The sequence below is a fragment of the Mycobacterium sp. NGS51 genome (genome assembly GCF_059812525.1).
In genome coordinates, this window is record NZ_JCALCV010000005.1 from 1 (window position 1) to 112396 (window position 112396).

At 66.3% G+C, this 112396-nt stretch carries 117 protein-coding genes, 1 tRNA gene and 2 pseudogenes (1 of these 120 cut by a window edge); 71 read left to right on the forward strand and 49 right to left on the reverse strand.

Annotated features, from left to right (window positions below; all coding sequences use genetic code 11):
* Positions 1–932, reverse strand: a 932-nt coding sequence (locus tag AC5Y5W_RS07790) for a tocopherol cyclase family protein (protein WP_500022262.1), incomplete at its 3' end; no start/stop codon positions are given.
* A 95-nt stretch (positions 933–1027) separates the two neighbouring features.
* Positions 1028–2704, reverse strand: a complete 1677-nt coding sequence (locus AC5Y5W_RS07795; RefSeq protein WP_500022263.1) for a nuclease/transposase family protein — start codon at positions 2702–2704, stop codon at positions 1028–1030.
* 144 nt (positions 2705–2848) lie between these two features.
* Here AC5Y5W_RS07795 and AC5Y5W_RS07800 point away from each other — a divergent pair, with 144 nt between their 5' ends.
* Both AC5Y5W_RS07800 and AC5Y5W_RS07805 read left to right on the forward strand, forming a co-directional pair.
* Positions 2849–3040 (forward strand): hypothetical protein, encoded by a 192-nt coding sequence (locus tag AC5Y5W_RS07800; RefSeq protein ID WP_500011324.1) that lies wholly within the window; start codon positions 2849–2851, stop codon positions 3038–3040.
* A gap of 116 nt (positions 3041–3156) precedes the next feature.
* Entirely contained in the window at positions 3157–3372 is a 216-nt protein-coding gene (locus tag AC5Y5W_RS07805) for a hypothetical protein (protein ID WP_500022264.1), read from the forward strand.
* Positions 3373–3376: 4 nt separating this feature from the next.
* Here AC5Y5W_RS07805 and AC5Y5W_RS07810 read toward each other — a convergent pair whose 3' ends face one another.
* Positions 3377–4162: a DUF3109 family protein gene (locus AC5Y5W_RS07810; RefSeq protein WP_499887300.1), complete on the reverse strand. Its 786-nt coding sequence runs from the start codon at positions 4160–4162 to the stop codon at positions 3377–3379.
* Positions 4163–4219: 57 nt separating this feature from the next.
* Here AC5Y5W_RS07810 and AC5Y5W_RS07815 point away from each other — a divergent pair, with 57 nt between their 5' ends.
* From AC5Y5W_RS07815 to AC5Y5W_RS07855, 9 genes are all read left to right on the forward strand, one after another.
* Complete coding sequence (locus AC5Y5W_RS07815; RefSeq protein WP_499887298.1) at positions 4220–5239, forward strand: Ppx/GppA family phosphatase; 1020 nt, start codon at positions 4220–4222, stop codon at positions 5237–5239.
* Positions 5236–6258, forward strand: a complete 1023-nt coding sequence (locus AC5Y5W_RS07820; protein WP_500011320.1) for an Rv0497 family membrane protein — start codon at positions 5236–5238, stop codon at positions 6256–6258. Before AC5Y5W_RS07815 ends, AC5Y5W_RS07820 begins: the two co-directional genes overlap by 4 nt.
* Positions 6259–6265: 7 nt before the next feature.
* Positions 6266–7108, forward strand: coding sequence for a sugar phosphate isomerase/epimerase family protein (locus tag AC5Y5W_RS07825; protein WP_499887296.1), 843 nt, complete (start codon positions 6266–6268; stop codon positions 7106–7108).
* 16 nt (positions 7109–7124) lie between these two features.
* Positions 7125–7940, forward strand: coding sequence for a thioesterase family protein (locus AC5Y5W_RS07830; RefSeq protein WP_500011319.1), 816 nt, complete (start codon positions 7125–7127; stop codon positions 7938–7940).
* 28 nt (positions 7941–7968) lie between these two features.
* The gene (proC, locus tag AC5Y5W_RS07835; protein WP_500011317.1) at positions 7969–8844 is read left to right on the forward strand and encodes a pyrroline-5-carboxylate reductase; all 876 of its coding nucleotides are present in this window, start codon (positions 7969–7971) and stop codon (positions 8842–8844) included.
* A gap of 138 nt (positions 8845–8982) precedes the next feature.
* Positions 8983–9246 carry a helix-turn-helix domain-containing protein gene (locus AC5Y5W_RS07840; RefSeq protein WP_065016121.1) on the forward strand — a complete coding sequence of 88 codons (264 nt, stop codon included), beginning with the start codon at positions 8983–8985 and terminating at the stop codon, positions 9244–9246.
* Between the two features lie 187 nt (positions 9247–9433).
* Positions 9434–9535 (forward strand): 30S ribosomal protein bS22, encoded by a 102-nt coding sequence (locus tag AC5Y5W_RS07845; RefSeq protein WP_003402602.1) that lies wholly within the window; start codon positions 9434–9436, stop codon positions 9533–9535.
* Between the two features lie 162 nt (positions 9536–9697).
* The gene (locus tag AC5Y5W_RS07850; protein WP_500011497.1) at positions 9698–10753 is read left to right on the forward strand and encodes an SDR family oxidoreductase; all 1056 of its coding nucleotides are present in this window, start codon (positions 9698–9700) and stop codon (positions 10751–10753) included.
* Positions 10735–11826: a lysophospholipid acyltransferase family protein gene (locus AC5Y5W_RS07855; protein WP_500011315.1), complete on the forward strand. Its 1092-nt coding sequence runs from the start codon at positions 10735–10737 to the stop codon at positions 11824–11826. Before AC5Y5W_RS07850 ends, AC5Y5W_RS07855 begins: the two co-directional genes overlap by 19 nt.
* Before the next feature lie 73 nt (positions 11827–11899).
* Here the strand turns inward: AC5Y5W_RS07855 and AC5Y5W_RS07860 are convergent, their stop codons facing one another.
* The 3 genes from AC5Y5W_RS07860 to AC5Y5W_RS07870 all read right to left on the reverse strand — a co-directional run bounded on the left by AC5Y5W_RS07860 (position 11900) and on the right by AC5Y5W_RS07870 (position 14335).
* Complete coding sequence (locus AC5Y5W_RS07860) at positions 11900–12766, reverse strand: cyclopropane mycolic acid synthase family methyltransferase (RefSeq protein WP_500011495.1); 867 nt, start codon at positions 12764–12766, stop codon at positions 11900–11902.
* Between the two features lie 34 nt (positions 12767–12800).
* The gene (locus tag AC5Y5W_RS07865) at positions 12801–13313 is read right to left on the reverse strand and encodes an FAS1-like dehydratase domain-containing protein (protein ID WP_500011313.1); all 513 of its coding nucleotides are present in this window, start codon (positions 13311–13313) and stop codon (positions 12801–12803) included.
* A 131-nt stretch (positions 13314–13444) separates the two neighbouring features.
* Positions 13445–14335, reverse strand: coding sequence for an HAD family hydrolase (locus AC5Y5W_RS07870; protein WP_500011311.1), 891 nt, complete (start codon positions 14333–14335; stop codon positions 13445–13447).
* Positions 14336–14431: 96 nt separating this feature from the next.
* Here AC5Y5W_RS07870 and AC5Y5W_RS07875 point away from each other — a divergent pair, with 96 nt between their 5' ends.
* The 10 genes from AC5Y5W_RS07875 (at position 14432) to AC5Y5W_RS07920 (ending at position 23787) form a co-directional block, all read left to right on the forward strand.
* Positions 14432–14692, forward strand: coding sequence for a glutaredoxin family protein (locus tag AC5Y5W_RS07875; protein ID WP_500011309.1), 261 nt, complete (start codon positions 14432–14434; stop codon positions 14690–14692).
* 137 nt (positions 14693–14829) lie between these two features.
* Positions 14830–16185 carry a glutamyl-tRNA reductase gene (locus AC5Y5W_RS07880; protein ID WP_500011307.1) on the forward strand — a complete coding sequence of 452 codons (1356 nt, stop codon included), beginning with the start codon at positions 14830–14832 and terminating at the stop codon, positions 16183–16185.
* A gap of 13 nt (positions 16186–16198) precedes the next feature.
* Positions 16199–17131: a hydroxymethylbilane synthase gene (hemC, locus tag AC5Y5W_RS07885; protein WP_500011493.1), complete on the forward strand. Its 933-nt coding sequence runs from the start codon at positions 16199–16201 to the stop codon at positions 17129–17131.
* 32 nt (positions 17132–17163) lie between these two features.
* Positions 17164–18831 (forward strand): bifunctional uroporphyrinogen-III C-methyltransferase/uroporphyrinogen-III synthase, encoded by a 1668-nt coding sequence (locus AC5Y5W_RS07890; RefSeq protein ID WP_500011305.1) that lies wholly within the window; start codon positions 17164–17166, stop codon positions 18829–18831.
* The gene (gene hemB, locus AC5Y5W_RS07895) at positions 18831–19811 is read left to right on the forward strand and encodes a porphobilinogen synthase (RefSeq protein WP_500011303.1); all 981 of its coding nucleotides are present in this window, start codon (positions 18831–18833) and stop codon (positions 19809–19811) included. The genes AC5Y5W_RS07890 and hemB overlap by 1 nt, the downstream gene beginning before the upstream one ends.
* Positions 19808–20287: a hypothetical protein gene (locus tag AC5Y5W_RS07900; protein ID WP_499887286.1), complete on the forward strand. Its 480-nt coding sequence runs from the start codon at positions 19808–19810 to the stop codon at positions 20285–20287. Before hemB ends, AC5Y5W_RS07900 begins: the two co-directional genes overlap by 4 nt.
* An 89-nt stretch (positions 20288–20376) precedes the next feature.
* The gene (mce1N, locus tag AC5Y5W_RS07905; protein WP_500011301.1) at positions 20377–20916 is read left to right on the forward strand and encodes a transport-regulating membrane protein Mce1N; all 540 of its coding nucleotides are present in this window, start codon (positions 20377–20379) and stop codon (positions 20914–20916) included.
* A complete protein-coding gene (locus AC5Y5W_RS07910; protein ID WP_500011299.1) occupies positions 20913–21161 on the forward strand; it encodes a hypothetical protein in 249 nt (82 codons plus the stop codon). Before mce1N ends, AC5Y5W_RS07910 begins: the two co-directional genes overlap by 4 nt.
* A 16-nt stretch (positions 21162–21177) precedes the next feature.
* A complete protein-coding gene (locus AC5Y5W_RS07915) occupies positions 21178–23259 on the forward strand; it encodes a heavy metal translocating P-type ATPase (protein WP_500011297.1) in 2082 nt (693 codons plus the stop codon).
* A gap of 198 nt (positions 23260–23457) precedes the next feature.
* Positions 23458–23787: a hypothetical protein gene (locus AC5Y5W_RS07920; RefSeq protein WP_500011295.1), complete on the forward strand. Its 330-nt coding sequence runs from the start codon at positions 23458–23460 to the stop codon at positions 23785–23787.
* An 11-nt stretch (positions 23788–23798) separates the two neighbouring features.
* Here the strand turns inward: AC5Y5W_RS07920 and AC5Y5W_RS07925 are convergent, their stop codons facing one another.
* Positions 23799–24662: an alpha/beta hydrolase gene (locus AC5Y5W_RS07925; protein ID WP_500011293.1), complete on the reverse strand. Its 864-nt coding sequence runs from the start codon at positions 24660–24662 to the stop codon at positions 23799–23801.
* 144 nt (positions 24663–24806) lie between these two features.
* On the opposite strand from AC5Y5W_RS07925, the gene AC5Y5W_RS07930 reads away from it, so the two are divergent.
* The 4 genes from AC5Y5W_RS07930 to AC5Y5W_RS07945 all read left to right on the forward strand — a co-directional run bounded on the left by AC5Y5W_RS07930 (position 24807) and on the right by AC5Y5W_RS07945 (position 28007).
* The gene (locus AC5Y5W_RS07930) at positions 24807–25664 is read left to right on the forward strand and encodes an oxygenase MpaB family protein (RefSeq protein WP_500011292.1); all 858 of its coding nucleotides are present in this window, start codon (positions 24807–24809) and stop codon (positions 25662–25664) included.
* Positions 25654–26253, forward strand: a complete 600-nt coding sequence (locus tag AC5Y5W_RS07935; RefSeq protein WP_500011290.1) for a TetR/AcrR family transcriptional regulator — start codon at positions 25654–25656, stop codon at positions 26251–26253. The genes AC5Y5W_RS07930 and AC5Y5W_RS07935 overlap by 11 nt, the downstream gene beginning before the upstream one ends.
* 116 nt (positions 26254–26369) lie before the next feature.
* A complete protein-coding gene (locus AC5Y5W_RS07940; RefSeq protein WP_500011288.1) occupies positions 26370–26666 on the forward strand; it encodes a PE family protein in 297 nt (98 codons plus the stop codon).
* 12 nt (positions 26667–26678) lie between these two features.
* Complete coding sequence (locus AC5Y5W_RS07945) at positions 26679–28007, forward strand: PPE family protein, SVP subgroup (protein WP_500011287.1); 1329 nt, start codon at positions 26679–26681, stop codon at positions 28005–28007.
* A gap of 214 nt (positions 28008–28221) precedes the next feature.
* Here the strand turns inward: AC5Y5W_RS07945 and AC5Y5W_RS07950 are convergent, their stop codons facing one another.
* The 5 genes from AC5Y5W_RS07950 to AC5Y5W_RS07970 form a co-directional block, all read right to left on the reverse strand.
* Positions 28222–29607 (reverse strand): WS/DGAT/MGAT family O-acyltransferase, encoded by a 1386-nt coding sequence (locus tag AC5Y5W_RS07950; RefSeq protein WP_500011285.1) that lies wholly within the window; start codon positions 29605–29607, stop codon positions 28222–28224.
* Between the two features lie 134 nt (positions 29608–29741).
* Positions 29742–31163 carry a PPE family protein gene (locus AC5Y5W_RS07955; protein ID WP_500011283.1) on the reverse strand — a complete coding sequence of 474 codons (1422 nt, stop codon included), beginning with the start codon at positions 31161–31163 and terminating at the stop codon, positions 29742–29744.
* Between the two features lie 73 nt (positions 31164–31236).
* Positions 31237–32484, reverse strand: a complete 1248-nt coding sequence (locus tag AC5Y5W_RS07960; protein WP_500011281.1) for a PPE family protein — start codon at positions 32482–32484, stop codon at positions 31237–31239.
* A 692-nt stretch (positions 32485–33176) separates the two neighbouring features.
* A complete protein-coding gene (locus AC5Y5W_RS07965; RefSeq protein WP_500011279.1) occupies positions 33177–34580 on the reverse strand; it encodes a nitrate/nitrite transporter in 1404 nt (467 codons plus the stop codon).
* Between the two features lie 279 nt (positions 34581–34859).
* Positions 34860–35687, reverse strand: a complete 828-nt coding sequence (locus tag AC5Y5W_RS07970) for a class I SAM-dependent methyltransferase (RefSeq protein ID WP_500011277.1) — start codon at positions 35685–35687, stop codon at positions 34860–34862.
* A gap of 204 nt (positions 35688–35891) precedes the next feature.
* Between AC5Y5W_RS07970 and AC5Y5W_RS07975 the strand changes: the two genes are divergently transcribed.
* Positions 35892–36374 (forward strand): MarR family transcriptional regulator, encoded by a 483-nt coding sequence (locus AC5Y5W_RS07975; RefSeq protein WP_500011275.1) that lies wholly within the window; start codon positions 35892–35894, stop codon positions 36372–36374.
* Between the two features lie 206 nt (positions 36375–36580).
* On the forward strand, positions 36581–38413 hold the full coding sequence (locus AC5Y5W_RS07980) for an amino acid permease (RefSeq protein ID WP_500011491.1): 1833 nt from the start codon (positions 36581–36583) through the stop codon (positions 38411–38413).
* 344 nt (positions 38414–38757) lie between these two features.
* Here the strand turns inward: AC5Y5W_RS07980 and AC5Y5W_RS07985 are convergent, their stop codons facing one another.
* The 4 genes and pseudogenes from AC5Y5W_RS07985 to AC5Y5W_RS08000 all read right to left on the reverse strand — a co-directional run.
* The gene (locus tag AC5Y5W_RS07985) at positions 38758–39255 is read right to left on the reverse strand and encodes an SRPBCC family protein (RefSeq protein WP_500011273.1); all 498 of its coding nucleotides are present in this window, start codon (positions 39253–39255) and stop codon (positions 38758–38760) included.
* A 499-nt stretch (positions 39256–39754) separates the two neighbouring features.
* Positions 39755–41032, reverse strand: coding sequence for a permease (locus tag AC5Y5W_RS07990; protein ID WP_500011271.1), 1278 nt, complete (start codon positions 41030–41032; stop codon positions 39755–39757).
* Positions 41033–41151: 119 nt separating this feature from the next.
* Positions 41152–41355 (reverse strand): hypothetical protein, encoded by a 204-nt coding sequence (locus AC5Y5W_RS07995; RefSeq protein ID WP_500011270.1) that lies wholly within the window; start codon positions 41353–41355, stop codon positions 41152–41154.
* Between the two features lie 38 nt (positions 41356–41393).
* Positions 41394–41879 (reverse strand): annotated as a pseudogene (locus tag AC5Y5W_RS08000) (class I SAM-dependent methyltransferase); the annotation flags it as partial.
* Positions 41880–42068: 189 nt separating this feature from the next.
* Between AC5Y5W_RS08000 and AC5Y5W_RS08005 the strand changes: the two are divergent.
* Positions 42069–42551 carry a MarR family winged helix-turn-helix transcriptional regulator gene (locus AC5Y5W_RS08005; RefSeq protein WP_500011268.1) on the forward strand — a complete coding sequence of 161 codons (483 nt, stop codon included), beginning with the start codon at positions 42069–42071 and terminating at the stop codon, positions 42549–42551.
* A 68-nt stretch (positions 42552–42619) separates the two neighbouring features.
* Positions 42620–43150, forward strand: a complete 531-nt coding sequence (locus AC5Y5W_RS08010; protein WP_500011267.1) for a DUF421 domain-containing protein — start codon at positions 42620–42622, stop codon at positions 43148–43150.
* Positions 43151–43153: 3 nt separating this feature from the next.
* On the opposite strand, the gene AC5Y5W_RS08015 is transcribed toward AC5Y5W_RS08010, so the two are convergent.
* On the reverse strand, positions 43154–43549 hold the full coding sequence (locus AC5Y5W_RS08015) for a SpoIIAA family protein (RefSeq protein ID WP_500011265.1): 396 nt from the start codon (positions 43547–43549) through the stop codon (positions 43154–43156).
* A 4-nt stretch (positions 43550–43553) separates the two neighbouring features.
* Entirely contained in the window at positions 43554–43910 is a 357-nt protein-coding gene (locus tag AC5Y5W_RS08020) for a hypothetical protein (protein WP_500011263.1), read from the reverse strand.
* A gap of 117 nt (positions 43911–44027) precedes the next feature.
* Here AC5Y5W_RS08020 and AC5Y5W_RS08025 point away from each other — a divergent pair, with 117 nt between their 5' ends.
* The gene (locus AC5Y5W_RS08025; RefSeq protein WP_500011261.1) at positions 44028–44450 is read left to right on the forward strand and encodes a MerR family transcriptional regulator; all 423 of its coding nucleotides are present in this window, start codon (positions 44028–44030) and stop codon (positions 44448–44450) included.
* A gap of 70 nt (positions 44451–44520) precedes the next feature.
* On the opposite strand, the gene car is transcribed toward AC5Y5W_RS08025, so the two are convergent.
* The 3 genes from car to AC5Y5W_RS08040 are packed head-to-tail and all read right to left on the reverse strand — an operon-like array spanning position 44521 to position 48909.
* Positions 44521–48075 (reverse strand): carboxylic acid reductase, encoded by a 3555-nt coding sequence (gene car / locus AC5Y5W_RS08030; protein WP_500011259.1) that lies wholly within the window; start codon positions 48073–48075, stop codon positions 44521–44523.
* A 55-nt stretch (positions 48076–48130) separates the two neighbouring features.
* Positions 48131–48511, reverse strand: a complete 381-nt coding sequence (locus tag AC5Y5W_RS08035; RefSeq protein WP_500011257.1) for a nitroreductase family deazaflavin-dependent oxidoreductase — start codon at positions 48509–48511, stop codon at positions 48131–48133.
* A 2-nt stretch (positions 48512–48513) separates the two neighbouring features.
* On the reverse strand, positions 48514–48909 hold the full coding sequence (locus AC5Y5W_RS08040; RefSeq protein ID WP_500011489.1) for a nitroreductase family deazaflavin-dependent oxidoreductase: 396 nt from the start codon (positions 48907–48909) through the stop codon (positions 48514–48516).
* Between the two features lie 145 nt (positions 48910–49054).
* Between AC5Y5W_RS08040 and AC5Y5W_RS08045 the strand changes: the two genes are divergently transcribed.
* The 8 genes from AC5Y5W_RS08045 to AC5Y5W_RS08080 all read left to right on the forward strand — a co-directional run bounded on the left by AC5Y5W_RS08045 (position 49055) and on the right by AC5Y5W_RS08080 (position 57065).
* The gene (locus AC5Y5W_RS08045) at positions 49055–49621 is read left to right on the forward strand and encodes a methyltransferase family protein (RefSeq protein ID WP_500011255.1); all 567 of its coding nucleotides are present in this window, start codon (positions 49055–49057) and stop codon (positions 49619–49621) included.
* Positions 49622–49680: 59 nt separating this feature from the next.
* A complete protein-coding gene (hemL, locus tag AC5Y5W_RS08050; protein WP_500011253.1) occupies positions 49681–51033 on the forward strand; it encodes a glutamate-1-semialdehyde 2,1-aminomutase in 1353 nt (450 codons plus the stop codon).
* Positions 51033–51641: a histidine phosphatase family protein gene (locus tag AC5Y5W_RS08055; protein WP_500011252.1), complete on the forward strand. Its 609-nt coding sequence runs from the start codon at positions 51033–51035 to the stop codon at positions 51639–51641. The genes hemL and AC5Y5W_RS08055 overlap by 1 nt, the downstream gene beginning before the upstream one ends.
* 2 nt (positions 51642–51643) lie before the next feature.
* Positions 51644–52249 (forward strand): TlpA disulfide reductase family protein, encoded by a 606-nt coding sequence (locus AC5Y5W_RS08060; protein WP_500011250.1) that lies wholly within the window; start codon positions 51644–51646, stop codon positions 52247–52249.
* Complete coding sequence (locus tag AC5Y5W_RS08065) at positions 52246–53028, forward strand: cytochrome c biogenesis CcdA family protein (protein WP_500011248.1); 783 nt, start codon at positions 52246–52248, stop codon at positions 53026–53028. Before AC5Y5W_RS08060 ends, AC5Y5W_RS08065 begins: the two co-directional genes overlap by 4 nt.
* Entirely contained in the window at positions 53025–54674 is a 1650-nt protein-coding gene (gene resB / locus AC5Y5W_RS08070; protein ID WP_500011247.1) for a cytochrome c biogenesis protein ResB, read from the forward strand. Before AC5Y5W_RS08065 ends, resB begins: the two co-directional genes overlap by 4 nt.
* Entirely contained in the window at positions 54671–55642 is a 972-nt protein-coding gene (gene ccsB, locus AC5Y5W_RS08075) for a c-type cytochrome biogenesis protein CcsB (protein ID WP_500011246.1), read from the forward strand. The genes resB and ccsB overlap by 4 nt, the downstream gene beginning before the upstream one ends.
* 115 nt (positions 55643–55757) lie before the next feature.
* Positions 55758–57065 (forward strand): MinD/ParA family ATP-binding protein, encoded by a 1308-nt coding sequence (locus AC5Y5W_RS08080; RefSeq protein WP_500011244.1) that lies wholly within the window; start codon positions 55758–55760, stop codon positions 57063–57065.
* Positions 57066–57074: 9 nt separating this feature from the next.
* Here AC5Y5W_RS08080 and AC5Y5W_RS08085 read toward each other — a convergent pair whose 3' ends face one another.
* The gene (locus tag AC5Y5W_RS08085; protein WP_139797963.1) at positions 57075–57236 is read right to left on the reverse strand and encodes a hypothetical protein; all 162 of its coding nucleotides are present in this window, start codon (positions 57234–57236) and stop codon (positions 57075–57077) included.
* Positions 57237–57282: 46 nt separating this feature from the next.
* On the opposite strand from AC5Y5W_RS08085, the gene AC5Y5W_RS08090 reads away from it, so the two are divergent.
* On the forward strand, positions 57283–57597 hold the full coding sequence (locus tag AC5Y5W_RS08090) for a DUF4229 domain-containing protein (RefSeq protein WP_500011242.1): 315 nt from the start codon (positions 57283–57285) through the stop codon (positions 57595–57597).
* A gap of 66 nt (positions 57598–57663) precedes the next feature.
* On the opposite strand, the gene AC5Y5W_RS08095 is transcribed toward AC5Y5W_RS08090, so the two are convergent.
* Positions 57664–58536 carry a 1,4-dihydroxy-2-naphthoate polyprenyltransferase gene (locus AC5Y5W_RS08095; protein ID WP_500011240.1) on the reverse strand — a complete coding sequence of 291 codons (873 nt, stop codon included), beginning with the start codon at positions 58534–58536 and terminating at the stop codon, positions 57664–57666.
* Between the two features lie 38 nt (positions 58537–58574).
* Here AC5Y5W_RS08095 and AC5Y5W_RS08100 point away from each other — a divergent pair, with 38 nt between their 5' ends.
* A complete protein-coding gene (locus AC5Y5W_RS08100) occupies positions 58575–59351 on the forward strand; it encodes an S-methyl-5'-thioadenosine phosphorylase (RefSeq protein ID WP_500011238.1) in 777 nt (258 codons plus the stop codon).
* A gap of 7 nt (positions 59352–59358) precedes the next feature.
* Here AC5Y5W_RS08100 and AC5Y5W_RS08105 read toward each other — a convergent pair whose 3' ends face one another.
* Positions 59359–60762 carry a DUF7937 domain-containing protein gene (locus tag AC5Y5W_RS08105; protein ID WP_500011487.1) on the reverse strand — a complete coding sequence of 468 codons (1404 nt, stop codon included), beginning with the start codon at positions 60760–60762 and terminating at the stop codon, positions 59359–59361.
* A 291-nt stretch (positions 60763–61053) separates the two neighbouring features.
* Between AC5Y5W_RS08105 and AC5Y5W_RS08110 the strand changes: the two genes are divergently transcribed.
* The 6 genes from AC5Y5W_RS08110 to AC5Y5W_RS08135 all read left to right on the forward strand — a co-directional run bounded on the left by AC5Y5W_RS08110 (position 61054) and on the right by AC5Y5W_RS08135 (position 66441).
* Positions 61054–63045, forward strand: a complete 1992-nt coding sequence (locus AC5Y5W_RS08110; protein ID WP_500011236.1) for a DUF7159 family protein — start codon at positions 61054–61056, stop codon at positions 63043–63045.
* Between the two features lie 121 nt (positions 63046–63166).
* A complete protein-coding gene (locus tag AC5Y5W_RS08115; RefSeq protein ID WP_500010007.1) occupies positions 63167–63496 on the forward strand; it encodes a WXG100 family type VII secretion target in 330 nt (109 codons plus the stop codon).
* A gap of 4 nt (positions 63497–63500) precedes the next feature.
* Positions 63501–64709 (forward strand): Rv0964c family protein, encoded by a 1209-nt coding sequence (locus AC5Y5W_RS08120; RefSeq protein WP_500010006.1) that lies wholly within the window; start codon positions 63501–63503, stop codon positions 64707–64709.
* Positions 64710–64717: 8 nt separating this feature from the next.
* Positions 64718–65488 carry a DUF4333 domain-containing protein gene (locus AC5Y5W_RS08125; RefSeq protein WP_500010005.1) on the forward strand — a complete coding sequence of 257 codons (771 nt, stop codon included), beginning with the start codon at positions 64718–64720 and terminating at the stop codon, positions 65486–65488.
* 49 nt (positions 65489–65537) lie between these two features.
* Complete coding sequence (locus AC5Y5W_RS08130; protein WP_500010004.1) at positions 65538–65879, forward strand: DUF4333 domain-containing protein; 342 nt, start codon at positions 65538–65540, stop codon at positions 65877–65879.
* Positions 65880–65955: 76 nt separating this feature from the next.
* Positions 65956–66441, forward strand: a complete 486-nt coding sequence (locus AC5Y5W_RS08135; RefSeq protein WP_500010003.1) for a hypothetical protein — start codon at positions 65956–65958, stop codon at positions 66439–66441.
* A 6-nt stretch (positions 66442–66447) separates the two neighbouring features.
* Here AC5Y5W_RS08135 and AC5Y5W_RS08140 read toward each other — a convergent pair whose 3' ends face one another.
* From AC5Y5W_RS08140 to AC5Y5W_RS08150, 3 genes and pseudogenes are all read right to left on the reverse strand, one after another.
* Positions 66448–66771 carry a YbaB/EbfC family nucleoid-associated protein gene (locus tag AC5Y5W_RS08140; protein WP_500010002.1) on the reverse strand — a complete coding sequence of 108 codons (324 nt, stop codon included), beginning with the start codon at positions 66769–66771 and terminating at the stop codon, positions 66448–66450.
* 38 nt (positions 66772–66809) lie between these two features.
* Positions 66810–67325 (reverse strand): annotated as a pseudogene (locus tag AC5Y5W_RS08145) (integrase core domain-containing protein); the annotation flags it as partial.
* Positions 67326–67511: 186 nt separating this feature from the next.
* Positions 67512–68963 (reverse strand): FAD-dependent monooxygenase, encoded by a 1452-nt coding sequence (locus AC5Y5W_RS08150; protein ID WP_500010001.1) that lies wholly within the window; start codon positions 68961–68963, stop codon positions 67512–67514.
* Positions 68964–69054: 91 nt separating this feature from the next.
* Between AC5Y5W_RS08150 and AC5Y5W_RS08155 the strand changes: the two genes are divergently transcribed.
* Complete coding sequence (locus tag AC5Y5W_RS08155) at positions 69055–69702, forward strand: TetR/AcrR family transcriptional regulator (RefSeq protein ID WP_500010000.1); 648 nt, start codon at positions 69055–69057, stop codon at positions 69700–69702.
* 101 nt (positions 69703–69803) lie between these two features.
* Here the strand turns inward: AC5Y5W_RS08155 and menE are convergent, their stop codons facing one another.
* The 9 genes from menE to fadD8 all read right to left on the reverse strand — a co-directional run bounded on the left by menE (position 69804) and on the right by fadD8 (position 77290).
* The gene (gene menE / locus AC5Y5W_RS08160; RefSeq protein ID WP_500010021.1) at positions 69804–70838 is read right to left on the reverse strand and encodes an o-succinylbenzoate--CoA ligase; all 1035 of its coding nucleotides are present in this window, start codon (positions 70836–70838) and stop codon (positions 69804–69806) included.
* Between the two features lie 101 nt (positions 70839–70939).
* Positions 70940–71236, reverse strand: coding sequence for a DUF3349 domain-containing protein (locus AC5Y5W_RS08165; RefSeq protein WP_499888719.1), 297 nt, complete (start codon positions 71234–71236; stop codon positions 70940–70942).
* 47 nt (positions 71237–71283) lie between these two features.
* On the reverse strand, positions 71284–71568 hold the full coding sequence (locus tag AC5Y5W_RS08170) for a hypothetical protein (RefSeq protein ID WP_499888718.1): 285 nt from the start codon (positions 71566–71568) through the stop codon (positions 71284–71286).
* The gene (locus tag AC5Y5W_RS08175; protein ID WP_500009999.1) at positions 71565–72806 is read right to left on the reverse strand and encodes an inorganic phosphate transporter; all 1242 of its coding nucleotides are present in this window, start codon (positions 72804–72806) and stop codon (positions 71565–71567) included. Before AC5Y5W_RS08175 ends, AC5Y5W_RS08170 begins: the two co-directional genes overlap by 4 nt.
* 95 nt (positions 72807–72901) lie before the next feature.
* Positions 72902–73309: a VOC family protein gene (locus AC5Y5W_RS08180; RefSeq protein WP_500009998.1), complete on the reverse strand. Its 408-nt coding sequence runs from the start codon at positions 73307–73309 to the stop codon at positions 72902–72904.
* 13 nt (positions 73310–73322) lie between these two features.
* Positions 73323–74204: an SDR family oxidoreductase gene (locus AC5Y5W_RS08185; RefSeq protein WP_500009997.1), complete on the reverse strand. Its 882-nt coding sequence runs from the start codon at positions 74202–74204 to the stop codon at positions 73323–73325.
* Between the two features lie 27 nt (positions 74205–74231).
* The gene (locus AC5Y5W_RS08190; RefSeq protein ID WP_500009996.1) at positions 74232–75134 is read right to left on the reverse strand and encodes a 1,4-dihydroxy-2-naphthoyl-CoA synthase; all 903 of its coding nucleotides are present in this window, start codon (positions 75132–75134) and stop codon (positions 74232–74234) included.
* The gene (locus tag AC5Y5W_RS08195) at positions 75131–75601 is read right to left on the reverse strand and encodes a nitroreductase family deazaflavin-dependent oxidoreductase (protein WP_500009995.1); all 471 of its coding nucleotides are present in this window, start codon (positions 75599–75601) and stop codon (positions 75131–75133) included. Before AC5Y5W_RS08195 ends, AC5Y5W_RS08190 begins: the two co-directional genes overlap by 4 nt.
* An 87-nt stretch (positions 75602–75688) precedes the next feature.
* The gene (gene fadD8, locus AC5Y5W_RS08200) at positions 75689–77290 is read right to left on the reverse strand and encodes a fatty-acid--CoA ligase FadD8 (protein WP_500009994.1); all 1602 of its coding nucleotides are present in this window, start codon (positions 77288–77290) and stop codon (positions 75689–75691) included.
* Between the two features lie 142 nt (positions 77291–77432).
* On the opposite strand from fadD8, the gene AC5Y5W_RS08205 reads away from it, so the two are divergent.
* From AC5Y5W_RS08205 to AC5Y5W_RS08245, 9 genes are all read left to right on the forward strand, one after another.
* Positions 77433–79037, forward strand: a complete 1605-nt coding sequence (locus tag AC5Y5W_RS08205) for an amidohydrolase (protein WP_500009993.1) — start codon at positions 77433–77435, stop codon at positions 79035–79037.
* A complete protein-coding gene (locus AC5Y5W_RS08210; RefSeq protein WP_500010020.1) occupies positions 79004–79993 on the forward strand; it encodes an o-succinylbenzoate synthase in 990 nt (329 codons plus the stop codon). Before AC5Y5W_RS08205 ends, AC5Y5W_RS08210 begins: the two co-directional genes overlap by 34 nt.
* Before the next feature lie 47 nt (positions 79994–80040).
* Positions 80041–81186 carry an LLM class flavin-dependent oxidoreductase gene (locus AC5Y5W_RS08215; RefSeq protein ID WP_500009992.1) on the forward strand — a complete coding sequence of 382 codons (1146 nt, stop codon included), beginning with the start codon at positions 80041–80043 and terminating at the stop codon, positions 81184–81186.
* A gap of 66 nt (positions 81187–81252) precedes the next feature.
* A complete protein-coding gene (locus tag AC5Y5W_RS08220; RefSeq protein WP_500009991.1) occupies positions 81253–82215 on the forward strand; it encodes a GlxA family transcriptional regulator in 963 nt (320 codons plus the stop codon).
* A 38-nt stretch (positions 82216–82253) separates the two neighbouring features.
* The gene (locus tag AC5Y5W_RS08225; RefSeq protein WP_500010019.1) at positions 82254–83312 is read left to right on the forward strand and encodes a class I SAM-dependent methyltransferase; all 1059 of its coding nucleotides are present in this window, start codon (positions 82254–82256) and stop codon (positions 83310–83312) included.
* 6 nt (positions 83313–83318) lie between these two features.
* Positions 83319–84056: a DJ-1/PfpI family protein gene (locus AC5Y5W_RS08230; RefSeq protein WP_500009990.1), complete on the forward strand. Its 738-nt coding sequence runs from the start codon at positions 83319–83321 to the stop codon at positions 84054–84056.
* Positions 84053–84841 (forward strand): alpha/beta fold hydrolase, encoded by a 789-nt coding sequence (locus tag AC5Y5W_RS08235; protein ID WP_500009989.1) that lies wholly within the window; start codon positions 84053–84055, stop codon positions 84839–84841. The genes AC5Y5W_RS08230 and AC5Y5W_RS08235 overlap by 4 nt, the downstream gene beginning before the upstream one ends.
* A gap of 22 nt (positions 84842–84863) precedes the next feature.
* Positions 84864–86504, forward strand: coding sequence for a 2-succinyl-5-enolpyruvyl-6-hydroxy-3-cyclohexene-1-carboxylic-acid synthase (gene menD / locus AC5Y5W_RS08240; RefSeq protein ID WP_500009988.1), 1641 nt, complete (start codon positions 84864–84866; stop codon positions 86502–86504).
* A complete protein-coding gene (locus tag AC5Y5W_RS08245) occupies positions 86501–87022 on the forward strand; it encodes a DUF3592 domain-containing protein (protein ID WP_500009987.1) in 522 nt (173 codons plus the stop codon). The genes menD and AC5Y5W_RS08245 overlap by 4 nt, the downstream gene beginning before the upstream one ends.
* Here the strand turns inward: AC5Y5W_RS08245 and AC5Y5W_RS08250 are convergent.
* Positions 86986–87606, reverse strand: coding sequence for a DsbA family protein (locus tag AC5Y5W_RS08250; protein WP_500009986.1), 621 nt, complete (start codon positions 87604–87606; stop codon positions 86986–86988). The genes AC5Y5W_RS08245 and AC5Y5W_RS08250 overlap by 37 nt on opposite strands.
* An 83-nt stretch (positions 87607–87689) precedes the next feature.
* Here AC5Y5W_RS08250 and AC5Y5W_RS08255 point away from each other — a divergent pair, with 83 nt between their 5' ends.
* On the forward strand, positions 87690–88817 hold the full coding sequence (locus AC5Y5W_RS08255) for a glycosyltransferase family 4 protein (protein ID WP_500009985.1): 1128 nt from the start codon (positions 87690–87692) through the stop codon (positions 88815–88817).
* An 18-nt stretch (positions 88818–88835) separates the two neighbouring features.
* The gene (locus AC5Y5W_RS08260) at positions 88836–89564 is read left to right on the forward strand and encodes a demethylmenaquinone methyltransferase (RefSeq protein ID WP_500009984.1); all 729 of its coding nucleotides are present in this window, start codon (positions 88836–88838) and stop codon (positions 89562–89564) included.
* Between the two features lie 41 nt (positions 89565–89605).
* On the opposite strand, the gene menJ is transcribed toward AC5Y5W_RS08260, so the two are convergent.
* Positions 89606–90826, reverse strand: a complete 1221-nt coding sequence (gene menJ / locus AC5Y5W_RS08265; protein WP_500009983.1) for a menaquinone reductase MenJ — start codon at positions 90824–90826, stop codon at positions 89606–89608.
* Between the two features lie 21 nt (positions 90827–90847).
* Between menJ and grcC1 the strand changes: the two genes are divergently transcribed.
* The 3 genes from grcC1 (at position 90848) to AC5Y5W_RS08280 (ending at position 93191) form a co-directional block, all read left to right on the forward strand.
* Positions 90848–91855, forward strand: coding sequence for a nonaprenyl/(2E,6E)-farnesyl/geranylgeranyl diphosphat synthase (grcC1, locus tag AC5Y5W_RS08270; RefSeq protein ID WP_500009982.1), 1008 nt, complete (start codon positions 90848–90850; stop codon positions 91853–91855).
* A gap of 69 nt (positions 91856–91924) precedes the next feature.
* A complete protein-coding gene (gene htpX / locus AC5Y5W_RS08275; RefSeq protein WP_499895412.1) occupies positions 91925–92779 on the forward strand; it encodes a zinc metalloprotease HtpX in 855 nt (284 codons plus the stop codon).
* Positions 92780–92846: 67 nt separating this feature from the next.
* Positions 92847–93191, forward strand: a complete 345-nt coding sequence (locus AC5Y5W_RS08280) for a type II toxin-antitoxin system HicB family antitoxin (RefSeq protein WP_500009981.1) — start codon at positions 92847–92849, stop codon at positions 93189–93191.
* Between the two features lie 3 nt (positions 93192–93194).
* Here AC5Y5W_RS08280 and AC5Y5W_RS08285 read toward each other — a convergent pair whose 3' ends face one another.
* Entirely contained in the window at positions 93195–94703 is a 1509-nt protein-coding gene (locus AC5Y5W_RS08285) for a SulP family inorganic anion transporter (RefSeq protein ID WP_500009980.1), read from the reverse strand.
* A gap of 301 nt (positions 94704–95004) precedes the next feature.
* Here AC5Y5W_RS08285 and AC5Y5W_RS08290 point away from each other — a divergent pair, with 301 nt between their 5' ends.
* The gene (locus AC5Y5W_RS08290) at positions 95005–95247 is read left to right on the forward strand and encodes a helix-turn-helix transcriptional regulator (protein WP_065014947.1); all 243 of its coding nucleotides are present in this window, start codon (positions 95005–95007) and stop codon (positions 95245–95247) included.
* A gap of 17 nt (positions 95248–95264) precedes the next feature.
* Here AC5Y5W_RS08290 and AC5Y5W_RS08295 read toward each other — a convergent pair whose 3' ends face one another.
* The 6 genes from AC5Y5W_RS08295 to AC5Y5W_RS08320 form a co-directional block, all read right to left on the reverse strand.
* On the reverse strand, positions 95265–96290 hold the full coding sequence (locus AC5Y5W_RS08295) for an NAD(P)H-dependent glycerol-3-phosphate dehydrogenase (RefSeq protein WP_500009979.1): 1026 nt from the start codon (positions 96288–96290) through the stop codon (positions 95265–95267).
* A 72-nt stretch (positions 96291–96362) separates the two neighbouring features.
* A complete protein-coding gene (locus AC5Y5W_RS08300; protein WP_500009978.1) occupies positions 96363–96677 on the reverse strand; it encodes a hypothetical protein in 315 nt (104 codons plus the stop codon).
* Between the two features lie 72 nt (positions 96678–96749).
* Positions 96750–98237 (reverse strand): flavin-containing monooxygenase, encoded by a 1488-nt coding sequence (locus AC5Y5W_RS08305; RefSeq protein WP_500009977.1) that lies wholly within the window; start codon positions 98235–98237, stop codon positions 96750–96752.
* Positions 98238–98321: 84 nt separating this feature from the next.
* Entirely contained in the window at positions 98322–98864 is a 543-nt protein-coding gene (locus tag AC5Y5W_RS08310) for an RES family NAD+ phosphorylase (RefSeq protein WP_500009976.1), read from the reverse strand.
* Positions 98865–98932: 68 nt separating this feature from the next.
* The gene (locus AC5Y5W_RS08315) at positions 98933–99439 is read right to left on the reverse strand and encodes a hypothetical protein (protein ID WP_500009975.1); all 507 of its coding nucleotides are present in this window, start codon (positions 99437–99439) and stop codon (positions 98933–98935) included.
* Positions 99440–99495: 56 nt separating this feature from the next.
* Positions 99496–99987 (reverse strand): YajQ family cyclic di-GMP-binding protein, encoded by a 492-nt coding sequence (locus tag AC5Y5W_RS08320; RefSeq protein ID WP_500009974.1) that lies wholly within the window; start codon positions 99985–99987, stop codon positions 99496–99498.
* An 82-nt stretch (positions 99988–100069) separates the two neighbouring features.
* Between AC5Y5W_RS08320 and AC5Y5W_RS08325 the strand changes: the two genes are divergently transcribed.
* Both AC5Y5W_RS08325 and AC5Y5W_RS08330 read left to right on the forward strand, forming a co-directional pair.
* Positions 100070–100155 (forward strand) — tRNA-Tyr (locus AC5Y5W_RS08325).
* Between the two features lie 37 nt (positions 100156–100192).
* Positions 100193–101107 (forward strand): NAD-dependent epimerase/dehydratase family protein, encoded by a 915-nt coding sequence (locus AC5Y5W_RS08330; protein WP_500009973.1) that lies wholly within the window; start codon positions 100193–100195, stop codon positions 101105–101107.
* Between the two features lie 93 nt (positions 101108–101200).
* Here the strand turns inward: AC5Y5W_RS08330 and AC5Y5W_RS08335 are convergent, their stop codons facing one another.
* The gene (locus AC5Y5W_RS08335) at positions 101201–101665 is read right to left on the reverse strand and encodes a DUF5994 family protein (RefSeq protein ID WP_500010018.1); all 465 of its coding nucleotides are present in this window, start codon (positions 101663–101665) and stop codon (positions 101201–101203) included.
* 93 nt (positions 101666–101758) lie between these two features.
* Entirely contained in the window at positions 101759–103393 is a 1635-nt protein-coding gene (locus AC5Y5W_RS08340; protein WP_500009972.1) for a fatty acyl-AMP ligase, read from the reverse strand.
* Between the two features lie 173 nt (positions 103394–103566).
* On the opposite strand from AC5Y5W_RS08340, the gene AC5Y5W_RS08345 reads away from it, so the two are divergent.
* The gene (locus AC5Y5W_RS08345; protein ID WP_500009971.1) at positions 103567–104349 is read left to right on the forward strand and encodes a glycoside hydrolase family 16 protein; all 783 of its coding nucleotides are present in this window, start codon (positions 103567–103569) and stop codon (positions 104347–104349) included.
* Positions 104350–104351: 2 nt separating this feature from the next.
* Here AC5Y5W_RS08345 and AC5Y5W_RS08350 read toward each other — a convergent pair whose 3' ends face one another.
* Positions 104352–106421 carry an FUSC family protein gene (locus tag AC5Y5W_RS08350; protein WP_500010017.1) on the reverse strand — a complete coding sequence of 690 codons (2070 nt, stop codon included), beginning with the start codon at positions 106419–106421 and terminating at the stop codon, positions 104352–104354.
* Positions 106422–106491: 70 nt separating this feature from the next.
* Here AC5Y5W_RS08350 and galT point away from each other — a divergent pair, with 70 nt between their 5' ends.
* The 6 genes from galT to AC5Y5W_RS08380 are packed head-to-tail and all read left to right on the forward strand — an operon-like array spanning position 106492 to position 111299.
* Entirely contained in the window at positions 106492–107565 is a 1074-nt protein-coding gene (galT, locus tag AC5Y5W_RS08355) for a galactose-1-phosphate uridylyltransferase (RefSeq protein ID WP_500009970.1), read from the forward strand.
* Positions 107562–108647 (forward strand): galactokinase, encoded by a 1086-nt coding sequence (locus AC5Y5W_RS08360; protein WP_500009969.1) that lies wholly within the window; start codon positions 107562–107564, stop codon positions 108645–108647. The genes galT and AC5Y5W_RS08360 overlap by 4 nt, the downstream gene beginning before the upstream one ends.
* 30 nt (positions 108648–108677) lie before the next feature.
* Positions 108678–108938, forward strand: a complete 261-nt coding sequence (locus AC5Y5W_RS08365) for a type II toxin-antitoxin system Phd/YefM family antitoxin (RefSeq protein WP_500009968.1) — start codon at positions 108678–108680, stop codon at positions 108936–108938.
* The gene (locus AC5Y5W_RS08370; RefSeq protein WP_500009967.1) at positions 108935–109342 is read left to right on the forward strand and encodes a type II toxin-antitoxin system VapC family toxin; all 408 of its coding nucleotides are present in this window, start codon (positions 108935–108937) and stop codon (positions 109340–109342) included. Before AC5Y5W_RS08365 ends, AC5Y5W_RS08370 begins: the two co-directional genes overlap by 4 nt.
* Before the next feature lie 47 nt (positions 109343–109389).
* Positions 109390–110136 carry a Mut7-C RNAse domain-containing protein gene (locus AC5Y5W_RS08375; RefSeq protein WP_500009966.1) on the forward strand — a complete coding sequence of 249 codons (747 nt, stop codon included), beginning with the start codon at positions 109390–109392 and terminating at the stop codon, positions 110134–110136.
* Entirely contained in the window at positions 110133–111299 is a 1167-nt protein-coding gene (locus tag AC5Y5W_RS08380) for an FAD-binding domain (RefSeq protein WP_500009965.1), read from the forward strand. The genes AC5Y5W_RS08375 and AC5Y5W_RS08380 overlap by 4 nt, the downstream gene beginning before the upstream one ends.
* A gap of 134 nt (positions 111300–111433) precedes the next feature.
* On the opposite strand, the gene AC5Y5W_RS08385 is transcribed toward AC5Y5W_RS08380, so the two are convergent.
* On the reverse strand, positions 111434–112396 hold the 3' portion of the coding sequence (locus AC5Y5W_RS08385) for an IS110 family RNA-guided transposase (RefSeq protein ID WP_500009964.1). 321 nt of this gene lie beyond the right edge of the window; only the last 963 of its 1284 coding nucleotides appear in the window; the start codon falls outside the window, past its right edge; its stop codon occupies positions 111434–111436.

Sequence of the window (112396 nt, forward strand, 5' to 3'; positions counted from 1 at the left end):
TTGACGACGGGCGCCGCTTCGCCGCGCAGGCCGACTTCGGCGTGTCCGGTGCCGATCACCGACCAACGGCGATCACCGACTTCGACGTGAACATCGGCCTGCTCGGTATTGGTGCACACCGCGGTCGCCCCATCCGGATCGGTGTATGCCAAGCTGACACAACGGGTTTCGGGCTGGTCGACACGGATCAGCACCGACTGTCCGCTGATCCGGCCCTCCACCTGCCAGTGCTGCACGTCGAGGATGGTTCGCATCCGCAGCGCCGGCAACCCGCCGGCGGGCCAATCCTTTCCATCGATCCGGAACCGCACGAAGGCCATCGGTGGCAGCCGGCGCAGCCCGGGGGTGTGCGAAATCGCGGTGACCACTTCGAGGACGTCGCCATTGCCGAGGTCTGCGTGAATCCAGCCCCAGCGCTTGGCGTTACCGCGCCCGTAGATGTGGGCCACCCCGCCGCGCCAGCCGTCGAGGCGGTGCGCGGTGTTCTCGACGCTGACCGAGCCGGTGAACTGTGCGGTGGGGGCCAGAACGACTTGGGCGCCGGGCAGCAGTCCGCGCTCCCAGGCCGCGCGCGGAAACGTCCACAGCGGGCGGCCGGTGTCCTTCCAATGCAGATCCCACGCCAGTGACCCGGCGCGTCCGGCGAACTCTTCGCAGCCGATTCGCGCGTCGCCAACCCGGAACCAGCCGGGCCCGGTCGCCGGTCCAACCGGTTCGGGACCGAAGCGTTCGGTGCGTGGCGGCCCGTCGGCCGCGAACCATGTCGACCAGCCGTGCCCGTAGGGCGGCCCCTGCGTCGGTGCCACCGTTTCGTAATGCACCCACAGGCCGGCGCGGGTCACCGGATCCGACAACGTCGCGTACCAGACCTCCAGACGGCCGGGCTCACCGCGCCAGCGCGGCGCGGCCGCCGAACGCCGCTCGTCGTCCATGAGCGTCCACTATATTGGTTGAGCCAATGAACCATTGACGCCTTCCCTGCACAGAATGTGCTGAGATTCCATCCTCCGTGCGGCTGTCTCGGTGCTCATGTGAGCACCGCCGTAGGCCGGTGGATGATGAAAGTTCGCGCCGACCGACTCTGTCGCTTCGCGGCCCTGCGGGCGTTGATGCGCGCCACTGACCGCCGCGTAGGCGGCTGTCTGCGGCCTCGTCGCTTAGGTGATGCACTACGGCTGGGTCTCGGCGACCCGTCGACGTCGTGACGGTGGAACCAGCCGTTGTTGGCTGCTTCCAGATCCAGCCGATCAGAACCATCGGTACCTACTCGCACGTGCAGCCCGAGGTAGGCCGAGAACAGGTCCCGATGTTCTTTGATTCCGCACTCACAGCGGTGGACCCGTTGGGCGAGCGGCTTTTTCCTGCGATCCCCGCAGAGACATATTTGGGACAGCGCGGTCGTGTTGGGATTGAACTCGTAGAGGCGACCGCCGCCGGCGCTTTCAGCCTTGCGGCGGATAATCTCCACGAGCAACCCCGGGGCCCGGTCGCGCACACTGCGGGAGAAATTTTTCTGCCATGCGACGTAATCGAGCTTCTCGCATGCGATGTCGGTGCCGTGAGTCAACAGCCGGTTGGCCAACCGGCCGTGGAGTGTCTTGCGGTGCTGGGCAATCCGACGATGCAGCTCGGCCACGCCGACGCTGGTCCGTTTGGCGCTACTGGAGCGCTGCCAAGTGCAGCGGCCGGATCGGTGAGCGCCACCGCTGGTGAAGCAGCCTGGTGAGCCGCTGCGGTGTTGGCGGTCCAGGTGCCGCTGGGCACGACGCAGCCGAGCAGTCTCCAAGCGGATTCGATCAGCAAGGGGCTCCACCCAGCCAGCCCAGGTGCCATTACTGGATTGCACGGCCACCGCGATCTCCGAAGGGCCGAGATCAAAGGACACCCGAGCCTGCCCGACCGGGTGCCGCCGGGCTGGGCGCCCATCGCACACCAATTGCACCCGGTAGGTGTCGTGGCCGTTTATCACCGCGCACACAATCCGCGTGTGTAGCACCTTGCCGGCCGCGATTAACGCTTCGATCGCGGCCAGCTCAGCCTGCTGCTCTCTACCCCGCCGTCCTGACTCGGCAGGCGCGGCAATCGCGACGACAAACCCAGCACCCCACTGCAACCCCACCCAACGGCCGTGGGCATCAACCTTTGGGCGTAGTGCGCCGTTGCCGTCTTTGGCCGCAAGTGAACGCAGCCCACGCGATACCGACTTGAACCGAGGCCTACCCTTGCTGCCCAAATGCCACAGCTTGACCGCGTCGAATGCCCTCGCACCCAGATTCTGGGTCTCTTGTGCGCGCAGATGCTCACGCACCCACGACCGACGCAACCCTGACGCGAACGACTGCGCCGCGTCGCCGGTGAATCCGTATGCATGCTCGACCGTGCGGAATGCCGCAGCCCGGGCCGTACGCTCGGCCGGAGTACGGCCCGGCAACAACCGCGCCGCGTGCCAGGCCGGATCGCCCTTGATTGCGCGGCTACGCCCGATGAACTCACCTAACACCGCGTTATACACCCGGGTACCGGCGAAAAACCGTGTCCGAATATCCCGGCGCTGCGAAAGATCGGGACGCAGCGGCCACGACCGCACATGGGTAGGCGCCCCCTTGGGGCGCTTCCGCGCCCGCGGCTTAGCTATCGCCGATCCCGCCAGTTCAGCGTCCGCTGTCGGTTCGATGCGACAACCATTACCCATCTCCACAGCCACACCGTAAAGTCGACCACCGACACACTCACCGGCGCAGACACCTCCGGTCACCGACCTGTTTCGCCGTCTCTCGCGGTGGCGCGCTGTTGCCGATGACGTCAGGTGCCGCATCGACAGTCAAGCCGACCACGGTGTGCGTGGGCGATGGGCGGCAACAGACGATATGGGCCGGCATTCCGCTGGACCAGCGGACGGGTAGACGAGCAGACCGCCGAAGCGGCGCTCGATGGCGCCTTCCCGCCCAGGTCGACTCCGCCGCCCGCGGGGCAACTTGCCGAGCAGCTCGATGCTAACCACTCCTCGCTGGGGAGTGGCGGGCTCGGCTCCAGCACGTAGGCCTTACCCAGGCCAGACCTGGCGGCGGCAACGCGGGCTGTGGCCCGGGCGACCTAAGTCGTCCGGCGGTAGTCGAAACGTTGGTGCGTAAGGGCCGAAACTTCCTGGTCGAGTAGTTGTACCGCTGGGTCGAAGACGCCTTCGGTGGTCGCGAACATGAGCTCACCGCCGCCTACGACGACGCCGACACGGTGCTGGCCGAGTTGAGTGCGATCACCGACGCGGTGCTGACGCGCGAGACGACGACGGCCGCGGCCCGCGTCGAGGCCTATCTGGAAGCCAGCGCGCTGCGCATGGTCGAGTCCTTCCAGCAGGCGTACCCCGCGGATTAGCCGGCTATTCGGCGGCCCGGGTTGCCGGATGGACCGCGACGAGCCCTAATGCGCTGCGCCGCTTGCACATTGCGGCCAGTTCGGCGTAGGCCTTTTCACCGAGCAACTCGGTCAGTTCGGCGGCCAGGCTTTCCCACACCTGTTTGGCGCCGACATGGGCGGCCGGATCGCCGGTGCAATACCAGTGCAGGTCGGCGCCGCCGGCACCCCAGCCGCGGCGGTCGTATTCGGTGACGGTGGTTTTGAGGATCTCGCTGCCGTCTGGGCGGGTCACCCATTCCTGGCTCCGCCGGATCGGCAACTGCCAGCAGACGTCGGGCTTCATTGTCAGCGGCTGCACGTCGAGCCGCAGCGCCGCGGTGTGCAGCGCGCATCCCGGCCCGGCTTCGAACCCGGGCCGGTTCAAGAAGATGCACGCACCCTTGTATTTGCGGGTGCGCCACTGCTCCTCGCCGTCGTGCTCGTCGAGCTCGAGATAACCCTTGCGGCCCAGTCCCTTTTCCCGGAACTGCCAGTCGTCGTCGGTCAGCCGGGAGACGGCATCGTCGAGCCGGGCACGGTCGTCGTCATCGGACAAAAACGCTCCGTGCGAACAACATCCGTCGTCGGGGCGTCCGGCCACGGTGCCCTGGCAGGCCGGTGTGCCGAACACACACGTCCAGCGCGACAGCAGCCAGGTGAGGTCGGCTGCGATCAGGTGCTCGGGATTGTCCGGGTCGTAGAACTCCACCCATTCGCGGGCGAAGTCCAATTCGACCTCGCCGGGATGGGCCGAATGCGAGCTGGTCACGATTTCCACGGTAGACCAACGTTCGGTCCGCTCAACGCCAACGTAGGCTGGTGTTTCGTGCGATTGGGTGTGCTCGACGTGGGCAGTAACACGGTCCATCTGTTGGTCGTCGATGCGCGCCGGGGTGGACACCCGACGCCGATGAGTTCGACCAAGGCCACGCTGCGGCTGGCCGAGGCCACCGACAGCTCCGGCAAGATCACTCGCCGCGGTGCCGACAAACTGATTTCGACGATCGACGAGTTCAGCAAGATCGCGGTCAGCTCGGGCTGCGCGGAGCTGATGGCGTTTGCCACCTCGGCGGTTCGCGACGCGGAGAATTCCGAAGACGTGTTGTCCCGAGTGCGCGCCGAGACCGGCGTCGAGCTCCAGGTGCTGCGCGGGGTCGACGAGTCGCGGCTGACCTTCCTGTCGGTGCGCCGCTGGTACGGGTGGAGTGCCGGACGGATCATCAACCTCGACATCGGCGGCGGATCGCTGGAGCTGTCCAGCGGCGTCGACGAGGAACCCGAGGTCGCGTTGTCGCTGCCGCTGGGCGCCGGACGGCTGACCCGCGACTGGCTGCAAGACGATCCCCCCGGGCGGCGGCGAGTCGGCATGCTGCGCGACTGGCTGGACTCCGAGCTAGCCGACGCCAGCGAAACCGTCCTGGAATCGGGCAGCCCGGACCTCGCGGTTGCGACGTCGAAGACCTTCCGGTCGCTGGCCCGGCTCACCGGCGCGGCGCCCTCGGCGGCGGGGACCCGGGTGAAGCGGACGCTGACCGCCAGTGGCCTCAGACAACTCATATCTTTCATCTCTAGGATGACGACCGCTGACCGTGCCGAGCTGGAAGGAGTGAGTGCCGAGCGGGCGCCGCAGATCGTGGCGGGAGCTCTGGTGGCCGAGGCAAGTATGCGAGCGCTGTCGATCGAAACCGTGGACATCTGCCCGTGGGCGCTGCGGGAAGGTCTCATTTTGCGCAAACTCGACAGTGAAGCCGACGGAACCGCTCTTGTCGAAACGTCCGTGCGGGATGCTGGTAACCGGCACGCTGATCGGGCTGCTGTTGGCCGATCGAGGAGCAACACACCATGACTGGACCCAATGACAGCTCGAGCACCCGGCCGATCTCGGTCGCCGAACTGCTGGCCAAGAACGGCACTATCGGTGCGCCGCCGCCCGCCGGCCGTCGTCGCCGTCGGCGCGGCAACGACGATGCGGTGACCGTCGCCGAACTGACCGGCGAAATCCCGGTCGTCAGTGAAGACGCCGAGCCCGACGAGACACCCGCCGCTGCGCCGGCATCGCACTCCCGTCGCCCCAATGGCGCGGTCCGGGTTGACAAGCCGTCGGACGACGAGGCCGCCGACACCTCCCCGTACTGGTCCGAACCGCAGCCCCGCTGGCCGGAATCCCCGCCGCAGCCCGCGCGCGAATCGCGGCCCGAGCGCAGCCCCTATCCGCTGCCGCTGCGCAAATCCGTCCCGGTCGACGACGAGCAGACCGGCGACGATGCCGACCGGACTGCGGCGCAAGCAGGTGCCGAGGGGATGAACCCGGATCCGTTGGAGGATTACGCCGGCATGCCGGTCGACGTGATGGACACCGACGTGCGGGAAGCCGAACCGGCTGCTGACGACTCCGCGTACGTGCGGTCGTATCTGCGCGCCTCGGCCAGCCGACTCTTCGGCGGCAAGAGCGCTTCCGATGACGTCGATGTTGATGCCGAAGCCGAGGCCGACGACGACTACGCCGACATCGACGACGTCGACGAGGATTATCCCGACGTCGACGATCTCGACGGCGAAGTGGCCGCTGATGTCGATGACGCCTATGCGTGGTCCGGTCGCACCGAAACCATGGTGCGCGGCGGTGTGGTTGTGCTGCAGTCGATCCTGGCCGTCGCCTTCGGTGCCGGGCTGTTCATCGCGTTCGACCAGCTGTGGCGGTGGAACAACATCGTGGCCCTGGTGCTGTCGGTGCTGGTCATTCTCGGCCTGGTGGTCGGGGTGCGGGTGGTCCGCAAGACCGAGGACATCGCCAGCACGTTGATCGCGGTCGCGGTGGGGGCACTGGTGACGCTGGGGCCGTTGGCGTTGTTGCAGTCCGGCTAACTGGTCAGTGCGCCCAGCCATCAAGGTCGGTCTGTCGACGGCCTCGGTCTATCCGATGAGGACCGAGGCCGCCTTCGAGTACGCGGCCAACCTCGGCTACGACGGTGTCGAGCTGATGGTGTGGGGCGAATCGGTCAGCCAGGATGTTGCCGCCGTCGCCAAGCTCTCCCGGCGCTACCGGATGCCGGTGCTGTCGGTGCACGCCCCCTGTCTGCTGATCTCGCAACGGGTGTGGGGCGCCAATCCGATTTCCAAGCTGGAACGCAGCGTGCGGGCCGCCGAAAAGCTGGGCGCCCAAACCGTCGTCGTGCATCCGCCGTTTCGGTGGCAGCGGCGCTACGCCGAAGGGTTCGCCGAGCAGGTCGCCGAACTGGAAGCCGCCGGCGACGTGCTGGTGGCCGTCGAGAACATGTTCCCGTTCCGCGCCGACCGGTTCTTCGGAGCCGGGCAGTCCATCGAGCGGATGCGACGCCGGGGCGGGGGGCCCGGCCTGGGCATTTCGGCGTTCTCGCCGTCCTACGATCCGTTGGACGGAAACCACGCGCACTACACGCTGGACCTGTCCCATACCGCGACCGCCGGCAGCGACGCGCTGGAAATGGCCGAACGGATGGGTTCGGGCCTGGTGCATCTGCATCTGTGCGACGGCAACGGGCTGCCCGCCGACGAGCACCTGGTGCCCGGCAGGGGCAGCCAGCCGGTCGTGGAGGTGTGCGAGATGCTGGCCGCCGGCGGCTTCGCGGGCCACGTCGTGCTGGAAGTTTCCACGTCGGCGGCGCGTTCGGCCCACGAGCGGGAAGCCATGCTGACCGAGTCGCTGCAGTTTGCCCGGACGTATCTGTTGCGTTGAGGCCCGAAGGACACTGATGAGTTCTGGATCAACCCTGTTCAGCGACGCGATGATGTTGCGCGAGACGGAAGTCGACGGCGTGTTTGAGGGGGAGCTGAACGAGCACTGGACCATTGGGCCCAAGGTGCACGGCGGCGCGATGCTGGCGTTGTGCGCCAATGCCGCGCGCACGACACACGGTGAGCCCAACGTGCAGCCGGTCGCGGTGTCGGGCAGCTACCTGTGGGCGCCGGACCCCGGCCCGATGCAACTGGTGACGTCGATCCGCAAGCGCGGCCGGCGGATCAGCGTGGTCGATGTCGAGCTCAATCAGGGCGAGCGGACCGCGGTGCACGCCGTGGTCACCCTCGGCGAGCCCGAGCACATGGTCCCGCCGTTGCTGTCGGCCAACCCGGTCACGGAGCTGATGGCGCCCGAACCGCCCGCTGACGTCGCGCCGATCGGGCCTGGGCATCCGATGGCCGGACTGGTGCACCTGGCCGAGGGCTGCGACGTGCGGCCGCTGGTTTCGACGCTGGAGCCCACCGATGGCCGGCCACCGATGATCCAGATGTGGGTGCGGCCGCGCGGCATGGCTCCCGATGTGCTGTTCGCGCTGATGTGCGGGGACGTGTCGGCGCCGGTGAGCTTCGCGGTGGGCCGCACCGGCTGGGCGCCCACCGTGCAACTCACCGCATATCTGCGCGGATTACCGGCCGACGGCTGGCTGCGGGTGGTGTGCACGTGCATGCAGATCGGCCAGGACTGGTTCGACGAAGACCACACCGTCGTCGACTGCGAGGGCCGCATCGTGGTGCAGACCCGTCAGCTGGCGATGGTGCCTGGTCGCTGAGTAACCGAGGTCTGCCATGCTTGCCCCCATGGCCAGAATCGCGATCATCGGCGGCGGCAGCATGGGGGAGGCGTTGCTGTCCGGCCTGCTGCGGGCGGGGCGGCAGGTCAAAGACCTCGTGGTGGCCGAACGACTGCCCGTCCGCGCCCGCTACCTAGCCGAGACGTATTCGGTGTTGGTGACCTCGCTGACCGACGCAGTGGAAAACGCGACGTTCATCATCGTCGCGGTGAAGCCCTCCGACGTCGAGTCGGTCGTCGGCGAGATCGCGCATGCGGCCTCCCAGGCCGAGGACGACAGCCCCGAGCAGGTGTTCATCACCGTCGCGGCCGGGGTCACCATCAGCTACCTGGAAGCCAAGCTGCCGGCCGGCACACCGGTGGTGCGGGTGATGCCCAACGCGCCGGCGTTGGTCGGGGCGGGAGTCAGCGCGCTGGCCAAAGGCCGCTTTGTCGCCCCCGAACAGCTCAAAGAGGTTGCCGCATTGTTCGACTGCGTCGGCGGGGTGCTCACCGTCCCGGAGACCCAGCTGGACGCGGTGACCGCGGTGTCCGGTTCGGGCCCGGCGTATTTCTTCCTGATGGTCGAGGCGTTAGTCGACGCGGGCGTCGGCGTCGGCCTGACCCGTCAGGTCGCCACCGAACTGGTCGCCCAGACGATGGCGGGATCGGCGGCGATGTTGTTGGAGCGGATGGAGCAGGACCGGGCCCCGGCCAGCGAAGCGGCGCCCGACCTCACCATCGATACGACGGCGGCGCGGCTGCGGGCGACGGTGACGTCGCCGGGCGGCACTACTGCGGCTGCGCTGCGGGAACTCGAGCGCGCCGGTTTGCGCAGTGCAGTCGACGGGGCGGTGCAGGCCGCTAAAAGGCGCTCTGAGCAGCTAAGAATCACATCAGAGTAATTCATAAATTTTTTCTGATTTCCTACCACCCGTCGCAGGAACCCCACTAGTCCCGCTATTCTCCTCTTTGTATGCACGCGTGCGTGCCAGCGGAGGGGAAGCCGCTGGGACTGCGCGGGCCTGACTGATTGGGTTGCGATGACGTCTATGAACGGGCCATCGGCGCGGGATTCAGCTGGCGGCAAATCGGCACGGGACACTGGTTCGCCCGACGGCCAACAGCCCAGGACACAATTTCTCACTGTGGCCGAGGTGGCGGCGCTGATGCGGGTCAGCAAGATGACGGTCTACCGGTTGGTTCACAACGGTGAACTGCCTGCGGTTCGCGTCGGGCGATCTTTCCGGGTGCACGCGAAGGCCGTGCACGACATGCTGGAGAGCTCCTACTTCGACGCCGGCTAAGGCCCACACCGCGTTGAGGGTGTGTTCACGGCGTCCACTGTGCACACAGGGCGGCGCTCCTCGGCGTGTCGCCGCGCTGGATGCACAGTCGACGCTTTTCCGTTCCGGGTGGCGGCCCAGGTAGAGTAACCGGGTCATTTCAGCAGCGGCCACGGTGGACTCGGATGGCCACACAGATAGCGGAGTTATGGGCTCAGTAATCAAGAAGCGGCGCAAGAGGATGTCGAAGAAGAAGCACCGCAAGCTGCTTCGCCGTACCCGGGTGCAGCGCAGAAAACTCGGCAAGTAATTTTCAGCCCGAACTCGCCGCTGGCCGCCGTTGTTTGGTAACGCCGTGGTAGCACCAGCCCGTTAGGCTGGCGGGGTGGATTCGACGGGCGATCAACCCAGTCCCGGACCGGGCGCCAAATCTCGCGGCACGGGCACCGATACGGTCCATTACCCGAAAGTCGTGCTGGTTACCGGTGCGTGCCGGTTTCTGGGCGGTTTCCTGACGGCCCGACTTGCCCAAAACCCGTTGATCAACCGGGTGATCGCGGTGGATGCGATTGCCCCCAGCAAGGACATGCTGCGGCGGATGGGCCGCGCTGAATTCGTCCGCGCCGATATCCGCAACCCGTTTATCGCCAAGGTGATTCGAAACGGCGATGTCGACACCGTGGTGCACGCGGCGGCGGCGTCGTTTGCGCCGCGGGCCGGCGGCGGCGCGGCGTTGAAGGAAATCAACGTCATGGGCGCGATGCAATTGTTCGCGGCTTGCCAAAAGGCGCCCTCGTTGCGCCGGGTCGTGCTGAAGTCGACGTCGGAGGTCTACGGGTCCAGCCCGCACGACCCGGTGATGTTCACCGAGGACAGCAGCAGCCGTCGCCCCTTTCGGGAAGGCTTCCCCAAAGACAGCCTCGACATCGAGGGGTATGCGCGCGGGCTGGGCCGGCGGCGGTCCGATATCTCGGTGACAATTCTGCGGCTGGCCAACATGATCGGGCCGGCGATGGACACCACGCTGTCGCGCTACCTGGCCGGGCCGCTGGTCCCGACGGTGGCAGGCCGCGACGCCCGCCTGCAGTTGCTGCACGAGCAAGACGCCCTGAGCGCATTGGAGCGCGCCGCGATGGCCGGCAAGCCCGGCACCTTCAACGTCGGCGCCAGCGGGATCATGATGCTGTCCCAGGCGATCCGGCGGGCCGGCCGGATCCCGCTGCCGGTACCTGGATTCGGACTATGGGCGCTCGATTCGCTGAGACGGGCTAATCGCTATACCGAAATCAATCGTGAGCAACTCGACTATCTCAGCTATGGCCGAGTTATGGACACCACCCGAATGCGCGACGAACTCGACTTTCACCCAAAGTGGACGACGGCTGAAGCATTCGACGATTACCTTCGCGGCCGAGCCATGGCTCCCATTCTCAAGCCTGAGTTGGTACTCTCCTTGGAAGGTCATGCCGTATCCGCAGCGCAGCGCCTAGGCAACCTGAAATCAATCCCATGGGGTGGGGGCAGGTAGATATCGTGGCGGGCGAAAACAGGGCGAAAGTCATTCCGCTGCACTCGAATCCGAATCGTGCAGCCGCGCAGCGGCGTGCCGGTCAACGGACCGAGGCCGCACGCCGACACCCGTCACTGCTTTCCGACCCGGACGCGCGGGCATCGGCCGAGCAGATTGCCGCGGTCGTCCGCGAGATCGATCAGCATCGGCGGCTCGCCGGCGGCAAGCCCCTGGCCGCATCGTCGGGCAACGACCTTGCGCAGCGGGTGGGCGCCGTCGCCGAATTCCTCCGCCAGCGGCTCACCGGTGACTACAACATCGACGAGTTCGGCTTCGACCCGCATTTCAACGACGCGATCGTGCGGCCTTTGCTGCGGTTCTTCTTCAAGTCCTGGTTCCGCGTCGAGGTCAGCGGTGTTGAGAATCTGCCGGACACCGGTGCCGCGCTGGTAGTCGCCAACCACGCCGGGGTGCTGCCGTTCGACGGGCTGATGGCCTCGGTGGCAGTGCACGACGAACACCCGGCCGGCCGCGACCTGCGGTTGTTGGCCGCCGACATGGTGTTCGACCTGCCGGTGATCGGCGAGACCGCCCGTAAGGCCGGCCACACCATGGCCTGCACCGCCGATGCCCACCGGCTGCTGGCCGCCGGCGAACTCACCGCAGTGTTCCCCGAGGGATACAAGGGACTGGGCAAGCGATTCAAGGACCGCTACAAGCTGCAGCGCTTCGGTCGCGGCGGGTTCGTGTCGGCGGCGCTACGCACCAAGGCGCCGATCGTGCCGTGCTCGATCGTCGGCTCCGAGGAGATCTATCCGATGGTGGCCGACCTCAAGCTGCTGGCCCGGCTGTTCGGCCTGCCCTACTTCCCGATCACCCCGTTATTCCCGCTGGCCGGTCCGGCCGGGCTGTTGCCGTTGCCGTCGAAATGGCACATCGCCTTCGGTGAGCCGATCTCGACGACCGATTACGAAGCGGCCGACGCCGATGACCCGATGGTCACCTTCGAATTGACGGATCAGGTGCGCGAGACGATCCAGCAGACGCTGTACCGCCTATTGGCCGGGCGTCGCAACGTGTTCTTGGGCTAGTTCCCGCCGGCGAGCAGACGCAGAATCGCACGTTTCGCCGCGAAATCGTGCGATTCTGCGTCTGCTCGCGGAACTACGGCTTGACCAGGGTGAACTGGCAGACGTCGGTGTTGCCGTTGCGGAACAGATTGGCGCAGCCGGTCAGATATTTCATGTACCGGTCGTAGACCTCTTCGGACTGAATCGCGATGGCCTCGTCCTTGCGCGATTCCAGCGCTGCGGCCCAGGTGTCCAGTGTCCGCGCGTAGTGCAACCGCAGCGGCTGCACGCGGTCGAGCCGGAAGCCGGCCTTGGTGGCGTGCTCCTCGACCGTCGCGACTGCCGGCAGCCGCCCGCCCGGGAAGATCTCGTCCATGATGAATTTCACGAAGCGGATCAGCGTCATCGTCGTCTTGATCTGGCGCTGCTCAAGTTCCTCAACGCTGGGAATCACGATGGTGTGCAACATCATCACCCCGTCGGCCGGCAACGCTTCGTACGCCATCGTGAAGAAGTCGTCGTAGCGGTCGAAACCGAAGTGCTCGAACGCGCCGATCGACACGATCCGGTCGACCGGCTCGTGGAACTGCTCCCAGCCCTGTAGCCGCACTTCTTTGGAGCGCGGGCTCTCCATGGCGTCGAACGAGTTCTGGACGTGGCCAGCCTGGTTCTTGCTCAGCGTCAACCCGATCACGTTGACGTCGTAGCGCTGCACAGCGCGCCGCAGCGTGGCGCCCCAGCCGCAGCCGACGTCGAGCAGCGTCATCCCCGGCTGCAGGCCCAGCTTGCCCAGCGACAGGTCGATCTTGGCCAGCTGCGCCTCTTCCAGCGTCATGTCGTCGCGCTCGAAGTAGGCGCAGCTGTAGGTTTGCGACGGGTCGAGGAACAGCCGGTAGAAGTCGTCGGACAGGTCGTAGTGCGACTGCACGTCGTCAAAATGCGGCGTCAGATCGGTGTTCATTGGCTCGTTGGCCCCCTGGTTCATCGCGCTGACACTAAGCCCCGCCCCGAATCGACGCAATTGCGGCGATCGTCGCGGCCGTATCGGTGTCTGGGTTGGACGATTCCCCAAGCATAGTGACGATGCTGGTGATCACTGGTGTGCCGTCGGCGTCGGTGACCTCGCTGCGGATCTCGGCAATCACCGTGCCGTGGGACTCGATCACCGAGTCCAGGTAGGTGTCGAAGTACAGCCGGTCGCCGGCCATGATCGGCCGGTGGAAGACGAATTTCTGGTCCCGGTGTAGTACCCGGGCGAGATTGATCGGAATGTCGAATTTGGTGAAGACGTCCAGTTGGACGCGCCGTCCGGCGACGGCGAGGAAGGTCAGCGACGCGACCACCGCCGGATGGCCCGCTTCGGTGGCAGCGATTTCGGAGATGTGCATGGGGTGTTCGTCTTGGACCGCACTCGCGAACTCGCGGATTTTTTCGCGTCCGACCTCGAAGTAGTCCGGGAATCGGTAATGGGTGCCGATGAGTTCCTCGGTACCTTCGGGCACTGCCATGCGCTGCTCTCCGCTCGTATGGGCTCAGCGGCGCAGCCTATCAGCGGAATTGCCGATTAACCGCCTCGCGCGCTACTCGCGCTCGTGTCGACGCGACACGGGGTGGATGCGGTCGGTGCGCCCCTCGCGCGCTACTCGCGCTCGTGTCGACGCGACACGGCCGCCGCCAGGGCCCCACCGGCCGCGCCCAGCGCCAGCGCCGACGGGACCCCGATCCGGGCCGCTTTGCGCGCGGTCCGAAAGTCGCGGATCTCCCAACCGCGTTCCCGGGCCAGGCTGCGCAGCCGGGCGTCGGGGTTGATGGCGACCGCGGTGCCCACCAGCGACAGCATCGGCACGTCGTTGTAACTGTCGGAGTAGGCGGTGCAGCGCCTGAGGTTCAGCCCCTCCCGGATGGCCAGCGAGCGCACGGCGTGGGCCTTACCGGTGCCGTGCAACAGTTCGCCGACCAGCCTGCCGGTGAACACCCCGTCGACCGATTCGGCGACGGTGCCCAGCGCCCCGGTCAAACCCAGCCGGCTGGCGATCGTCACCGCGAGCTCGTAGGGCGTGGCAGTGACCAGCCACACCTGCTGGCCCGCGTCGAGGTGCATCTGCGCCAATTCCCGGGTGCCCGTCCAGATCTTATCGGCGATGATCTCGTCGTAAATCTCCTCGCCGAGCGCCATCAGCTCGGTGGTCGGCCGGCCTTCGATGAATGCCAGCGCCTTGCGCCGGCCGGCCGCGACGTCGTCGCTGTTTTCCCGGCCGGACAGCTGAAACTTGGCCTGCGCGTAAATGAACCCGAGCACGTCGCGGTAGGTGAAGTACTTGCGGGCGGCCAGCCCCCGGCCGAAATGCACCAGCGAGGAGCCCTGCACCAGGGTGTTGTCCACGTCGAAGAACGCGGCCGCGGTGAGATCGATCGGCGGCTGCTCGGCATCCGGCGCGTCAGCAGCATGCAACCCGTCGAGCGCACGTTCAGCGCTGGCGTTGGAAGCTACCGTCTGCGGGTCGACTCCGCCCGGGCCGAGAGACACCATCTCCGACCTCCTCTCGGTGCGCCGACTCTGCCGGTTCAACCCTATCCGCCCAGGGCTTGCCGCCTTGCTCCGTGAGACAGGTGCCACACTGTGGCCATGGGCCCCCGGCAGGTGCAGTTGCTGACCCGCGACGGATGTGCGATCTGTGCGCGGGTCTACTCCCAACTGGCCGAGCTGGGCGCCGAATTGGGTTTCGAGCTGTCGGCCACCGACGTCGACGCGGCGGCGGCCGACGGAAACCCCGGGCTGCGCGCCGAATTCGGCGATCGGCTGCCGGTGGTTCTGCTCGACGGCCGCGAGCACAGCTACTGGGAAGTCGATGAGCCCCGGCTGCGCGCCGATCTGGCCGAACGGTGACGTCCGCGGCCGTCACCCCGTGACCAGCGCAACGCGAATTTGGTGGCCAACCTGTCGAACGACTACCGTGGATGTCAGTTCGTTCACTGGACTTCGTTCGTTTTTTTGGGCAAAGGGGCAGGCCAGGTGATTCAGCCGTGAGCGTCCTGCTCTTCGGGGTCTCCCACCGCAGCGCGCCGGTTTCCGTTCTGGAGCAACTGTCGACCGATGAATCCGACCAGATCAAGATCATCGATGAGGTGCTGCAGTCGCCGCTGGTGACCGAGGCCATGGTGCTGTCGACCTGCAACCGGGTCGAGGTTTACGCGGTGGTCGACGCCTTCCACGGCGGGCTGTCGGTGATCGGGCAAGTGCTGTCCGAGCATTCCGGGATGTCGCTGGGAGATCTGACCAAATACGCCTACGTCCGTTACAGCGAGGCCGCCGTCGAGCATCTGTTCGCGGTCGCCGGCGGCTTGGATTCGGCGGTGCTCGGCGAGCAGCAGGTGCTCGGCCAGGTGCGCCGCGCGTACGCGACCGCCGAGGCCAACCGCACGGTGGGCCGGGTGCTGCACGAGCTGGCTCAGCGCGCGCTGGCCGTGGGCAAGCGGGTGCATTCGGAGACCGGGATCGACGCCGCGGGCGCCTCGGTGGTGTCGGTGGCGCTCGGCATGGCCGGCAACAAGCTGGGTGAGGCCGGCCTGGCCGGCAAGACCGCCGTGGTGATCGGCGCCGGCGCGATGGGGGCGCTGTCGGCGGCGCATCTGGCCCGGGCGGGCATCGAGCACGTCCACGTCGTCAACCGATCGCTCCCCCGCGCGCAGCGGCTGGCCCGCAAGGTCCGCGAATGCGGCGCCAAGGCCGAGGCCTGGAGTCTCGAGCGGCTGCCGACTGCGCTGGCCGACGCCGACGTCGTGGTCAGCTGCACCGGTGCGGTGCGCCCGGTGGTTTCGCTGGCCGACGTGCATCACGCGCTGGCCGCCGCCCGCCGGGACGAATCCGCTCAGCCACTGGTGATCTGCGACCTCGGCATGCCGCGCGACGTCGACCCGGCGGTGGCCGGCCTGCCCGGCGTCTGGGTCGTCGACATGGATCGCGTGCAGCGCGAACCGTCGGCGCGAGCCGCAGCCGCCGATGCCGATGCCGCCCGCCACATCGTCGCCGGCGAAGTTGCCACCTATCTGGCCGGCCAGCGGATGGCCGAGGTGACCCCGACGGTGACCGCGCTGCGTCAGCGCGCCGCCAACGTCGTCGAGGCGGAGTTGCTGAGGCTGGACAATCGGCTGCCCGGGCTCGAGGCCACCCAGCGCGACGAGGTTGCCCGCACCGTACGGCGAGTGGTGGACAAACTCCTGCACGCACCGACCGTGCGGATCAAGCAGCTGGCCAGCGCACCCGGCGGCGACAGCTACGCCGAGGCGTTGCGTGAGCTTTTCGAACTCGACCAGACCGCCGTCGACGCTGTCGCCACGGCTGGCGAATTGCCCTCCGTCCCAACCGATTCCACTGAGTAGCCGCTTGACCGACGTGATCCGGATAGGCACTCGGGGAAGCTTGTTGGCCACCACCCAGGCCGGTGGTGTCCGAGACGCTCTGGTGGCTGCTGGCCATTCCGCGGAGCTGGTCACCGTCAGTACCAAGGGCGACCGTTCGTCCGATCCGATCGAGACCCTCGGCGTCGGCGTGTTCACCGCGGCGCTGCGCGAGGCCATCGAGGACGGCCGCGTCGACGCGGCAGTGCACTCGCACAAGGATTTGCCCACCGCCGACGATCCGCGCTTCACGGTGGCGGCCATACCTGCGCGGGAAGACCCCCGTGACGCCGTGGTGGCCCGCGACGGACTGGTGCTGGCGGAGTTGCCGGCGGGCTCGGTGGTGGGCACGTCATCGCCCCGGCGGGCCGCGCAGCTTAGAGCACTGGGTCTCGGTTTGGAAATCCGCCCCCTAAGAGGCAACCTAGATACCAGGTTGAACAGGGTAAGCAGTGGTGATCTCGACGCGATCGTGGTGGCTCGGGCGGGTCTGGCCCGGCTGGGCCGGCTCGACGCTGTCACCGAGGCGCTCGATCCGGTGCAGATGTTGCCAGCGCCGGCTCAAGGAGCGCTCGCTGTCGAGTGCCGCGCCGGGGATACCGGACTGGCGGCACTGTTGGCGGAGCTCGACGACGTCGACACCCGCGCGGCAGTCACCGCCGAGCGTGCCCTGCTCGCCGAACTGGAGGCAGGTTGCTCCGCGCCGGTGGGCGCGATCGCCGAGGTGGTCGAGTCCATCGACGAGGACGACTCACATGTCTTCGAGGAGCTGTCGCTGCGCGGCTGCGTGGCGGCGCTGGACGGATCCGACGTGATCCGCGCGTCCGGTATCGGCAGTCCGGGGCGGGCACGAGAGCTGGGGCTCTCGGTGGCCGCGGAGCTGTTCGAGCTGGGGGCTCGGGAGCTCATGTCGGGCAGCGCGCGGTAGGAACCCGCGCGAGAACGAGGTGGGAGTAGCACATGACTCGCCAAGTAGGCGTACGAGGACGTAAGCCGAAGCCGGGCCACATCACGTTTGTGGGCTCTGGCCCGGGAGACCCCGGTCTGCTGACGACGCGGGCCGTCGTGGCGCTGGCGAACGCCGCCCTGGTCTTCACCGACCCCGACGTGCCGGAGCCAGTGCTGGCGTTGATCGGCAAGGACCTGCCGCCGGTATCCGGTCCGGCCGAGCCCGATCCAGACACCGCCGAGGGTGCAGCTGACGACACCCCCGCTGCGGTGGTGTCGGTCGGTCCGGACATCCGGCCGGCTCTGGGAGATGCGGCTGAGGTAGCCAAAACGCTTGTCGCCGAGGCTCGTTCCGGGGCCGACGTGGTACGGCTGGTGTCCGGTGACCCGCTGTCGGTGGACGCGGTCATCACCGAGGTCAACGCGGTGGCGCGCAGTCACCTGCATTTCGAAATCGTGCCGGGACTGGCGCCCAGCTCCGCGACCCCGACGTATGCGGGGCTGCCGCTGGGCTCGTCGCACACTGTCGCCGACGTGCGCGCCGACCTCAAAGAGGACGACTGGTCGGCGCTGGCCGCCGCACCGGGCCCGCTGATCCTGCAGGCCACCGCATCGCATGCGGCCGACGCGGCGCGCACCCTGGTCGAGTACGGGCTCACCGAGTCGACGCCGTGCGTGGTGACCGCGTCCGGCACCACCTGCGCGCAGCGTTCGGTGGAGTCGACGCTGGGCGTGCTGGCCGAAGGGGCCGCGCTGGGCGGCACCGATCCGGCCGGGCCGTTGACCGGACCGGTGGTGATGACCATCGGCAAGACGGTGGCCAACCGGGCCAAGCTGAACTGGTGGGAGAGCCGCGCCTTGTACGGCTGGACCGTGCTGGTGCCGCGGACCAAGGATCAGGCCGGCGAGATGAGCGAGCGGCTGACCGGACACGGTGCGCTGCCGATCGAGGTACCCACGATCGCCGTCGAGCCCCCGCGTAGTCCCGCTCAGATGGAACGCGCGGTCAAGGGCCTGGTCGACGGCCGCTACCAGTGGGTGGTGTTCACCTCCACCAACGCGGTGCGTGCGGTGTGGGAGAAGTTCGGCGAGTTCGGGCTGGACGCCCGGGCGTTCTCCGGAGTGAAGATCGCCTGTGTGGGCGAGGCGACCGCCGACCGGGTGCGCGCCTTCGGGATCAGCCCGGAGCTGGTGCCCTCGGGTGAGCAGTCTTCGCTGGGCCTGCTCGACGAATTCCCGCCCTACGACAGCATTTTCGATCCGGTCAACCGGGTTTTGCTGCCGCGGGCCGACATTGCGACCGAGACGCTGGCCGAAGGGCTGCGCGAACGCGGCTGGGAGATCGAGGACGTCACCGCCTATCGGACGGTACGGGCCGCCCCGCCGCCGGCAGCCACCCGCGAAATGATCAAGACCGGCGGATTCGATGCGGTCTGCTTCACGTCGTCGTCGACGGTGCGCAACCTGGTCGGCATCGCCGGCAAGCCGCACGCGCGGACCATCGTCGCCTGCATCGGCCCCAAAACCGCCGAAACGGCCGCCGAATTCGGTTTGCGCGTCGACGTACAGCCGGAGACCGCCGCGGTGGGTCCGCTGATCGAGGCGCTGGCCGAGCACGCGGCCCGGCTGCGGGCCGAGGGCGCGTTGCCGCCGCCGCGTAAGAAGAGCCGCAGGCGCTAGTGGCCTATCCGCGGCAGCGCCCGCGCCGGCTCCGTTCGACACCGGCGATGCGCCGCCTGGTGGCGGAAACGTCGGTCGAGCCACGGCATTTGGTGCTGCCGATGTTCGTCGCCGACGGCGTCGACGAGCCGCGACCGATCGCGTCGTTGCCCGGGGTGGTGCAGCACAGTCGCGACTCGCTGCGCGCCGCGGCCGTCGAGGCGGTGACCGCCGGGGTGGGCGGGCTGATGCTGTTCGGGGTGCCCCGCGAGCAGGACAAGGACGCCACGGGCACGGCCGGCTGTGACCCGGACGGCATCCTCAACGTCGCATTGCGCGATTTGGCCAAGGACCTCGGCGAGGCGACGGTGCTGATGGCCGATACCTGCCTCGATGAGTTCACCGACCACGGGCATTGCGGCGTCCTCGACGAGCGCGGCCGGGTCGACAATGATGCTACGCTGGCGCGGTATGTGGAACTTGCTGTGGCGCAGGCGAATTCGGGCGCTCATGTGGTCGGGCCAAGTGGAATGATGGACGGGCAGGTGGCGGCCATCCGCGACGGGCTGGATGCGGCCGGTCACACCGACGTGGTCATCCTGGCCTACGCCGCCAAGTTCGCGTCGGCGTTTTACGGCCCGTTCCGGGAGGCGGTGAGCTCGAGCCTGTCCGGTGACCGCCGCACCTATCAGCAAGAGCCCGGCAACGCTCGCGAAGCGCTGCGCGAGGTGCAGTTGGATCTCGACGAGGGCGCCGACATCGTCTTGGTCAAACCGGCGATGGGCTACTTGGACGTGGTCGCCGCGGCCGCGGACATCTCGCCGGTGCCGGTGGCCGCCTATCAGGTGTCGGGGGAGTACGCGATGCTCGCCGCGGCCGCGGCCAACGGGTGGATCGACAAGCGGGCCGCCGTGCTGGAGTCGTTGACGTGCATCCGGCGCGCCGGCGCCGACATCGTGCTGACCTACTGGGCCGCCGAGGCGGCAGGCTGGCTTTCATGACCGAACCGCCCAGCTGGCCGAGCTCCCCGCCGGGACCGCCCGGGCCGCCGGCCCCGCCTGGTCCGCCGCCGGGCGAGCCCCAGACCCGCCCGGTGGACGTCGATACCGGCTTTTGGCTGTGGCTGGCCGCGCTGCCGTTGATGCTGATCGGCTATGTGGTCGACCTGGTCGCATCCCCGACCAGTACCGGGTCCGGGCTGGTGTTGGCTGCATCCTTGCTGTTCGCGGCGGTGCTGTGCGCGATCGTCGTGACGTTCCTGATCCTGATGCGGGCCGGTTATCGCTGGGCCCGCACCATATTGACCGGCGGCGGCATCGCCGCGGTTGTCTACATCGCGAGCCGGCTGTTCAGTGTGGACTGGCCGCCGGTGGCGGCGGTGATCTGTGCGGTCAGCGGCATTATCGGCTGCGTGCTGATCGCCGGGGGAATGTTTTTGCTGCATCGCAGCGACGCGCACGACTACTTCACCCGGTGAGCGTTAGTCTTCTGCTTCGCGCTGCCCCGCATCGTCGCCGCGATAGGCTGGCGCGCGGCGTACAGCTCAGATCAGGGGACAGGATTTCAGTGACCGCAGAGACGGGTACCAAACCGGCTCCGTTGTTCTACGAAGCCGGCGCGAGCTGGCTGTGGGTGCTGGCCGGCCCGCTGTCGGCGGGCGCCATGCTGATGATCGAAAAGTCCAGCGGCTACGGCTGGCAGCTGCTGGTTCCGATGGTCTTTCTGGTGCTGGTGTCGGGCTTTGTCGGCCTGCAGGTGAAGGCTGCCCGGATTCATACGTCGGTCGAACTGACCACGCAGACGCTGCGGCAGGGCACCGAGACCATTCAGGTGGCCGACATCGTGCGGGTCTACCCGGATGCCGAGCATCCGCTGGTTTCGGAAAAGGAGTTGCAGCGCTGGCAGTCGGCGCGCGCGCTGGGTGAACTGATCGGCGTGCCGCGCGGCCGGGTGGGTATCGGGCTGCGGCTCACCGGGGGCCGCACGGCGCAGGCCTGGGCACGTCGGCACCGCTCGCTGCGGGCCGCGCTGACCCCGCTGGTCGAGGAGCGGGTCGGGCCGGCCGCCGAGGTCGATTCCGCCGACGAGGACGGATCAAGCTGGTGAGGGCCGGCGTCCGCGCCGTCGTCCAGCTCGCGCTGGCCGGCGCCGCGGTGCTGGGCTGCGCGCTGAGCTGGTCACAGGTGCGTTCGACAGTGGCAGTCGCGCCGATCCTGGACGGCCAGCCGGTCACCACCTCGGTGGTCTACGACCCGCCGCTGCTGTTGTTGACCCTGCTGCTGGCGACGCTCGCGGGGGTGCTGGCAGTGGTCGGAATCACCAACGTGCGACAGACCCGGCATACCCCGTAGGGGTATCCTTGACGGTATGACCACCACCGATCTCGACCTTCGCGGGATGAGCTGCGCGTCCTGCGCGGCGCGAATCGAGCGTGGTCTCAACGAGCTCGACGGCGTCCGCGCCACGGTGAACTTCGCCGTCGAGCGCGCCCACGTCGAACACGACTCCGTCGTCTCACCCGATGACCTCATCCGCGCCGTCGAGTCGGCCGGCTACCAGGCTTCGGTGGCCAGCGAGCACGCCCATCACCACGAAGACGTCCCCGAGAGCCAGCTGCGGGCGCGGCTGACCGCTTCGACGGTGCTGGCGATCCCGGTGGTGGCGCTGTCGATGGTGATGGCCTGGCAGTTCGCGGGCTGGCAGTGGCTGGTGTTCGCGCTGACCACCCCGATCGTGGTGTGGGGCGGTTACCCCTTCCACCGCGCCGCGCTGCAAAGCGCCCGGCACGGCGCATCGACCATGGACACGTTGGTGTCGCTGGGCACGCTGGCCGCCTACCTGTGGTCGGCGCTGGCGGTACTGCGCGGCTCGGGCCACGTGTACTTCGAGGTGGCGGCCGCAGTCACGGTGTTCCTGCTGGCCGGCCGCTTCGCCGAGTCGCGGGCCAAGCGCTCGGCCGGCGCGGCGCTGCGAGCATTGCTGGATCTGGGCGCCAAGGACGCCGCGGTCCTGCGCGACGGCGTCGAGGTCCGGTTGCCACTCTCAGAGCTGCACGTCGGAGACGTTTTCGTGGTTCGCCCCGGGGAGCGCATCGCGACCGACGGGGTGGTTGTCGACGGCGCCTCGGCGTTGGACACCTCGGCAATGACCGGGGAGCCCACGCCCGTCGACATCACCGTCGGCGACGACGTACTCGGCGGCGCACTGAACACCTACGGCCGTGTGCTGGTCCGCGCGGTCAAGGTCGGTGCCGACACCCAGCTGGCCCGGATGGCCCAGCTGGTGGCCGACGCGCAAAACGGCAAGGCGTCCATCCAGCGGTTGGCCGACCGGGTCTCGGCGGTGTTCGTGCCGGCGGTGTTGGTGCTCGCGGCGCTGACCCTGGCCGGTTGGCTGGTGGCTGGTCAGCCCGCCGCGGCGGCATTCACCGCGGCCGTGGCGGTGCTGATCATCGCCTGCCCGTGCGCGCTGGGGCTGGCCACCCCGACCGCCATCCTGGTCGGCACCGGGCGCGGCGCCCAACTGGGCATCCTGATCAAGGACCCGCACGTGCTCGAGACCGTCACCGGCATCGACACCGTGGTGCTGGACAAGACCGGCACCGTCACCACCGGCGTGATGACCGTCGATGCCGTGGAGCCCGCACCGGGCGAGGACGCCGAGGTGGTGTTGGCCCGCGCGGCGGCCGTCGAAGCGGCGTCTGAACATCCGGTGGCCGCCGCCATCGTGGCCGCTGCCGACGACCGGGTTCTGTCGCCGGTTACCAACTTCGTCAACGATCCCGGCACCGGTGTCCACGGCGATGTCGACGGGGTGACCGTCAGCGTGGCCAAGGCGCAGGAGTGCGACGGGCGCACCAGCGTCGAAGTCCGCTGGGACAACCGAGTGCGCGGCACTATCCGCCTGGCAGACGACGTGAAACCAAGCAGCGCACAGGCGATTTCGCAGCTGCGACAGATGGGTATCCGCCCGCTGCTGCTCACCGGCGACAACGCTGCCGTCGCGCGCCGGGTGGCCGCTGAGGTCGGCATCGACGCCGCCGACGTGATCGCCGGGGTGCTGCCGACCGGCAAGGCCGACGCCGTCAAGGCCCTGCAGGCAGAGGGCGCACGGGTGGCGATGGTCGGCGACGGCGTCAACGACTCGGTGGCGCTGGCCACCGCCGACATCGGCATGGCGATGGGCACCGGCACCGACGCGGCGATCGAAGCCGGTGATGTGACGCTGGTGCGGGGCGATCTGCGCACGGTGCCGACGGCGCTGCGACTGTCGGCGCGCACCCTACGCACCATCCGGATGAACCTGTTCTGGGCGTTCGGCTACAACGTGGCGGCGCTGCCTTTGGCGGCGCTGGGCCTGCTCAATCCGATGATCGCCGGCGCGGCGATGGCGTGCTCGTCGGTGTTGGTGGTGGCAAACAGCTTGCGGCTGCGGCGATTCGGCCGCTGACGGCTAAAACGTCGCGACTCTTAGCAAAAGTCCGGATTCCCGGAATTGTCGGATGCAATCCAATTGTCTGTGTGATCATCGCGGCTACTGGCCATTTGCCACCGGGATAACCTCGGCGACGAAACGGATTTAGGGAGGAATTCAGTGAATTCTGTACGGTTTTCTGGTGTTCGTCGCGGTGTTGCTAAGGCGGCGGTCGTGGGTGCTTTGGTCGCCGCGCCCGCCATCGCGGCGGTAGCCCCGGCGGGCGCCGATCCTGCCGACCCCGACCCGTTCAGCCCGTCCGACTGCATTGCGAACGCGAGCGCCATGTGCAATGCCGGTCCCTATGGCCCCAACAGTCTTACTAATCCAGCGAACATCAATAGCCCGTTGAATCCGGACAGCCCGTTGAATCCGGACAGCCCGTTGAATCCCGCTAGTCCGATGGACCCGGATAATCCGGCGAATCCGATGAGTCCGATGAACCCGATGAACCCGATGAGTCCGATGAACCCGATAAACACCGGCACCCCCGGCCAAATCTGATCGACATCGGGTCAGGAGTCCAGCCAGGCCAACTCATCCGGTAGGTGCTGGTGCCAAAAGTCCACGTCGTGTCCGCCCGGATAGAACCCGCCTGCCGGCGGCGTGGGTAGTTGATTGACGAATTGCTGGGTCGCGACGTAGAAGCCGTCGCCGGTGCCGCAATCGATGCGCAGCGGGATTGACCCCAGTTGCGGCGGCAGGCTCAACGCCGAGTTCTTGCGCCAGTCGTCGAGACTGTCGAAGGCGTCATGGGGCGCACCCCAATACGTCATATACAGCGCCGGGCTGATCGCACAGATCGCCGCGGTGCGCGCCGGACCCAACCGGGAGCCCAACAGCAGCGCGCCGTAGCCGCCCATCGACCACCCCATGAAGGCCACCCGCGTGGTGTCGATGTTCTTGGTAGCCAACATCGGGATCAGTTCGTTCAACACCATCGCCCCGGAATCCTGCCCTGAGGCCCGCCGGCGCCAGAAGGAGTTTCCGCCGTCGACACTGATGACGGCGAACGGCGGGCGGCCGGATGCGACCAATCGCGCCAACGCATCTTCGACACCGAGGCCCATCACGCCCGCGGCGTCGCTGTCCATCCCGTGCAGGGCAATCACCGGACGCAACACGCCGGTCTGGCCCGGCGGGCGGGCGATGATCCAGTTGGTCTGGATGCCGCCGCGGGCCGCGGAGATGAACGAACCGGACTCCCGGGTGGGCAGCGGGCTTGCCGCCGAGGCGGGTGGTTCCACCGGGTCAGGCAACGCGCGGGGCTTCGGCGGATCGAGTAGGGCTCCCAACGCCAACAGCCCCGCGGCACCCGTTCCCGCGGCCGCGCCGGTGACACCCAGACGCAGCGCCTGTCGGCGGGTCAGCGATTTCACCAGCGCATCATGCCAAGCAGACGAGTGCGGCAGGTATCGGTGCGCCACACTATCCGGCCACAGCCCGATAACGGCCCCACACTGGCTGGGGATGGTCCGGGACCGGGGTTGGTACAAAGTTCAAAATATGTAACACTGTTTCACATGACCGAACTCAAAGAGCCCGCTGCGTCCGGCCCGGCGACGGATCTGCCGTTGGGGCCGCAGTCGCTGGTGTGGCGCTACTTCGGCGACAACCGGATGTTCCTGATCGGTCCGCGGCCCGCGGTGCTGCAGAACATGCTCGCCGAACTCGGGCAGGGCGTGCTGGATCATTCGGTGTTCTTTTCCGACACCGCCGCCCGGGTCAAACGGTCGCTGCCACCGATCTTCATGACCGTCTACGGCGCCGACGACGACCACCCCGGCCAACAGGTGCGCGATTTCCACCACGAGATCAAAGGCGAAATGCCGAGCGGGGAGCGCTACCACGCGCTGGATCCGGAGACCTATTACTGGGCGCACGCCACCTTCGTCGAGCAGGTGCTGTACTTCGCCGACACTTTCGTCAAGCGCCTCACTGACGAGGAAAAACAGCAGATCTACGCCGAGTCGAAGACCTGGTATCGCCGATACGGCGTCAGCGACCGACCGATGCCGACCGACTACGCAGAGTTCCAGCGGTATTGGGACGACATGCTCGACAATGTCGTCGTCGCGCACAAGACCGCCAAGTACGGCGTCGGTTATGTCACCAAAGGCTTCCCGCGCCCCAAAGGCGTGCCGCCACAAGTGTGGCGGGTGATGTCGGTGGCGTTCAACCCGCTCGCGGCGTTCCTGACGACCGGCGGCCTGCCGCCGCGGGCCCGCGCCCTGCTGGAGCTGCCGTGGAGCGAGCGCCAGGAGCGCCGTTACCAGCGCTTCGCCGCGGTGTGGCGCTCGCGGCCGGTCAACTGGTTGTGGGATCATCTGCCGATGCGGTTGCGCTACAACAGGTTTGCTCAGGCGGGGTATGCCCGCTGACAACGCTGATCCAGCGACCCGCGCCATCCTCGACGCCGCCGTTGTCGAGTTCGGCCAGCATGGCTTTCGCCGGGTCGCGCTCGACGAGGTAGCCCGCCGTGCCCGGGTCAGCCGCACCACGATCTACCGCCGCTTCGCCGGCCGCGACGAGCTGGTCGCCGCCGTCATCGACCGGGAAAACGCGGTGCTGTTCGCCGACATCGCTGCTGAATTGAAAAGCATTCGGCCACAGTCGAACTACTATGTCGAGGCGTTCACACTGTCGATTTTGCGGTTCCGCCAGCATCGGGTGCTGACCCGGATGATCGCCGACGAGCCCGGCCTGATGCTCGAGTTGGCCCACCAGCACTGGGCCGCGGCAGTCGAGCGGATGGCAGCCGCGTTGCGGGTGATCTTCCCCGAGGGGTTCGCCGAGCGCATCGGCGCCCGGGCCGTCGACGAGTTAGCCGACACCATCCTGCGTTACGCGGCGCTGGTGCTGCTGCTGCCCAGCAGCCATCCACTGGAAACCGCCGACGACATCCGCGGCTTTGCCACCGAGCATTTTCTGCCCAGCCTGCCGGCTGCGCTGCGCGCCGTGCCGGTGTAGATCCGGCGACACGCGCCATAACTACCACGCCCGGCTATCACCGCGGGTTAGGTACTGGGTGGGTACTTAACCGGTGCACGCGGGTGCAGGACCCACATCTCAGAGGAGGAGAGCAGATGTCGTTCGTGACCACTCAGCCGGAAATGTTGACAGCGGCCGCCGGGAACCTAACTGGTATCGGCTCGGCAATGGCCGCCCAGAACGCGGCCGCCGCCGCTCCCACCACGGTGGTGCCTGCCGCTGCCGATGAGGTATCGGCAGCGGTGGCAGCGCAGTTCGCCGCCCATGCCGCCAGCTACCAGGCGGTCAGTGCCCAGGCGGCCGCGGTACACGACATGTTCGTGGCCACGTTGGGCGCCAGTGCGGGTGCATACACTGCCACCGAATCGGCCAACGCCGTGGCTGCGGGCTGACGGAGTTGCGAGATGAACTTCGCAGCGTTACCACCCGAAATCAACTCGGCAAGAATATATTCCGGTCCCGGCCCGGCGCCAATGCTGGCCGCCGCGGCGGCCTGGGGCGGGGTTGCCGCTGAACTCAATACGGCGGCAACCTCTTACGAAGCGGTTGTTTTCGAGCTGGCGGGAGGCTCCTGGCTGGGACCTGCGTCGGCCTCGATGGCAGCCGCGGCCGCGGCCTACGTGGCATGGCTGCGCGCCACCGCCGGGCAGGCCGAGCTGTCGGCCACCCAGGCCAATGCGGCCGCGGCCGCCTACGAGGCAGCGTTTGTCGCGACCGTGCCCCCACCGGTGATCGCGGCCAACCGCGCTCAACTGATGATGCTGATCGCGACCAACCTGTTAGGACAGAACACCTCGGCGATCGCGGCCACCGAAGCCCTCTACGGCGAAATGTGGGCCCAGGACGCGACGGCAATGTATGGCTACGCCGCTTCATCGGCGGCCGCCTCCAGGTTGGCGCCGTTCACCGCGCCGCTGCAGAACAGCAATCCGGCCGGTCCGGCCGCCCCGGTCACCTCGGTCGTCGGCACGTCGGCAGTGACGAACACGCAGGCGACAGTGTCTCAGCTGGCCTCGGTGGCGCCCGCCGCCGTGCAGCCGTTGCAAGCACTGCCCCCGGGCTTCGGTGATCTTGCGGACGTTGTGGGCGTTGTGGAGGGTCTGAGCATCACGCCGGCAGGAGCAGCCTTGTCGGCGGTTGGTATAGCCGTGGCAGGCGCGGCGTTTCAGGCGGCGTCGATGGATAGTCAAGAGATCCTCGCCGAACAGGATTTTCTATCGGACGAGCACGACGAGATCTTGAACGCGATCCGCCAGTCGCGAACGGCGGCGGTGACGGGCTCGAGCGGCGCGACGCCGGTGACGGGAGCCATGGGCCGGGCAGTCCCAGTCGGCGGGTTGTCGGTGCCGGCGAGCTGGGCGGCGGCTGCCCCGGAGATACGCGCGGCCGGCTATGCGTTGTCGGCCACCAGTGCCGCTGCCGCGCCGACGGCGTTGGCGGGTAGCGCGGGAACCGCGTTCAGCGAGATGGCCCTCGCCGGCATGGGCGGGAGTGCACTGGCCGGTACGGTCGGCTCGGCTCGGGCCGAGCGTGCCGGGGTGGCGGCGGGTCGACGCGCGAAGCCGCCGCAGACCTCACCGGCCAGTCCGGTGACGTCACTTGCCAGCGACTTGCGCGAATTCGCCGCCCTTCACGACGAAGGAATCCTGACCGAGGAGGAATTCAACGAGCAGAAGCGCCGGCTGCTGAGTGCGGCTGGTGCGATGCCCGAACGCCCCCAAGCACTTCCGTGAATCTCCGGCACCCACTACGTCGCTGGCACGCGTTGTCTCACTTCCGCGAGTGATGGACGTCGTTGCCTGGGCAGTATGGGATAAGCAAAGCCCTGGTGCGCCGGGGGTGCCAGTGAGCTGCGCGGCTAACTCGATGCTTTGGGCCGTTCGACCTCAGCTAGCTAAGCTAGGCTACTGAAGTCCGCGCGGATACCATTGTTCGCGGCCCGCGGCGTCACTTAGCGAACAGCAAGACCGAATCTTGGCTTAGCGCTTCTAGACGCGCGACAGCCAGTTTGATGCCCGTGGCCAACCGCTCGACGTCGGGTGAGGCGTCATAATCGGCTGTGATACCAAACACCAGGTCGTCTGCGTAGCTCAGCACCGCGATACCGGTGCGCAATTGCAGCGCGATCGGGGGAACCGGCAGCAAGTGCGTCACCTTGCGACCCATCATTTGCAGCTGGCAGCGTGGTCCGGGAACATTGGTTGCCAACGTGACGATGCCGCGTTGTGGCAGCCGAGTGAGCATCCGAATGACCCAGGACGACAACATGAATGGGACCAAATTGGCCGCGGATAAAAACATGCTGCCAGCTTGCCGCTGCCCGCCCTGTTTGGCTCGGGTCAATCGAGTGTGCACGGTGCGTAACTGCTGGACCGGGTCGTGCTGTTCGACGGGCAGATACGGCAACACGACGGAAATGCGATTACCGGGCTTGTCCAGCGCGTCGGGCGCGCGCACCGATACCGGCACAAGGGTGCGCAGTGAGTCGGCGCGTGGCTGCTCTCCGCGGTGCAGCAAGACTGAGCGAAAGCCTTCGGTAATCGCTGCGAGCGCAACGTCATTGATGGTCACGTCGAATTTGCGGCATATCTGTTCGACGTCAGCGCGGGGGACCCGTACCGCGCTATAACGCCGCATCGCAGTGACAGGGCCGACCAGTGATGAGGCAGCGGCTGGCCGGATCAAGCTTCCGGCGATTTCGGCGGCACCGCTGACGGTTCGCGCAGCGGCATCCGTGACGCCGGTAGTAGCCCGCCAGAGGCTGCCAATCGGGTTGCGCGGGGCCAGATCCGGCGCTGGATGCAGATATGGCTGTGGTCTGGCGACCCTGTTCGGTCCCACGGGCGGTGCGAAAGCGTCGCCGTCGAGGCCATCACATAGCCGCGCAAGAATCCGGGTCGTCGAGATTCCGTCTGCCATGCAGTGGTGGATCTTCATCAGGAGCGCCCAGCGATTGCCCTTCAGGCCCTCGATGACCCAGCATTCCCACAACGGACGATCCCGGTCGAGACGGTGCTCTAACACATCAGCGACGACTTGGAACAGTTCGGGGTCATCGCCGGGCCGAGGCAGTGCGACCCGACGGACATGACGGGCGAGATCGAATCCGGGGTCGTCGACCCACTCGGGAGCGCCGATATCGAAGGCGTGGATCCGCAGCACCTGCGTGCACCGCGGTATCATCCGAATCCGGCCTCCCAGTAGATTTTTGAACTGAATGTAGTTGGGCGCGGACCCCTCGATGATGGCGATTCCACCGATCGCCAAACTCACGCGCCGATCCGAATCTTCCGCCATGAGGAAACCCGCATCGAGCGTTTTGAGTTGCTCCATGTCCACTCACCACCGTTCGCGTGCTGGAATTCGTACAAGTATTGCTCTGCGCCCGCTGCGATAGGTGGCGGCAAGATTAAATCGTGTAAACGACTGTGGTCCATTGTCTGACAATGCCGTTCACGAGCATCGGGCTAGATCGGCTGTGACTTAAGTGGTGTCATCGTCGGCTTGCCGCCTTTGACATGTACCGCGTGGATGCCCGGTCTTTGCCGCAGTTCAGCCAGAAGACCGTCGACGTGTTCAGGATCGGTGTGCCAGTGCTGAACACTTTCCGGCTTGTCCGCCATTTCGGCCACGATGCGTTGCAGTTTTTCCGGCGAGTCACCGTCTTTGAGGTCTTTGCGGTCTTTGGCCGGCGTGGCACCCCCTTTGGCACCGGCACCGGCTAGGCCGCGGGGCACCGCGGCGCCCAATGCGCCTCCGGCCATACCCGCCAAGGCCATTCCGCTGCACAGGCTTCCCTGGCTGACCGCGACTGCCGGGACGGCGTCGGTCGAGGCGCCCGACAACACCGCGGCCACCGTTCTGATCGCCGGGGTGGCCGCAGCCCAGCTCGGCGGAACCGCCAACCCGCCGACAGAGCCGGCCTGGCCGACACCCGCCGACACCGCGGATCCGGCCCCGACCAACCCCGCGGATCCCAGCGCAGACGCACCCGAACCGAGTCCCGCCCCCAGACTTGCCCCCGCCCCGGCGCCGGCTGCTTTTGCTACGTCTGATAAGGCCCGTCCCGGGATCACCAGACCCATGATGATGCTGATGAGGGTATCGTTGGCCGGCAGAATCGCTTTCGGGATCAGCTCCACATTGCCGGCGATCGTCGCCAACGGGGAGGAATTCAGGCTGCTGAGCAAACTCGTCAGCGACGAGAGCGCCGACGGTGGATCCCCCGCGGCGGCTGGAGCGGCCAGGCTTTGCAGCGCACCCGGTGTCGCTGAAGTCAGCTGTGATAGCACTGCTTGGGTATTCGTGCCGGTCGACGTGCCTACGGCCTGGGCAAGCGCGCCAGCCTGACTCGCTGTGCCGGCCGGGTTGGTGTTTTGTGAAGGCGGAGCGAACGGCGTCACCCTGGTCGCGGCCGCCGACTGGCCAGCGTAGCCGTACATCGCAGCCGAATCCTGAGCCCACATGCCGGCGTATTGGGCTTCGTTGGCCGCGATCGCCGTGGTGTTCTGGCCGAATATGTTGGTCGAAATCAGCGACGCCAGTTGAGCGCGGTTGGCTGCGACGACCGGCGGGGGCACCGTTGCGGCAAACGCGGTCTCGTATGCGGCCGCCGCAGCCCTGGTCTGGTTGGCGGTCTGCTCGGCTTCCGTTGCGGTGGTAGTCAGCCACGCCGCATACGGCGCGGCCGCGGCCACCATGCTCGCCGACGACGGACCCCGCCACGCAGTGCTCAGCCCCGAAACCGCCGAGGAGTAAGAGGCCGCGGTCGAGCGCAGTTCAACGGCTAACCCATCCCAGGCCGCCGCGGCGGCCAGCATCGATCCCGATCCGGGACCGACGTACATGCGAGCGGAGTTGATCTCAGGCGGCAACATTCCGTAATCCATTGCTATGCTCCTTGATTGGACGCGACCGCGTTAGCGGCTTTGGTCGTTGACAATGGTCTCGGATCGGCGGTAATCATTCGCCGGCCTCGGGTATGACGCCCTCGGGTATCACAAAGATGTTGGCTGTGGTAGCGGATTCTCCGACAGCAGCAGCGCCGCTCATGCCCGCGGACCTGGCAGCATTACCGCCGGTGCCCACAACGGCCCGTCCAGCCAGACCGGACAGAGCCATATTGCTGAACGGGCTTCCCCGGCCATCGGCCGCGAGCACCGCCGGAGCGGCGCTTAAGCTGCTTTCCGGCAGCAGCGCGGCGGCCGCCTTGACCGCTGGCGAAGCCGACGCCCAGCCTTGGGGCACCGACAATCCCCCGACGAGGCCGGCGCGTCCCATACCCGCTGATATCCCGCTCGCACTGGCAGAGCCCATCAGACGCGTTCCCGAACCGAGTTCGCCCTGCAGCAATCCTCCCGTGATCGGGGCTGGCAACTTGGACACCTTCTCAGCCGCGCCGGTCAGATTCGCCGCGGCTTGGGGCAGCAGGTAACTCTGAATACCAAGGAGATACGGGACCCCGCCAATGCTGAACAACCCCCCCGGCCCTAACGGCCCCGTGAGGAAACTGTCAATTGTCATGAACGCCGAGGGCGGATCGGCCGCGGCCGCGGGAGCCGCGGACGAAACGGGTGATGCGAGGCTTTGCAACGATTGCGGCACCGAGGAAAACAACTGTGGTAGCGCCTGCGCGTGCGTGCCGGCGGCTTGAGCGACCGCCGCGGCTTGCCCGGCGATCCCCGCCGGATTGGTGGTCGCTGGCGGCGGGTTGAACGGTGTAACTTGCGCGGCGGTCGCCGAAGCGCCGGCATAGCCATACATGGCTGCGGCATCTTGGGCCCACATTTCGGCGTAGTGGGCCTCGGTTGCCATAATCGCCGGAGTGTTCTGACCGAACAAATTCGTCGCGATCAGCGTCATCAACAGAGAACGATTGGCGGCGATCACCGGCGGGGGCACCGTTGCCGCGAACGCGGTTTCATAGGCGGCTGCCGCTGCCTTGGCCTGGTTGGCGCTCTGCTCGGCTTGCGCCGCTGTGGCATTCATCCACGCCACATACGGCGCTGCCGCACCCACCATCGACGCCGACGCCGGTCCCCGCCAGGACGCGCTCAGGCCGGCGATCACCGACTGATAAGACGACGCCGTCGAATCCAACTCCGCAGCAAGTCCGTCCCAGGCTGCCGCGGCGGCCAGCATCGGCCCGGGCCCCGGCCCGGTATACATTCGCCCGGAGTTGATCTCCGGGGGTAGCGCCCCGAAATCCATATCCCTAAACCTTTAGTTACTTGGCTGGCCGCGATAACAATTGCGGCCTCGGCGGCCCATAAAATGGGCCGGAACTAATCTCATTAACGGTCACCAACAACTCATAAACCGCGCTGCTGGCATTTCGGATTGGCGCGAACACCAAGGCCCTGGTGTGCTCAGACGGGTTGCCGCTAAACATGTTTCGGTGACTGCTGCTGCGCGGGCATTGTTCGTGTTACGCTGCGCCGCTTAGTCGCAAAGGCACCGCGCCGAGTGGCGGCGAGACGTGCTTACCGTGTCGACTTCGCCCACAACAAGCCGCTTGACAGTCAATCGAAATGGGTCGACGGGTGACACAAAGAGCGGCGCCGAACCGAGCTTCTGCGTTGGAAAGAATCTCCTCCGTGCCTCATCGGTGATCTGATCAGCTACGTTGAGCGCTCCGGCCGCAGTCGATCAAGAACGTTACGATCCCCTGCTACGCCATTGCCGATGCCTTCGGCGTGCTATATACGCGCCCACGCCTCGGTTGTGCCGAAGGGCGGCTTCCCAAGCGCGGCAGGCGTATTGGGTGGTTGGTTGAACGTGCGGAAGGGCTGGCCCACCTTGTGATTGCCACTGGCTTTGCCAACGGCTTTGCCGATCCAAGCGGCGCGCGCACGATAATGCGGCGACCGATACGGTCGGACTCCTTCTCAGCCGCTTGGAGGTCATAGGCGCGAAGTCGATTTCTGTGAGGCCGCCGTATGCTGCTCGGAATGCGTTGCGCCCGGTCGGCGCACATATCGCGTCCATGTCAGGACCGCGGCGGCGACATAAAAAGCGAGAAAAACCCAAAACGCCGACGTGTCGGTGCCGGTGCTCAGATACGACTGTCGCAGCGCCAGGTTGATACCGACGCCGCCGAGTGCGCCGAAGGCCGCAACGAATCCGATCACCGCACCCGACATGGCGCTCGACCAGTGACGGCGGTCGACTTCGCTGAGGTCCAGCGAGTGGCTGCGGGCGTCGAAGACCGACGGGATCATCTTGTACACCGACCCGTTGCCGATCCCAGCCAGGATGAACAGGAGCATGAAACCGGCGATGTAGCCGATCATGGTGGCGGCGGTGGTGGGGCCGGAGGTGTAGTCATCATTTGTACTGATGGCGACCAGCAGCCCGGCGGCCAGCACCATGGCGGCGAAGACCGCCAGAGTGACTCGGCTGCCGCCGAGGCGATCGGCCAGTCTGCCGCCATAAATTCGGGCCAACGAGCCCAGCGCCGGCCCGATGAAAGCGAACTCGGCGGCGTGCAGCGACGCCTGCGCTGCGCTTTGCCCGCCGGCCATAAAATTGATCTGCAGTACCTGGCCGAAAGCGAACGAGAAGCCGATCCACGAGCCGAACGTGCCCAGGTACAGCAGCGCGAGCATCCAGGTGTCTCGGTAGGACAGGATCGCCCGCAGGTGGCTCACGTCGGTGGCGTGCTCGAGGTTGTCCATGAACCGCGCTGCCCCGACCGCAACGATTGTCAGCAGCAACAGGTAAAGCCCGCACACCCAGTAAGGCTGGCGGTGCCCGGCGACGGCAATCACCACCAGCCCCACCAACTGGATCATCGGCACCCCGAGGTTGCCGGCCCCGGCGTTGAACCCCAGCGCGGCGCCTTTGACCCGATGCGGATAGAACGCATTGGTGTTCGTCAAAGATGCCGCGTAGTTGGCGCCGCCGCACCCGGTCAGCGTGGCGCACACCAAGTATGGCCACAGCGGCAGGCCGGGGTGTGCCAGCAGTACGACCGTGCCGATGGTGGGGATGAACAGCACCAGGATCGAAAACACCGTCCAGTTGCGGCCACCGAAAGTTGAAATGCCCAACGAATAGGGGATCCGCAGGCACGCCGCGACGAAGGTCGCGGTGGCGCCGAGCAGGAACTTGTCGGCCGCGGAAAAGCCGTATTCGTTTTGGGGCATGAACAGCACCATCACCGGCCACAGCGTCCAGACCCCGAAGGCAATATGATCACACGCGACAATCCACAGCAGGTTGCGCCGGGCGATGGCTTTGTTACCGGCCTCCCAGGCCACAGCGTTTTCAGGATCCCAGTACGAAATGCAACGCGAACGGGCCATGCACTCTTCACCTTTCCGACACGATGTGCTTGATAAGTGGGACTTCGCGGGATAGCACTTATCGGAACAGCAGGCCGCGTTTTCGACGGTCCGTTTGCGACTGTGGCAGCTGGCGGCGGCGCGGTAGCAGACCCGAATACGTTCTGGCCAAGCCTGTTTCAGACGATAATGGTCTATACCCCCCGGTCACATCATGATGCGGACCAAAGCTGCGCCCAGGGCTTGGATTGAAACAGCTGGTGCCAGAAGACATTGGCCTTTGACCTTGCGATGTCTGACTCATCGTTTCCTCGCGGTGACGAGTAGGTACTCCCAACGCATCACGCCACCGGCGAGGTGCCGGCGGGCGAGTTCAACAAGTTGCGCGTCCAGTGCGGCGACCAACACGGGATTGTCGCCGATATGGTGGTAGGCGCTGATCGTGGGACCGTAGTGTTTCTTGAAGTAGTCGTGGACCGCCTCGGCGCTGCCGAACCGATCGACCGTCAACGTTTCCCGCCGTGTGCTGATATCGCTGACTCGGTCTCCCAGCAGCCCAGCGATATAGTCCTCACGTCCCCACAACGCCGCCAAAGGCACACCCGGCAGCAGGGTCGGTCTGTACGGCCTGATGGCGGCGAGCATCTGGCCGAAAAATCCGTCCGGTGTCCAATTGATCAGCCCGATCGTCCCGCCGGGCCGACAAACCCGGACCAACTCGTCGGCGGCGCACCGATGATGCGGCGCGAACATCACACCGATGGCCGATAGCACAGCGTCGAACTCGCCGTCGCCAAATGGCAGCGCTTCGGCATTGGCTTCCCGCCAGTTGAGCAATACACCCTGTTCGGCGGCCCGCAGTCGGGAGCGCTGCAGCAGCTCCGGTGTCAAGTCGCTGGAAACGACGTGGGCACCTGCCTTGGCGGCCGGGATCGAAATGTTGCCGGATCCGGCGGCCACGTCGAGCACCCGATCGCCCGGACCGATCCCCGTGGCGCCGACCAGCACTGGGCCCAGCGGGGCCATCACCTCCTCGGCCATTAAGGCGTAGTCGCCCATCGCCCACACCGTTCGGTGTGTGGCCGCCATGGTGTGGTCCTCGCCGGCGGCGCGGGTGTCGATGCTCATACAAAACCTCCCGAGAAAGAGGAAGGGGCGGGTAATTCCGACATCGTCGTCGATGGTCGCAGCGGGCAATCGTGCGAACCGCTCGATCATGCTCTGCAACTACAGTACTACCAGGAAATAGTTGATGTTTACTATAGTTGACACCTGCTAAACTGCTGGACAACAGCTGTCAATCGGGACCGAACGGGAGGGAAAGCCGAACAAATGGCCCCCGAAAGCGCGACCGCCACCGGCGAGTCACTCGACGCGATCACCGACGCGTTGTTGACGGCGTCGCGGCTGCTGGTGGCCATCGCGGCCCACTCAATCGCTCAGGTTGACGAGAGCATCACCATCGCGCAGTACCGCACCCTGGTGATCTTGTCCAACCGCGGCCCGATCAATCTCGCCACCCTGGCTGGTGTGCTGGGGGTGCAACCGTCGGCCATGGGCCGGATGGTCGAGCGACTCGTCGGAGCCGGGCTGATCGATCGGCTGCCGCATCCGACCTCGCGGCGCGAGCTGGTGGCCGTGCTCACCGAGCGCGGGCGCGAGGTCGTCGAGCGAGTCACCGCCCACCGGCGCGTCGAGCTCGCCCGCATTGTCGAAAAAATGCCCCCTCCTGAACGTCACGGGCTCGTGCGCGCCCTGACGGCGTTCACCACCGCCGGGGGCGAGCCCGCGGCACACATCTTCGTTGGTTCGTAGGCCCACCGCCGGGGTCTGGTGCGATGCCCGAACGCCCCCAAGCACTTCCGTGAATATTGCGATAGGTCCGTAATAGCGGCTCCTGTCATGTTGCCTGCTGCTCCGCAGCGCGGCAATTTCGGATTCCGACGTCTGCGCGCCGCGCCGATGTGAGCGGCGACGGGTGTTAGCGTCCGCTAATGCTGCAGACCCCCACCCGATCCAGCGTGAGCACAAGCTCGACGCTGCCCCACGGGTTGTCGCAGCGGCAGCTCAACATGATCGCGATCGGCGGGGTGATCGGCGCGGGCTTGTTCATCGGTTCCGGTGTGGTGATCAGTGCAACCGGCCCAGCGACGTTTGTGACCTATGCGCTCGCCGGGGTGCTGATCGTGTTGGTGATGCGGATGCTCGGGGAGATGGCCACCGCCAACCCGTCAACCGGGTCGTTTGCCGACTATGCGCGGCAGGCTCTGGGGGGCTGGGCAGGGTTTTCGGTGGGCTGGCTGTATTGGTACTCCTGGGTGATCGTGGTGGGTTTCGAGGCCGTCGCGGGCGGAAAAGTCCTCGGCTACTGGATCAATGCCCCGCTGTGGGTGTTGTCGCTGATCCTGATGGTGACGATGACCGCGACGAACTTGTTCTCGGTGGCATCGTTCGGCGAGTTCGAATTCTGGTTCGCCGGAATCAAAGTCGCGACCGTTACCGTCTTCATTGGGCTGGGCACACTTTTCGTCACCGGTATGTGGCCGCACCATCACATGGATTTCGGCCACCTCACCGCTCACGGCGGTTTCTTCCCGACCGGTGTGGGCTCCGTCGTCGCCGCTGCCGCAGTAGTGGTTTCGGCGATGACCGGCGCCGAGGTCGCCACCATCGCCGCCGCAGAAACCCCCAATCCGGCCCGCGCGGTGCGCCGCGCGACCAACACCGTCGTGGTCCGCATCCTGATTTTTTACGTCGGCTCGGTCTTTCTGCTCGCCGCAATCCTGCCCTGGAACTCCCTCGAACCCGGTACCTCGCCCTACATCGGCGCGCTCACCGCGATGGGCATCCATGGCGCCGGTCATCTGGTGAACGCGGTCATCCTCACCGCGGTGCTGTCGTGTCTGAACTCGGGGCTGTACACGGCATCTCGCATGCTGTTCGTGCTCGCCGCCCACCACGAGGCACCACTGCAGTTGGTCAAGGTCGGCCGGCGCGGCGTCCCGGCAACCGCCATCTTGTTCTCGTCGGTGGTGGGTTTCTTGTCCGTGCTGATGGCCTGGATCGCCCCGGACACCGTGTTCGACTTCCTGCTGAAATCGTCGGGAGCGATCGTTCTTTTCGTGTACCTGCTGATCGCGCTGTCCCAGATTGTCCTGCGCCGCCGGACATCGCCGGACAAGCTTCGGGTCAGGATGTGGTGCTTCCCGGTGCTGTCGATCCTCACCGTTGTCGGCATCGTTGCGGTGCTCGTGCAGATGGCGTTCGACGACGGCGCCCGCGCGCAGCTGTGGCTGGGCCTGTTGTCCTGGGTGGTCGTCCTGGTGTTGTACTTCCTGCCCAGATTCTGGCGCCGGCCCACACAGCTTGATGCCGGCGGTCCACCAACCGGCAAAGCCACCCGGGTTTTGGTGCTGGCGAACAAAAACGTCTCCGGCAGTGAGCTTTTCGACGCGCTGCGGCGGGTGGATACCAAGCGGCGAGCCGAATATTTCGTCTGTGTGCCGGCAAGCCCTGCCGACACCGGCCAAGCTGGGAACACCGGTCCGGTCTATGTGATGAACGCGACCGTGCAAGCCGCGCAACAACGACTGGACGCCATCCTGACCGAAATGCGCGACATCGGACTGTCGGCCGGCGGCGAACTCGGCGACTACCGTCCGCTACGTGCGCTGGCCAGTGCGGTGCAGAGCTTCGGCCCGGACCAGTTGGTCATCGCCGAAGGCCGGCAGTCCTGGCTGCGGCTGGGCCTGGTGGACAAGGCTCGCTCGACGCATCCGATTCCGGTCACTCATGTGGTGTCCCGACAGCCGGTCCCGTCAGGCCACCTGCCCGCCGGCTTCGCGGTCCAATAGATCTAGCTGGTGCAGATCGGCGACGTATTTGTCGATCAACGTCTCGCTGAGGTGCGGCACATCGTTGGCGGCGCCAATGCGAGCGGATTGCATTGGCTATTTGCCGAGTAGCCGACTGGTTGGTCGCCTGCGAATGCGGCGATAACTTCGAGTTGCCTGACTATCGGATGTAGCGGTCCTGGAGGCCACTCGACCACACGAAACCCTATGCGGAACAGCTAAGCGCGCGAACACGTCCATTCGCGAGGGTGTGCGTCGCCAAACCAACCGCCGCATACGGAGACGGAATGCCGACACGTGTTAGTCAACCTGGTGCATGACCCATTTTTGAGCGGAAACTGTAGTCAACGCGGTGCGCCTTCGATGGTGCGCTTGAGATACTGCAACTCGGTGCGTGCATGGTGGCGATCTTTCGCTTCGCCGTCGAGCACGTGGACGAACGCGAACGCGGCCAGACGCCCGAGTAAGCCGTCGGGGAATGTCGCCCACACCCGCGCACTCACTGTCGTGGTCGCATCATCGTGTGGTTCAATCCGCCAGGTAACCCCCTCACCAACGCGGACCGACAGACCCAGCCACCGATACGTCGCATCGGCCTCCCACGTCACTGCCGAACCCGGTTCGACCGCGGTAATCGTCCCTATCGCCTCGCCCGGTATGCCACCGATACTTTCTCGGATACGTAGCTTGGCGCCGACTTCGGTGGCTGGGCGCTCATCCAGATGGTCCAGGCTTACGTGCTCGGGATTCGACGGCAGCCACCAGTTGTCAACCTCGCGCAATGTCTCCCAGACCCTGTCGTGGGGCGCTTCGACGACGATCGATTCGGTGAAGTCGAACATTGCTCTCCTTCTGTCGGATGGCTCGGACAGGCACCCCCCCACCATACACATGCGCAGATATGCATGGATAGGTGTACGGGACTCGTGGCGCGGTCGGGCTTCGGACTCGTTGGCTGGCTCCCAGGCTTTCACCCCGTTTGCGGACTCTGCTGGCCTCAACCCCCGTCGACACAGCGTCTGGTTGTGCCCCGTAATTTCAAGCCGCTCGGTGCCGAGGCTGTCGCACGGCAACGAAGCACGCCGCGCTTGTGGCGCTCAGCCCCAGGGTCTACGGACAAGCCGTCCGATACGGTGATGGAAGCGATTGGCGCGCTTGGGCCGGTGTGAATTACGGCCTCGTCGCACTACCGGCGATCGCCCAAGTCATAACGACATAGGTTGGCCACGAAGGCATCTCGACACCTGGTCGAGCAGCAATGGTAGGTGCCGTCGCTGGGACGGATGGTGTGTGCGCCGTCGGGTTCGACGCTCATCCCGCACATCGGGGTCGACCGCGCCATTATCGGTCGCGCCAGACACTTTTGCGAGTGGCGTCGCCGGGCGCAATGTAGCGGCCTGGGTCTGCCTCGAATACGTGTTTGCAGCCGTCAGAGCAGAAGAAGAAGCGATCATTGTTGTGCGTGCTGACCGCAGGGGCATTGGCGGTCTCGACTTGCATGCCGCAGACCACATCGGTGGCGTAGTCGTCGCTCACACCGAATCGGTCGCGATGGCGGTGCAGCCAGTAAACGGCGGCGAATCCAACCAGCGCAACAATATTGAGGAAGGTTGTGTAGTTCCAGGAGACTCCGGTAGGGACAGCTGTGTGGTGGCCGCCAGGGACCAAGCCGACTGCGGAGAAGAGATATTCGGTTATCAGTCCGGCCACCGACATCACCACCCAGAACACCGCCAGCAGCCGCAATGCCATCGCAGTGCCGTAATACTTGCGGTAAATCAACACCAACGGCAGCGTGATCAAGTCGGCGAAGATAAACGCGATCGTGCCGCCGAAGCTGATCCCGCCCTCCCATAAAGCCGCAGCCAAAGGCACGTTGCCGACGCTGCACACAAAGCTAATGATCGCGATGAGCGGCCCCAGGATTGCGTTCTCCAGTGACGACCAAAACCCGTGGCCGGTGATGAACAGCGCCTGCCACCATGATGCCGGCATGCCGACCATGAGAAACCCCGCGATGACCAGGCCGCCGATGATTTCCTTGCGCAGCATCGTCAGGTCGGAAACGGTGTAGCTGGCCGCAGTCGCCCAACTCTGTATGTGGCGGAGCCGTCGCCGCAGTGGCTCAGCCGCGTCGGGTTCCGACGGCACCCCTGGCCCGCTGAGCCGGTCGCGGGCATCCTGCCGCATCCGGTCCGGAATCAGCCGCGGCACCGAAAAGGCCAGCAGCGCAATCATGATCGCGCCGCCGACGAATTGTGCCAGGGCGAATTGCCAGCCGAGCAACGTCCAGATCACGAGTCCGATCGCGATGTTGAGGTTCGTCGATGCGAACATGAAGATCATCGACGCGGTGAAATCCGCCGAGCGCGCGAACAGCGCCTTCGCCAAAGCGCTGGCCGCATACGAACAGGACGAGCTGGCGGCACCCAAGACTGACGCTTTGGTCACGGTTGCTGGTGATAAGGCTCCCAGTAAGCGCTGCATCCCCTGTCGTGACACGAACGCCTGGACAACGCCCGACAATGCGAACCCGAGGACCAGCGCCCAAAGGGTTTCCCAGAGCATCGCGAACGCCATGGCGAAGCTCTGGCCGATCAGGTGCCAGGTCGCGCTCACCGCTCCCATGACAACTTCCACCGCATAAGCACGCCAATCGGTTTACCCACGTCGGCGCCACGGCAACCGGACATCGCATACTCATGTCGGTCACCCGCGCCGCCGTGGCGCTGTGCGATTCATCGTTTGCGTGCGGTGACGAGCAGGTACTCCCATTCCATCGTGCCGCCGATCATGTGTCGCTGAGCGAGTTGGACGAGTTGGGTGTCTAGCGTGGCGGCCAAGACGGGGTTGTTACTGATCTGGCAGTAGGCGTTGATTGTTGGGCCGTAGTGCTGCTTGAAGTAGTCATGGACAGCTTTAGCGTTCTCGAACCGGTCCACTTTCAACGTGTCCCGGTGCGCGCGGATGTCGCTGATGCGAGCATCTGGCCGAAAAACCCGTCCGGTGTCCAGCTGATCAGACCCAGCGTCCCGCCAGGCCGACAGACCCGGACCAACTCGTCGGCCGCGCGCTGATGATGCGGCGCGAACATCACGCCGATCGCCGATAGCACAACGTCGAACTGTCCATCGGCAAACGGCAGGCATTCGGCGTTGGCTTCTTGCCATTCGAGCGCCGCACCCTGTTCGGCGGCCCGGAGCTGGGAGCGGTGCAGCAATTCGGGGGTCAGGTCGCTGGAAACAACCGTGGCACCCGCCTTGGCGGCGGGAAGCGAAACGTTTCCGGATCCGGCGGCAACGTCGAGGACGCGATCTCCCGGCCCAATCCCGGTGGCGCTGACCAGGATTGAGCCGAGTGGGGCCATTACCTGCTCGGCCATGAGCGCATAGTCGCCCATCGCCCAGACGGCGCGGGGTGTGGTAGCGATGGTCTGATCTTCGCCCGCCGAGATATCGGTGCTCATCAAAACCTCCTGAATAGACAGGCCTAGCTGCTCAGAAACTCTGGCGGTGCCAGCAGCGAAGCTTCTCGCATGCAGGTAGGCCTGCTCGGAATTTAGTAGCTATCAGAAATAATTGCCCTTGATAATAGTAGCTCCCTGCTAATAAGCTGGCTCGTAGCTGTGAGTGCCTGCGACAGAAGGGCGGAATGGGTGAGCACAGAAGGCGCGATAGCAACCGACGAGTCGCTAGATGCAATCACCGACGCGTTGCTGACCGCGTCGCGGTTGCTGGTGGCGATTTCGGCTCACTCGATAGCCCGAGTTGACGAGGCGATAACCATCCCGCAGTTTCGAACTCTGGTGATCTTGTGCAATCGGGGACCGATCAACTTGGCGACGCTGGCTGGTCTGTTGGGTGTGCAGCCGTCGGCCGCCCGCCGGATGGTCGATCGGCTCGTTAGCGCCGGCCTGATCGACCGCCTACCGCACCCGACCTCACGGCGTGAGCTGCTTGCCGCACTCACCGCGCGCGGCCGTGAGGTCGTGCGGCAGGTCACCGCGCACCGACGTCGTGAAATCGCCCGTATCGTCGAAAAAATGCCCACGTCAAAGCGCCATGGGCTGGTGCGCGCGCTAACGGCGTTCACTACCGCCGGCGGTGAGCCCGCCGCCTACCTCGATGCCGAATCGTAGAGCCATCCGAGCGTCGCTCGTCCGGTGACCGCTCTGATCGTCGGTCCCAATGCCGTAGGAGGCGTCAAATGTTCTACCTGGTCGGTCAGTATTCACAATTAGGCTGGACGGCATTGAAGACGGTCCTTCTGTTCACTGTCGCGGTTATTGGTCTCCGGGTGTCGCGACGGCGAATGCTCGCCGAGCTCAATATATTTGACTTCGTTGTGGCGGTGGCGATCGGCGCGATAATCGGCCGAACGGCGACGTCGTTGACAACGTCGTTCGCCACCGGTGCGGTCGCACTGATCACGCTGTGCGCCATGCATCGCGTAGTCGCCGAGTGTCATCGCCGCGGCTGGCTCGGTGGATTGTTGACGCGCAAACCGCTCATCCTGCTGGCGCGCGGGCGCTTGCAGGCGACGGCTCTGCGAACTGCCGGGTTGGCCGATCGTGATGTGTACCGCCTACTGCGCCAGGCCGGCGAGAGCGATGTCAACGCCCTCCAGTACGTCCTCTTCGAAGAGCGTGGTGAGATCACCATCGTGCGAGCCGGTCAACCATACGGAGAGGCAATACGAGTTGGACTTGCTGAAGCAGGAATTGACGATACGCAATGACCCTCAGCAGCTTTGGGCCTCCGGTGGTTGCACTACCCCTCGCAGCCACTCCCATGCCTGGTTCAATTGGTCGAGGCGAAATGTCCGCATCTCGCCGTTTATCAGCAGTGTCGCGGCCGTATTCGCGCACCATTCCTCCCATTTGGGTGCGCCGACCATCGCGATCTTCTCGAAATCGCGTCGATGCTTCACGTCGAAGACGGTGTTGGCCCAGGCCGCGCCGAGGCTCCAACCTTCGAAGGCCTCGTCCATCAGGAATAGCACCTTCACCCTTGGGAACTGGTCAAGTAGCGATTGGATACGCGGTGCGAGCACCTTCCGGTAATCCGGCCGGCTTAGCTTTCCGCTCGCGCGTATACCGAGGATATTGCCGGTACTTTCGTTCATCACCTCGATCACGTCATTAACACCGTCCAGAGTCGTGCGGACTGCGCATTTCGCCGGAATGCCTCGTTGCGCTGTAGGGCGCGAATAGTGCATCGGCCGCCGCGCTGGCGTGTCCCGGCGCCTCTATCACGAGTGTGCATGTGTCCTCTTCCTCCCGAAGGGTGAAATCCAGGAACGGGCAGCACTCCTTTTCCCGGTGAACGAGCTCCCGCACTCGGGCTACCGCCGCAGGGTGATAGTCGAGCTCGATTCGTGAGCCGTGGCGGCAGTAGTTGCGTAACGCGGACGCGTTGAGCTCTTCGATCCATGCCAACCGATCTTTGTGGTCGGCCGTCGGCAGCATGCAGGCGGCTACAGTCGGCTCGACTTCCATCGCTATCTCGGCTCCTTCACCGCTTCTCGGCATTGACATGCGGGTCCGGTAGGACCACGCTTCCAGTGTGGATCTTCAAGTTGCTTGATGTTCAAGAGGCGAGCGAAAGCAGCACTGATGGAGCTAAAAATCGGCGAGCTAGCACGTGTAACTGGCACAACTGCGCCCACCATCCGCTATTACGAAGACATCGGCCTTCTGCCTCTGCCCAGCCGCACCGGCGGCCAGCGCCGATACGGCGACAACGATGTGCGGCGGCTGACATTCATCCGACGCTGCCGAGACTTCGGGTTCCCCATCGAGCAAGTCCGAGTCCTCGCCACACTGATGCAGGACAGCGAACGTTCCTGCGTGCACGCTCGAGATCTGGCGGATGCGCATCTTACCGAGGTGCGCGGGAAGCTGCGGGAGTTGCGTGCACTCGAGCGCAGCATCGCTAAATTTATCGAAACGGCCGATGCCGTCTGCCCCGGCAGGTCAGGCTCGGATTGTGTTGTCCTCCAACAGCTCGCTGACCCGACTCAGCCGCTCAGGAATTGAACTCGACGCTGCCAAAAGACGCGGCCCCAGTTAGGCCCTACCGTCGAACGTGTCCCGCCAGCCGGTCGCGTCAGGCCACTTGCCCGCCGGCTTCGCTGTCCAAGAGACCTAGCTGGTGCAGATCGGCGACGTATTTGTCGATCAACGCCTCGCTGAGGTGTGGCACATCGTTGTCGGCGCCAATCTGAGCGGATTGCACTGCGGCACGGAACTTCTCGGCAGGCATCGTGGTACCCGCCATCGGCGCTGCCGGTCGGGCGTAGGCGCTCAGCAGCGGCAGCACCGAATTCTTCTTCTGGTCCTCGGGCAGGTGCTTCATCGCCGCCTCGAATCGGCTAAGCCACTGGCCGTAGTCGTCGATCCGGTCAATCTTCTGGCCATCGGCGATGAGCCAGTCGACAAAGGTGTCCAGTGAGATGCCGTCGTCGTGGTTGTTGAGCACGTTGTAGGTGTGATAGCTGTCGGTGGCGCGGGTACCCAGGGTGGTGATCGCATCGACGGTGAAATCGACTGGCAGCCCGTCATAGTGCGCACGCTGCGGGTTGCCGTCGGCGTCAAGCTGGTAGAAGGAGCGCGGTGCGAGGCCGGTCGCCAGGATGCTCAGGATCAGCCGGGTGAACATGTCGGTCACGTTGAGCTGTCCGGAATAGCGGTTGTGCGCCAGGATCATGTCGGAGCGGAACACCGCCACCGGTAGCCGACACAGATCGTGCGCTTCGCGCAGCAACACCTCACCGGCCCACTTGCTGGTCGCATAGCCGCTGGCATACGACGTGTCCAGTGACCGCGACGCCGACGCCTCACGCACGTCGACATCCTCACCGAGGAAGCTGCCGTCGGGCAGCGCGGTGACCGCGACCGTCGACAAATAGCTAATGGGCTTGAGCCGCTTGGTGATTGCCAGTTTGATGATCTCGGCGGTGCCCACCACGTTCGGACCGAACAGCTGACTGTAGGGCAGCACATGGTTGACCATCGCGGCGGCGTGCACAATCAGGTCCACCGATTCGGCGAGCCGATTCCAGGTTGGTGTGTCGACACCGAGGTTCGCCGCGCCCAGGTCACCGGCCAACACTTCGAGGTGCTCGGCGGCCAGCGCGCGATAGTGCGCGGACAACCCGGTATCGCCGCTGTCGATCGCAGCCTCGATGCGCTGGCGAGCCGCGACCGGATCGGCGCCGCGCACGATGCAGATCAGCCGCCCGCCGCTCTGCGACAGCCGCTCCAACCACTCCAGACACAAGAATCGGCCCAGGTAACCGTTGGCGCCGGTCAGTAGGACGGTGCCGACCGTACCGTCTGCTGTCTCCAGTCGCGATGCGGCAGCCAATGTTTCGGCATCGATGAACTTGTCCAGGGTCAGATCCGACGCGCGTGCCACGGTGGTGTCCCGGCCGTGCACCGATGCGAACGTGGGCCGCATTGAGGCCGAGTCACGCTCCCCGTCGATGTAGCCCGCGATGGTGGCCAGTGTCGCAGTGGGACTGACGATCGTCTGCACCGGAACATCGACGTGGTAGATCTGCTCCAGCAGCGAGCCGAATGAGAATGCAGACAGCGAATCTCCGCCCAGCTCGATAAATCTCGCATCGGCAGGCATGTTTGCGTCGGCGGCCTCCAAGCCGAGGGTGGCCACCGCGGCACGCCGCACGGTGTCGATGGTCGGCAGGTCACCGGCCGCGGCGCGCAGCTGATCGAGCTGATTTTCCTGACCCGCCGCGATCTTGTCGTACATCGCGTCGAGCTGTTCGCCGTAGCGTGACCGCAGCGCAGGCCGCAGCAGCTTGCCCACCCCGGACAACAGCCCGTTGTCGCGGGTGAACGGCTCCGATTCCAGCAGGAATTCCCGCGGAATCTCATACGGATTGAGCCGGTTCTCGGCGCCGATCTGCTGTAACGAGGCGGCAATCAGACCGCGTGCGTCGCCGGGACCCACCGCATCGAGGTTGGGCACGATCACCGCCAGCAAGAACGGCTGGTCGCTGCTGCCATGCAGGAAGATCTGCCGGATGTAGGGGCTGGCGGCATAGGTGGCTTCGAGCTGGGACACCGCGACGAACTCGCCCTGGGAGAGCTTGATGACGTTGTTGCTGCGGTCGAGATACTTCAGGCGGTCCGGGCCGAGCTCTTCCATGATGTCGCCGGTCTTGTAGAAACCATCGTCGTCGAAAATCTGGGCAGACAGTTCGGGATGCCGGAAATAGCCTGGGATTACGTTGCTCGCCTTGACATACAGTTCGCCGCGCGGGTGCGGTTTGTCGGTGGTGAAGTAGTTGAGCTCCGGCACGTCGACCAGCTTGTACTCGGTGACCGGCGGACGGCGGACAATGCCGTTGCGCAGGATGCCGCCGCCGGTTTCGGTGGCCCCATACCCGTCGGCGACGGCGACGTCGAGCAGCGACTCCATGAACGCGTGCATCTGCTTGGACAGCGGTGCGCTGCCGCACATCGCCGAGACCACGCGGCCACCGAGAAAGTCTTGTCGCAGTTCGGCTTTCACCTCATCGTCGGCCGGGCTGCCCTCCGTCGCGGATCGCAGATCCAGCTCTCGGCGGTAGCGCCGGAAGATCAAGTCGCAGACCCGGGGGACCAGGTTCAACGCGGTGGGGCGCACCAGTGCGATGTCGTCGAACAAGCTGGACATGTCGCTCTTGGCGGCGAAGTAGCCGATGCCCCCGGATGCCAGCGTGGCGATCAGCCATTCCAGTCCGAAGACATGGGACAGCGGCATGTACTGCAGATGGATGGCCGGGATCTGAATGCCGATGTCCAGCGACGGGCTATGCGGGCGTTGCCACAGCCGAGTCGTCATGTCCGCGGTGTACATCGCCCCCTTCGGGGTCCCGGTGCTGCCCGACGTGTAGATCAGGGTGGCCAGCGGATTCTCGCCGGCCGGCGGGACAAACGCGGGCGGCACCGGCAGCGAACGCCCGTCTTCGAGTTCCGTCAACAGCGGCATGACCTCGACCTCGCGCCCGGCCGCGGACAGTCGCTCGAGCGCGGCCTGGTAGCGCCCGCGTTGCTCGTGGTCGTAGTTGAAATAGTCGAACACCACCAGCCGCTGCACCGACGGCGCGTCGATCACCACGTCGATTGCGGTGTCCAGGGAATCGATACTGGCGGCGAACACCCGCGGCGCGGTCTCGGCCACGATCGGCTTCAGCTGTTGCGCTGATGAGCTGGTTTGCAGCGGGACGAACACCGCGCCGAGCCGCAGGCAGGTCAGGTAGATGATCGCGTAGCCGATGCTGGTGAAGCCCAACACCGCCACGAAGTCGCCGGGATGGAAGCCGCCCGGCAGGTTCGCCTGCCAGCCGCCGCAGAGCGCCTCCACGCGTTCGCCCAGTCTGCGGTAGGTGATCGTCTCGAAACCCGGCAGCAGTGTCGATGTTGCGCGCCCCGGGGCGTCGTCGACGGGGGTCAGCTCGCGGGCCCGTTGTCCCAGCGCGGGCCGGTCGGCATAACCGGTGAGGTATTGCTCGACGACCTGCCAGGGCCGCAGCCCCGCTTGGTGAGCGGCGGTGGTCACCTCCGGTAGCGGCGCCGCGCCGCGGAACTGCGGGTCGTTGGCGTATAGCTGCTCGATGCGCTGAGCCAGGCGTTGCTGTCGTCCAGTTTCGGTCATAGTCGCCCTCCGGTCGCGGGTATACCCGTGCGGCGCCCGGTCCAGTCGTGCGTTCTCAGGCGCGGGTGAGCAGCAGGGCGGATTCGACCCCGGCCGACCCCAACAGCTGTCGCCACGGGGTTTTCAGCGCGCCGACCGCCTCGGCGGTCGGGACAACCCGAGGGTTGGTCACGTCAAAGGTCTTGCCGTACAGCGTGACCCGCCCGCCGTCAGCGGCTTGCAGGTTCTTCACCCAGTCCCGGTTCGGTCCGTAGACCAGCAGCACCGCGACACCGCCGTCGGTGCGGAACATCGAGACCGGTGTGCGGTAGGTCTTGCCGGAGCGTCGCCCGATGTGCTCGATGATCGACCACAGCGGCAGCCAACCGCTGATCGGCAGGAACAGCGGGTTGGTGACCCGGCGGTTGAATCGGGCCCGCCGTTCGGAGAACTGCACGGCTAGTCGATCCGCGTGAGCAGGACCGCCTGCTCGAACGGCAGCCTGCTGAACAGCGCTCGCGAGCGGGCGCTGACATACGGGGCCGCCTCGGCCTTGGACAGCGTGCGCGGTTGGATGAGGCCGAAGGTTTTGCCGTTGCGCCGCATCCGTCCGCCGCCGGCGGCATTGAGATTCTTCAGCCAGTCGCGATCCGGGCCGTAGGTCAGCAGGATCGCCACGGCGGGCTTGTCGTCGACTTCCGCGCTGAACACATTCAACGGGGTGCGGTACGGCTTACCCGAGCGCCGTCCGACGTGTTCGAGAATCCCGAAGCCGGGCAGCCAGCCGGCCCACATCCGTTGAACGGGGTTGGTCACGTGCCGGTTGAACCGGGCGAGCCGTTGCGGTAGTTGCATGGTGCTATCCAACCCGCCGCCGGCTGTCCAACTCAACCCACAATCGTTGGCGATACGAAAGGTTGTTGACGCGGCCATCCGCCCGCGACAAAATTCACTGTACGATGACTTCATCGTATGATGAATTTCTGAGGATTGGATCGCCATGACCGGATACCTGGCCGCACTGACGCTTGTCGTTTTGCTCGGGTCCGTCTTGGCCAGGGTCATCCAACTGAGGCGTGAAGGTACGCAGGCGATGCATTTCGCCGACATGGATAAGAAGGATTTCTTGATCCCGCCGTTTGCGTTGTTCTACTTCTATACAGTCTTTGCGGCCGCGTTCAATTGGCCTCTCTTAAGTGAGCAAAGGTTGTTCCAATCCGAGATCGCCGCGTGGATCGGCGTCGGACTCTGCGGCGGCGGCTTGCTCATCTTGCTACTGAGTCTGGTGTCGTTCGGCAGGAGCTTCCGCGTGGGCATCGACGCTGATGACCCCGACCAGCTGGTGACGACTGGGGTATTTGCGTTCAGCCGCAACCCGCTCTATGTCGGATTTGCTTTGGTTTTGATAGGCGAACTTCTCGTCTTTCCCAATTGGATTCCGCTGGCCTATCTTGTTGTCGGCTTTTGGTTGTTTCACCGTCAAGTGTTGCGCGAGGAAGAATTTATGCGGCAGCACTACGGGCAGGAGTATGCGGAGTATCGCCGACGGGTCCGAAGGTACTTGTGATGTCGTAACGACTACACCCTGTAGTCGAGCCGGTTCTGCCAGCTGGGACACTGGTGGCCATGGGTATCGACGCCTCGGCGAAGTTGTTCGACGACGCCTGCGCGGTCATTCCCGGCGGCGTGAACTCCCCGGTCCGGGCCTTTCAGGCCGTCGGTGGCACTCCGCGCTTCATCACCGAGGCCCACGGATGCCGGTTGACCGACGCCGACGGCAACCGCTACGTCGACTTGGTCTGCTCGTGGGGCCCGATGATCCTCGGCCACGCGCACCCCGCGGTGGTCGAGGCCGTACAGCAGGCCGCCGCCGGTGGGGTGTCGTTCGGGGCACCGACGCCCGCGGAGACCGAGTTGGCCGCCGAGATCATCGACCGGGTGGCACCGGTGGATCGGATCCGGCTGGTCAACTCCGGCACCGAGGCCACCATGAGCGCGGTGCGGCTGGCCCGTGGCTTCACCGGGCGCGCCAAGATCGTCAAGTTCTCCGGGTGCTACCACGGCCACGTCGACGCACTACTGGCCGACGCCGGATCTGGGGTAGCGACACTGGGCTTGTGTGACGACCCGCCGCGCCCGGCTTCGCCGCGCTTGCGATCGTCACGGGTCCTGCCGTCCTCACCCGGTGTCACCGGCGCCAGCGCGGCCGACACGATTGTGTTGCCCTACAACGACCTCGACGCCGTGCAGGAAACCTTCGCCCGCTTCGGTGACGAGATCGCGGCGGTGATCACCGAGGCCAGCCCCGGCAACATGGGTGTCGTCCCACCGGCACCCGGCTACAACGCCGCGCTGCGGACCATCACCGCCGAGCATGGCGCGCTGCTCATTCTGGACGAGGTGATGACCGGCTTTCGGGTCAGCCGAAGCGGTTGGTACGGCATCGATCCGGTGCAGGCCGACCTGTTCACGTTCGGCAAGGTGATGAGCGGCGGGCTGCCGGCCGCGGCGTTCGGCGGACGCGCCGAGGTGATGGAGCGGTTGGCGCCGTTGGGGCCGGTGTATCAGGCCGGCACGCTGTCGGGTAACCCGGTGGCGGTGGCCGCCGGCTTGGCCACCCTGCGCGCCGCCGACGACAGCGTCTACCGCACGCTGGATGCCAACGCCGACCGGCTGGTCGGTCTGCTCTCGAAGGCGTTGACGGAATCTGATGTGCCACATCAGATTCCGCGTGCGGGCAACATGTTCAGCGTGTTCTTCGCCGACGAGGCAGTGACCGACTTCGCGTCGGCCAAGGCCAGCCAAACCTGGCGCTATCCGCCGTTCTTCCACGCGCTGCTGGACGCTGGCGTCTACCCGCCGTGCAGTGCCTTCGAGGCGTGGTTCGTCTCGGCTGCCCTCGACGACGACGCCTTCACCCGCATCGCCGATGCACTACCCGCGGCGGTCGCCGCCGCCGCCAAGGAGCCCAAACCCTGATGGCCGAACAGACCCGAATCCATTTGGTCCGCCACGGTGAGGTGTACAACCCTGCCGGGGTGCTCTACGGACGCTTACCCGGATTCCACTTGTCCGACAAGGGCATTCGTCAAGCGCAGGCAGTGGCCGACGCCCTGGCCGACCGCGACATCGTTGCGGTGATCGCTTCCCCGCTGCAGCGCGCGCAGGAGACCGCCGCCCCGATCGCCGCCCGCCACGACGTGCCGGTGGACACCGATACGGACCTGATCGAATCGACCAACGTGCTGGAAGGCCGGCGGATCTCGCCGGGCGACGGCGCCTGGCGCGACCCGCGGGTGTGGTGGCACATGCGAAATCCGGTCAAGCCGTCGTGGGGTGAGCCCTACGCGCAGATCGCCACCCGGATGGCGACCGCAGTGGATAAGGCGCGCGCCCGCGCCGCCGGCCACGAAGCGGTGTGTGTGAGCCACCAATTGCCGGTATGGACGCTGCGACTGCACCTGACCGGCAAACGGTTGTGGCACGATCCACGGCGTCGGGAATGCGCCGTCGGATCGGTGACGTCCCTGGTGTACGACGGCGACCGACTGGTCGACGTGGCGTACTCCGAACCGGGCGGCTGTTGAGCATGTGGCGGCTGGCGATCGTCGCCGCAGCGGTGGCCGGTCTACTCGCCGGCTGCTCGACCGGTGACGACGCCGTCGCCCAGGGCGGCACGTTCGAATTCGTCGCTCCCGGCGGTAAAACCGACATCTTCTACGACCCGCCCGACCGCCGGGGCCGCCCCGGGCCGGTGGGCGGACCCGACCTGATGAACCCGGCACGCACCCTGTCGCTCAACGACTTCCCCGGCAAGGTCGTCGTCATCAACGTGTGGGGCCAGTGGTGCGGGCCCTGCCGGGCCGAAGTCACCCGCCTGCAAGAGGTCTACGACGCCACCCGCGGTGACGGGGTGGTGTTTCTCGGTATCGATGTGCGCGACAACAACCGCCAAGCCGCACAGGACTTCGTCACCGATCGCCACGTGACCTTCCCGTCGATCTATGACCCGGCGATGCGGACCATGATCGCGTTCGGCGGCAAATACCCCACCACGGTCATTCCGTCCACCCTGGTGCTCGACCGTCAGCACCGGGTGGCCGCGGTCTTCCTGCGCGAACTGCTCGCCGAAGACCTGCAGCCGGTCGTCGAGCGGTTGGCAGCCGAGGATCAGGCGCCACCGGGACCGCAATGAGCAGCGGGTTCACTGAAATCGCCGCCGCGGGGCCGCTGTTGGTGGCGCTGGCGGTCTGCCTGCTGGCCGGGCTGGTGTCGTTCGCCTCGCCGTGCGTGGTGCCGCTGGTGCCGGGCTATCTGTCCTATCTGGCCGCGGTCGTCGGCGTCGACGAAGCGCCCGGGGCCGGTGCGCTCAAAACGCCGCCGACCGCGCGGTGGCGGGTCGCCGGGTCGGCGGCGTTGTTCGTGGCCGGGTTCACCGTGGTCTTCGTGCTCGGCAGCGTCGCGGTGCTCGGCATGACCACCACGCTGATCAGCAATCAACTGCTGCTGCAACGGCTCGGCGGGGTGCTGACCATCGTGATGGGCCTGGTCTTCATCGGATTCATCCCCGCCCTGCAGCGCCAGGCCCGCTTCACACCGCGGCAGTTGTCGACGGTGGCCGGGGCGCCGGTGCTGGGCGCGGTGTTCGCGCTGGGTTGGACACCGTGTTTGGGGCCGACGCTGACCGGGGTGATCACCGTCGCCTCGGCCACCGACGGCGCCAGCGTGGCGCGCGGCATCGTGTTGGTGATCGCCTACTGCCTCGGCCTGGGAATCCCGTTCGTGCTGTTGGCGTTCGGGTCGGCCAGCGCGGTGGCCGGGCTGGGCTGGCTTCGCCGGCACACCCGAGCACTGCAGATCATTGGCGGCGTGCTGCTGATCGCGGTGGGCGCAGCGCTGGTCAGCGGAGTGTGGAGCGACTTCGTCTCGTGGCTGCGCGACGCATTCGTGACCGACGTGAGGCTGCCGATATGAGCCGCTTGCTGGCGTGGAGCCGCAACACCTGGCGGGCGCTGACGTCGATGGGCACCGCGCTGGTGCTGCTGTTCCTGCTGGCGCTGGGTGCGATCCCCGGCGCGCTGTTGCCGCAGCGCAGCCTTAACGCCAGCAAGGTCGACGAGTATCTGGCCACCCACCCGGTGATCGGGCCATGGCTGGATCGACTGCAGGCGTTCGATGTGTTCGGCAGCTTCTGGTTCACCGCGATCTACGTGCTGCTCTTCGTGTCGCTGGTCGGCTGCCTGACCCCGCGGATGATCGAGCACGCCAAAAGCCTGCGCGCCACCCCGGTGGCCGCCCCCCGCAACCTGGCCCGGCTGCCCAAGCACGCCACCGCCACCGTCGCCGGTGACCCCGAGGAGTTAGCCGCGACGATGGCCCACCGGCTGCGCGGCTGGCGCAAAACCATCCACCGCCACGACGGCCGTGGCGATCGCAAGCGCGGCGAAGCCGGGCGCAGCGGGTCGCCACCAGAAGGCACTGTCGAAATCTCCGCCGAGAAGGGCTACCTGCGCGAATTCGGCAACCTGGCTTTCCATTTCGCGCTGCTGGGCCTGCTGGTGGCGGTCGGCGTCGGCAAGATGTTCGGCTACGAGGGCAACGTGATCGTGATCGCCGACGGTGGGCCGGGGTTCTGCTCGGCCTCGCCGGCCGCGTTCGACTCGTTCCGCGCCGGCAACACCGTCGACGGCACCTCACTGCATCCAATCTGCGTCCGCGTCAACGACTTCGACGCCCACTACCTGCCGTCGGGCCAGGCCACGTCGTTCGCGGCCGACATCGACTACCAAACCGGCGCGAACCTGACCAGCAACACGTGGCAGCCCTACCGGCTAGAGGTCAACCACCCACTGCGCACCGGGGGCGACCGGATCTACCTACAGGGCCACGGCTACGCCCCGACGTTCACCGTGACGTTCCCCGACGGGCAGACCCGCACGTCGACCGTGCAATGGCGACCCGACAACCCGCAGACCCTGCTGTCGTCGGGCGTGGCGCGGATCGACCCGCCGGCCGGCAGTTATCCCGACCCCGCCGAGCGTCGTCAACACCAGCTGGCGATCCAGGGCCTGCTCGCCCCGACCGAACAGCTCGACGGCACCCTGCTGTCGTCGAGCTTTCCCGCGCTGAACGCCCCCGCGGTGGCCGTCGACATCTACCAAGGCGACACCGGCCTGGACACCGGCCGGCCGCAGTCGCTGTACACCCTGGATCCCCGGCTGATCGACCAGCACCGGCTGATCAAGCTCAAGCGGGTCAACCTGCGCGCCGGCGACGAAGTCCGACTCGACCAGGACGGCACGGTGGTGCGCTTTGACGGCGCCGTCCCGTTCATCAACCTGCAGGTCTCCCACGACCCCGGCCAGGTCTGGGTGCTGGTGTCGGCATCGGTGATGATGGCCGGGCTGCTGGTGTCGCTGCTGGTGCGACGGCGGCGGATCTGGGTGCGGATGGTCCCAGCCGCGGCAACGGCTACGGTAAACGTCGAGCTGGGCGGCCTGGCCCGCACCGACAATTCCGGCTGGGGCGACGAGTTCGAGCGGCTGACCGGCCGGCTGTTGGCAGGTTTCGACGCCGCGGCGCGGCAACCCGTCGGCGCCACCGGAAAGGACGCGAGATGAACACCCCGAACATCGACGTGGGGTTGGCGCGTACCTCCGACTGGGCGTTCACCTCGGCGCTGGTGGTCTTGGTCGTCGCGCTACTGCTGTTGGCCGTCGAACTCGCCTACGCCCGCAGCAGGCGCGACGAGCGTGAGCTGGTCAGCGCGGGTGTCGCTGCCGACAGCACCACACCCGGCGTCGTGTTGGACGTGCCCCGACGGCCGTTCGACGAACGCATCGGCCGGGGCGGTCTGGCCCTGGTTTATGTCGGGATCGGGCTGCTGCTGGCCTGCATCGTGCTGCGTGGCCTGGCCACCGCGCGGGTGCCGTGGGGCAACATGTACGAGTTCATCAACCTGACCTGCTGCTGCGGCTTGATCGCGGGCGCGGTGGTGTTGCGTCGGCCGCAGTACCGTCCACTGTGGGTCTTCCTGTTGCTGCCGGTGCTGATCCTGCTGGCGGTGTCCGGACACTGGCTGTACGCCAACGCCGCGCCGGTCATGCCGGCGCTGCAGTCGTATTGGCTGCCGATCCACGTGTCGGTGGTCAGCCTGGGCTCGGGCGTGTTTCTGGTAGCCGGCGTGGCCAGCATTCTGTTTTTGCTGCAGACCTCGCGGTTCGGCGATCCGCAAACCGCGGGCGGATTGGCTCGCATGGTGCAGCGGCTGCCCGACGCGCAGACCTTGGACCGTATCGCCTACCGGACGACGATCTTCGGGTTTCCGGTCTTCGGCTTCGGGGTGATCTTCGGTGCAATTTGGGCTGAGGAAGCGTGGGGCCGGTACTGGGGCTGGGATCCCAAGGAAACGGTGGCCTTCATCGCGTGGGTGGTCTACGCCGCCTACCTGCATGCCAGGTCGACGGCGGGCTGGCGGGACAGAAAAGCCGCCTGGATCAACGTGGTCGGCTTCGTGGCGATGGTGTTCAACCTGTTTTTCGTCAATCTCGTGACTGTCGGCCTGCACTCCTATGCCGGCGTGGGCTGACCTGCACCGCAGAGGTGTCGGGCGGCGCTGCGATATGTTCGTTAACAGGGCAAGTTGTTAAGAGTTATCCGAGCGGTAACAAGCGACCCGAGTACTGCAACGAGGGGAAGTTCACGTGTCTGAGCATCCAACCCCGGGCTCCGGAACGCCTCGAAGCCCCGAAGACCATCCGACAACGGAGCTGCCGCCTCAGCCCCACGCGGGTGAGCCGGACCCCAAGACCAGCGCGGCCGAGACGAAGGCCTTTGCGGGGTTCCGCACGGAGCGCCGCTTCAGCGAGAACCAAACGGTGGGCGGGATGGCCCCGGAAACCCGCGTCGAGCCGCGGGCCTGGGCGGCCACCCCGGCCAAAGGACTTCCCCGGGTGGTCGATTCGCCCTCCTACGGCGGCTATCAGCCGGGGCAGGCCGGGCGGGCACCTGAGACGACGGGCAACACCGCGTTTCGCCAAGGGGCCACACCTACGCACCACCCGCCGTCGCCGTATCCGGAACTGTCCACCAGCACGCTGTTACGGCAGGTCAAGCCGCCGCCATCGGAAGGCTGGCGGCGGTGGCTCTACGTTTTGTCGGGCCAGTTGATCAACGTCGGGGAAAGCCCGCGGGTCAATCGCTACAACGACCTGATCGTCCAGGTCAACCGGCCGTTGCGGGGCTGCTACCGCATCGCGATGCTGTCGTTGAAGGGCGGCGTCGGCAAAACGACGATCACTGCCACGTTGGGCGCCACCTTCGCGTCGATTCGTGGCGACCGGGTGGTGGCCGTGGACGCCAACCCCGACCGCGGCACGCTGAGCCAGAAGGTGCCGCTGGAGACGCCGGCCACCGTCCGGCACCTGCTGCGCGACGCCGAGGGCATCCAGCGCTACAGCGATGTCCGCAGCTACACCTCCCAGGGTCCCAGCAGGCTGGAAGTCTTGGCGTCGGAAAGCGATCCGGCCATGTCGGAGGCGTTCAGCGCCGACGACTACACCCAGACGCTGGAGATCCTGGAGCGGTATTACGGCCTGGTGCTCACCGACTGCGGGACCGGGCTTTTGCACTCGGCGATGTCGGCGGTGCTGTCCAAGGCCGACACGCTGATCGTGGTCAGCTCCGGATCGATCGACGGGGCGCGGAGCGCCTCGGCGACGCTGGACTGGCTCGATGCGCACGGACACGAGGATTTGGTGCGCGGGGCTATCGCCGTCATCAACGCGGTCCGGCCCCGCTCCGGCAAGGTCGACATGCAGAAGGTCGTCGACCACTTTTCCCGGCGATGCCGCGCGGTGCGCTTAGTGCCGTTCGACCCGCATCTGGAGGAGGGCGCCGAGATCAGCCTGGAGCGCCTGAAGCGGGAAACCCGCGAGGCGTTGATCGAGCTGGCAGCTGTTGTCGCCGACGGATTCCCCAACGACGAGCGACGGAATACCGCCTTTATTTAGGCGCTTGATCTAACGCGGGTTGTTATCGCCGTGGCTTAACCGCCACAGGAATTCCGGATCATCGTCGGGTCCGATGACGCGCGTCTTCGGCCGGTTCACCTGCGAACGCGCAGCCCGCCAGCCGATGTAGATCAGCGTCCCCAAAACCAGGACGAGGAGCAGGTAGAGCACTCAACACCTCCTTGGACCGAATATACCCGCGCCGTAGGCTCGAGCTGTGGCAGAAGGTCGAAGCTCCGCGGGCCGCGCTGTCGTCGACATCGTGCTGTACTCGGCGGCAAGGCTGATTCTGGTCCTCGTCCTCGCGGCGGGCATCTACGGGATGGCGCGACTGCTCGGCGTGCACGACTTCCCGGTGGTCATCGCGGTGCTATTCGCGCTGGTGATCGCCATGCCGCTGGGCATCTGGCTGTTCAGCCCGCTGCGTCGACGGGCCACCGCCGGGCTGGAGGCGGCCACCGAGCGCCGTCGCCGCGACCGCGACCAGCTGCGGGCCCGGCTACGCGGCGAAGATCCATCCGGCGACGACTGAGTTCCCCTTCGTTGACTCTGCGGTGACCAGGCACGCTACTCGCACTTCTGCGCGGTAGACGCAGAGTCAAACGGCGACAGTCAATGCCACCGCGACGGCGATCGACCAGATCAGCATCGCCAGTCCGGTATCCCGCAGCACCGGAATCAGCTCGGCGCCCACCCGGCCCGATCGCACCGGCGCCACCGCCCGCAGCGCCACCGGCGTGGCGATCATGCCCAGCAGACACCACGGGGTGGCTGCCGCCAGCACCAGCGTCAGCGCCGCCGCGAGCGCCAGCAACAGCTGGTAGAGCGCCCGGGTGCGGACTGCGCCGAGCCGCACCGCCAGCGTGATCTTGCCGGACTGCGCGTCGGTCGGGATGTCCCGCAGGTTGTTGGCCACCAGCACCGCCGACGACAGCGCGCCCGTGGCCACCGCCAGCGTCAATCCCACCCAGTCCACCCGCAGCGCCTGGGTGTACTGAGTGCCCAACACCGCGATCAGTCCGAAGAACACGAACACCGCTGCTTCGCCAAAACCCGCGTAGCCGTAGGGTTTCGAGCCGCCGGTGTACAGCCAGGCGCCGGCGATGCAGGCAAGTCCGACCGCGACCAGCCATAGCGCGCTCGCAAAAGCCAGCACCAGCCCGGCGATTGCGCCGACGGTCAGGCTCACCACGGCCACCCCCAGCACCGACCGCGGCGTTGCGAGCCGCGACCCCACCAGTCGCACCGGGCCGGCCCGGTCGTCGTCGGTGCCGCGAATGCCGTCGGAGTAGTCGTTGGCGAAGTTGACCCCGATAACAAAAGCGCAGGCAACCAATAACGCCAGCAGCGCCTTCCACCACACCGCGGCGTGTAACCACGCCGCAGCCCCAGTGCCCGCGATGACGGGGGCGACCGCGTTGGGAAGCGTGCGCGGTCTAGCACCGGCGATCCACTGCGTAAGGCTGGCCACCGCCTGATCCTTACACGGCCATGTCGGAGAATGAGCGCATGTTCGGAGTGATCGGCGGCAGCGGCTTCTATACGTTCTTCGGATCCGACGCGCGCCGCGTCAACCTCGACACCCCGTTCGGTGAGCCCAGCGCCCCGGTCACGGTCGGCATGGTCGGCGAGCACGAGGTCGCTTTCCTGCCTCGTCACGGGGCCAATCACGAGTATTCGGCGCACACCGTGCCGTATCGGGCCAACATGTGGGCGCTGCGCGCGCTGGGTGTGCGACGAGTCTTTGCGCCGTGTGCGGTCGGAAGCCTGACCGCTGACCTCGAGCCCGGCTCGGTGGTGGTGCCCGATCAATTGGTGGACCGCACCCGCGGTCGCGCCGACACGTACTTCGAGTCCGGCGGGGCACACGTGGCGTTCGCCGACCCGTACTGTCCGGCGCTGCGCACCGCGGTCACTGGGCTGCCCGGCGTGGTCGACGGCGGCACCATGGTAGTGATTCAAGGACCGCGGTTTTCCACTCGCGCGGAAAGCCAGTGGTTCGCCGGCGCCGGGTTCACTCTGATCAACATGACCGGCTATCCGGAGGCTGTGCTCGCTCGTGAGCTCGAAATATGCTATGCAGCAATCGCTTTGGTGACTGATCTGGATGCCGGCATCGAGGTGGGCGGGGGAGTGACGGCTATCGACGTGTTCAGTGAGTTCGAGAAGAACATCGAGCCGTTCAAGAATCTGGTCTATGAGGCAATCGGTCAGGTCGCCGGCGAGCGCACCTGCACGCAGTGCCTGTCGCCGAGCGGCGTCGAGCTGCCATTCGACCTGCCGTAAGAGTCCGCTAGGTCGTGTCGTCGGATGCCCGAAAGATCTTGGGTCCTTTGGCGGGTGGTGAGTCGTCGCGGTAGATCCGCGGCGCTTCATCGACGGCAACCGGCCGGGCAGTGGTGAGTGGCTGTCGTTGTCGCAGTCGACCGGTGCCGATAGCCACGGCGAGGATGCACAGGGCCAGCCCGCATAGCACGACGTCGAACGTGCTGGTGATCTGTTGTGCGAGATTGCTGCCATAAACCGGGTTTGCGTCGACTGGACCGGCCAGCCGGGGAGCCAGTGCCACGCCTATCACGATCCGAGAAACCGTGAGCACGACCAGAACTCCGCATAGTGACGCGATCACGGCCACCGGCAGGGCGCGGTTAGCCAAGTTGAGATAGAGCCACACCGCAAGCACCGCGGTGACCAGATCGAACGCCGCCATCGCCGCGCTATCGTAGGGCGAGTAGGGCAGGTTCAACACGACGGACACAACGATGTCGGTGAGCCGCATCAACACCGAGCCGATGCACCATACGATGATCAGCACCAAGCCTTTTCGCGCCGTCCGCCGCCAAATACTCTGCGCGATCTGCTGATCGCTCAGGATGCGCAGCAACGTCAGCGGTGCGACCATCGCCGCGGCCGCCGCCCACGCCAGATAGCCCTCGAACCCGACTCCGGCGGTCGAGGTGTTTTGTGCAATACCGTGAAACCCGTCGATGTCGCGACCGATCGGCAGGCTCCACACGATCAGCCCGGCAACCAGCGTCGATGCTCCCAGGGCAACCACTTCCAGCCGAGAATCCGTGCTGCGCTGCAGAATCCATCGAGATGCCACCACGACAGCGATCAACGCCACGATGCCATACACGATGGCCGTCGCGATGATTGCGAGGTTCTGTTTGCCAAAACTCGACGAACCCGTGGGCAGCGCGGCTTTGATCCGCCAGAACAGGTTGAATACCACGCTCAGCAGAGCCAGGACTATCGATGCGTAGCCGACCAGCGGCGCGGAACGCAGCCACCCCCGCAGCCTGTCGTCGTCGACGGTGCCGGTGATCGGCGGTCGCGCGCTCAACACTGCGCCGGCGACGCCAAGCCATGCCCCCGGCCCCACACCGCCCGGCACCGTCGCGCTCCCGCCGTGTCGCACGGTCTGGACCACGTCGAAAACCACAAAGCCCAGCACCAGCAGCAGGTACGGGACGTTGAGGGCGACCCGCACCGCAGGACCGATGCGTCGGCCGCCGGCGATAGCTGCCAGCGAAAGGACCGTGCACGCGATCAGCAGCGCAAAGACTGCGCCACGGCTAGCGGGGACGGTGAGGCCGAAATACAGGTTCCACGGGAACACCAGCGCAAGGAGCAACAGCACGGCGGCGGCTACCTCGCAGCTGATGTTCCACCGGCGGATCGACTTACGGCTCACCAGCGATCGCGGTGGTTGCTCAGCCGGTATGCGCGCAATCCTTGGTCCGCCGACGTGACGGGCAGCAGGCGTGTCGTCGCGGCCGTTGCTCACGGAACCGACAGTACTTCGAAGCGCGTTAGATGGTGTGGCCAGCTAACGGCGGAGCCGCAGGTCTTGGAGCATCCCCGGTCAGATGTCGCAGGGATGGCATACCCTGGCTAACTCGGCGGGAGTGCAACCTGGGCTTCGATCGTTGAACCTATGTCGGCTGAACGGTTGATGCTGCAGTGTCAGGAGAGGAGACCCGCGATGGACGTAGCTCTAGGCGTCGCGGTGGACGGTCCGGTTGCCCGCCTGACGCTCGTCGGCGCGGGGGCCGATCGCGATGTGGTGATCGACGAGTCGGTGGTCAATGTGGGAGCGGACCCCATCGACAAGCTGGCCGAGACGGTGGTCGGCACGCATCGGCTACTGGCAGCAGAAGACCATCGGCTGATCGGGACTCGGGTGTGGTGGTCGGATCAGGCTCAAGCCGGTGAATTGCGCCAGGCGCTCGACGATTCCGGCGTCGAGAATGTGACGTTATTGCCCGAGGCCGAGGCGGAAACGTCGCTGATCGCGTCGTCTGGTGCCGCTGCCGGTGACGAGGTGCGAGCCACCGCGTCGTGGGCGTCAGAGGCGTCGGACAATCCTGCCTTTGCAACGGCGCGGGCCGCTGCCGTGGCCGCGGGCTCGGCGACGACGACCCAAGCGGCCCTACCAGCGCAAGACTCGACGATGCTGGCACCGGCAGCCGCGATGGCCGATGCGGCCACACCCACCGACGCGACGGCGATCAACGAGCCTGCGGCGGAGATGACGGATTCCGGTCCGCAGCTGGCCTACTCGATGACCGACGACGACTCCGAGTTGCTGTCGATGGACTACGCCGGAGACGACGACGAATACGACGACTACGACTACGACCAAACCGAAGCGATGGGCGTCGCAGCGCCAGTCGGCCGTGCCTTGCTGATCGGCAGCTCCGTCGGCGGGATCTTGGTCGCGGGGTGCGCTGCGCTGGCCGTCGCGGTGACGATCGGTGTCCGCCCAACTGCGGCCAATCCGGCGCAGCCGCACGTGCAACCGCAGCAGCAGCAACAGAAACCGGTGCCGGGAAACTTCATGCCGGTGTTGCCGGCGCCTAACCCGCCGAGGCCGCAAGTGCAGCCGCCGGCAGTCAGTCCCGGCGGGTCCCCGCAGGGCGTCTCGAATCCTGCGCCGGCTCCGGCGGCGCCGCCCGTGCCGGTTGCGCCTCCTGCCGTCGACCAAGCGCCTCCTGCCGCCCCGCCGGCACCCGGGTTCAACCCCGTTCCCATCCCGATACCGATTCCACTTCCCATTCATGTGCCGCAAGGACCGATTGGCATTGGCGGCAACCAAGGCGGCGGCACACAAAATGGCGGCGGTGAGAACGGTGGCGGTCGGGACGGCGGCGGTCAGGTCGGCGGGAGCCAAAGCGGCGGTAGCCAGGATGGCGGCGGTCAAAATGGCGGCAGCCAAAGCGGCGGCGGTCAAAACGGTGGCAGCCAAAGCGGTGGCAGCCAAAGCGGTGGCGGTCAGAACGGCGGCAGCCAAAACGGGGGTAGTCAGAACGGCGGGAGCCAAAACGGCGGTCAAAGCGGCGGCAGCCAGAACGGCGGCAGCGGGACTGGCGGCAACGAAAGCGGTAGCGGCGGTACGGGATCGGGCAGCGCCGGCTCTGGTAGCGGCGAGAGCGACTCAGGCAGCACCGGATCTGGCGGCGCAGGATCGGGCAACACCGGATCTGGCGGCGCAGGGTCAGGCAACACCGGGTCCGGCTCAGGTAGCGCTGGCGGCGGAAGCGGTTCGGGCAGTACCGGTGGCGGAAGCGGGTCTTCCGGCTCCGGCTCGGGTAGCGCCGGCGGCGGAAGCGGCTCGGGCAGCGCGGGTGGCGGAAGTGGTTCCGGCAGCACCGGCGGGGGCGGGTCTTCCGGCGGTGGTTCGGGTAGTACCGGTGGGGGTGGCTTCGGGTCCGGTGGCGGAAGCGGTTCCGGGAGTATCGGTGGCGGAAGCGGGTCTTCCGGCGGGTCCGGCTCAGGCAGCAGCTCTGGTGGCAGCGGCGGCGGGTTCGGATCGGGCGGTTCCGGCGGCTTCGGCTCTGGCGGCGGCTTTGGCTCCGGCGGCGGGTTTGGCTCTGGTGGCAGTAGCTCGGGGGGCTTTGGCTCTGGTGGAGGCTTCGGATCGGGTGGTTCCGGATCGAGCAGCAGCGGTTCCGGTAGCGCAAGCACCGGTGGCTGACCCCACTCCCGCACCCAAAATTTTGGTGCTCTGACACCCTCTAGGGTCGCGATACGATACTTTCGCCAACCGAATATGACTCGGTCCGGGCGCCAAAGTCGGCCAAAGTATTGGGGCTCTCATGGGTGAGTTGAAGGTAGATCCAGCCGCGGTGCACGCGTCGGGCGTCGAGTTGCACCAGGTAGCGCAGGCCTTGCACTCCGAACTATCCGCAGCCGACGAGCAGATCGCCGCATCGCACGCCGGCTGGGTCGGCCAGTCCGCCCAAGCGCTGGCGGCAAAAGCCGCTGAATGGCGCGAGGAGACCCAAACCCACCACAGCAACCTCACCACACACGGTCACAACTTTGTACAAACCGCACGCGCCTACCGCGGTGTGGACGACGAGGCTGCCGACCAGGTAGAGGACGCCGGATCGGCCATCGGCGCCGCAGCGGCCGACCCGCGCTAATCCCATGAGCTTGTCGATCGCCGACATCGATCGGTGGGACTCGGATGCGATCAACGCGGTCAGTCAGGCAAGCACAAACCGTGCCCAATCGACTACACAGGCAAGCGGCGCACTGGGCGGATTATCCGCATTCGATTCCTGGAAAGGTCCGGCGTCCACGGCGGCGCTGGCACGGACGCAGCTGCACGCCACCGGACTCGACACTCACGGCCAGGATGCCTCTGGAATCGCGAATGCCACCCGAGTTGCCGCCAATGAGGTCAACCAGATCAAGACCGAGCTGAGTTCACTTCGATCCAGCGCCGCCAGTTGGGGAATTCGGATCGATCCAGAGACCAGTAGGGCGATTCCGCCGCCCAATCTCGACTCGCTGAGCGACGAGACCAAGCGGCTCGTGCAGACCATGACGAAGAGCACGCAGGCCACGATCGATAGTTTGCGGACCGCCGCCGACCACGCCGACGGGCTGCTGGCCAACGCGGTCAAGAACAGCAAGCATGAGGTGAAGATCAAAGTCGGGTCGACGGAGTGGGACAACCCTGACTATCAAAAGAAGCCGAAGCCGAAGGACTTCGGCGATCCCAAAGAGAAGAAGAAGCCGAAGGCAGAGGTGACGGTCGCCGAGGCTAAGACCAGAAAAGTTGGGGCTGTCGTCGACAAGGATCTTCTCAAAGGAGAGCACAAATTCGGCGAAAACGGACCAACCGTGAAGGGCAACGTCAGCATGGACGCCTTCACCGCCCAGGCGGGCGCGAACGCCAAAGTTACCTCCAATGGTATCTCGGCCGGTGCCAACGCAAACGCAACTCTAGTCGGAGCGGAGGCAAAAGGTTCGGCTGACTTGGGCATTGCCCACGGTGACGTCAGCGGACGGGCTGCTGTCGAGGCCAACGCCAAGGCCAACGCGTCCGTCGGCGAAGACGGAGTGAACGCCGGTGCTGAGGCATTCGTCGGTGGACGCCTCACCGGCGACGCCAATGTCGATGTGGGTGGCGTGGGCGTTGGGGCTCACGGTGAGCTGCAGGCCGGGATCGGCGTATCGGCCGACATCGACGCCGGCATCAAAGACGGAAAGCTGAAAATCGGCGGCTCGGTCGGTGCCTGTCTGGGCGTCGGTGGTAAGGGTTCGTTCAACGTCGAGATCGATCCGGGTAAGGTCACCAACACCATTAAGGACGGTGTCAAAAACGTCGGCAAGTGGTTCGGGTTTTAAGGGGTGACGTGGCAAGCCAGGGTTTCGAACTGACGGGATCCGTTCCAGATGGCTGGATTTCGGTCGAACCGAGCGTGGTGAACGAAGACGCCGCCTCCATCGTGCTGGTGAGAAAGGCGGATCTCGACAAGCCGTTCACGACCAACATCACCGTCGCCGAGCAGGCGATCAACGCCGGCGACGATTTGTCGCTGTTGGCTGCCGGCTATCGGCAGAGCCTGGAAGGCCAAGCGGAGGGCATAGCTGTCCTGCGAGAAGGTCTGATTTCCGATGCACCGCCGCGCCAATACGCCCAGGAGCTTCGATTCACCGTCAACCTCGGCGGGCGCGACGTGGATATCATGCAGTCTCAGTTCCTGTTCGAGGTTCCCACCGAGGAACCGACGGTACTTCTGCTGCTGCAGCTGTTGTACAGCGCGCCGGTCGATGTCTATGACATCGCGAAATCCGCGGTGGTGGAATTCATGGACTCGATCAGTGCCGAAGTCGCCGGTACCGCGGCCGCTGCTCGGGAGCAGGCGCCGCGGGATTCGAATCAGCCTGGCGAGGTGTCGAAGGAGCAGCTTGAAATTCGGGTGAAGCAGCTTCTTGAGCAGTTCGTCGAAAAGAAGGCAGATGGGTTGGTGTGTAACGGCGGCCTGCCTGCACAGGTCGGTGCGATCCAGCGGTGCGCATTGACCGTCGGTGAGGACAAGCTCGGTGTCACCGTCAGGGTCGTAGACGTCGATGGCGGCGATGTCAAGTTCGACATCCAGGTCGATGAGCGGCCGATGGTGTGATGCTTAGCCGCCGACGAGAACCCACGAGATCAGATAGGAACAGTTGAGCATGACACCAATGAATTCGTATCGGCGACGGGCTATCGCGGCCGCGATGCTGACCGCAGCGACCCTTGTGGGCGCATGCTCCACACACGCGGAAATCCATAAAACACCGGCGCTGTCGAAGGACAAGTTGGCTGCCACCGTCAAGCAGAAAGAAGAGGCGCATGCGGGGGCGAAGGCCGATTCAGTTGTTTGCAATGGCGACCTTCCAGCCAAGGTGGGCGCGACACAGCGGTGCGTGCTCACGGTAGGCGACAGCAAATTGGGCGTGACTGTGACGACTACCGCCGTCGAGGGTGACGACATCAAATTTGATATGCAGAATGACGAAAAACCCATGAATTGAGTTGTGTCAGATGGAATGTCGGATTCTCGGAGATGCGGGGGCGGTTCTGACCCCGCATCATGATTGACTAATCCGCATGGGATTTCGCGATCGTATCCGCGGCATCACCAGGCCCGATCCTGATGTCTTGGCCGTCGACCCGGAAGAGCTACGGCTGCGGTTGATGGGGTTGAACCGCCCCACATCTCCCTGGCAGGTGCGGGACGGTACTCTAGAGAAGGTTGACTTGGTGGCGGAGTGGAAGACCAGCGACCCTTACTGGAAGGACATCTTCACCGAAGTCGGGCTCAATGAAACGTTTACCACCCATCTACGCTTTCGCCTCGGCGCACACCAGGTTCGATCGAGGGATCGGTGTTATGGCTGGTTCTCCACGACAGATAGCGATGGCTTCACTGACTCCGGCTACACCTGGAAAACTGGCCAGTTGCATGAGAAGGCCGAGGGCAAGGTGAACGGCCAGCTTTTCCGGTTCGACACCAAGGATTTCAAGAACACGTTGAAGGAGACGATCATCGGCGCGGGCTGGATCTACCGCGCAATCGTCATACGGCGGCTTTGATGATTGTCACCCGTCGGTCAGGTGGTCGAGCAGTTCGTCGATTCGCTTCTGATCGGCCACCATTGACGCCGATGCGGCATCGGTGGCGTTACGAAGCGCTTCGTTGAGACGCTGCTCGACGGTCTCTGCGCCCAACCGCAGCAGGCCATCGTGGATGACGACGCCGGTTAACTGACGATGCCCGTTGAGGGTGACCTCAACTGTCTCGGAGTCGTCGGCGGCTATGAATGTCGCATCGTTCATCTTGTGTAACTGGTCGTCCATGATCGACACCAACCGCCGCGCATCCGTCAGCGGTGCGGCTACTTCTGGATGGATGTCGCCCGTCATGTCGTGTCAGAGTAGCTGCTGGCCCGCAAGCGCGGCGCCTAGTTGTATGAGGCCATGAGGTTGGTGACGCCTGCAGTGACCCGGGAGGCCGGTGGCTGCCCTCTAGCTGCGCTGTGCGGCCGGTGGTAGTTGTAGTGGATGTTCCATATGCCGAGGGCGGCAACTCGCTCTTGCTCTGATGTCCACGGACGTGCGTAGAGGAACTCTTCGACGAGAATTTTGTTGTAGCGCTCCACTTTTCCGTTATGGCGTGGGGTGTAGGGTCTGATTCTTTGGGGGCGCGCTCCGAGCATGGCTCGGGCGAATGCATCGGTTCGGTTGCATGCTCCGTTGTCGGTGACTATCTGCCCGATTCGGGCGATGCCATGAGCGGCGAACCACGCTCGGGCGCGGTGCATGAATCCGATTGCTGTAGCCGCTTTCTCGTCCGTGAGGGCTTCGGTGTAAGCAGGCCGGGAGTAACTGTCGGCGGCGGAGTGCAGGTACACATATCCGCCGCGTTCGCCATTGGTATTGCGTCGGGCGACGGTGCGGGCGTGGTCGCTGCCGCATCCCGGCTGCAACATGTGCGATTGGGCGGTGCTGGCATCGTTGGACGAGACGTCGGCGGCCTTCGGGTGGCAGTGGGGCATTGCGGTGAGACATGGTGGGACATTCTTCTTGCTGAGCTGTTGAATCGGCCGGGCAAGCGGATCAGGGCGGAGTTCTTCTCGTAGGCCAGCGCTTTGGGCGCAAGGGAATTAGGTGAACCACCTGTCGAGCGCATCCGGTAATCCCGCGGTTGAGCCGTCCGCCACCCAGGCGACGTAGCCATCAGGCCGGACCAGCACTGCATCCGGCGCCGCCACTTCGCCGATGACCGGGAGCTCCCACGCTCCGCTGTAATGCACGTCGAACGTCGACACTTGGTCTGACCAGGGCGTGATGTCGAAGTCCCATGGTTGGCCACCGAACTTCAGCAGGACGCCATGGGACTGGTGCAGGAGGGTGAACACCCGAGTGGGACGGGACGGGGTCTGTAGGTCTAGGTCTGGCACGCGGCGGCCGAGCAGCGGGTGCCCGTCGCCGAGGTCGTAACGGATATCCAGCCCGCACATCATGGCGGCAATTCGGGTACGGGGTTCGCGCATGGTGAGCAGCTCGGCCATGGTGTCCCGGAGGGCATCGATGCGTTCCCCAGGTCCATTGAGCGCGGTTTGGGCCATGGTGTTGTGCAGCACGCGCCCGGCGACGGGATGCCGTTCAGCGTGATAGCTGTCGAGGAGTTCTCCAGGCGCTGCGTTACGCGCGACTCGCGCGAGTTTCCAGCCCAGGTTAACCGCGTCCTGGATCCCGGTGTTGAGGCCTTGCCCACCGATCGGGAAATGGATGTGCCCGGCGTCGCCAGCCAACAGCACGCGCCCGGCTCGGTAGGTCGCAGCGTGGCGCGTAGTGTCGGTGAACCGGGAAATCCATGTGGCACTGCGTAATCCGTAATCTGTTCCGCGTGCAGCAATGAGCGCCTCGCTGAGGTCGGTCAGGGTGGGTTCGGCGGTGTTTCCGACCTGCGGTTCGGTCACCATTACCCGCACGGTCTCTTCGCCGTCGAAGGTGAAGAACGAGTGGAACCCGCCGTGTCGATGCAGACCCCAAGGCGGCTCGTCGGTCAGGCGAACGTCGGCGACCAGGCAACTGGTCGAGGGTTCCCATCCGGGGAAGTCGATACCGGCCCTTTTCCGGACCACGCTGCGGCCCCCGTCGCACCCGACCAGGTATCCGGCCCGCAGCGTGGTCCCGTCCGACACGATGGCGTTGACGCCGGAGTCGTCTTGGGTGAAGCCGGTGACCTCACAGCCGTAGTGAACGGGCACACCCAGTTCGGCGATCCAGTCGGCAAGGATCGTTTCGACGCGGTACTGCAACAGTGCGAGCCCGTAATTGTGCCGGGTCGGCAGATCGGAGACGTCGTAGAACAGCCCTGCGTAGTGGCTGTTTTGGCCGATGGTGCCCTCGTCGAGGAATCGATCGGCAATGCCGCGTTGATCGAGCACCTCAATCGTGCGCGGCGTCATGCCACCTGCACGCGAACCCACCAGGTCACGACCGGTTCGACGCTCCATCACGGCAACGTCAGCTCCCGCTAGCGCCAGTTCGCCGGCCAGCATCAGACCCGTCGGACCCGCACCTGCGATCACTACCTGGTGCTCTGCCATCCCGCCCCCATCTGGTAAACAATGTTTACCAAGACGAAGTTAGGGGTCAGGCGACCGCTCTGTCAACAAAACCGCTCTACGCTGGCCTGCGATGGTCAAGCGTGGATTAACTCGTGACGCGTTGGTGGCGCTCGCTCACGAATACGTGGGCGCCAACGGGTTGGATGCGCTGACGATGCGGCGGCTGGCGGCAACTGCCGAAGTCACTCCGGGAGCGTTGTACAAGCACTTTCGGGATCGCAAAGACCTGCAGCGGGCGATGGCTGACGCGATTTACGCCACCATCGACCTCTCCGACATCGACACCGCTGTCCCATCAGTCAAACAGGTGAAGACCTGCTGCGGGCGTATGCGCCGTGCGATGCTGGCATTTCGGGACGGCGGACGCATCATCGCCGGCTCCTATGCCCCCTTGGCCGCGACGCTCAACCTGTCGGCAACGCTGATGGCACTGCTGCAAGCGGTCACCGCACCCGAATACCCCCCAGGCCAGCTTGCAGCCCTATTACGCTCCTACACAACCGGATTCGTGATCGACGAACAGGCCTTCCTTGAGCTCAAAGGCACAGACGAGTGGGACTCGCTGGTACAGCAGGTCGCCGACAGTGGCGACCGTCGGCCTGCCGAGGCCGATGACCTCATCGCAATACTGACCGGCGACCGCGACCGGCGATTCAACACCGGACTCGACATGATCCTCACTGGACTCGTCCGAGCCAGTCCAGCCCCGCCAAACTAACCGAGGGCCACGCGCCTATCCGTTCGATAAGGCATATCCCGGCCTGCGGCCGGGAGCGACGCGCTGCCGTCAACAACCCCTGCCCCGCAACACCTAGCCCATCATCTGCCGTATCGCCGCGCCAACGCTTGGCGATCCACTTTGCCGATGCCGCGCAGCGGCAGCGCATCGACGACGTGCAGCTCGCGTGGCGCCGCTGTTACGTCCAACGTGCTAACCACGTGGGCACGCAAGTCCTCCAATGCCGGTGCGGCACAACCCTCGGCCACCAGCACCGCGACGGCCACCCGTTGACCCAGTCGATTGTCGGCGACTCCGAACACCGCACAGTCGGCGACAGCGGGATGCGTGCGCAGCGCGGCCTCCACTGGCTGTGGCAACACGGTCGATCCGCCGGTGCTGATCGCCTCGTCCGCTCGGCCGAGCACCCGAAGTTCCCCCGAATCATCCAGTGCGCCAATGTCGTCGGTGCGAAACCAGCCGCGCTCGGCAAACGGGTCGGGATCCGGTGGGTTGCGATAGCCGTTGGCCAGCGTCGCGCCGCCGATCATGATGCGACCATCAGGTTCCACTCGCAGCCGTACCCCGTCGAGCGGCATACCGTCGTAAACACACCCGCCGGCGGTCTCGCTCATGCCGTAGGTGCGGACCACGGCGATGCCTGCGGCAGCAGCTGACTCCAGCACCGGCGGCGGCGCAGGCCCGCCGCCGATGAGAACAGCATCCAATGCAGCCAGCGCGGCGGTGGCCGCCGGATCGGCCAACGCTTTGGCCAGCTGCGCGGCGACCAGCGACGTGTAACGCCGCCCCGAGCCGAGACGCTCGACGGCAGAAGGCAACTGGGAGATATCGAACCCAGCGGAGACGTCGAGTTCGACCGGCTCGGTCCCGGCCACCAGGCTGCGCACCAGCACCTGCACGCCGGCAATGTGATACGGCGGCAACGCCAGCAGCCAGCGGCCCGAGCCGCCCAGACGCGCATGGGTGGCCGAGGCGCTGGCGGTCAGCGCCGCAGCGGTCAGCAGCGCACCCTTGGGCGCACCGGTGGTTCCCGACGTCGTCACCACCAGCGCGACGTCGTCGTCGATCTGCTCGCCAACTCCCAGCCCCGGCGCGTCGGAAGCCGAAGCGGGCATCGGCAGCAGCGTCGAAACACCGCCGGACAGAACAGCTTCCAGCGCTGGCATCAGTGTGCGCACCGCAGTACCTGGCGGGACGGCAAGTGCGCGCAGGACGGCTATTCGCGCTCCTCGCGGACGTCGTCGAACGGCCAACCCTTGGCGGCCAAGCGTTCCCGCACCCGCTCGATATCCTCGGGGGCGGGCAAGTTGTCGGTGAACTGGGTAATCACCACGCCGATGTCGATCTGATCGAAGTCGCCACGCTGCATCAGTTCACTGGCCACCGCTTTGACCTCGTCGTTGGTCAACCGCCGGGACAGCAGTGCCAGCAACGGGATGTAGTCGGTTTGCGGCACGCCGTCGGGATACCCCGCGCGCAACCAGGTGACGATCGAACTGAGGAATCGGTTCACACTCCGTCACCTCCCCCGCTACGCATAACTGGGCAACGAATCCGAGCTTACGTGGGTTTGGCGCCGAGGATGAACCAGCCGGTGTGGTGTCCGATGAAGTCACGCGCGATGAACAACACGCCGATTACGACCGCCGCCAGCACGACGGCGTACATCGTCCAGCTCAGCGCGACCAGTGCGGGACGTTTCCGGGTGACGGCGTCGCCGCTGATGCCGGCGCCGGCGGCGCCGAGCCGCACGCCGAGCGCAAACATTGCCGGCAGCGCAGCACCGACCAGCAATCCGAAGACCAGGATCTTCAGGGTCGCGGCATAGTTGAACCAGGTACTCACGACGCGTACAGACGTGGGGTGGACTGAGGGCGGTCGGCCGGCGTGGCGGCGTCGAGTTCGTGGACCTCCCCGTTGACGTGGGCAGCCTGTGCGTTGGGGGAGTCCAGCCCGGCCGTGAGGTTGCCGGCCCATTCACTGTTGACGTTGGTGTGGTCGACGCGCACCTTGCGCGACTGCAGCCAGATGGCCAGCGATACCGCCGACAGCAGCGTGAAGCCGACGATCACACCCAGGTAGCCGCCGATGCTGTGCACCAGCAGGTAGGTGACGGCGCCGACGATGCCGGCCGACGGCAGCGTCACCCCCCAGGCGGTGGCCATCCGGCCGGCCACGCCCCAGCGCACCTCGGCGCCGGGTTTGCCGACACCACTGCCCAACACGGAACCGGTGACCACCTGGGTGGTGGACAGCGCATACCCGAAGTGGGCGGACAGCAAGATGATTGCGGCCGAGGATGATTCAGCCGACATGCCTTGCGGCGGCTTGATCTCGACCAAGCCCTTACCCAGGGTGCGGATGATCCGCCAGCCGCCGAAGTAGGTTCCCGCGGCCATCGCCAGCGCACAGCACACGATGACCCACAGCGGCGGCAGGGTGGCGCTCTTGCTGACGGCGCCGTAGGACATCAGCGCCAGGAAGATCACACCCATCGTCTTCTGCGCGTCGTTGGTGCCGTGGGCCAGCGACACCAGGCCCGCCGAGAACACCTGGCCGCGACGGAAGCTGCGTTCGCTGCGCTTTTCCGGAACACGGCGGACCAGACGGTAGACCAGCCAGGTGCCGACTGCTCCGACCACCGTGGCCAGCACCGAGGCCACCACCGCGGGGATCACGACCCGCGAAACGACCCCGGTCCAGATCACCCCGTGCCCGCCGACTGCGGCGATCATTGCCCCGACAATGCCGCCCACCAGCGCGTGCGAGGAGCTGGACGGTATCCCGAGCAGCCACGTCAGCAGATTCCACACGATCCCACCGACCAGACCCGCGAACACCAGTTCCAAGGTCACCAGGTGAGCGTCGACCAGATCTTTGGCGATCGTTGCCGCGACGGCGGTCGACAAAAACGCGCCGACCAGGTTCAACACCGCCGATAGAGTCACCGCGGCCTTAGGCGTCAGTGCTCCGCTGGCAATTGAGGTCGCCATCGCGTTGCCGGTGTCGTGAAACCCATTGGTGAAGTCGAACGCGAGTGCCGTGATCACCACGATGATCAGGAGGAACAACTCAAGGTTCACGGGGCCAATTCTGCTGGCCGGGGGGTTCGAATGTCGAACAAGTCAGCCCCTGAAACGCGGGTGATTCTGACTAGTTGCCAGATGTTTGCCCGCGGTTAACCTTCGGTTCCGCGACGTTCACCTCGGGTGTCGCGGCGCAGCGGATGGTCGCCGGGTATTTCGACGAAGATCAGTGTCACGCCGTCGGGATCTGTGACGTGCATCTCGTGCAGCCCCCAGGATTCGCGACGGGCTTCCCGGGCGATCGGCACGCTCCTGCTCTCGAGCTCGGCCTGAGTGGCGCGGACGTCGCGCACTTGCAGCCACAGCGCTCCGGGAAACGGCCCAGCCGCCTGCTCGGGCGCGCCGTGACCGGCCAGCTCGATCAACGACTGGCCGGCGTAAAACACCGTGCCCGCGCCGTATTCGCGGGCGATCGCCAACCCGAGCTGGTCCCGGTAGAAGCTCAGCGACCGCTGATAGTCCGCCGGCCGGAACAGCACCCGGCTGGCCAGTATCTCCATGTCATCGTGTCTATCACGCCGATCCGGTGTCCCGCCGTTTCATCAGCGTGGTGACCCCGAACGGGCTTGCGATGTCAAGCGCCTTGATCGCCAGCGCCATGCGCGGCGCAATCCGGACCGGCCGGCTGCGCGCGGCGGTGATCATCCAGTCGCCCGCCTCGTCGGCGGTCAGTCCCGGTCGTTTGGCGAAGGCTTTCGTCGGCGCCACCATCGGCGTGTGCACCAGCGGGTAGTACAGCGTGGTCGACTGCACACCCTTCGGGCTCCATTCCGTCTCGATCACCCGGCTCACCGCGGACAGCGCCGCCTTCGACGCGTTGTAGACCGAGAACAACGGTGACGCCTCGCTGAACACGCCCCAGGTGGCGACGTTGATGATGTGGCCGTCGCCGCGCTCGAGCATTCCGGGCGCGATCCCGCGGATCAGCCGCAGCGGCGAGTAGTAGTTGAGCACCATGGTCCGCTCGACGTCGTGCCAGCGTTCCAGCGACTCGGCCAACGGGCGTCGGATGGACCGACCGGCGTTGTTGACCAGGATGTCTACTCCGCCGAGGCGCTGCTCGACGTCGGCGACCAGCGCGTCGACGGCCTCCATATTCGACAGGTCGCACGGGATCGCCAGGGCGGAGCCGCCCGCTTTGGTGATGCGTTCGACGACGGCGTCGAGGAGTTCTTTGCGGCGGGCGACGGCGACCACGGTGGCGCCGCGCCGGGCGAACTTTTCCGCGGCGCTCTCGCCGATCCCCGACGATGCGCCGGTGAGCAGCACCCGTTTGCCGTCCAGTTCGACCGGCTTGGCCGCCGGCTGGTAGAGGCGCAGTTGCGGCGCGATGGGCGGCCGCATGGCGGTCAGCGCGATCTGCTCGGTGATACGACGTAATGGGCTCTTGCTCACGTCGCGAGTCTAGGTGGCGGCCATCGGTCAGAAATATCGCGGGAAGCGACTCCAATCGGGTGGACGCTTTTCCAAAAAGGCGTCGCGGCCTTCGACGGCCTCGTCGGTCATGTAGGCCAACCGGGTGGCTTCGCCGGCGAACAGCTGCTGGCCCACCAGGCCGTCGTCGAGCAAGTTGAACGCGTATTTGAGCATCCGTTGCGCCTGAGGCGATTTCGCGTTGATTTCGGCTGCCCACTGCATGCCGGTGGCTTCCAATTCGGCGTGGTCGACGACGGCGTTGACCGCGCCCATCGCATGCATCTGCTCGGCGGTGTAGTCGCGGCCCAAAAAGAAGATCTCGCGCGCGAACTTCTGGCCCACCTGGCGGGCGAGATACGCGCTGCCGAAGCCCCCGTCGAAGCTGCCGACGTCGGCGTCGGTCTGCTTGAACCGGGCATGCTCACGGCTGGCCAGGGTGAGGTCGCACACCACGTGCAGGCTGTGCCCGCCGCCGGCCGCCCACCCGTTGACCAGGCAGATGACGATCTTGGGCATGAACCGGATCAGCCGCTGCACTTCGAGGATGTGCAGCCGCCCGGCGCGGGCCGCGTCGACGGTGTCGGCGGTCTCACCCGAGGCGTACTGGTAGCCGCTGCGTCCGCGGATGCGCTGATCCCCGCCGGAGCAGAACGCCCAGCCGCCGTCTTTGGGTGACGGCCCGTTCCCGGTCAACAACACCACGCCGACGTCCGGGGACATCCGGGCGCGATCCAAGACGCGGTAGAGCTCGTCGACGGTATGCGGCCGAAACGCGTTGCGTACCTCCGGCCGGTCGAACGCCACCCGCACGGTGGCGTCATTGACGTGGCGGTGATAGGTGATATCGGTCAGCTCGGCAAAGCCGTCGACCGTCTGCCAAACGTCTGGGTCAAAGGGATTGTCGCTCAAGGCTGTTGGGCTCCTAGTAGGTCCAGGCGAAACACCGGGCAAATCCCGGCCAGCGCCTCGAATTCTTCCGGGCGGCCGTCGGTGACCAGTCCGGAGCGTTTCAGGAAGCCGACGCCAGTGGGCACCTCGATTGGCCAGATCCGCAGCAGCGGCCGTGCCTCGTCGGCGGAAAGCTCGACGACTCGTACTCGTTCACGCCGTCGACCGCGGGACACCGTGGCTTCGGCGGCGGCGCGAACGTTGGCCACCCAATCGGCTCCCGGGAATCCGCCGACGATGTACTCCTTGTCGTCGACGGTCATCGGGGTGACCGGTGTCGAACGAGGCTGTCCCGATTTGCGTCCCGCCACCGTCAACACCACCGGGCTCTCGCCGCCGAATCGCAAACCCAGCCGCGACATCCGGATGAACAGCTTGTTCATCGGCTTGAGCCACCACGGCGGCTTGAGCGCGTCCGCTTTAGCCATGGCTGCCACAGTAGTGCGCGAGTGTGAAACCAGTTTCACGTTGGGTCGCGAGCGTGAACCTAACTTCACGCTCGGCGATAAGAGCCGTCAGCCGACGGCTCGGCCGGCGCCCTCCCAGAACTGTGCGCGCACCGCCTTCTTGTCGGGCTTGCCCAGCCCGGTCAACGGCAACGCCTCGACGACGACCACCCGCTTGGGCGATTGCACCGATCCCTTGCGGTCCTTGACTGCGGCCTGGATTTCGGCGGTCATCGCCGCGACCGCGTTGTCGTCAGACGGTGCGTCGGAGCGCAGCACCACCACCGCGGTGACGGCCTCGCCCCACTTGTCGTCGGGCGACCCGACCACGCACACCTGCGCGATGGCCGGATGCTCGGCCACGACGTCTTCGACCTCCCGCGGGAACACATTGAACCCGCCGGTGACGATCATGTCCTTGACCCGGTCGACGATGTAGTAGAAGCCGTCCTCGTCCTCGCGGGCCATGTCACCGGTGTGCAGCCAACCGTCGCGGAACGTGTCGGCCGTCGCCTCCGGCAGGTTCCAGTAGCCGCCGGCCAAAAGTGGTCCGCTGACACAGATTTCGCCCACTTCGCCCTGCGGCACCGGGTTGCCGTCCAGGTCCAGCAGCGCAGTGCGGGCAAACAGCGTCGGCCGGCCGCAGGACGTCAGCCGCTTCTCGTCGTGATCGGCCTTACCCAGATACGTGATCACCATCGGCGCTTCGGACTGCCCGTAGTACTGCGCGAAGATCGGCCCGAACCGCCGAATCGCCTCGGCCAGCCGCACCGGGTTGATCGCCGAGGCGCCGTAGTAGACGGTCTCCAGCGACGACAGGTCGCGGGTGTGCGAATCCGGGTGGTCCATCAGCGCGTACAGCATCGACGGCACCAGCATGGTCGCCGTGATCCGTTGCTCCTCAATGATTCTCAGTACTTCGGCGGGATCGAACTTGCCGAGCACGATCATCTCGCCGCCCTTGACCACCGTCGGGATGAAGAACGCCGCACCGGCATGCGAGAGCGGGGTGCACATCAAAAACCGTGGATGGTCGGGCCATTCCCATTCGGCCAGCTGCACCGACGTCATCGTGCTGATCGACTGCGCGGTGCCCATCACGCCCTTGGGCTTGCCGGTGGTCCCGCCGGTGTAGGTCAAGCCGATCACCTGGTCCGGTGGCAGGTCGGCGGCCACCAACGGACGTGGCTCGTACTTGTCCGCCTCGGCCGACAAGTCGACCGCCACGTGCTTCAACGCATCCGGCACCGGGCCGATGGTCAGAATCTGCTTGAGCGAGTCCACCCGCTCCAACAGACCGACCGCGCGCTCGACGAACATCGGGTTGGGGTCAATGATCAGCGAGCTGATACCCGCGTCGGACAGCACATAGGCGTGGTCGTCCAGCGAACCCAGCGGGTGCAGCGCGGTGCGCCGGTAGCCCCGAGCCTGGCCGGCGCCGATGATCATCAACACCTCGGGCCGGTTGAGTGACAGCAATCCGACCGCGGCGCCGGTGCCGGCGCCCAGCGCCTCGAAGGCCTGGATGTACTGGCTGACCTTGCCGGCCAGCTGGCCGCCGGTCAGCGTGGTGTCGCCGAGGAACAGCACCGGCTTGTCGCGATGGCGCTTGAGCGCGCCCACCAGCAGGTGGCCGTTGTGGGTCGGGTTGCGCAGCAGGTCGTCGGTCATGACCCCAAGACTAGAACGTGTTACAGAAAGAGCCGAGCCCCCTCCTCCACCCTGATATCACATGCGCCATCATGTCCTAGGAGGGCCGCATGGTCGGCGCGGCAGCTCGTCCGCGGCCATCTGTCCATTAATATCGCCGCGTATGGCCGTCGCTGACCTTGTCATCACCGGCACGGTGCTCACCGTCGATGAGGCGCGGCCCACCGCTGAGGCGGTAGCTGTCGCCGACGGCCGAATCATTGCCGTTGGCAGCCGGGCGCACGTCGACGGGCTCATCGGCCCCGACACCCAAACCATGGACGTCGGCGACGGCTGCGTGATGCCGGGATTCGTCGAGGCACATGGACATCCGCTGATGGAGGCCGTCGCGCTGTCCGACCGTCTCGTCGACATCCGGCCTGTCACAATCCGCGACGCCGACGCCGTCGTCGACGCCATCCGACGGGAGACCGCCCAGCGGGGCGCGGCCGGCGCGTACCTCAACGGGTGGGATCCGCTGCTGCAGCCCGGACTTCCCGAGCCCACGCTGGGCTGGCTCGACGACATCGCGCCCAACGGGCCGCTGGTGATCATGCACAACTCCGGACACAAGGCCTTTTTCAACTCGCACGCCGCACAACGTGCCGGCCTGACACGGGATACTCTGGATCCCAAGGGCGCCAAGTACGGTCGCGACGCTAACGGCGAGCTTGATGGCACCGCCGAAGAAACCGGCGCGGTTTTCCCGCTGCTGGGCGGCGCCATCGAACCCGGCGACTACCCGGGGATGCTGCTGGCCGAGTGCGCCCGGCTCAATCGCGCCGGGCTGACCACCTGCTCAGAGATGGCGTTCGATCCGGCGTTTCGGCCCGTGGTCGACCAACTGCGCGGGAACCTGAGTGTCCGGTTGCGGATGTATGAGATCTCCAACCCGCAGATGTCCACCGATGCGGCGCCCGGCGACGGTGACGACATGGTGCGCCAGGTCGGCATCAAAATCTGGGTGGACGGTTCGCCGTGGATCGGCAATATCGATCTCTCATTTCCGTATCTGGACACTGAGGCCACCCGCACCATCGGCGTAGTGCCCGGGTCGTGCGGGCATGCCAACTACACCCGTGAGCAGCTTGCCGAAATTGTGGGCGCCTACTTCCCGTTGGGCTGGCCGATGGCTTGCCATGTGCAGGGCGACGCGGGAATCGACACCATTCTCGATGTGTACGAGGAAGCGCTGCAACACAATCCGCGCGACGACCATCGGCTGCGGCTCGAACATGTCGGTGCCATCCGGACCGACCAGCTGCAAAGAGCCGCCGCCCTCGGCGTCACCTGCAGCATCTTTGTCGATCAGATCCATTACTGGGGCGACGTCATCGTCGACGGCCTGTTCGGTCCGGAACGTGGATCACGGTGGATGCCGGCCGGTTCGGCAGTGGCCACCGGTATGCGCATCTCGCTGCACAACGACCCGCCGGTCACTCCCGAGGAGCCGCTGCGCAACATCAGCGTCGCCGCGACCCGGGTAGCGCCGAGCGGCCGGGTGCTCGCTCCCGAGGAGCGGTTGACGGTCGAGCAGGCGATCCGCGCGCAGACCATCGACGCCGCCTGGCAGCTGTTCGCCGACGACGTCATCGGCTCACTCGAGGTCGGCAAGTACGCCGACATGGTGGTGCTGTCGGCCGACCCGCGCGCCGTACCGGCTGAGCAGATCGCCGATCTCGATGTGCGGGCAACATTTCTGGCCGGCCGCCAGGTCCACGGCCAGTGATACCTGCGCTCGACGACATTCTCGACCGCCTGCATGTCGTCGCGCTGCCGATGCGAGTTCGCTTCCGCGGCATCACCACTCGTGAAGTCGCGTTGATCGACGGTCCCAAAGGCTGGGGTGAGTTCGGCGCCTTTCCCGAATACGGGCCGGCCGAGGCCGCGCACTGGCTGGCCGCGGCCATCGAGGCCGCCTACCGACAACCGCCCCCACCGCGACGAGACCGCATTCCGATCAACGCCACTGTCCCCGCCGTCGACGCCGCCCAAGTACCCGAGGTGCTGGCGCGGTTTCCGGGCACGACCACCGCCAAGGTCAAGGTCGCCGAGCCCGGGCAGACGTTGGCCGACGACGTTGCGCGCGTCGACGCCGTCCGCGCGTTGATTCCCACCGTGCGGGTCGATGCCAACGGCGGCTGGACCGTCGCACAGGCCGTCGACGCCGCGCAGGCGTTGACCGCCGACGGGCCACTGGAATACCTCGAGCAACCCTGCAGCACCGTCGAAGAACTCGCCGAGCTCAGGCGACGCATCGACGTGCCGATCGCCGCCGACGAAAGCATCCGCAAAGCCGACGATCCGCTCAACGTGGTCCGTGCCAACGCCGCCGACATCGCCGTGCTGAAAGTCGCCCCGCTGGGCGGAGTTTCGAAGATGCTGGACATCGCTGCGCAGATCGACATCCCCGTCGTGGTTTCCAGTGCGTTGGATTCCGCGGTTGGGATCGGCATCGGCCTCACCGCCGCCGCCGCGCTGCCCGAACTGCGCCATGCCTGCGGGCTGGGCACCGGCGGCCTGTTCGTCGACGACGTCGCCGAGCCCGCGATACCGGGGGACGGCTACCTACCGGTCGCAGCGATCACGCCAGACCCGGCGCGGATACCGGCGCTGGCGGCGCCGCCGAAGCGGCGGCAATGGTGGATCGACCGTGTCAGGAGCTGCCACGCAATTTTGAGGTAGCCGGCTACTCTAGGCCGCTGCGGGCCGCCGGGTCGAAACTTCCGGATATGACCGGATTTCGCGTGGGCATCCAGGACGGGATCACCGCCGCGCGCCCAGCAGCCGACACCTTCACCAGAGCTAACTACCTGGCCGCGGTGGTCAGTCGGGTCGACTCGTTTTGGGTGCCCGACCACCTCAACGCGCTGTTTCCCCGAGCGCTGTGGCAGCCGAAGTACGTCGGCGCCACCAAGCTCATGCCGAAGGTGGACGCCTTCCTGGAGCCGTGGACGATGCTCGGGCATATCGCCGCCCGCAACCGCGTCGGCCGCATCCGGCTGGGCACCTCGGTGACCGATACCGGCCGGCGCAATCCGGCGGTCACCGCGCAGGCCGCCGCCACACTGCATCTGCTCACCCGCGGTCGGGCCATCCTGGGTATCGGCACCGGCGAACGGGAAGGCAACGAACCCTACGGGGTGGATTGGTCCAAGCCAGTGGCCCGGTTCGAGGAGGCGATGGCGACGATCCGCGCGCTGTGGGACTCGAACGGCGAACTGGTCAACCGGGATTCGCCGTACTTTCCGCTGCGCAACGCGCTGTTCGATCTGCCGCCGTATCGCGGTAGCTGGCCGCCGATCTGGATCGCCGCACACGGGCCGCGCATGTTGCGCGCGGTCGGCCGCTACGCCGACGGGTTCTATCCCGCGGCCGTGCACCAACCGCAGGAGTACGCGCAGCGGTTGGACGCCGTTCGCGCGGCGGCATCGGATGCGGGACGCGACCCGATGTCGATCGTTCCGGCCATGTGGATGGGCGTCGTCACCGGCCGCAGTGCCGCAGAGGTGGATCAGGGCCTGGAATCCGAAATGATCAAAGCGTGGGCGCTGAACGCAACCGACGCGGTCTTCGCCCGACACGGTGCACAGCACCCGTTGGGGGTCGGCTTCGGCGGTGCACAGGACATCCTGCCCCAGGACTGGGACGAGCAGACCGCGCTGTCCTACATCAAGGGCATTCCGCCGGAAGTCTTGCGCGACACGTTGCTCGCCGGCACGGCCAACGAGATCATCGATCGGGTCGCGGAGTGGCGAGACTGCGGAGTTCGCTACATCGTGCTGGCGCACTTCAGCCCGATGCAGCGCAGCCTGCGCAACGGCTTGGCCGCCAGCGTGCCGTTCTACAAGATCGTCCGAGGGCTCAAGAAGCTTTAGGCGGTGTCCTAATCTGTGGGATACCCGACCTAGACGCCACCATGTCGGTGCTGAACACTGACAGCTATGACCCGCACCGTGGTGTTTTTCAGCTTCCCCGGGATGCAGACGCTGGATCTCGTCGGCCCGCTGGAAGTGTTCGCGACGGCCTCGACGAAGCTCGCGGCGGAAGGCCGTGACGGATACCAGCCGGTGGTGGTGTCGGTCGATGGTCAACCGGTGACGACGAGCTCGGGCCTCGCCGTCGCGACGGCCGAGCTCCCCGACCCTGGCCAACCGGTCGACACCGTCGTGCTGCCCGGCGGCGCCGGCGTTCACAAGGCCCGGGCCAACCCCAAGATCGTCGACTGGATCCGCGCGGTCGCCACCCGCAGCCGGCGGGTGGCCAGCGTCTGCACCGGCGCCTTCTTGGCCGCGCAAGCCGGGCTGCTGGACGACTGCGTCGCCACCACGCACTGGGGGTCGGCCGAGCGGCTGGCAAACGAATTCCCGTCGATCGTCGTCGATCCCGACCCGATCTTCGTGCGCAGTTCCGACAAGGTCTGGACCGCGGCCGGCGTCACCGCGGGCATCGACCTGGCGCTGTCACTGGTCGAAGACGATCACGGCACCGAGATGGCGCAGACGGTGGCCCGCTGGCTGGTGCTCTATCTGCGGCGACCCGGGGGACAGACGCAGTTCGCCGCACCGGTGTGGATGCCGCGCGCCCGGCGACAGCCGATCCGAGACGTTCAGGAGGCCATCGAGGCCGAGCCGGGCGGCGTGCACAGCATCGCGGAGCTGGCCCGCCGAATCGATATGAGCCCAAGGCATTTCACTCGGGTGTTCACCACGGAGGTCGGTGAGTCACCGGGCGCGTATGTTGAACGTGTCCGCACGGAGGCCGCCCGCCGGCAACTCGAGGAAACCGACGACACCGTGGCGGCCATCGCGGCGCGCTGCGGCTTTGGATCCGCAGAGAGCATGCGCCGCAACTTCGTTCGCCGCGTCGGCATCTCGCCGGATCACTATCGCAAGACGTTCGCCTAACCGAGAGGAGCACCATGACGTCAACCCACGAGAAGACCGTGGCGTCCGCCGAAACCACCGACCAGTTCGTCGGGCGGATGGCCGGCGCGATCGACGGCGCCTGCCTGGCGGTTTTGTTGAGCATCGGCCACCAGACCCGTTTGCTCGACGTGCTGGCCGACCTCCCGTCGGCCACCAGCGCCCAGATCGCCGATGCCGCCGGGCTCAACGAACGCTATGTGCGCGAATGGCTGGGCGGCGCTGCGGCCGGGGGAATCGTCGACTATCAGGCTGCTGATGCGACGTACTCCCTGCCGCCCCATCGGGCCGCCGTGCTGACCAAGGCCGCGGGACCGCACAACCTGGCTCGGATGGCGCAAATGATTCCGATGATGGGTGAGGTCGAGCAGAAGATCGTCGGCTGCTTCCACAACGGCGGTGGGCTGCCCTACAGCGAGTACCCGCGATTCCACGCGCTGATGGCCGAGGAGAGCGGCGCCCGGTTCGACGCGGCATTGATCGATGTGATCGTGCCGTTGGTCGACGGCCTGCCGGAGCGGTTACGCGAAGGTGCCGACGTGGCCGACTTCGCCTGCGGCAGCGGCCATGCCATCAATGTGATGGCGCAGGCGTTTCCGGCGAGCCGGTTCACCGGCCTGGACTTCTCCGACGAAGGTGTCGCCGCGGCCACCGAAGAAGCCAAGCGCCTGGGCCTGTCGAACGCCACCTTCGAGCGTCGTGACCTGACCGAGCTCGACCTCGCCGACGCCTACGACGTCATCACGGTGTTCGACGCGATCCACGACCAGGCCCACCCGGCGCCGGTGTTGGCCAACATCTATCGCGCGCTGCGACCCGGGGGAGTGTTCCTGATGGCCGACGTCAACGCGTCGAGCCAACTCGAAGACAACATCGGCGTCCCGTTCGCCCCGTTCCTCTACACGATTTCGACGATGCACTGCATGACGGTGTCGCTGGCGCATGGCGGCGTCGGGCTCGGCACCGCGTGGGGGCAACAGCTGGCTAAAGCGATGCTCGCCGATGCCGGATTCGCTGACGTGCGGACCGCGGAGATCGACGACGATCCGCTCAACATCTACTACATCGCAGGGAAGTAGGAGCTCATGCAGATCGCTATCGTGCTTTATCCGGGCTTCACCGCACTGGACTTCATCGGACCCTACGAAGTGCTGCGCTGGCTGCCCAAAGCCGAGGTGCGCTTCGTCTGGCACGAGCCGGGCCCGATCACCGCGGACTCCAATGTTCTCGTCGTTGGCGCCACGCACTCGTTCGCCGAAACCCCTTCTCCAGACGTGGTTTTGGTGCCGGGTGGCATGACCTCGGTCGAGCATTCCCGCGACGAGGCGCTGTTGAGCTGGCTGCGCAAGGCGCACGAAACCACGACCTGGACGACGTCGGTGTGCTCCGGCTCGATCATCCTGGCCGCCGCCGGATTGCTGACCGGCCAGCGTGCGACCTCGCACTGGATGGCGCTGAGCGCCTTGAAGGCCCTCGGGGCCATTCCAGTCAGCGACGAGCGGATCGTGCCAGTCGGCAAGGTGGTCACCTGCGCGGGGGTCTCGGCGGGCATCGACCTGGCGTTGTGGCTGGCCGGGCAACTCGGCGGCGAAGGCCGCGCCAAGGCCATCCAGCTGTCGATGGAGTACGACCCGCAGCCGCCGTTCGACTCCGGGCACATGTCCAAGGCGTCGGCGTCGACCAAGGCCGCGGCGAGCGCGCTGATGGCCACCGAGCTGGTCAAACCGGCACAGCTCAAGGCCGCCACGCTGCTGATGTGGGACCGCGCGCTGAACATGGCCCGCACAGCCCGTAAACGGAAGCTTGTACCGTCCATGAGGTGACCAACCTTGCTTACGACGACCGCGGCAGCGGTGAGCCGGTCCTGTTCATCGCCGGCAGCGGCGGGGCGGGACGCGGCTGGCACCTGCATCAGGTCCCCGCGTTCCTGGCGGCCGGCTACCGCGTCATTACCTTCGACAACCGCGGAATCGGCGCGACGGAGAACGCCAGCGGCTTCACCACCCAGACCATGGTCGCCGACACGGCGGCGCTGATCGAGAGCCTCAATGTGGCCCCGGCCCGCATCGTCGGGGTGTCGATGGGCGCCTACATCGCTCAGGAGCTGATGGTGTCCCGGCCCGATCTGGTCAGCAAGGCGGTGCTGATGGCCACCCGCGGCCGGTTGGACCGCGCCCGGCAATTCTTCCGGACCGCCGAAGAGGACCTAATCAAGTCGGAGACCCGGCTGCCACCGATCTACGACGCCAAAGTACGCATGCTGGAAAGCTTTTCACCCAAAACACTCAACGATGACAAGGCCGTGGCCGAGTGGATCGACATCTTTACCATGTGGCCGATCAAGTCCACCCCGGGCCTGCGTTGTCAGCTCGACGTCTCGCCGCGGAACAACCGGCTGCCGGCCTACCAGAGCATCACCGCGCCGGTCCTGGTGATCGGGTTCGCCGACGACATCGTGACGCCGCCGCATCTGGGCCGCGAGGTCGCCGATGCCATCCCCAACGGCCGCTACCTGCAGATCCCCGATGCGGGTCATCTGGGGTTCCTGGAGCGGCCGGAGACCGTCAACGCCGCGATCCTGCAGTTCCTCGCTGGCATCGCCGCCTGAGGCTGATAGCTACGCTGTACTGGTGAATCCCTCGACGGCACAGGCCCGCGTCGTCGTCGACGAACTGATTCGCGGCGGCGTCCGCGACGTGGTGCTGTGCCCGGGCTCCCGCAACGCCCCCCTGGCCTTCGCCCTGCAGGACGCCGACCAGGCCGGCCAGCTGCGATTGCATGTCCGCATCGACGAGCGCACCGCCGGCTATCTGGCCATCGGGCTGGCCGTCGCCGGGGACGCGCCGGTCTGCGTCGCGATGACGTCGGGCACCGCGGTGGCCAACCTCGGGCCCGCGGTGGTGGAGGCCAACTACGCGCGGGTGCCGCTGATCGTGCTCTCGGCCAACCGGCCCTACGAGCTGCTCGGCACCGGCGCCAACCAGACCATGGAGCAGCTGGGCTACTTCGGCACCCAGGTCCGCGCCACCATCAGCCTCGGGTTGGCCGAGGATGCACCCGAGCAGATGGATGCGCTCAACGCCACCTGGCGGTCGGCCACCTGCCGAGTCCTGGTGGCCGCCACCGGCGCTCGCACCGCCAATGCCGGACCGGTCCAGTTCGACATTCCGCTGCGCGAGCCGCTGGTTCCCGATCGCGGCACCGCACCGACCCCGCCGGGCCGGCCGGACGGCAAACCCTGGACGCACACTCCGCCGGTCAGTTTCGACCAGCCGCTGGACATCGACCTGAATGCCGACACCGTCATCATCGCCGGGCACGGCGCCGGCGTACACCCCAACCTGGCGGCGCTGCCGACCGTCGCCGAACCGACGGCGCCGCCGGTGGCCAACCCGCTGCATCCGCTGGCCTTGCGGCTACTGCACCCCCAGCAGGTGATCATGCTGGGCCGGCCCACCCTGCACCGGCCGGTGTCGGCGCTGCTGGCTGACCCGTCGGTGCCGGTCTACGCGCTGACCACCGGGCCGCGCTGGCCCGATGTGTCGGGCAACTCGCAGGCGAACGGTACCCGGGCGATCACCACCGGCGAGCCGAGTCCGGCCTGGCTGCAGCGCTGCGCCGAGCTCAACCGGCACGCGGTGGACGCGGTGCGCGGTCAACTCGCCGTGCACCCGCTGACCACCGGTTTGCATGTGGCCGCCGCCGTCGCCGACGCGTTGCGGCCCGGCGACCAGCTGGTGCTGGGCGCCTCCAATCCGGTGCGCGACGCGGCGCTGGTCGGACTCGGGGACGCGGAGCGTCACAAATACATCAAAGTGCGGTCCAACCGCGGCGTCGCCGGCATCGACGGCACGGTGTCGACGGCGATCGGCGCCGCGCTGGCCCACGAGCGCGCCGGCGGGCGCACCGTCGCGCTGATCGGCGACCTGACCTTCGTGCACGACAGCTCCGGGCTGCTGATCGGCCCCACCGAGCCGGTGCCGCGGCAGCTGACCATCGTGGTGTCCAACGACAACGGCGGCGGCATCTTCGAACTGCTCGAGCAGGGCGATCCGCGGTTTTCCGACGTGTCCTCCCGCATCTTCGGCACCCCGCACGACGTCGACGTCGGCGCGCTGTGTCGCGCCTATCACGTCGACTCCCGGCAGATCGAGGTCGACCAACTCGGCGCGGCTCTCGACGAGCCGGCCGCCGGCCTGCGGGTGCTGGAAGTCAAGGCCGACCGGTCGTCGCTGCGGCAGCTGCATGCCGCCATCAAGGCTGCCTTGTGAAGCGTCTAAAGACGTTGGCGCACATCCTGATCCACGGTCGCGCCGACTCCGCCCCGGACACCCAGGCCCGACGCCTGCTGCGCTGGATGCGAATCGCCGTCCTGGTCGCGGTCGTGCTGGTCACCTTGCAGTCGGTGTTGTTGGTGGCCGGCGCCTTGCGCAACGACCTGTCGATCCAAAACGACATGGGCGTGGCGCAGGCTGAGGTGCTCAGCGCCGGGCCCCGGCGCTCCACCATCGAGTTCGTCACGCCCGACCGGATCACCTATCGTCCCGAGCTCGGGGTGCTCTACCCGTCGGAATTGGCCACCGGCATGCGGATTTACGTCGAATACGACAAGAGGAATCCGAATCTGGTGCGAGTGCAGCACCGCACCGCGATGCTGGCGATCATCCCGGCCGGCTCGATTGCAGTGGTGGGCTGGCTGATCGCGGCCGCCGCACTCGCTGGTCTGGCGCTGCTGGAGAAGCGGCTGGACCCTCAGCCGAACAGCTTGTCGAGCCAGTCTGGATCCTGAATATCGACAACACTTTTGGTGTTCAGGTTGTAAACCGTGGGGGTGCCGGGTTCAGGTGTCGCCGCATTGAGGCGTGCCTTGTTGGCGGCATTGACCGCGCCGGTGTCGACGGTGTTGTCGCCGGCCGCGATCCGCTGGGCCACCGGCTCGGGCACTCCGCTTTCACGGGCCATCGCCGCAATGTCGTTGTTGTTGGGGCCGTCGGTGCTTTGGTGGCGGTAAAGGTCTTGCACGAACGCCTGATACGCGGTTGATGAAGTCGTCGGGTCGGCTGCCGCAAACAGCGCAGTGGTCATGCGTGCGGACGCGTCATTGTGGTGTTTGTCGTCGAGGAAGGTCAGCCAGCGATACGTGACCGCCAGCCGACCGTTGCCGATCTCGCCGGCAATCCGGTCACCATCCGTCGACTCCAACTCCGCGCAGTGCGGGCATTGCGGTTCGCAGAAGATCTCCAACTGCACTGGCGCGACAAGAGACCCGACCATGATTCCGTCGCCGTCGCTGGTGCGCGGAACGTCGGCATGCGCGGTGCCGACTGTGACCAACCACACCGCCGCCATCACTACGCCAAGCCAGCGCCGCATCCGTTAACCCCCTTGCACCAGATTTCGCACACCGTATGCTCGCCGGCAACCTTATCGACAGCCGGCGCTGCCACGGTAATGGTGTGCGCGTCGCCATCGTCGCAGAATCGTTTCTCCCGCACGTCAACGGTGTCAGCAACTCGGTGGTCCGCATCCTCGAGCATTTGCGCCGCACTGGTCACGAGGCTCTGGTCATCGCCCCCGACACTCCGTCCGGGCAGCCGCCCGCCGAGCGGATTCACGACGGCATTCGGGTACACCGGGCGCCGTCGCGGATGTTTCCCAAGGTGACGTCGCTGCCGTTGGGCGTGCCGCTGCCGCGGATGCTGCGGGTGCTGCGGGGGTTCGAACCCGACCTGGTGCACCTGGCGTCACCGGCGCTGCTCGGCTACGGGGGGCTGCGCGCGGCACGCCGCCTGGGGGTGCCGACGGTGGCGGTATTCCAAACCGATGTCGCGGGTTTCGCCTCGGCCTATGGAGTTGGTGCGGCGTCGCGGGCAGTGTGGGCGTGGACCCGTCACCTGCACGGGCTCGCCGACCGGACGCTGGCGCCATCTACTTCTGCCATGGAAGACCTTGTTGCCCAGGGCATCCCACGGGTACATCGCTGGGCGCGGGGAGTCGACGTGACGGGGTTTGTGCCGTCGGCACGGGACGAGGGGTTGCGCCGGCGGTGGTCGCCCGAGGGTAAGCCGATCGTCGGCTTCGTCGGCCGGCTGGCCCCGGAGAAGCACGTCGAGCGGTTGGCTGATCTGGCGCTCGACAGCGGTGTGCAGCTGGTCATCGTCGGCGACGGGGTCGATCGGCCCAAGCTGCAATCCGCCATGCCCACTGCGGTTTTCACCGGCGCGCTGTATGGCGACGAGCTCGTCGCGGCGTACGCCAGCATGGACGTCTTCGTGCATCCCGGCGAGCACGAGACGTTCGGGCAAACCGTGCAGGAAGCGCTGGCGTCGGGGCTGCCGGTGATCGCCCCCGACGCCGGCGGCCCGCGCGACCTGGTGGTGCCGTGTCGGACCGGACTGCTGCTGCCCGTTGACGAATTCGAGGTGAGGTTGCCCGCCGCCGTCGCGCATCTGCTCGACGAGCGGCCGCGCTATTCGCTGGCCGCCCGCCGCAGTGTGCTCGATCGTTCCTGGCCGGCCATCTGCGACGAGCTGCTCGAGCACTACGAGGCGGTGCTGGGGACGCGACGAGCAGCGGCGGCCTGACCGGGTAGCGTCGGGCCGGTGAGCCGCGCCACCTTGGACAAGAATCCCCGTGAAGTCGCGTCGATGTTCGACGGCGTTGCCCGCCGCTACGACCTGACCAACACGGTGTTGTCGGCCGGGCAGGACCGCTACTGGCGGCGGGCCACCCGCTCGGCGCTGCGGCTGGCGGCCGGGGAGAAGGTGTTGGACCTGGCCGCCGGTACCGCGGTGTCGACGGTGGAGCTGGCCCGCTCCGGGGCATGGTGCGTGGCGACGGATTTTTCGGTCGGGATGCTGTTGGCCGGGGCCGCGCGCCGGGTGCCGAAGGTCGCCGGTGATGCGACCCGACTGCCGTTCGCCGACAACGTGTTCGACGCGGTCACGATCAGCTTCGGGCTGCGCAATATCGCCGACCGCGAGGCGGCGTTGCGGGAGATGGCCCGCGTCACCCGGCCCGGTGGCCGGCTGGTGGTGTGCGAGTTCTCCACGCCCACCAGTCGCGTGTTCGCCGTGGCGTACAAGGAGTACCTGATGCGGGCGCTGCCGCGAGTGGCTCGCGCGGTGTCGAGCAATCCGGAGGCGTATGTGTATCTGGCCGAGTCGATTCGCGCCTGGCCCGACCAGGCGGCGCTGTCGCACGATATTTCGCGCGCCGGATGGTCGGCGGTGCGCTGGCGCAACCTGACCGGCGGGATCGTCGCCCTACACGCGGCTAGTAAGCCCCCTTCGGCGCGAGCGTGCGTGTCGCCGGCCGACACGCCGAGTTGATAACCGGGGACACGCACGCTCGCGCCAGAGGGGGACAGAACTTAGCAGAAGGGTTTTCGGCGATCGGCCAGCCGCGACAGCACACCGCCGGATCGCCATAGCCGGGCCACCGCGTCGGCGTCGTCGTCGGTGACCAGGTTGCCCATCACCCGTACGGCGATGCTCATCAGCCTCGTCGAGCGCATTGCCAGCGGCCCGGTCGCCGGCAGGAACCGCGGGAACGTCAGCAGCAACGCCAACCGACGGGCCACCGAAAACCCGCGACCGTAGTGGGTCTGCAGCACCTGCGGCCACACCCGCGACAGGTCGCCGGTCCCCAGCAGTTCGGCGGCCAGCCGCCCGGTTTCCAGCCCGTAGTCGATGCCTTCGCCGTTGAGCGGGTTGACGCAGGCCGCCGCGTCGCCGATCAGCATCCAGTTCGGCCCGGCCACCCCCGACACCGCACCGCCCATCGGCAACAGCGCCGACGACACCGCGTGCGGCTGGCCGTCAAACCCCCATTCGTCGCGGCGCAGATCGGTGTAATAGGACATCAGCGGCCGCAGCGCCAGGTCCGCCTGCCGCTTGGACGTCGACAGCGCGCCCACGCCGATATTCACTTCGCCGTTGCCCAGCGGGAAAATCCAGCCGTAGCCGGGCAGCACTGCCCCGTCGGGCGAGCGCAGTTCCAGATGCGACGTCAGCCACGGCTCCTCGCTGCGCGGAGTGGCCAGATACCCGCGGGCGGCGATGCCGTAGACGGTCTCCTGATGCCACCGCCGGCCCAGCACTCGGCCCAGCGTCGAGCGGGCGCCGTCGGCGACCACCAGCTCCCGGCATGTCACCTGTGTGCCGTCGCCCAGCACCACCGACGCTACCCGCCCCACCGAGTCGTGGTGTACACCAACAGCCTTGACGTCCAACAGCATTCGCGCGCCGGACTCCTCGGCAACCTTGCGGATCCGGTCGTCGAGCTCGACCCGGGCCACCGCGCTGCCAGTCGCCGGGAACGACGGGCCCGGCCAGTCCACCTCCACCTCGCCGCCGAACCCGCTCATCCGCAAGCCGCGATGCCGGATGCGGGCATCCAGCCACTCGCCCAGGCCCAGCCTTTCCAGCTCGGCGACCGCGCGGGGGGTCAGCCCGTCACCGCAGGCCTTGTCGCGAGGGAAGCTCGCGGAGTCGATGACCAGCACGTCGCGACCCGCGCGGGCCGCCCAGGCCGCCGCCGCCGATCCGGCCGGTCCGGCGCCCACGACCACCACGTCGGCGTTGCTGCCCATGCTCACCAGTATGTTGGTCGCGTGAGGACTCCGGCGACTGTGGTGGCGGGTGTGGACTTCGGCGACGCCGCATTCGCCGCGGACGTGCGTGCGGGCGTCGACCGCATCGAGCAGCTGATGGAGACCGAGCTACGCGGCTCCGACGGCTTGATGACCGAGGCCGTGCTGCACCTGTTCGAGGCTGGCGGCAAACGGTTCCGCCCGCTGTTCACGGTGCTTTCCGCGCAGCTCGGGCCGCAGCCGGACGCCCACGACGTGACGATCGCCGGCGCGGTCATCGAGTTGGTGCACCTGGCCACGCTGTACCACGACGACGTGATGGATGAGGCGCAAGTGCGCCGCGGAGCGGCCAGTGCCAACGCGCGGTGGAGCAACAACATCGCGATCCTGGCCGGCGACTACCTGTTTGCGACGGCTTCGCGGCTGGTGTCGCGGCTGGGGCCGGACGCGGTGCGGGTGATCGCCGAGACGTTCGCCCAGCTGGTGACCGGACAGATGCGCGAGACCCGCGGCGCCGCGGGCGACGCGGACCCGATCGAGTATTACCTGAAGGTGGTGCACGAGAAAACGGCCTGCCTGATCGGCGCAGCGGGCCGGTTCGGTGCCATGTTCTCCGGCGCCGGCGACGATCAAATCGAGCGGCTGGACCGGCTCGGCGGCATCGTCGGCACCGCGTTCCAGATCTCCGACGACATCATCGACATCGACAGTGACCCCGACGAGTCGGGCAAACTGCCCGGTACCGACCTGCGTGAAGGCGTGCACACCTTGCCGGTGCTCTACGCGCTGCGCGACACCGGACCCGACGCCGACCGGCTGCGCGAGCTGCTGGTCGGCCCGGTCGAGGACGACGAGGTGCTGGCCGAGGCGCTGTCGCTGCTGCGCGGCTCGCCGGGCATGGCCCAGGCCAAGGACACCGTGGCGCGCTATGCGGCGCAGGCCCGCGAGGAGCTGGCCGCGCTGCCCGATCTGCCCAGCCGGCATGCGCTGGCCACGCTGGTCGACTACACGATCAACCGACACGGCTAGTTTGCGGAACCCGGCGGCTCGTCCCGGGCGTTTAATGACTAAGACCCGGGTGTTCGTAGGAGGAAGCTCATGACCTGGCATCCGCATCAGAACACGTTCAAGACGTTCGCGCTGCTGGTGGGCATGTCGGTGCTGATCGTGCTCGCCGGCGCGATGTTCGGCAGGACGGCGATGTGGCTGGCGGTGCTGTTCGCCGTCGGCATGAACGCTTACACCTATTTCAACAGCGACAAGTTGGCGCTACGGGCGATGCACGCCCAGCCGGTGTCCGAGGTGCAGGAGCCGGCGATGTACCGGATCGTCCGCGAGTTGGCCACCGCCGCACACCAGCCGATGCCGCGGCTGTACATCAGCGACACCGCCGCGCCCAACGCGTTCGCCACCGGGCGCAATCCGCGCAACGCCGCGGTGTGCTGCACCACCGGCATCCTGAACATGCTCAACGAGCGCGAGTTGCGCGCCGTGCTCGGCCACGAGCTCTCACATGTCTACAACCGCGACATCCTGATCTCGTGTGTGGCCGGCGCGCTGGCATCGGTGATCACCGCGTTGTCCTACATGGCGATGTTCTTCGGCGGCGGTAACCGAGAGGGTGGCAATCCTTTTGCGCTGGTGTTCGTTTCACTGCTCGGCCCGATCGCGGCGACGGTGGTGCGGATGGCGGTCTCGCGTTCACGCGAGTACCAGGCCGACGAATCCGGCGCGATGTTGACCGGCGACCCGTTGGCGTTGGCCTCGGCGTTGCGCAAGATCTCCAGCGGGGTGCAGGCCGCGCCGCTGCCGCCGGAGCCGCAGCTGGCCAGCCAGGCGCACCTGATGATCGCCAACCCGTTCCGGGCGGGCGAGCGGATCGGGTCGCTGTTCTCGACGCACCCGCCGATCGCCGACCGGATCCGTCGGCTCGAGTCGATGGCCCGCGGTTAGGTCTCGATCGCTGGCCGAAGGATTAGTGCCTTCTCCAAGTTGACATCGCATGTGATATCACCTGGGTATGAACCGTTACACCTATCGTGCTGAATGGTCGCCGGAGCGGTCGGAATACGTCGGACGCTGCATCGAACTGCCCTGGCTATCGGAGCGCGCGCCGACGATGCGAGAAGCGATTGCCGCCGTCGAGGAGGCCGTCGACAAAGACATCGCCGAACGGCACGCGACGGGCGGCAGCGTCCCGAGTCCACTCACCGAACGGCAATACAGCGGCAAATTCGTGGTCCGAACGTCGCCGGCATTGCACGCCCGGCTCACCATCGAAGCCGCCGAGCAGAACGTGTCGATGAATCAGTGGGTCGTGCAGAAGCTCGCCGACCGGCAGCAGCGCGGCCTCCTGGACTGGTGATATCTACAGCATCCCGACGACGCGCACCGTCCCGCCGGTGGCGTGGTGCTGTCGCTGCCAGTCGTCGATCGCCTGATGCGCGGCATGGTCGAGGTAGTGGGCAAGCAACTCGACGGTGACCACGGTGCCCGCCGGGATCGACGCCAGGGCAGCGGTCAGTCGGGGCAGCGACATGAAGGTGCAGATGCCTTCCACGACCACGCGCCAGTTCTCGCCGTCGTGTTCGGTAGCGATTTTCGCTCGGATCACTCGCCAGCCGGTCAATGCGACGGCTAGCAGCAGACCGATCGCCACGCCGTGCAGCACGTTGAGGAAGACAACAGCAAGCGTGGTCACCAGATAGATGACGAAATCGCCGTTGCGCCGCGCGGTTTGGATCTGAGCCGGCTGCAGCAGCCGGATGCCGATGACAATGAGCAGGCCGGCCAGCGCTGCACTGGGGATCTTTTGCACCAGCGCCGCGAACGGCAGAGCGAACAGCAGAATCCAGAAGCTGTGCAAAATCGCCGAGGCGCTGGATTTCGCACCGGCACTGATATTGGCCGTACTCCGCACAATCACACCGGCGATCGGCAGCCCACCCATCGCGCCGGACGCGATGTTGGCGGTGCCCTGTCCAATCAACTCGCGGTTGAGATCGCTGCGCGGCCCGTCGTGCAATCGGTCGACCGCCACGGCCGTCAGCAGGCTTTGAACGCTGGCGATGAGCGCGACCGTGAGCACCGCCGTGGCGACGGCTCCCCAGTTGCCCTTGGGGATACCCGGCAACGACAGCGCATCGAGCAGCGAGCCGTCCAGGGTGATCCGGCGGACGTTGAACGGCAACACCAGCGAGAGGACCGTCACACCGACGATGGCAGCAAGCGGGCCCGGCACATGCGAGATCGGCTTCGGCACCCAGCGCCAGACCACCAACGTGACGATCACGAGAATGCCCAGAATCAGACCGCGGCCATGCGCGCCGAGTAGTTGGGCGGGCAGACCGACGAGGTTATGCCACGAAGTGCTTTTGGATTCTCCACCCAGTAACACGTGGGCTTGCTGCAACGCGATCGTGATGCCGATGCCGGCCAGCATCGCGTGCACGACGACGGGCGAGATCGCCAGCGCCGCTCGGGCAACCCGGCTCAGCCCCAGCAGCACCTGCAGCACACCGGCGGCCACCGTGATCAAACATGTTACCGCCCAGCCGAATTGGGCGACGAGATCGGCGACGACGACGGTCAGACCGGCCGCCGGGCCACTGACCTGCAGTGGTGAGCCGCCCATGATCCCGACGACGATGCCGCCGACAATTGCGGCGATCAGCCCGGCGAGCACCGGCGCGTCGGATGCAATCGCAATGCCCAGCGAGAGTGGGAGGGCAACCAGGAACACCACGAGCGATGCCGGCAGGTCATACCGCAGGATCGATCGCAGCCGATCGCTGCGCACCGCCGCTTGGTCAACGTCGTGGTCGGCCAGTGCTTGGGTGTGCTGAATCGGTCGCTCCTTTGTCGGATCGCGGTCCATGGATGTGGAGCGTAACGACCTGCCGGTTAACACTTGAATATCTGAGGTTGCGACGACGTAAACTCTTGCCGCACATAACCTTTACCGATACCCTGCCGGCCCCTCAACGCCCAATTGCTCAGTCCGAGACTATTTATCGGGCGAAGGGGCGGTCAAACCCATGCGCCGGATACATAGAGAACACAAATTCGGGCCGCCGCTGGTCTCTGGGATCTCTGCCCCAAAAATTGGATTCATCTATATCGAATTCGGTATAGTGGATGAGGCGGTCAATGGTGAACCGTGAAAAGTGGTGATCCCGATGTCAGAAATCCAAACAGCAGATATCCGCGAGGCCGGCTGGCCGATGACCCTGGCCGGGCTGGTCTACGAGACCCGGGCGGGTGCCGGAATGACGCAGGCCCAGTTGGCTGCGGCGCTGGAGACCAGCCAGTCAGCGGTCGCCGCGTGGGAGAACGGTAGCCGCGCGCCGACGGTCGAGGCGTTGGAGCGGGTGGCTCGAGCATGCGGCAAGCGCCTGCATATCAGCATCGACGTCGACTGAGCCGGCAGTAAAGGGGCCTAGAACCCCGCGCCGTGCACTTCGTGCCCCGGTGTCTCCGCCATCAGGCCACGGTAGGCCAGCTCGACGCTGGAGCCGTGATTGATCACGCCGTCGACCTCACGGGCGATGGGCATGTTCAGCCCGTACTTGTCGGAGAACTCCATGATCACGCTGGCGGCCTTGACGCCCTCGGCGACTTGGTTCATCGACGCGATGATCTCGTCAATCGGCTTGCCGGCGCCGAGCTGCTCGCCGACGTGGCGGTTGCGGCTGCGCTGGCTGGTGCAGGTGACGATCAGGTCGCCCATGCCGGCCAGGCCGGCGAAGGTGTCCCGTTGGCCGCCGGCTGCCTCGCCGAGCTTGGACATTTCGCGCACGGCGCGGGCCATCACCAGGGCGCGAGTGTTCTCGCCGATACCCATGGAGTAGCCCATCCCCACCGCGATCGCATAGACGTTCTTCAACGCACCGGCCATCTCGACGCCGACCACGTCGTCGGTCGTATACGTGCGAAACCGCCTGGTGCGGAACAGTTGTGCCAGGCGAGCAGCGAGATGCTGATCGGGCATCGCCAGCACGGCGGCGGCCGCGTAACCTTCGGCCACCTCGCGGGCAATGTTGGGCCCGGCCAGGATGCCGGCCGGGTGGCCGGGCAGCACCTCGTCGACGATCTGCGACATCCGCATATTCGTGCCCTGCTCGAGGCCCTTGACCAGTGACACCACCGGCACCCACGGCCGCAGCTCGGCGGCCAGTTCGGTGAGTACCCCGCGGAACCCGTGCGACGGCACTCCCATGACGACGACGTCGGCGCTGTTGGCGGCCTCGGAGAAGTCGGTGGTGGCACGCAGGTTCTCGCTGAGGTCCACGCTGTCGCCGAGATAGCGGGTGTTGCGGTGGTTGTCGTTGATGTCCTTGGCGGTGTCCTCCGAGCGCACCCATTGCAGCGTCGGTGCGCGGCGCGCGCAGATGGATGCGACGGTGGTACCCCAAGAGCCGCCACCCAAGACGACGACGTTCGGTTCGCGCAGAGCAGGTGCCATGGCGATCAGCGTATTGCCGCACCGGCGGATTGGTGGCGGTTCGCGAAATCGGCGGGCGCAGTGCCGCCGTTTCTAGAGGTGGCCCCAGCCGCGAACGCCGTCCCAGCCGGCGCACACGCCGTTCGAGCATCCGTTGAAAGTGCCGCCCTCGAAGGGATTCCAGCCGCCACACCCATTCCAGCCGGGACCGCCGCCGCAGCCTCCGCCGCCGCCCTGACCGTCGGGGCCGCCGCCGCCCTGCGTGCCGCCGGGCTCGGCCAGCACAACCTGATCGCTGCCGGGAGCCGGAGCAGTCGCGGTCAGCGCGGCCGTCGGCCCAGCGCCGACTACCGCCGCGGTAGCTGCCGCCAGGACCATCGATCTGATGCAGTTCCGTGTGATTGGCATTGCTCCATACTGCGTTGGCAACCGGGCGGGCGCCAACCAGAAACGCCGGGCGTCGGGGTCGTTGCCAACCCGTTACCCGGCCAGCGCTGCGGTTTCCTCGGCGCGGCCGAACACCATCGCTTCTTCGACCCGGTCGAACTGGTAGTCCAGGGCGTCGGCAAAGTAGTTCTGCCGCACATTCCACGGCCGCTTGGTGCCCGATTTCGGCAGCGCATGCAGTGAGCGCAGCACATAGCCGGCCTGGATGTCCCACGACGGCTTTTCGGGCATCGGCTCCCCGCCCAGATGCGGATACGCATGGGTGTAGCCGTGAGCCTTCATGTGCGCCAACAGCTTTGCGGTCGCACGGGCGGTGATGTCGGCACGCAATGTCCAGGACGCGTTGGTGTAGCCGACGCACCAGAACAGGTTAGGCACGTCTTCGAGCATGTGTGCCTTGTAGACGAAGCGGTCTTGAACCTTGATTTCGGCGCCGTCGATGGACACCGTGACACCGCCGAGCGCCTGCAGTTGCAGGCCGGTGGCGGTGACGATGATGTCGGCGTCCAAATGGCCACCGGACTTCAAAACGATTCCGGTGGAGTCGAAGTGGTCGATATGGTCGGTGACCACCTCGGCGCGTCCCTCGCCGATCGCGACGTAGAGGTCGGCGTCGGGAATCAGGCACAGCCGCTGGTCCCACGGGTTGTAGCGCGGCTTGAAGTGGGTGTCGACGTCGTAACCCTTGGGCAGGTTGCTGATCGCGATGCGGCGGATCCACCACTTCATGAAGCCCGGGGTCTTGCGGGCCAAGAACCAGATCAAGCCTTCGAACAGCGCGTTGCGCAACCGGATGAGCAGGTGAGCCAGCCTGCGCGGCAATAGCTTTCGCAGGCCATCGGCGAACCAGCTGTACTTCGAAGCGGAGAACATGTATGTCGGTGAGCGCTGCAGCATCGTGACTTTCGACGCCTTCTCGGTCAGTGACGGAATCAGCGAAATCGCCGTCGCACCACTGCCGATCACCACCATCTTCTTGCCGGTGTAGTCGAGGTCCTCCGGCCAGTGCTGCGGATGTACGACGGTGCCGCCAAACTGCTCGAGGCCGGCGAACTCCGGGGTGTAGCCCTCGTCGTAGTTGTAGTAGCCGGATCCGAAGAACACGAACCGGCCGCGGTAGGTCGTCGGCACGCCGTCCTGCTCGGCGGTGACGGTCCAGGTGTCGGTCGAAGAGTCCCAGTCGGCCGAGCGAACATAGCTGTTGAACCGGATGTGGGAATCGATGCCGTACTTGTGCGCGGTTGCTTTCAGGTAGTCACGGATGTCGTCGCCGTCGGCCACGCCTTCTTTGCGGGTCCATGGCTCATAGGGGAAGCACAGCGTGAAGATACTGCTGTCCGAGCGCACGCCGGGGTAGCGGAACAGGTCCCAGGTGCCGCCGATCTGCTCACGGCGCTCCAGGATGACGTAGCTCAGGCCCGGGTTGCGTTCGGTGAGCCGGTAGGCCGCGCCCAGCCCGGAAATGCCGGCGCCAATGATGACGACGTCGAAGTGGCCAGCGTCTTGGGGCGTCGCAGTCATTGCGAACCTCGCTTCTGGTGACGAGTGTGGTCTTGGTCACCAGGGTAGGCACCCACCGGTTGATTGGGCCAGAGCAGGGATTGATTACGACGGCTGAAGCAGCACGTCGACATGCAGCGGTGCGCACAGGTCGATCAGCCACATCTGGTCGGCGGGGCTGGCGAAGATGCGTGCGTGTGAAGGGTCTTGAGTGAACGCGTCAGCGCAGTTGTCGCCGAAGAAGACGTACGTCTTGGCGTCATTGCACAGCCGCGACATCCACACCATGCCGTCGACGCCGATCCGGTGTGCGGCTTCGGCCCAGCGCACAGTATGTGGATAGCTGGAGGCGGGGCTTGACGTGACATCGTCGGCATTGACCTTCAACCGTCGCAGCCCTAGGCCGTGTAGGACGGCGAGGCGCAGCTCGCGCGTCACCTCGAGACGGACGAGCGCTTTGCGCGAGTACTGGTCATAGGGCAGGTCTCCACCTTCGACGGAGATGTCGTGCAGCAGGGTTTCGGCAACCGCCGCCTCTTCGGTTTCCGCGGCATACATGATCGGTATTACCGGCTCGCCGAAGAAACCGAACCGGGTCGGAACGCCTACGCCGGGGTTGAACTCGGTGGGGCTGCGTTTCGCCGTCAAGACGCGATACAGGAGGTGGCCCGCAGACAGTGTTTCGGTGGCCGGCTTGAACGGACTGGGTGGCGCCTTTACCACTCGACGGCCAGCGCGTCCGCCGCCACGGCGACGACTCGGTCTGGATCCTCGGTGAGGTGGTCGACGGGCCGGTCCCCATCGAAGTATGTCGTCGGCGAGCACAACCACTGCACCAAGCCCGTCTCCGACCAGTCGTTGGCCTCCGCGATCTTGCGCAGCCGACTAATCACGGCAAGGGGCTGTCCGTCCCGTCCGAACTGAAACCCGGGGTAGACGAGATGGTTGCCCCGACGTATGGCGACCAATTGGTTGTTGCGGCGCGCGCTGGCAGCGAGATTGCGTGGAGCACGCGACCGCGACCCCATCCGTTTACCGGCTTCGGTGCTGGTCAGCATGCCGAACTCGGTCTCGATTCGCGCGTAGAGGTTGTGTTCGGCTTGCACCGCCCGCGCGATGGCAGGCTCGGTGTACACGGCGACGGATGCGAGCGCCGAGCCCACGGCTTGAGCGCTCTCGCGGACGCGCTGCGTTGCGACAGTGAGGGCCTCCGCAGTCGTCATAACGACCATCGTACATGCATTTCGTGCGCTGATGGCAGGCGCACGAATCGCACGACCTACCGGTAGTTGACGAACTGCAACGCGACGTCGAGGTCGGCCTGTTTCAGCATGGTGATGACGGCCTGCAGGTCGTCGCGCTTCTTGCTGGACACCCGGACCTCGTCGCCCTGGATCTGGGACTTGACGTTCTTGGGACCTTCGTCGCGGATCAGCTTGGTGATCTTCTTGGCGTTCTCGCTGGAAATGCCCTGCTTGAGGGTGCCGGTGATCTTGTAGGTCTTGCCGGAGGCCTGCGGCTCGCCGGCGTCGAAGGCCTTGAGGCTGATGTCGCGGCGGATCAGCTTTTCTTTGAAGACGTCGACGGCGGCCTTGACGCGCTCCTCGGTGGACGACGTCAACTCGATCGCCTCGTCGCCCTTCCACGCGATCTTGGTGTCGGTGCCGCGGAAGTCGAACCGGGTGGCCAGTTCCTTGGCTGCCTGGTTGAGGGCGTTGTCGACCTCCTGGTGGTCGATCTTGCTGACGACATCGAACGATGAATCCGCCATTGGATCCGTTCCCCTTCCATCGGTATTAGCCGTTTGTACTCCGGGTACATCCTCGTTGTACTCTGCTACCCGTAATACATACGGCAGGTTGCCCGAGCGGCCAATGGGAGCGGACTGTAAATCCGTCGGCTTACGCCTACCCAGGTTCGAATCCTGGACCTGCCACCACACTCACGGCGGTGCATCCGTCGCTTACGATCGGCGCATGCGCGGCGCAAAGATCCTGATCACCGGTGCGACCGGCCAAGTCGCCGCTCCCGTCGCCCGAGCCTTGGCCGTCGATAACGAGGTCTGGGGTATCGCCCGGTTCACCGACACCGCGGCTCGTGAAGGTTTGGCGGAGGCCGGAATCCGGTGTGAGACGGTCAACTTGGCCGCGGGGGAATTCGACGGTCTGCCCTCCGATTTTGATTACGTGCTCAACTTGGCGGTGGCCAAGAGCGGCAAGTGGGACAAGGACCTCGCGGCCAATGCGGAGTCGGTCGGACTGTTGATGGCCCACTGCCGTAGCGCGAAGGCGTTTTTGCACTGCTCGTCGGCGGCCGTCTACGACCCGCCGGACGACGAGCCGCGTACTGAGCGCACGGCGCTGGGTGACAACCACAAGTTTTTGTTTCCTACCTATTCCATTTCCAAGATCGCCGGCGAGGCCGTCGCTCGGTCGATGGCGCGGGTGCTCGGCGTCCCTACCACGATCGCTCGCCTCAACGTTCCGTACGGCGATAACGGCGGCTGGCCGTACTACCACATGCAGATGATGCTGGCCGGCATGCCGATACCGGTCCCGCCCGGTGGGCCGGCGCGCTACAACCCGATCCACGAGGATGACATCATCGCGACCATCCCGAAGCTGCTCGAGGTGGCCTCGGTCCCGGCGACCACGGTCAACTGGTGCGGCGATCAGGCGGTCAGCCTCCAGGAGTGGTGCAGGTACCTCGGCGGGCTGGTCGGCAAGGAACCGGTCTTCGACGAAAGCGAGCAGGCGCTGCGCGGTAATCCGACGGACGTGGCCCGGATGCACGAGCTCGTCGGCGCCGCCACGGTTGACTGGCGCGACGGGATGCGCCGCATGGTGGCCACGTTTCACCCGGAATTGCTCGCCCGCTGCCCGACGGATTAGTACCTCCTCTAATTTGATATCGCATGTGATATCGAGTTTGGATCGTATGTCATCCTTGGAATTTGGTGCAGGCGTGACTTCTGTGACCCGGGGCTATTTGAAGAACGGCTTGCCCGCATAGACTGCGGCGCGCTGTTGGCGGGCGGTTCGCAGGATCGTGTCGGCGGTCAGGAACGCAGGTTTTTCCCGGTCGGCCGGCACGACGGGCAGTTTGGCGGCGCAGCGCATCACCATCAGGGCGAGCGCGCTGTAGGTGGCGTACGGGATGATCAGCAAATTGGCGCACGCACTTCCGCCAGTGAACGTCATGACGTGCTGGCGTTTGTGTTCCCATCCTGGCCAGTTGAAGTCCGGCGGGCGTTCCAACGATGGCCAGTTGACGTTAATGGAAGTGATCTCTCCGAGCAGCGGCGTCAGAACCCCAACGAGGCTGGGCAATTCATTGGTGATGCGGTCTACGCGTGGCCACCACGCGCCGTCGATGTCGTGGCCGAGCTCGCGGGCCACCGAAAGCCGCACTGGATTGGCTCGGCGCCGGGTCGCAACCAGATAACTCATCGGAGGCGGTTCCTTTACGGTCGGCATCCCCCGCGGACAACGAAACGGCTTGCGCATGACGCTACGCCACCGGTTACGCCCCGCCTCTGCCGGTCAGCTGACGAGTGATAGCGCGTAGGCGCGGCGCAGCTTTCCCGATGGTGTCTTGGGGATCGCCCCCGGCGCCAGCACCACGACGTTGCGCGGCCGCACCGCCACTTCGGTGACGACCTCGTGGGCCACCTGACGCCTGATGCGCCGCACTTGTGCGGGCTCGTCGACCCGGTTGGATTCGACCGCCACCGCGAACGACTCCCGGGAATGTCCGGCGTCGAGGCGCACGGCCGCCACACAACCGGCCCGCACCCCGGCGACTCGTCCGGCGGCCCGTTCTACATCCGCCGGGTAGATGTTGCGCCCCGCCATGATGATCACGTCTTTGGCCCGGCCGCAGACCACGACGTGGCCCAACTCGGTCAAATAACCCAGATCACCGGTGTCGAACCAGCCCAGGTCGTCCTGAGCGGACACGAAACCGCCCATCGTGACGTAGCCGGACGTCACCGGATCCCCGCGTACCTCGATCAGCCCCACGCCGCGGGCTGGCTGAATTGCGCCGTCCTCATCCACGACGCGGGCCTGGACACCAGCCAACGGTGGGCCCAACGACGCCAGCCGACGGGTGTTGCCTGTGGTGGCGGGCACCGCTCGGTGCAACACCGCGAGCATGTCTGCATCCACCTCGTCGACCACCATTCCGCCGCCACATTCCGAAAACGACACCGCCACAGTGGTTTCCGCCATCCCGTAGGCTGGCAGGATCGCCTCCGGGCGCAGCCCGTACGGTGCCCCGGCCGCGCACAGGTCCTCCACATCGCCCGGCTCCACATGCTCGGCACCCGACAGCGCCCACCGCAGCGACGTCAAATCGAAATCACCTGGCCGGGCATGTCGGCGTAATCGCTTGGCCAACAATGCGTATGCAAAGTTCGGCGCCGCCGTCATCGTGCCGCGGTAGTTATGGATCAACCTCGGCCACAACAAGATATCGCCCAGAAAATCCATCGGCGTGACCTTGACCAACTCGGCGCCGAACAACATCGGCACCGTCAGAAACCCGGTCATGCCCATGTCATGAAACAGCGGCAGCCAGCTCACGATCACATCGGTATCCAGCTCATACCGGGCGCCGTCAAACATCGCCTGCGCATTGGCGATCACATTGGCGTGGGTGATCGCCACCGCTTTCGGAGATCCCGTCGATCCCGACGTCAACTGCAGTAGCGCCAGATCAGCCTCACCGCTGTCCACCGCGTCGATCGGCGCGGCAGCCAGCAACTGAGCGATCGTGACCACCGTGACGTCCCGCTCGGCCAACGTCGGCACGACAGCCATGAACGGATCCGACACGATCACCACCGTCGCCTCGATCATGGCGATGACCGCCAAGGTGTCGCGTGCCCACACCTGCAGATCGGTGCGCGGCGTCGGCTGGTGCAGCATCGTCAACGATGCCCCGCGCAACCACAGCCCCTGGGCGGTCGGCGCGATCTCTGCCGGCACCCCGGCCAACACACCCACCCGATCACCAGGGCCAACGCCCAGCACGGCCAAACCGCCCGCCACCCGTCGAGCACGCTGATGAACGTCCATCCACGTGCATCTAATTGGCGCACCAGGCTCACCGGTCACCAGGCCGCGGGTACTCGACTCCGCGGCACGCAGCATCGTCTCGACGAACTGACTCACCGCCACCTCCGAAGCTTCCAGGTCTGGCCATCTCGGGAAATATGGGGTGACATGGTGACGGTACGCGGCCGAGACGCCGGAAACGAGTATTGATCGGGCGACGCGCCGTGACCATGTGGTTTCATGGCACCGATTGGGGGGGCTAGCGCGATCGGGGATGGGCGGTATCTGAGATGAATCGTCGCGACATGATGCTGACGATGGGCTTCGGCGCGCTGGCGGCTGCGATCCCGTTGCCAGAGGCCCGGGCCGACCGCCAGGGGAACTACATTTTCCACGACGAGTTCGACGGCCCGGCGGGTTCAGCCCCCGACAAGTCGAAGTGGACGATCGCCAAAGCCCGCGAGTCGATGAAAGACCCGACGTACTGGGAACGACCGGAAAACGTCGGCCAGTACCGCGACGACCGCAAAAATGTTTTCCTCGACGGCAATTCCAACCTGGTTCTGCGCGCCGCCAAAGACGGCAACACCTACTACAGCGGCAAAGTGCAAAGTCCGTGGCGCGGCGGCATGGGCCACACCTGGGAAGCCCGGATCAAACTCAACTGCCTGACCGCCGGCTGCTGGCCGGCCTTCTGGTTAGGCAACGACAACAACGGCGAGATTGACGTCATGGAGTGGTACGGCAACGGCAGCTGGCCCTCGGCCACCACCGTCCACACCAAAGCAAACGGCGCCGAATGGGCGACGCACAACATCGCGCTGGACAGCGGGTGGCACAACTGGCGATGCCAGTGGGATGACGCCGGGATGCGGTTCTACCAGGACTACGTCGACGGCGCGCAGCCATATTTCACGGTGCCGGCGAATTCGATTGCCGACTGGCCGTTCAATGACCCTGGCTACCAAGTCTTTCCAGTGCTCAACCTGGCGGTCGCCGGTTCGGGCGGCGGCGATCCCGGGCCCGGTAGCTATCCGGCCGAGATGCTCATCGACTGGGTGCGGGTCTGGTAGGGCTAGCGCACACCGTCGTTGGCGCCGAGATCGATCGCCTCGGTGACGACGGCCCGGTCGATCTGCCGTAGCGCGTGCAAGGCGGTGAGCAGTCGTTGAGTATCTGCTTCACTGTCCAACTGACAGGCGAGACTCTCTGCGGCGTCGACGAAGTCGGTGGCGGGAACGACCGGTAAGCGCTGGTCGCGGGTGTCCAGCACGTCGATGTTGCGGCGAACCTGCGCGGCCGCTGAGGTGATCGCGTCGGCCAGCTCACCGTCGGCCTCGTAGCGGTCGCTGCTGCGGGCCAGGCCTCGTCCGTAGTGGTCGCACGCGTTGAGCACCCGCAGGCCGCGGCGGATGCTGCGCCGCCCGTTGAGTCCGGCGACGCCGGCCAGCAGCGGTTTGGCGGTCACCCGGAACTGCTGTAGATCGCGGTCGAGTTGGCGCGCCTTCTCGGTCGGACTCGCAGCGGCGCCGTCGCCGAGCAGCGTCGCCACCGAGGTGTCGATCAGCGCGGCCAGCGTCGTCAAAAATGAGTGGGCGTCGTCGCGCACCGCCGCGCGAGTATGGGTCGGCAGTACCAGGATCGCCACCGCGACGCCGATGACGGCGCCGATCGCGGTCTCTTCGATCCGCAGCACCAGCAGGTGAAAGGTGAACTGCCCCAACAGGCCATACAGCAACGCCAGCATCGTGGTGATCCAGAACGTCATCAGGCTGTAGGCGACCTTCATGAAATATAAGGAGCAGAACAGACATACGAAGATCAAGACCAGCGACGCCACACCATTGCCGGAGACCAGGGTGGCCACCAGCACGCCGCTGGGCACGCCGAGCGCGGTGCCCAGCAGCCGCTGCCAACCCTTGGTCAGGGTTTCGCCCCAGGAGTTGGTGCCGGCGAACACCACGAACGCGGCGATCACCGCCCAATACCAGCGGTCCGGCGACACCAACTCGCCGGCGATGATCGCCAACGACGCGGCGACGACGGCCTGGACGGCTTGCCGCGTGGTGGGCCGCAGACCGGTGACGGGTTGCTCATCGGTGACTGCGGGAGCCGGCGGCTCCGTCGCGCTCTCGGTGACCGCTTGGTCGACCAGCGCACGCACCTCGGCGGCCGCGGTGGCGGTCGCGGTGATCGCCAATGCCAGCCGGCGCACGGCGGCGTCGTCGGCGTACTGATCGAGCAGCTGCTGCGCCAGGCCAGCAGCCCGCTGCAGCTCGCCGGGTCGGGGCACCCGGATGGCCCTGGCGAGCTGGGCGAGCGTGGCGGCCAGTGCGGCGCGGGCCGCAGCGGGGATGTCGGCGGCGGCGGCTCGTGCGCCGGCCGTCGCGACGCGTTCGACGGTGAGCTCGGCATCGAACAACCACAGCGCCAGCTGCTCGCCGGTGACCCCGGCCCACACCGCGGCCGGGTTGACCTTGTCTTCAATCTGGCTCTGCACCATCAACGCGGTCTCGTTGAGCCGCGCGGTGCGGATCCGCAGCCGGCGGCGCCGCCGCTCGTCGAACCGGCCGGCCTGCAGCGCCTCGGCGGTGGTATCGACGACGATGGCCATCCGCGCCCGCAGTGAGCGCATGCTGGCCCGCAGCACACGTTCGGGCCGGTCGGGCAACACGTACACGCCGAGCACCAAACTGCAGAGGGTGCCCACCACGATTGCCCCGATCAGCCACGGCAATTCGGTGGTGCGGGCATGCAGAAACAGCGTGAAGAAGTACGACATGAACGTGACCATCCCCAGCGCCCGCCCCCGCGGACCGAACCGGCGGACGTAGACCGCGCCGAACACGACCAGCACGAACACGACGTCGCTGACCACCTTGTACGGTCCGAGCAGCGTGCCGGCCGAGACGGCGACCGCCGCGGGCAGCGGCAGCAGCAGCATGGTGATCTTCTGTCGCCGCGGGTCGGGCTCGTTGACCGATCGCGCCGAGATCATGGTGATCAGCACACCCAGCAGCGCCACGGTGACGGGCTGGCCGGTCGCCCTGGTCAGCAGGTAGAGGATGGCCAGGGCGCAGGCCAGCGCGGCGGTGGTGCGGCCGGCCATCCGCAGCCGCAGCAGGCCGGGATCGGCGCCGATCACCCAGTTCTGCGCGCGCTCGAAGCGTGCGGTGATCCGGGTGTCGTCCACGCCGTCGATTATTGTTCGACCCGTGACGGCGCCGACGCGGGCCAAGCTGGCCGATGGCCGTGACCTGCTGTTCTTCGCGTTACCTGGGCATGTTCCGGCACCGGTTGCCGATCAGCGGCCATTGCCGAAGCGCGACGGGCTCCACTCGCAGTTGCGATTCGACCGTTCGACCGGCCAGTGGGTGATCGTCGCGGCGCTGCGCCAAGACCGCACCTACAAACCGCCGCCCGATCAATGCCCGCTGTGTCCGGGACCGACCGGGCTCACCAGCGAGGTGCCCGCGCCGGATTACGACGTCGTCGTCTTCGAAAACCGGTTCCCGAGCCTGTCCGGCGCCGCCGAGTCGGCTCTGGCGGTGCCGGAGGGATTCATGCCGGCGCCGGGCCGCGGCCGCTGCGAGGTGATCTGCTACTCCAGCAACCACACCGGTTCGTTCGCCGCCCTGGAACCGCCGCATGCCCGGCTGGTTGTCGAGGCGTGGCGACACCGCACCGCCGATCTGATGGCGCTACCCGGGGTCGAGCAGGTGTTCTGCTTCGAGAACCGCGGTGAGGAGATCGGCGTGACGCTGACCCATCCGCACGGCCAGATTTACGGCTATCCCTATCTGACCCCGCGCACCGCCGCCATGCTGGATCAGGCTGGTAAACATCGAAAGCGACACGGCGGCAATCTTTTTGCCGAACTGCTCGAGCGTGAGGTTGCCGACGGGAGTCGCATTGTCGCGCGCACCGAGCTGTTCACGGCGTTCGTGCCGTTTGCTGCGCGCTGGCCGGTGGAGGTGCACATCTACCCGAACAGGTTCGTGCACAACCTCGTCGAGCTCGATGAGGCGGAGCTGGACGGGTTCGCGCAGATCTATCTCGACCTGCTTCGGCGGTTTGACCGGATGTATTCGGCTCCGCTGCCGTACATGTCGGCGCTGCACCAGTACACCGACGCACAGCGGGAAGGCTACTTTCACGTCGAGCTGATGTCGATTCGTCGCAGCGCCACCGCGCTCAAGTACCTGGCGGCCTCCGAGTCGGCCATGGATGCGTTCATCAGCGACGTGACCCCGGAGAGTGTGGCCCAACGGCTGCGAGAACTCGCGTGACAGTCAGCTATTCCGCACCGGGCCGAATCAACCTGATCGGCGAGCACACCGACTACAACCTCGGTTTCGCGCTGCCGATCGCGTTGCCGCAGCGCACCGCCGTGACGTTCGTGCCCGAGGACACCGATGCGATCACCGTGTGCAGCGACGGCATCGACGGCTCGGTGCGGATCCCGCTCGACACGGCACCCGGCGAGGTGACCGGCTGGGCCGGTTATGTGGCTGGGGTGGTGTGGGCGCTGCGCAGCGCTGGCCACCCGGTGTGCGGTGGTGCGATGTCGATCACCAGTGACGTCCCGATCGGTTCGGGCCTGTCGTCGTCGGCGGCGCTGGAATGCGCTGCGTTGGGCGCGATGCTGTCCGCCGCCGGTCACAACATCGACCGCATGACGCAGGCCCGGTTGGCGCAGCGCGCGGAGAACGACTATGTCGGTGTCCCAACGGGTTTGCTGGATCAGTTGGCGTCGTTGTTCGGTGCGCCGTCGACGGCGCTGCTGATCGACTTTCGTGAACTCACCGTGGCGCCGGTGGCGTTTGATCCCGACGCGTGCGGTGTGGCGCTGCTGCTGATCGATTCCCGGGCCCGGCACACTCACGCGGGCGGGGAATACGCCGCCCGTTGCGCATCCTGCGAGCGGGTTGCCGCCCAGCTGCAGGTGCCGTCGCTGCGTGATGTCGGGGACGTTTCGGCACTGAACGGCGTTGGCGACCCGATCGATGCCCGTCGTGCCCGCCATGTGCTGACCGAGAACCAGCGGGTGTTGGATTTCGTTGCCGCCCTGGGTGATTCCAACTTCGCCGAAGCCGGTCGACTTTTCACCGCCTCGCACCTCTCCATGCGTGACGACTTCGAGATCACCACCGCCCACATCGATCTCATCGCCGACAGCGCGACAGGTGCGGGTGCGCTGGGTGCCCGGATGACCGGCGGTGGCTTTGGCGGCTGTGTGATCGCGCTGGTGCCGGTCGATCGGGTTGGGGCGGTTAGCGAGGCGGTGCGACGCGCGGTCGACGACGCCGGATACCAGCAACCGCTGATCACCGAGACTCACGCTGCCCACGGTGCTGGCGCGTGTATATAACTCATGCTACGGATGTGCTACGATCGTAGCATGTCTGAAGTGGCTTCCCGTGAGCTGCGCAACGACACGGCGGGGGTGCTTCGCCGCGTGCGAGCGGGGGAGAATGTCACCATCACGGTCAGTGGTCGCGCCGTCGCAGTGCTCACAGCAGTTCAACCGCAGCGTCGACGTTGGCTGAACAAAACCGAGTTCCTGACGAGATTGCGCCGCGCACAAGCCGATCCAGGCTTACGCGACGACCTCGCGGCGCTCGCCGGCGACACGACAGACGATCTCGGGCCGATCGGATGAACGATATGCCCGACGCGGGACTGCTCGACACATCCGTATTCATCGCAACCGAAACCGGACGCCAACTCGACGAGGCGCTGATACCGACGGAAGTCGCCACCACTGTCATCACCCTCGCCGAACTCAACGCCGGCGTACTGGCTGCCAGGACTACTGACATCCGGGCGCAACGATTGGCCACCCTTGAGTCTGTTACCGACATGGAAATGTTGCCCGTCGATGAGGATGCCGCACGCATGTGGGCACGGCTGCGTATGCATCTCGCCGAGAGCGGCGGCCGCATCCGGATCAACGATTTGTGGATCGCGGCAATCGCGGCATCGCGGGCACTGCCGGTCATCACCCAGGATGGCGACTTCGCCGCCCTCAACGGCGTCGCCGACCTCACTGTCGTCCGGGTCTGACCGGGCACCGGGTTGCGCCGTGGCGAGGCCCTGCGCGAGCATGAGGCATGGTCGGCTATGTGGACGTACGAGCCTATGCCGAGCTCAACGACTTCCTGGGCGTCGAGTCGCGCGGTGCGACCGTGCGTCGGCCGTTCCGCTCCCATCAGACGGTCAAGGATGTGCTGGAGGCGATGGGCATTCCACACACCGAGGTCGACCTGATCCTGGTCAATGGTGATCCCCAGGACTTTGGCTTCCGCCCCACAGCCGGCGACCGCATCGCCGCCTATCCGATGTTCGAGGCGCTCGATGTGGGGTCGACGGCGCGGCTGCGGCCGGTGCCGTTGCGCGATCCGCGCTTTGTCGTCGACGTCAACCTCGGCCGGCTCGCCCGGCTGCTGCGGGTGCTCGGCTTTGACGTGTGGTGGACGCATGGCGCCGACGACCAGACCCTGGCCGATATCAGCTTGCGGCAGCAGCGGATTCTGCTGACTCGCGACCGCGGACTGCTGAAGCGTCGCGCGATCACCCATGGTCTGTTCGTGCATGCAGAGCAGCCTGAAGAACAGACGCTCGAGGTGATCCGGCGGCTGGACCTACGGCAACGGCTGGCGCCGCTGACCCGGTGTGTGCGGTGCAACGGCACGCTGGCCAGCGTCTCCAAAGACGAGGTGATCGAGCACCTCGAACCATTGACCCGCCGTTACTACGACGAATTCCGTCGCTGCGCCGACTGTGGTCAAATCTATTGGCCCGGTTCACATCACGAAGGTCTGGTCGCTTTCGTCGAACGACTTCAGGGCCAGCTGTGAGAATCGCAATCAGTGGCGCCGGTGTGGCGGGGACGGCGCTCGCCTACTGGCTGCACCGCACCGGGCACACCCCGACGGTGATCGAGCAGGCGCCGAATTTCCGCACCGGCGGCTACATGATCGACTTTTGGGGCGTCGGCTACCAAGTGGCGCAACGCATGGGCATCGAGGAATCGATCCTGGACGCCGGGTACGACATTCAGCTCCTACGTTCCCTCGGCTCCAAGGGTGAGGTGAAGGCAGACCTGGACGTCGGCGTGTTTCGTCGGGTGCTCGGTGCCGACTTCACCAGCCTGCCCCGGGGCGATTTGGCCGCCGCGATGTACCGCAGCATCGACAGCGAGGTCGAAACGATCTTCGGCGACAGCATCACCACCATCGACGAACACGACGATGGTGTGCGCCTGAGTTTCGAGAACAGCGTGCCGCGTGATTTCGACCTTGTCATCGGCGCCGACGGGCTGCACTCCAACGTGCGTCGCCTGGTCTTCGGGCCGGAAGACGACTTCGAGCACTACCTCGGCTGCAAGGTCGCCGCGTGCGTCGTCGACGGCTACCGGCCCCGCGACGACCTGATCTACGTCACTTACAACGCTCCCGGCCGGCAGGTTGGACGCTTCGCGCTGCGCGGCGACCGCACGATGTTTCTGTTCGTCTTCCGCGCCGAACACGATGACGCCCGCATGGCACCAAAAGACCAGCTGCGCAACCAGTTCGGTGATGCCGGCTGGGAATGCCCGGATATCCTCGCAGCACTCGACCGAGTCGACGACCTGTACTTCGACGTCGTCAGCCAGATCCGGATGGACCGATGGTCGCGCGGCCGGGTACTGCTGGTCGGCGACGCGGCCGGCTGCATCTCGCTGCTCGGAGGCGAGGGCACGGGACTGGCGATTACCGAGGCGTACGTGCTGGCCGGAGAACTGGCCCGCGCTGCCGGCGACCATCGTCGCGCCTTCGATGCCTACGAGGCGCGGCTGCGTCCGTTCATCGAGAGTAAGCAAGCCGGCGCGGTGCGGTTGATCTCGTTCTTCACCGCGCGAACCCGGTTCGGGCTGTGGTTCCGCAACGCGGTGATGCGCGCGATGAACGTCGGGCCGCTGGCCACGCTGTTCGCCGGCAGCGTGCGCGACGACTTCGAGCTGCCCGACTACGGGATATAGCTACCTCCGCCTCGGCTCGCTGCCGGCAATCACATTTGTCACAGTAGTCACCGTCAGGAGGCATGTGGATGTTTGCCCACCTCACTCGAAAATTCAAGGTGACCAGTGGCTGGTGAGCGGTCTGTGCATTGGTGTTAGGCGGCTTGGGTGCGGGGTTCGAGGGTGACGTTGTATCCGAGGGCCTGCAGTTGTTTGATGGCTCTGGCTTTGGTTTTGGCGGGGTGGTGTCGGGTGTAGTAGTCGGCGCCGGGGTCTTGGTAGAAGGTGCCGTTGACAAGCATGTGCCAGGCGCAGGTGAGCATCTTGTGTTCGAGCGCAACGATGGCGGTCTGCCCGGCGGCGCACTGGCGGCGCGACTTCTTGGTTCCGGGTCGGGCTGATCGACGGCCGGCGATGCGTCGGAAGCGGGCGCCGAAATAGGTGTTGGTGCTGCGCGACGCCGACAGAGCGGCCACCCCGAGGGCGGCTTTGAGGTGGCGGTTGCCGGGCAGGGTTTTTGCCGATTTGATCCGGCCGGCTGATTCGTGGCTGCCGGGCGAGACTCCTGCCCAGGACGCCAGGTGCTCGGCGGTGGGGAACACGCTCATCTCGGCGCCGGTTTCGGCGATGAATACGTCGGCGACGACGTGTGACCAGCCCGGGATGCTCACGAGTAGGTCTCGGGCGGGTCGAAAGGGTGTGATCGCTTCCTCGATGCGGGCATCTAGGCGCGCGATATCGGCCTCGTGGGCGTCGATGCGGTCCAGATGCAGCCGCACCATGAACGCGTGGTGGTCGTTGAACCGTCCCTGCAGCGCTTCGGTTAGTGCGGGGATCTTGTTGCGTAGCTGTCGTTTAGCCAGATCGGCCAGCACGGCCGGGTCGCGTTGGCCAGCGATGAGCGCTTCGAGCATCGCCCGGCCGGACACTCCAGTGATCTCGCAGGCCACCGACGACAGTTTGATCCCGGTGTCTTCGAGCAGGGTCTCCAGTCGCCCAATCTCTTTGGTGCGGGCCTGGGCGATGGCGGTGCGGGCCCGGGTCAGATCCCGCAGCACCCGGACCGGTTCGGGCGGCACGAACGAGGCGCGGACCAGCCCGTGAGCGCCCAGCTCAGC

Bases quoted from the DNA above. Each gene is read 5' to 3' on its own strand.
- AC5Y5W_RS07800 (WP_500011324.1), top strand. From the start codon at position 2,849: ATGGGCGGCAACAGACGATATGGGCCGGCATTCCGCTGGACCAGCGGA.
- AC5Y5W_RS07820 (WP_500011320.1), top strand. From the start codon at position 5,236: ATGACTGGACCCAATGACAGCTCGAGCACCCGGCCGATCTCGGTCGCC.
- AC5Y5W_RS07830 (WP_500011319.1), top strand. From the start codon at position 7,125: ATGAGTTCTGGATCAACCCTGTTCAGCGACGCGATGATGTTGCGCGAG.
- proC (WP_500011317.1), top strand. From the start codon at position 7,969: ATGGCCAGAATCGCGATCATCGGCGGCGGCAGCATGGGGGAGGCGTTG.
- AC5Y5W_RS07840 (WP_065016121.1), top strand. From the start codon at position 8,983: ATGACGTCTATGAACGGGCCATCGGCGCGGGATTCAGCTGGCGGCAAA.
- AC5Y5W_RS07845 (WP_003402602.1), top strand. From the start codon at position 9,434: ATGGGCTCAGTAATCAAGAAGCGGCGCAAGAGGATGTCGAAGAAGAAG.
- AC5Y5W_RS07855 (WP_500011315.1), top strand. From the start codon at position 10,735: ATGGGGTGGGGGCAGGTAGATATCGTGGCGGGCGAAAACAGGGCGAAA.
- AC5Y5W_RS07860 (WP_500011495.1), bottom strand. From the start codon at position 12,766: ATGAACACCGATCTGACGCCGCATTTTGACGACGTGCAGTCGCACTAC.
- AC5Y5W_RS07865 (WP_500011313.1), bottom strand. From the start codon at position 13,313: ATGGCAGTGCCCGAAGGTACCGAGGAACTCATCGGCACCCATTACCGA.
- AC5Y5W_RS07870 (WP_500011311.1), bottom strand. From the start codon at position 14,335: ATGGTGTCTCTCGGCCCGGGCGGAGTCGACCCGCAGACGGTAGCTTCC.
- AC5Y5W_RS07875 (WP_500011309.1), top strand. From the start codon at position 14,432: ATGGGCCCCCGGCAGGTGCAGTTGCTGACCCGCGACGGATGTGCGATC.
- AC5Y5W_RS07890 (WP_500011305.1), top strand. From the start codon at position 17,164: ATGACTCGCCAAGTAGGCGTACGAGGACGTAAGCCGAAGCCGGGCCAC.
- AC5Y5W_RS07900 (WP_499887286.1), top strand. From the start codon at position 19,808: ATGACCGAACCGCCCAGCTGGCCGAGCTCCCCGCCGGGACCGCCCGGG.
- AC5Y5W_RS07915 (WP_500011297.1), top strand. From the start codon at position 21,178: ATGACCACCACCGATCTCGACCTTCGCGGGATGAGCTGCGCGTCCTGC.
- AC5Y5W_RS07930 (WP_500011292.1), top strand. From the start codon at position 24,807: ATGACCGAACTCAAAGAGCCCGCTGCGTCCGGCCCGGCGACGGATCTG.
- AC5Y5W_RS07935 (WP_500011290.1), top strand. From the start codon at position 25,654: ATGCCCGCTGACAACGCTGATCCAGCGACCCGCGCCATCCTCGACGCC.
- AC5Y5W_RS07940 (WP_500011288.1), top strand. From the start codon at position 26,370: ATGTCGTTCGTGACCACTCAGCCGGAAATGTTGACAGCGGCCGCCGGG.
- AC5Y5W_RS07945 (WP_500011287.1), top strand. From the start codon at position 26,679: ATGAACTTCGCAGCGTTACCACCCGAAATCAACTCGGCAAGAATATAT.
- AC5Y5W_RS07950 (WP_500011285.1), bottom strand. From the start codon at position 29,607: ATGGAGCAACTCAAAACGCTCGATGCGGGTTTCCTCATGGCGGAAGAT.
- AC5Y5W_RS07955 (WP_500011283.1), bottom strand. From the start codon at position 31,163: ATGGATTACGGAATGTTGCCGCCTGAGATCAACTCCGCTCGCATGTAC.
- AC5Y5W_RS07960 (WP_500011281.1), bottom strand. From the start codon at position 32,484: ATGGATTTCGGGGCGCTACCCCCGGAGATCAACTCCGGGCGAATGTAT.
- AC5Y5W_RS07965 (WP_500011279.1), bottom strand. From the start codon at position 34,580: ATGGCCCGTTCGCGTTGCATTTCGTACTGGGATCCTGAAAACGCTGTG.
- AC5Y5W_RS07970 (WP_500011277.1), bottom strand. From the start codon at position 35,687: ATGAGCATCGACACCCGCGCCGCCGGCGAGGACCACACCATGGCGGCC.
- AC5Y5W_RS07975 (WP_500011275.1), top strand. From the start codon at position 35,892: ATGGCCCCCGAAAGCGCGACCGCCACCGGCGAGTCACTCGACGCGATC.
- AC5Y5W_RS07985 (WP_500011273.1), bottom strand. From the start codon at position 39,255: ATGTTCGACTTCACCGAATCGATCGTCGTCGAAGCGCCCCACGACAGG.
- AC5Y5W_RS08010 (WP_500011267.1), top strand. From the start codon at position 42,620: ATGTTCTACCTGGTCGGTCAGTATTCACAATTAGGCTGGACGGCATTG.
- AC5Y5W_RS08020 (WP_500011263.1), bottom strand. From the start codon at position 43,910: ATGGAAGTCGAGCCGACTGTAGCCGCCTGCATGCTGCCGACGGCCGAC.
- AC5Y5W_RS08025 (WP_500011261.1), top strand. From the start codon at position 44,028: ATGGAGCTAAAAATCGGCGAGCTAGCACGTGTAACTGGCACAACTGCG.
- car (WP_500011259.1), bottom strand. From the start codon at position 48,075: ATGACCGAAACTGGACGACAGCAACGCCTGGCTCAGCGCATCGAGCAG.
- AC5Y5W_RS08040 (WP_500011489.1), bottom strand. From the start codon at position 48,909: ATGCAACTACCGCAACGGCTCGCCCGGTTCAACCGGCACGTGACCAAC.
- AC5Y5W_RS08045 (WP_500011255.1), top strand. From the start codon at position 49,055: ATGACCGGATACCTGGCCGCACTGACGCTTGTCGTTTTGCTCGGGTCC.
- hemL (WP_500011253.1), top strand. From the start codon at position 49,681: ATGGGTATCGACGCCTCGGCGAAGTTGTTCGACGACGCCTGCGCGGTC.
- AC5Y5W_RS08055 (WP_500011252.1), top strand. From the start codon at position 51,033: ATGGCCGAACAGACCCGAATCCATTTGGTCCGCCACGGTGAGGTGTAC.
- AC5Y5W_RS08060 (WP_500011250.1), top strand. From the start codon at position 51,644: ATGTGGCGGCTGGCGATCGTCGCCGCAGCGGTGGCCGGTCTACTCGCC.
- AC5Y5W_RS08065 (WP_500011248.1), top strand. From the start codon at position 52,246: ATGAGCAGCGGGTTCACTGAAATCGCCGCCGCGGGGCCGCTGTTGGTG.
- resB (WP_500011247.1), top strand. From the start codon at position 53,025: ATGAGCCGCTTGCTGGCGTGGAGCCGCAACACCTGGCGGGCGCTGACG.
- ccsB (WP_500011246.1), top strand. From the start codon at position 54,671: ATGAACACCCCGAACATCGACGTGGGGTTGGCGCGTACCTCCGACTGG.
- AC5Y5W_RS08100 (WP_500011238.1), top strand. From the start codon at position 58,575: ATGTTCGGAGTGATCGGCGGCAGCGGCTTCTATACGTTCTTCGGATCC.
- AC5Y5W_RS08110 (WP_500011236.1), top strand. From the start codon at position 61,054: ATGGACGTAGCTCTAGGCGTCGCGGTGGACGGTCCGGTTGCCCGCCTG.
- AC5Y5W_RS08115 (WP_500010007.1), top strand. From the start codon at position 63,167: ATGGGTGAGTTGAAGGTAGATCCAGCCGCGGTGCACGCGTCGGGCGTC.
- AC5Y5W_RS08120 (WP_500010006.1), top strand. From the start codon at position 63,501: ATGAGCTTGTCGATCGCCGACATCGATCGGTGGGACTCGGATGCGATC.
- AC5Y5W_RS08130 (WP_500010004.1), top strand. From the start codon at position 65,538: ATGACACCAATGAATTCGTATCGGCGACGGGCTATCGCGGCCGCGATG.
- AC5Y5W_RS08135 (WP_500010003.1), top strand. From the start codon at position 65,956: ATGGGATTTCGCGATCGTATCCGCGGCATCACCAGGCCCGATCCTGAT.
- AC5Y5W_RS08140 (WP_500010002.1), bottom strand. From the start codon at position 66,771: ATGACGGGCGACATCCATCCAGAAGTAGCCGCACCGCTGACGGATGCG.
- AC5Y5W_RS08150 (WP_500010001.1), bottom strand. From the start codon at position 68,963: ATGGCAGAGCACCAGGTAGTGATCGCAGGTGCGGGTCCGACGGGTCTG.
- AC5Y5W_RS08155 (WP_500010000.1), top strand. From the start codon at position 69,055: ATGGTCAAGCGTGGATTAACTCGTGACGCGTTGGTGGCGCTCGCTCAC.
- menE (WP_500010021.1), bottom strand. From the start codon at position 70,838: ATGCCCGCTTCGGCTTCCGACGCGCCGGGGCTGGGAGTTGGCGAGCAG.
- AC5Y5W_RS08180 (WP_500009998.1), bottom strand. From the start codon at position 73,309: ATGGAGATACTGGCCAGCCGGGTGCTGTTCCGGCCGGCGGACTATCAG.
- AC5Y5W_RS08195 (WP_500009995.1), bottom strand. From the start codon at position 75,601: ATGGCTAAAGCGGACGCGCTCAAGCCGCCGTGGTGGCTCAAGCCGATG.
- fadD8 (WP_500009994.1), bottom strand. From the start codon at position 77,290: ATGACCGACGACCTGCTGCGCAACCCGACCCACAACGGCCACCTGCTG.
- AC5Y5W_RS08205 (WP_500009993.1), top strand. From the start codon at position 77,433: ATGGCCGTCGCTGACCTTGTCATCACCGGCACGGTGCTCACCGTCGAT.
- AC5Y5W_RS08215 (WP_500009992.1), top strand. From the start codon at position 80,041: ATGACCGGATTTCGCGTGGGCATCCAGGACGGGATCACCGCCGCGCGC.
- AC5Y5W_RS08220 (WP_500009991.1), top strand. From the start codon at position 81,253: ATGACCCGCACCGTGGTGTTTTTCAGCTTCCCCGGGATGCAGACGCTG.
- AC5Y5W_RS08230 (WP_500009990.1), top strand. From the start codon at position 83,319: ATGCAGATCGCTATCGTGCTTTATCCGGGCTTCACCGCACTGGACTTC.
- AC5Y5W_RS08250 (WP_500009986.1), bottom strand. From the start codon at position 87,606: ATGCGGCGCTGGCTTGGCGTAGTGATGGCGGCGGTGTGGTTGGTCACA.
- menJ (WP_500009983.1), bottom strand. From the start codon at position 90,826: ATGGGCAGCAACGCCGACGTGGTGGTCGTGGGCGCCGGACCGGCCGGA.
- htpX (WP_499895412.1), top strand. From the start codon at position 91,925: ATGACCTGGCATCCGCATCAGAACACGTTCAAGACGTTCGCGCTGCTG.
- AC5Y5W_RS08280 (WP_500009981.1), top strand. From the start codon at position 92,847: ATGAACCGTTACACCTATCGTGCTGAATGGTCGCCGGAGCGGTCGGAA.
- AC5Y5W_RS08285 (WP_500009980.1), bottom strand. From the start codon at position 94,703: ATGGACCGCGATCCGACAAAGGAGCGACCGATTCAGCACACCCAAGCA.
- AC5Y5W_RS08290 (WP_065014947.1), top strand. From the start codon at position 95,005: ATGTCAGAAATCCAAACAGCAGATATCCGCGAGGCCGGCTGGCCGATG.
- AC5Y5W_RS08295 (WP_500009979.1), bottom strand. From the start codon at position 96,290: ATGGCACCTGCTCTGCGCGAACCGAACGTCGTCGTCTTGGGTGGCGGC.
- AC5Y5W_RS08300 (WP_500009978.1), bottom strand. From the start codon at position 96,677: ATGCCAATCACACGGAACTGCATCAGATCGATGGTCCTGGCGGCAGCT.
- AC5Y5W_RS08305 (WP_500009977.1), bottom strand. From the start codon at position 98,237: ATGACTGCGACGCCCCAAGACGCTGGCCACTTCGACGTCGTCATCATT.
- AC5Y5W_RS08315 (WP_500009975.1), bottom strand. From the start codon at position 99,439: ATGACGACTGCGGAGGCCCTCACTGTCGCAACGCAGCGCGTCCGCGAG.
- AC5Y5W_RS08320 (WP_500009974.1), bottom strand. From the start codon at position 99,987: ATGGCGGATTCATCGTTCGATGTCGTCAGCAAGATCGACCACCAGGAG.
- AC5Y5W_RS08330 (WP_500009973.1), top strand. From the start codon at position 100,193: ATGCGCGGCGCAAAGATCCTGATCACCGGTGCGACCGGCCAAGTCGCC.
- AC5Y5W_RS08335 (WP_500010018.1), bottom strand. From the start codon at position 101,665: ATGAGTTATCTGGTTGCGACCCGGCGCCGAGCCAATCCAGTGCGGCTT.
- AC5Y5W_RS08345 (WP_500009971.1), top strand. From the start codon at position 103,567: ATGAATCGTCGCGACATGATGCTGACGATGGGCTTCGGCGCGCTGGCG.
- AC5Y5W_RS08365 (WP_500009968.1), top strand. From the start codon at position 108,678: ATGTCTGAAGTGGCTTCCCGTGAGCTGCGCAACGACACGGCGGGGGTG.
- AC5Y5W_RS08370 (WP_500009967.1), top strand. From the start codon at position 108,935: ATGAACGATATGCCCGACGCGGGACTGCTCGACACATCCGTATTCATC.
- AC5Y5W_RS08375 (WP_500009966.1), top strand. From the start codon at position 109,390: ATGGTCGGCTATGTGGACGTACGAGCCTATGCCGAGCTCAACGACTTC.